The organism is Celerinatantimonas marina (assembly GCF_046054165.1).
Classification (GTDB): domain Bacteria; phylum Pseudomonadota; class Gammaproteobacteria; order Enterobacterales; family Celerinatantimonadaceae; genus Celerinatantimonas.
The window spans coordinates 57,672-144,412 of record NZ_JBFNXK010000011.1; the positions used below are offsets into that span (position 1 = coordinate 57,672).

83 protein-coding genes, 1 tRNA gene and 1 pseudogene are annotated in these 86,741 nt (G+C 45.2%); 25 read left to right on the top strand and 60 right to left on the bottom strand.

From position 1 onward, the window contains the following. Positions 1 to 78: 78 nt before the first annotated feature. From crl to ABUE20_RS12795, 4 genes are all read right to left on the bottom strand, one after another. On the bottom strand, positions 79 to 471 hold the full coding sequence (crl, locus tag ABUE20_RS12780; RefSeq protein WP_408620322.1) for a sigma factor-binding protein Crl: 393 nt from the start codon (positions 469 to 471) through the stop codon (positions 79 to 81). Positions 472 to 594: 123 nt separating this feature from the next. Beyond that, positions 595 to 1,818: an alpha/beta hydrolase gene (locus ABUE20_RS12785; RefSeq protein WP_408620323.1), complete on the bottom strand. Its 1,224-nt coding sequence runs from the start codon at positions 1,816 to 1,818 to the stop codon at positions 595 to 597. A gap of 102 nt (positions 1,819 to 1,920) precedes the next feature. Then, the gene (gpt, locus tag ABUE20_RS12790) at positions 1,921 to 2,379 is read right to left on the bottom strand and encodes a xanthine phosphoribosyltransferase (protein ID WP_408620324.1); all 459 of its coding nucleotides are present in this window, start codon (positions 2,377 to 2,379) and stop codon (positions 1,921 to 1,923) included. 27 nt (positions 2,380 to 2,406) lie between these two features. After that, positions 2,407 to 3,702 (bottom strand): NCS2 family permease, encoded by a 1,296-nt coding sequence (locus tag ABUE20_RS12795; protein ID WP_408620325.1) that lies wholly within the window; start codon positions 3,700 to 3,702, stop codon positions 2,407 to 2,409. Positions 3,703 to 4,026: 324 nt separating this feature from the next. Here ABUE20_RS12795 and ABUE20_RS12800 point away from each other — a divergent pair, with 324 nt between their 5' ends. Next, positions 4,027 to 5,487: an aminoacyl-histidine dipeptidase gene (locus ABUE20_RS12800; protein ID WP_408620326.1), complete on the top strand. Its 1,461-nt coding sequence runs from the start codon at positions 4,027 to 4,029 to the stop codon at positions 5,485 to 5,487. 8 nt (positions 5,488 to 5,495) lie between these two features. Here ABUE20_RS12800 and dinB read toward each other — a convergent pair whose 3' ends face one another. The 11 genes from dinB to ABUE20_RS12855 form a co-directional block, all read right to left on the bottom strand. Further along, positions 5,496 to 6,569 carry a DNA polymerase IV gene (gene dinB, locus ABUE20_RS12805; RefSeq protein ID WP_408620327.1) on the bottom strand — a complete coding sequence of 358 codons (1,074 nt, stop codon included), beginning with the start codon at positions 6,567 to 6,569 and terminating at the stop codon, positions 5,496 to 5,498. 67 nt (positions 6,570 to 6,636) lie between these two features. Continuing rightward, a complete protein-coding gene (gene nqrM / locus ABUE20_RS12810) occupies positions 6,637 to 6,870 on the bottom strand; it encodes a (Na+)-NQR maturation NqrM (protein WP_408620328.1) in 234 nt (77 codons plus the stop codon). A gap of 19 nt (positions 6,871 to 6,889) precedes the next feature. After that, positions 6,890 to 7,930 carry an FAD:protein FMN transferase gene (locus ABUE20_RS12815; protein ID WP_408620329.1) on the bottom strand — a complete coding sequence of 347 codons (1,041 nt, stop codon included), beginning with the start codon at positions 7,928 to 7,930 and terminating at the stop codon, positions 6,890 to 6,892. A gap of 6 nt (positions 7,931 to 7,936) precedes the next feature. Next, a complete protein-coding gene (nqrF, locus tag ABUE20_RS12820) occupies positions 7,937 to 9,160 on the bottom strand; it encodes an NADH:ubiquinone reductase (Na(+)-transporting) subunit F (RefSeq protein ID WP_408620330.1) in 1,224 nt (407 codons plus the stop codon). Between the two features lie 25 nt (positions 9,161 to 9,185). Continuing rightward, positions 9,186 to 9,794 carry an NADH:ubiquinone reductase (Na(+)-transporting) subunit E gene (nqrE, locus tag ABUE20_RS12825; protein WP_408620331.1) on the bottom strand — a complete coding sequence of 203 codons (609 nt, stop codon included), beginning with the start codon at positions 9,792 to 9,794 and terminating at the stop codon, positions 9,186 to 9,188. 4 nt (positions 9,795 to 9,798) lie between these two features. Beyond that, a complete protein-coding gene (locus ABUE20_RS12830; RefSeq protein WP_408620332.1) occupies positions 9,799 to 10,431 on the bottom strand; it encodes an NADH:ubiquinone reductase (Na(+)-transporting) subunit D in 633 nt (210 codons plus the stop codon). Further along, the gene (locus tag ABUE20_RS12835) at positions 10,424 to 11,209 is read right to left on the bottom strand and encodes a Na(+)-translocating NADH-quinone reductase subunit C (RefSeq protein WP_408620333.1); all 786 of its coding nucleotides are present in this window, start codon (positions 11,207 to 11,209) and stop codon (positions 10,424 to 10,426) included. The genes ABUE20_RS12830 and ABUE20_RS12835 overlap by 8 nt, the downstream gene beginning before the upstream one ends. Further along, positions 11,199 to 12,404 carry an NADH:ubiquinone reductase (Na(+)-transporting) subunit B gene (locus ABUE20_RS12840; RefSeq protein WP_408620334.1) on the bottom strand — a complete coding sequence of 402 codons (1,206 nt, stop codon included), beginning with the start codon at positions 12,402 to 12,404 and terminating at the stop codon, positions 11,199 to 11,201. Before ABUE20_RS12840 ends, ABUE20_RS12835 begins: the two co-directional genes overlap by 11 nt. 2 nt (positions 12,405 to 12,406) lie before the next feature. Beyond that, positions 12,407 to 13,750 carry a Na(+)-translocating NADH-quinone reductase subunit A gene (locus ABUE20_RS12845; RefSeq protein ID WP_408620335.1) on the bottom strand — a complete coding sequence of 448 codons (1,344 nt, stop codon included), beginning with the start codon at positions 13,748 to 13,750 and terminating at the stop codon, positions 12,407 to 12,409. Positions 13,751 to 14,073: 323 nt separating this feature from the next. Continuing rightward, positions 14,074 to 14,376, bottom strand: a complete 303-nt coding sequence (locus tag ABUE20_RS12850) for a BolA/IbaG family iron-sulfur metabolism protein (protein ID WP_408620336.1) — start codon at positions 14,374 to 14,376, stop codon at positions 14,074 to 14,076. A gap of 68 nt (positions 14,377 to 14,444) precedes the next feature. Beyond that, positions 14,445 to 15,026, bottom strand: coding sequence for an alpha-ketoglutarate-dependent dioxygenase AlkB family protein (locus tag ABUE20_RS12855; protein ID WP_408620337.1), 582 nt, complete (start codon positions 15,024 to 15,026; stop codon positions 14,445 to 14,447). A gap of 76 nt (positions 15,027 to 15,102) precedes the next feature. On the opposite strand from ABUE20_RS12855, the gene ABUE20_RS12860 reads away from it, so the two are divergent. The 7 genes from ABUE20_RS12860 to ABUE20_RS12890 all read left to right on the top strand — a co-directional run bounded on the left by ABUE20_RS12860 (position 15,103) and on the right by ABUE20_RS12890 (position 21,127). After that, the gene (locus ABUE20_RS12860; protein WP_408620338.1) at positions 15,103 to 16,236 is read left to right on the top strand and encodes a methyltransferase; all 1,134 of its coding nucleotides are present in this window, start codon (positions 15,103 to 15,105) and stop codon (positions 16,234 to 16,236) included. Between the two features lie 2 nt (positions 16,237 to 16,238). Beyond that, the gene (locus ABUE20_RS12865) at positions 16,239 to 16,826 is read left to right on the top strand and encodes a YajG family lipoprotein (protein ID WP_408620339.1); all 588 of its coding nucleotides are present in this window, start codon (positions 16,239 to 16,241) and stop codon (positions 16,824 to 16,826) included. Positions 16,827 to 16,830: 4 nt separating this feature from the next. Next, positions 16,831 to 17,391: a peptidylprolyl isomerase gene (locus ABUE20_RS12870; RefSeq protein ID WP_408620340.1), complete on the top strand. Its 561-nt coding sequence runs from the start codon at positions 16,831 to 16,833 to the stop codon at positions 17,389 to 17,391. Then, entirely contained in the window at positions 17,388 to 18,764 is a 1,377-nt protein-coding gene (locus ABUE20_RS12875; RefSeq protein ID WP_408620341.1) for an AmpG family muropeptide MFS transporter, read from the top strand. Before ABUE20_RS12870 ends, ABUE20_RS12875 begins: the two co-directional genes overlap by 4 nt. 136 nt (positions 18,765 to 18,900) lie before the next feature. Beyond that, complete coding sequence (locus tag ABUE20_RS12880) at positions 18,901 to 19,461, top strand: sugar O-acetyltransferase (protein ID WP_408620342.1); 561 nt, start codon at positions 18,901 to 18,903, stop codon at positions 19,459 to 19,461. 212 nt (positions 19,462 to 19,673) lie between these two features. Continuing rightward, a complete protein-coding gene (locus ABUE20_RS12885; protein ID WP_408620343.1) occupies positions 19,674 to 20,555 on the top strand; it encodes a ketopantoate reductase family protein in 882 nt (293 codons plus the stop codon). A gap of 11 nt (positions 20,556 to 20,566) precedes the next feature. Continuing rightward, on the top strand, positions 20,567 to 21,127 hold the full coding sequence (locus ABUE20_RS12890) for a DJ-1 family glyoxalase III (protein WP_408620344.1): 561 nt from the start codon (positions 20,567 to 20,569) through the stop codon (positions 21,125 to 21,127). 98 nt (positions 21,128 to 21,225) lie between these two features. On the opposite strand, the gene thiI is transcribed toward ABUE20_RS12890, so the two are convergent. From thiI to pomA, 3 genes are all read right to left on the bottom strand, one after another. Next, positions 21,226 to 22,677: a tRNA uracil 4-sulfurtransferase ThiI gene (gene thiI / locus ABUE20_RS12895; RefSeq protein ID WP_408620345.1), complete on the bottom strand. Its 1,452-nt coding sequence runs from the start codon at positions 22,675 to 22,677 to the stop codon at positions 21,226 to 21,228. 93 nt (positions 22,678 to 22,770) lie between these two features. Further along, entirely contained in the window at positions 22,771 to 23,709 is a 939-nt protein-coding gene (locus tag ABUE20_RS12900; RefSeq protein WP_408620346.1) for a flagellar motor protein MotB, read from the bottom strand. A gap of 12 nt (positions 23,710 to 23,721) precedes the next feature. After that, positions 23,722 to 24,480: a flagellar motor protein PomA gene (gene pomA / locus ABUE20_RS12905; protein WP_408620347.1), complete on the bottom strand. Its 759-nt coding sequence runs from the start codon at positions 24,478 to 24,480 to the stop codon at positions 23,722 to 23,724. A 443-nt stretch (positions 24,481 to 24,923) separates the two neighbouring features. Here pomA and xseB point away from each other — a divergent pair, with 443 nt between their 5' ends. Genes xseB through dxs form a run of 3 tightly spaced genes read left to right on the top strand, consistent with a single transcriptional unit; the run spans position 24,924 to position 27,935 of the window. After that, a complete protein-coding gene (gene xseB / locus ABUE20_RS12910) occupies positions 24,924 to 25,163 on the top strand; it encodes an exodeoxyribonuclease VII small subunit (protein ID WP_408620348.1) in 240 nt (79 codons plus the stop codon). Next, a complete protein-coding gene (gene ispA, locus ABUE20_RS12915; protein ID WP_408620349.1) occupies positions 25,160 to 26,050 on the top strand; it encodes a (2E,6E)-farnesyl diphosphate synthase in 891 nt (296 codons plus the stop codon). The genes xseB and ispA overlap by 4 nt, the downstream gene beginning before the upstream one ends. Positions 26,051 to 26,072: 22 nt before the next feature. After that, positions 26,073 to 27,935, top strand: a complete 1,863-nt coding sequence (gene dxs / locus ABUE20_RS12920) for a 1-deoxy-D-xylulose-5-phosphate synthase (protein WP_408620350.1) — start codon at positions 26,073 to 26,075, stop codon at positions 27,933 to 27,935. 67 nt (positions 27,936 to 28,002) lie between these two features. Here dxs and ABUE20_RS12925 read toward each other — a convergent pair whose 3' ends face one another. From ABUE20_RS12925 to nrdR, 14 genes are all read right to left on the bottom strand, one after another. Further along, positions 28,003 to 29,508: an ABC transporter substrate-binding protein gene (locus ABUE20_RS12925; RefSeq protein ID WP_408620351.1), complete on the bottom strand. Its 1,506-nt coding sequence runs from the start codon at positions 29,506 to 29,508 to the stop codon at positions 28,003 to 28,005. A 173-nt stretch (positions 29,509 to 29,681) separates the two neighbouring features. Then, positions 29,682 to 30,662 (bottom strand): peptide ABC transporter ATP-binding protein, encoded by a 981-nt coding sequence (locus tag ABUE20_RS12930; protein WP_408620352.1) that lies wholly within the window; start codon positions 30,660 to 30,662, stop codon positions 29,682 to 29,684. Continuing rightward, the gene (gene dppD, locus ABUE20_RS12935) at positions 30,659 to 31,642 is read right to left on the bottom strand and encodes a dipeptide ABC transporter ATP-binding protein (RefSeq protein ID WP_408620353.1); all 984 of its coding nucleotides are present in this window, start codon (positions 31,640 to 31,642) and stop codon (positions 30,659 to 30,661) included. Before dppD ends, ABUE20_RS12930 begins: the two co-directional genes overlap by 4 nt. A gap of 12 nt (positions 31,643 to 31,654) precedes the next feature. Beyond that, positions 31,655 to 32,554, bottom strand: a complete 900-nt coding sequence (gene dppC / locus ABUE20_RS12940; protein WP_408620354.1) for a dipeptide ABC transporter permease DppC — start codon at positions 32,552 to 32,554, stop codon at positions 31,655 to 31,657. Between the two features lie 16 nt (positions 32,555 to 32,570). Further along, on the bottom strand, positions 32,571 to 33,584 hold the full coding sequence (locus tag ABUE20_RS12945) for an ABC transporter permease subunit (RefSeq protein WP_408620355.1): 1,014 nt from the start codon (positions 33,582 to 33,584) through the stop codon (positions 32,571 to 32,573). 64 nt (positions 33,585 to 33,648) lie between these two features. Then, the gene (locus ABUE20_RS12950; protein ID WP_408620356.1) at positions 33,649 to 35,250 is read right to left on the bottom strand and encodes an ABC transporter substrate-binding protein; all 1,602 of its coding nucleotides are present in this window, start codon (positions 35,248 to 35,250) and stop codon (positions 33,649 to 33,651) included. A gap of 804 nt (positions 35,251 to 36,054) precedes the next feature. After that, positions 36,055 to 36,537, bottom strand: a complete 483-nt coding sequence (locus ABUE20_RS12955; protein ID WP_408620357.1) for a phosphatidylglycerophosphatase A family protein — start codon at positions 36,535 to 36,537, stop codon at positions 36,055 to 36,057. 8 nt (positions 36,538 to 36,545) lie between these two features. Beyond that, the gene (thiL, locus tag ABUE20_RS12960) at positions 36,546 to 37,514 is read right to left on the bottom strand and encodes a thiamine-phosphate kinase (protein ID WP_408620401.1); all 969 of its coding nucleotides are present in this window, start codon (positions 37,512 to 37,514) and stop codon (positions 36,546 to 36,548) included. Beyond that, the gene (gene nusB / locus ABUE20_RS12965; protein ID WP_408620358.1) at positions 37,515 to 37,931 is read right to left on the bottom strand and encodes a transcription antitermination factor NusB; all 417 of its coding nucleotides are present in this window, start codon (positions 37,929 to 37,931) and stop codon (positions 37,515 to 37,517) included. It lies immediately after the preceding gene. A gap of 12 nt (positions 37,932 to 37,943) precedes the next feature. Next, positions 37,944 to 38,411, bottom strand: a complete 468-nt coding sequence (ribH, locus tag ABUE20_RS12970; RefSeq protein WP_408620359.1) for a 6,7-dimethyl-8-ribityllumazine synthase — start codon at positions 38,409 to 38,411, stop codon at positions 37,944 to 37,946. Positions 38,412 to 38,483: 72 nt separating this feature from the next. Beyond that, complete coding sequence (gene ribBA / locus ABUE20_RS12975) at positions 38,484 to 39,599, bottom strand: bifunctional 3,4-dihydroxy-2-butanone-4-phosphate synthase/GTP cyclohydrolase II (protein ID WP_408620360.1); 1,116 nt, start codon at positions 39,597 to 39,599, stop codon at positions 38,484 to 38,486. Position 39,600: 1 nt separating this feature from the next. Then, positions 39,601 to 40,275 carry a riboflavin synthase gene (locus tag ABUE20_RS12980; protein ID WP_408620361.1) on the bottom strand — a complete coding sequence of 225 codons (675 nt, stop codon included), beginning with the start codon at positions 40,273 to 40,275 and terminating at the stop codon, positions 39,601 to 39,603. A 1-nt stretch (position 40,276) separates the two neighbouring features. After that, positions 40,277 to 41,398: a bifunctional diaminohydroxyphosphoribosylaminopyrimidine deaminase/5-amino-6-(5-phosphoribosylamino)uracil reductase RibD gene (gene ribD, locus ABUE20_RS12985; protein ID WP_408620362.1), complete on the bottom strand. Its 1,122-nt coding sequence runs from the start codon at positions 41,396 to 41,398 to the stop codon at positions 40,277 to 40,279. A 12-nt stretch (positions 41,399 to 41,410) separates the two neighbouring features. Continuing rightward, positions 41,411 to 41,860: a transcriptional regulator NrdR gene (gene nrdR / locus ABUE20_RS12990; RefSeq protein WP_408620363.1), complete on the bottom strand. Its 450-nt coding sequence runs from the start codon at positions 41,858 to 41,860 to the stop codon at positions 41,411 to 41,413. A gap of 470 nt (positions 41,861 to 42,330) precedes the next feature. Here nrdR and ABUE20_RS12995 point away from each other — a divergent pair, with 470 nt between their 5' ends. Then, on the top strand, positions 42,331 to 42,771 hold the full coding sequence (locus ABUE20_RS12995; protein ID WP_408620364.1) for a DoxX family protein: 441 nt from the start codon (positions 42,331 to 42,333) through the stop codon (positions 42,769 to 42,771). 123 nt (positions 42,772 to 42,894) lie between these two features. Here the strand turns inward: ABUE20_RS12995 and ABUE20_RS13000 are convergent, their stop codons facing one another. After that, on the bottom strand, positions 42,895 to 43,809 hold the full coding sequence (locus ABUE20_RS13000; RefSeq protein WP_408620402.1) for a GlxA family transcriptional regulator: 915 nt from the start codon (positions 43,807 to 43,809) through the stop codon (positions 42,895 to 42,897). A gap of 126 nt (positions 43,810 to 43,935) precedes the next feature. Between ABUE20_RS13000 and ABUE20_RS13005 the strand changes: the two genes are divergently transcribed. Further along, positions 43,936 to 44,454 carry a cysteine hydrolase family protein gene (locus tag ABUE20_RS13005; protein ID WP_408620365.1) on the top strand — a complete coding sequence of 173 codons (519 nt, stop codon included), beginning with the start codon at positions 43,936 to 43,938 and terminating at the stop codon, positions 44,452 to 44,454. Positions 44,455 to 44,526: 72 nt separating this feature from the next. Here ABUE20_RS13005 and ABUE20_RS13010 read toward each other — a convergent pair whose 3' ends face one another. After that, positions 44,527 to 44,988 carry a MerR family transcriptional regulator gene (locus tag ABUE20_RS13010; protein ID WP_408620403.1) on the bottom strand — a complete coding sequence of 154 codons (462 nt, stop codon included), beginning with the start codon at positions 44,986 to 44,988 and terminating at the stop codon, positions 44,527 to 44,529. Positions 44,989 to 45,109: 121 nt separating this feature from the next. Between ABUE20_RS13010 and ABUE20_RS13015 the strand changes: the two genes are divergently transcribed. Continuing rightward, a complete protein-coding gene (locus tag ABUE20_RS13015; RefSeq protein WP_408620366.1) occupies positions 45,110 to 46,081 on the top strand; it encodes an alpha/beta hydrolase in 972 nt (323 codons plus the stop codon). A 248-nt stretch (positions 46,082 to 46,329) separates the two neighbouring features. On the opposite strand, the gene ABUE20_RS13020 is transcribed toward ABUE20_RS13015, so the two are convergent. From ABUE20_RS13020 to ABUE20_RS13030, 3 genes are all read right to left on the bottom strand, one after another. After that, complete coding sequence (locus ABUE20_RS13020) at positions 46,330 to 46,839, bottom strand: GNAT family N-acetyltransferase (protein WP_408620367.1); 510 nt, start codon at positions 46,837 to 46,839, stop codon at positions 46,330 to 46,332. A 75-nt stretch (positions 46,840 to 46,914) separates the two neighbouring features. Next, positions 46,915 to 48,867, bottom strand: coding sequence for an oxidoreductase (locus ABUE20_RS13025; RefSeq protein WP_408620368.1), 1,953 nt, complete (start codon positions 48,865 to 48,867; stop codon positions 46,915 to 46,917). Positions 48,868 to 48,884: 17 nt separating this feature from the next. Next, a complete protein-coding gene (locus ABUE20_RS13030) occupies positions 48,885 to 50,153 on the bottom strand; it encodes an L-lactate MFS transporter (protein ID WP_408620369.1) in 1,269 nt (422 codons plus the stop codon). A gap of 199 nt (positions 50,154 to 50,352) precedes the next feature. On the opposite strand from ABUE20_RS13030, the gene ABUE20_RS13035 reads away from it, so the two are divergent. After that, positions 50,353 to 50,928, top strand: coding sequence for a PadR family transcriptional regulator (locus tag ABUE20_RS13035; protein ID WP_408620370.1), 576 nt, complete (start codon positions 50,353 to 50,355; stop codon positions 50,926 to 50,928). A 215-nt stretch (positions 50,929 to 51,143) separates the two neighbouring features. Next, complete coding sequence (locus ABUE20_RS13040) at positions 51,144 to 51,956, top strand: histidine kinase dimerization/phospho-acceptor domain-containing protein (RefSeq protein ID WP_408620371.1); 813 nt, start codon at positions 51,144 to 51,146, stop codon at positions 51,954 to 51,956. On the opposite strand, the gene ABUE20_RS13045 is transcribed toward ABUE20_RS13040, so the two are convergent. The 4 genes from ABUE20_RS13045 to metE all read right to left on the bottom strand — a co-directional run bounded on the left by ABUE20_RS13045 (position 51,889) and on the right by metE (position 58,074). After that, positions 51,889 to 52,494 carry a Vat family streptogramin A O-acetyltransferase gene (locus ABUE20_RS13045; protein WP_408620404.1) on the bottom strand — a complete coding sequence of 202 codons (606 nt, stop codon included), beginning with the start codon at positions 52,492 to 52,494 and terminating at the stop codon, positions 51,889 to 51,891. The genes ABUE20_RS13040 and ABUE20_RS13045 overlap by 68 nt on opposite strands. 146 nt (positions 52,495 to 52,640) lie before the next feature. Further along, positions 52,641 to 53,585 carry an abortive infection family protein gene (locus tag ABUE20_RS13050; RefSeq protein ID WP_408620372.1) on the bottom strand — a complete coding sequence of 315 codons (945 nt, stop codon included), beginning with the start codon at positions 53,583 to 53,585 and terminating at the stop codon, positions 52,641 to 52,643. Positions 53,586 to 54,099: 514 nt separating this feature from the next. Further along, positions 54,100 to 55,353, bottom strand: coding sequence for a serine hydroxymethyltransferase (glyA, locus tag ABUE20_RS13055; RefSeq protein ID WP_408620373.1), 1,254 nt, complete (start codon positions 55,351 to 55,353; stop codon positions 54,100 to 54,102). 438 nt (positions 55,354 to 55,791) lie between these two features. Beyond that, the gene (gene metE / locus ABUE20_RS13060) at positions 55,792 to 58,074 is read right to left on the bottom strand and encodes a 5-methyltetrahydropteroyltriglutamate--homocysteine S-methyltransferase (protein WP_408620374.1); all 2,283 of its coding nucleotides are present in this window, start codon (positions 58,072 to 58,074) and stop codon (positions 55,792 to 55,794) included. Positions 58,075 to 58,177: 103 nt separating this feature from the next. On the opposite strand from metE, the gene ABUE20_RS13065 reads away from it, so the two are divergent. Together ABUE20_RS13065 and ABUE20_RS13070 are read left to right on the top strand one after the other, a co-directional pair. Further along, entirely contained in the window at positions 58,178 to 59,086 is a 909-nt protein-coding gene (locus ABUE20_RS13065) for a LysR substrate-binding domain-containing protein (protein WP_408620375.1), read from the top strand. Positions 59,087 to 59,285: 199 nt separating this feature from the next. Further along, positions 59,286 to 60,464, top strand: a complete 1,179-nt coding sequence (locus ABUE20_RS13070) for a GGDEF domain-containing protein (protein WP_408620376.1) — start codon at positions 59,286 to 59,288, stop codon at positions 60,462 to 60,464. 22 nt (positions 60,465 to 60,486) lie between these two features. On the opposite strand, the gene ABUE20_RS13075 is transcribed toward ABUE20_RS13070, so the two are convergent. The 6 genes from ABUE20_RS13075 to bamC all read right to left on the bottom strand — a co-directional run bounded on the left by ABUE20_RS13075 (position 60,487) and on the right by bamC (position 68,829). Beyond that, positions 60,487 to 60,939: a macro domain-containing protein gene (locus ABUE20_RS13075; RefSeq protein ID WP_408620377.1), complete on the bottom strand. Its 453-nt coding sequence runs from the start codon at positions 60,937 to 60,939 to the stop codon at positions 60,487 to 60,489. A gap of 79 nt (positions 60,940 to 61,018) precedes the next feature. Beyond that, positions 61,019 to 63,070 carry a protein-disulfide reductase DsbD family protein gene (locus ABUE20_RS13080; protein WP_408620378.1) on the bottom strand — a complete coding sequence of 684 codons (2,052 nt, stop codon included), beginning with the start codon at positions 63,068 to 63,070 and terminating at the stop codon, positions 61,019 to 61,021. An 89-nt stretch (positions 63,071 to 63,159) separates the two neighbouring features. Continuing rightward, a complete protein-coding gene (gene lysS / locus ABUE20_RS13085) occupies positions 63,160 to 64,665 on the bottom strand; it encodes a lysine--tRNA ligase (protein WP_408620379.1) in 1,506 nt (501 codons plus the stop codon). Positions 64,666 to 64,687: 22 nt separating this feature from the next. After that, positions 64,688 to 65,786, bottom strand: a protein-coding gene (gene prfB / locus ABUE20_RS13090; RefSeq protein WP_408620380.1) for a peptide chain release factor 2 whose coding sequence is annotated in 2 segments (ribosomal slippage) — positions 64,688 to 65,710 and positions 65,712 to 65,786 — 1,098 coding nt in all. Because the reading frame shifts where the segments join, the coding sequence is not laid out codon by codon here. An 88-nt stretch (positions 65,787 to 65,874) separates the two neighbouring features. Further along, positions 65,875 to 67,623 carry a single-stranded-DNA-specific exonuclease RecJ gene (gene recJ / locus ABUE20_RS13095; protein ID WP_408620405.1) on the bottom strand — a complete coding sequence of 583 codons (1,749 nt, stop codon included), beginning with the start codon at positions 67,621 to 67,623 and terminating at the stop codon, positions 65,875 to 65,877. A 63-nt stretch (positions 67,624 to 67,686) separates the two neighbouring features. After that, positions 67,687 to 68,829, bottom strand: coding sequence for an NlpB/DapX family lipoprotein (bamC, locus tag ABUE20_RS13100; protein WP_408620381.1), 1,143 nt, complete (start codon positions 68,827 to 68,829; stop codon positions 67,687 to 67,689). 294 nt (positions 68,830 to 69,123) lie between these two features. On the opposite strand from bamC, the gene ABUE20_RS13105 reads away from it, so the two are divergent. Together ABUE20_RS13105 and bcp are read left to right on the top strand one after the other, a co-directional pair. After that, on the top strand, positions 69,124 to 69,642 hold the full coding sequence (locus ABUE20_RS13105; protein WP_408620382.1) for a glycine cleavage system transcriptional repressor: 519 nt from the start codon (positions 69,124 to 69,126) through the stop codon (positions 69,640 to 69,642). Between the two features lie 17 nt (positions 69,643 to 69,659). Beyond that, positions 69,660 to 70,124 carry a thioredoxin-dependent thiol peroxidase gene (bcp, locus tag ABUE20_RS13110; RefSeq protein ID WP_408620406.1) on the top strand — a complete coding sequence of 155 codons (465 nt, stop codon included), beginning with the start codon at positions 69,660 to 69,662 and terminating at the stop codon, positions 70,122 to 70,124. Between the two features lie 91 nt (positions 70,125 to 70,215). Here the strand turns inward: bcp and ABUE20_RS13115 are convergent, their stop codons facing one another. Then, positions 70,216 to 71,289, bottom strand: a complete 1,074-nt coding sequence (locus ABUE20_RS13115; RefSeq protein ID WP_408620383.1) for an AI-2E family transporter — start codon at positions 71,287 to 71,289, stop codon at positions 70,216 to 70,218. Positions 71,290 to 71,475: 186 nt separating this feature from the next. On the opposite strand from ABUE20_RS13115, the gene bepA reads away from it, so the two are divergent. Together bepA and arsC are read left to right on the top strand one after the other, a co-directional pair. Further along, positions 71,476 to 72,969, top strand: a complete 1,494-nt coding sequence (gene bepA, locus ABUE20_RS13120) for a beta-barrel assembly-enhancing protease (protein ID WP_408620384.1) — start codon at positions 71,476 to 71,478, stop codon at positions 72,967 to 72,969. 114 nt (positions 72,970 to 73,083) lie between these two features. Further along, entirely contained in the window at positions 73,084 to 73,434 is a 351-nt protein-coding gene (gene arsC / locus ABUE20_RS13125) for an arsenate reductase (glutaredoxin) (RefSeq protein ID WP_408620385.1), read from the top strand. On the opposite strand, the gene hda is transcribed toward arsC, so the two are convergent. The 3 genes from hda to upp form a co-directional block, all read right to left on the bottom strand. Beyond that, on the bottom strand, positions 73,429 to 74,133 hold the full coding sequence (hda, locus tag ABUE20_RS13130; RefSeq protein WP_408620386.1) for a DnaA inactivator Hda: 705 nt from the start codon (positions 74,131 to 74,133) through the stop codon (positions 73,429 to 73,431). The genes arsC and hda overlap by 6 nt on opposite strands. Before the next feature lie 175 nt (positions 74,134 to 74,308). Beyond that, a complete protein-coding gene (locus ABUE20_RS13135) occupies positions 74,309 to 75,328 on the bottom strand; it encodes a DUF8605 domain-containing protein (RefSeq protein WP_408620387.1) in 1,020 nt (339 codons plus the stop codon). 41 nt (positions 75,329 to 75,369) lie between these two features. Next, entirely contained in the window at positions 75,370 to 75,996 is a 627-nt protein-coding gene (upp, locus tag ABUE20_RS13140) for a uracil phosphoribosyltransferase (protein WP_408620388.1), read from the bottom strand. A 160-nt stretch (positions 75,997 to 76,156) separates the two neighbouring features. Between upp and purM the strand changes: the two genes are divergently transcribed. After that, positions 76,157 to 77,197, top strand: coding sequence for a phosphoribosylformylglycinamidine cyclo-ligase (purM, locus tag ABUE20_RS13145; protein WP_408620389.1), 1,041 nt, complete (start codon positions 76,157 to 76,159; stop codon positions 77,195 to 77,197). 4 nt (positions 77,198 to 77,201) lie between these two features. Next, the gene (gene purN, locus ABUE20_RS13150; protein WP_408620407.1) at positions 77,202 to 77,846 is read left to right on the top strand and encodes a phosphoribosylglycinamide formyltransferase; all 645 of its coding nucleotides are present in this window, start codon (positions 77,202 to 77,204) and stop codon (positions 77,844 to 77,846) included. Between the two features lie 94 nt (positions 77,847 to 77,940). Here purN and ABUE20_RS13155 read toward each other — a convergent pair whose 3' ends face one another. The 3 genes from ABUE20_RS13155 to ABUE20_RS13165 form a co-directional block, all read right to left on the bottom strand. After that, complete coding sequence (locus ABUE20_RS13155) at positions 77,941 to 78,726, bottom strand: class II glutamine amidotransferase (RefSeq protein ID WP_408620390.1); 786 nt, start codon at positions 78,724 to 78,726, stop codon at positions 77,941 to 77,943. Between the two features lie 26 nt (positions 78,727 to 78,752). Then, the gene (gene lpcA, locus ABUE20_RS13160; protein WP_408620391.1) at positions 78,753 to 79,331 is read right to left on the bottom strand and encodes a D-sedoheptulose 7-phosphate isomerase; all 579 of its coding nucleotides are present in this window, start codon (positions 79,329 to 79,331) and stop codon (positions 78,753 to 78,755) included. 129 nt (positions 79,332 to 79,460) lie between these two features. Beyond that, the gene (locus ABUE20_RS13165) at positions 79,461 to 80,090 is read right to left on the bottom strand and encodes a LuxR C-terminal-related transcriptional regulator (protein WP_408620392.1); all 630 of its coding nucleotides are present in this window, start codon (positions 80,088 to 80,090) and stop codon (positions 79,461 to 79,463) included. Positions 80,091 to 80,612: 522 nt separating this feature from the next. Between ABUE20_RS13165 and ABUE20_RS13170 the strand changes: the two genes are divergently transcribed. Continuing rightward, positions 80,613 to 81,122, top strand: a complete 510-nt coding sequence (locus ABUE20_RS13170) for a DUF4823 domain-containing protein (RefSeq protein ID WP_408620393.1) — start codon at positions 80,613 to 80,615, stop codon at positions 81,120 to 81,122. Here the strand turns inward: ABUE20_RS13170 and ABUE20_RS13175 are convergent. The 6 genes and pseudogenes from ABUE20_RS13175 to ABUE20_RS13200 form a co-directional block, all read right to left on the bottom strand. Continuing rightward, complete coding sequence (locus tag ABUE20_RS13175) at positions 81,104 to 82,429, bottom strand: cobyrinic acid a,c-diamide synthase CobB (protein ID WP_408620394.1); 1,326 nt, start codon at positions 82,427 to 82,429, stop codon at positions 81,104 to 81,106. The genes ABUE20_RS13170 and ABUE20_RS13175 overlap by 19 nt on opposite strands. Beyond that, positions 82,426 to 83,880: a cobyric acid synthase gene (locus tag ABUE20_RS13180; RefSeq protein ID WP_408620408.1), complete on the bottom strand. Its 1,455-nt coding sequence runs from the start codon at positions 83,878 to 83,880 to the stop codon at positions 82,426 to 82,428. The genes ABUE20_RS13175 and ABUE20_RS13180 overlap by 4 nt, the downstream gene beginning before the upstream one ends. Positions 83,881 to 83,934: 54 nt before the next feature. Next, a pseudogene (cobU, locus tag ABUE20_RS13185) lies at positions 83,935 to 84,438 on the bottom strand (bifunctional adenosylcobinamide kinase/adenosylcobinamide-phosphate guanylyltransferase); the annotation flags it as partial. Further along, positions 84,435 to 85,436, bottom strand: coding sequence for a threonine-phosphate decarboxylase CobD (cobD, locus tag ABUE20_RS13190; protein WP_408620395.1), 1,002 nt, complete (start codon positions 85,434 to 85,436; stop codon positions 84,435 to 84,437). The pseudogene cobU and the gene cobD, both read right to left, overlap by 4 nt. Positions 85,437 to 85,456: 20 nt before the next feature. Further along, positions 85,457 to 86,389 carry an adenosylcobinamide-phosphate synthase CbiB gene (cbiB, locus tag ABUE20_RS13195; RefSeq protein ID WP_408620396.1) on the bottom strand — a complete coding sequence of 311 codons (933 nt, stop codon included), beginning with the start codon at positions 86,387 to 86,389 and terminating at the stop codon, positions 85,457 to 85,459. Positions 86,390 to 86,552: 163 nt separating this feature from the next. After that, positions 86,553 to 86,629 (bottom strand) — tRNA-Asp (locus ABUE20_RS13200). Positions 86,630 to 86,741 lie beyond the last annotated feature (112 nt).

Here is an 86,741-nt window from a genome sequence, read left to right on the forward strand (position 1 = left end):
TCAATCAATTCGAAAAAGGGTAGTTTAGCGGATCAAAGCACTGCTCGAACAGTGCTTTTTACAGATATCAATGAAGATTTAAGCTGCGAGTACCCGACTGGGATCAAGCTGAGATGAAGGGGTTAGTTCAATATCGAGTTCATCCAATAATTCAAGCAGCTTTGTATAAAAGTTTTGCAATGTATCCTGAACATTTTTCTGATAGGCATTCGGAATTGCTTTTTCCTGCCAATTCCCCTGTTTATCGAAAAATCCATACCAATAGCAATATTCAAAGTGCCCCTCTTGAACGGATAACGTCAGCCACCAGCCATAAAATTCCCTAATTTCAGGATCGACACGAGCATCTGCACACTCACTGAGACAATCGAAAAAATAACACGTCGTATCACTCAATGGCTGTCTCAAATAGGGTCCAAGTGAGTTAAACCGATTAATTAAACGTCCATGTGATGGCCATTGCTCAGACATAATTGTTCCTCTACTGACAAAAACTAGGCGCTGTTTTTTATCTTTGGTGGTTGAATTTGTTCAAACTAAGCGTAATTAAATCCTTCGGGCAGCGCTTGAGCGCTTGTTTATAATGTTAATTATTTATTCATAGCTCAATTGTTTTTTCAACCAATTTCCGCATTTTATGAAAATTTTGGGTAATTGCTCTTCTATTGATACACCTTTTAAACGTTCAAAATCGTGATGAACCGCCATCTGCTTAAGACTCTCAATATCATCTTTCTCACAAATGATATCCCGATCATGATAGATACAGTACAACTGCCCATTCCAACTATGACGTCTGAGCATCCCCTGTTTTTTCAAAGAAAAAGCCGATAAATGTGCGGCTAATCTATCCCGTTCCACTCCCATAGATCCCAAACGGTTCAGTACACCATCCACCACGACTCGGGGCAATGCATCTAAGCGTTGCTGAGATTGGAAAATACTATCGACAGCCGGACCAATACATACCAGATACTTCAACTCATTAGCATGAAGCTGAGCCAGCCGAATCATGCTATGTGCCGCCCAACGAACGCCAACTAACCCAACCCTTTTGGAATCAATTCGCGGATTTTCCTGCAATTTTTGCCAGAGTAGTTCATAAAGCCGACTACTGTCTTCCTGCCATCCCCAACGTCGGTTTAAACCATTTCCGGCAAAATCGATGACAAATAAGCCAATCCCCGCCGCCGCTAACTGGTTTTCGAACCACCCCAATAATTCGCTATACAGCATCGAAAAATCACAAGCAACAATAATCAAAGGAACCGCCGTATCAGAGGACGGTACATGCAAATATCCTCCGGCGGAAGCTTCGCCTTGAGTTCCATCGACAATAATTTTCTCGAAATGATCCACCTGAGAACTTTGTTGGATCACCTGTTGATAATAACGATCCACCAATACCTGAGCTCTATCCGACAACTCATCCCCTTTCAAATGAGGATATGAAGCAATCGTTGCCGCAGTAACCGCCCGATAACTTGGTTTCTCCCGTTGCAATCCCACCGCATACGAAAGCCATTCGTAACACCAACTTCCAGGCTGATACCCTTTCACAGTATCTAACAATGCACTGGTCCGGGAACGATGACTCATGGCAATCTGCGACATAATCTGCTGAGTTTCGATTACTGAAATTCCCAGAGATTGCCACCAATTAAAAGAAAATAGACGATACCAACAATGCAGTTCGGTATTTTTAAGTAATGAGGCCGGCTGTTCATTTTCTAACTGACTGGCCTGAGGATTCATAATCGCTGATGTTTCAATGACAGATGAATGCGATTTAAATAATTGCTCTGAACGAGTTGTCACACATCCTCCTTAGCAACAAAGAAAAGATAGCCTATCATCAACAAACATAATAAAAAAGCCACGGGAGTTCCCTCACGTGGCTTTTGCGACTTCTGTTAAATATTATTCATCGCAGATAGGTTTGACAAAGACTTCAGCCATATCCCAGGGCTGTTCAATCCAAGTGCCTTGTGGGACTTCTGTCACAAAATCATCCACGAGCGGTTTACCCTGAGGTTTCGCATAAACCGTAACAAAGCGCGCTTTGGGATACATTTCCCGAATCGCTTTTGCAGTCCCACCGGTATCGACCAGATCATCAATGACAATGAAACCTTCACCATCCGTTTCCACTTTTTTCAGCACATGTAAGTCCCGCTGATTATTGTGGTCATAGCTTGAAATACAGACCGTATCCACATAGCGGATCCCTAATTCACGAGCCAGTACCGATGCAGGAGCTAATCCCCCACGACTCACGGCAATAATTCCGGTCCACTGGGTGGCTGGCATCAGGCGACGAGCTAAAGTTCGAACATCACGCTGCATTGTCTCCCAAGAGACATGAAATTTATCTGTCATAAATGACCTCTATTCTACAATTGGGACTTAAGCGAAGTAGAACCGCACCAAGAACAACACGGTGAGACACCAAACACTTATTGAAATATCTTTAAAACGACCACTTAACACTTTGACTAAAGTATAAGTGATAAAGCCCAAAGCAATACCATCCGCAATCGATGATGCCATTGGCATCATAATCGCAGCGACAACCGTCGGTGCTGCTTCAGTTAAATCTTTCCAGTTAATATGAGCCAGCCCGGAGAGCATTAAAGTACAAACGTAAAACAAAGCACCGGCCGTTGCATATTTAGGGATCATGCCAGCCAAGGGGGAGAATAGCAGCGCCAACAAAAATAGAATACCGACCACAACCGCAGTCAAACCAGTTCGGCCACCCTGTTCAACTCCGGCACCACTTTCGATATAACTGGTAATACTGGATGTTCCGAACAAAGCACCAATCATGGTAGCAACAGAATCGGCTAATAGTGCTTTTTTAAGCCGTGGCAAATTACCTTTTTCATCCAGCAGATTACCTCGCTGGCAAACGGCCATCAGTGTACCTGCCGTATCAAACAATTCAACAAACAGAAAGGCAAAAACAACGCTGATCATGCTGACGTCAAATGCGCCGCTGATATCCAATTTAAAGAAAGCAGCCGATGGATTAGGCGGCATCGAGATGACACCGGTGAATTTGTTCATTCCAAAGATCAATGACAGAACCGTTACGATCAAGATAGCGATCAACACGCCACCTTTTACTTTTTTAGCTTCAAATCCGATAATGAGAAAAAAGCCTAAAGCCGCCAACAACACTTCAGGGGAACGTACATCCCCCAACTGAACCAGAACGTCAGGGCTTGGGTTACCAACGACAATTCCGGCATTTTTTAAAGCGATAAAACCTAAAAATAAGCCAATGCCCGCAGCGATACCGATCCGTAAGCTCGTTGGGATCGAATTGATGATCCATTCTCGAATTTTAAATAAACTCAATAATACAAAAATGACCCCTGACAGAAATACCGCACCTAAAGCGACCTGCCAGCTATACCCCATTTTGGCAACGACGGTATACGTGAAAAACACGTTAAGTCCCATTCCAGGAGCAACCGCAATCGGATAATTAGCGTAAACCCCCATGATGATACAACCCACAGCGGCAGCCAGACAGGTCGCAACAAATACAGCACCATGATCCATATGTGCCGATGCTAAAATCGATGGGTTCACAAAAATAATATAAGCCATCGTCAAAAACGTGGTCATTCCGGCCACCACCTCTGTCCGTACGGTGGTGTTATGCGCCCGAAGCTTAAAGAGTTTCTCTAACATAACCTTAATGTATTCCTAGAAAATGGACCTGAGTTACCGACTTCTCTGATAACTGGAGGGATAAATAAAAGCGCATATTATAGTTACAGTCTCAGCGGTTGACCAGAGATGGATCAATACTTATGGACTCTATTGCAGATGGAAAGCCACAGACGAACTAATGACATAACCCTCATTATTCATGATATTGTGATGCCAATAACCGCAGTCAGTATCGAAGCTCAGACGATAAAAACCCCGCTGATAGAAGGCATATAATCTACTCTCTTTTACGACCAAAAACAGTTAAACTCAATGTATTCCAATCAATAAAGAGGTTTTACTGTGGCTAGCTTAACAGAGCTTCAACCAACATCGCTTTGGCACTTTTTCAATCAAATTTGTTCGATTCCGCATCCGTCTTATCATGAGCAAGCTTTAGCCGAATGGATCATGAATTGGGCGAAACAAAAAGGGATTGCCGCGAAACGGGATGATGTCGGTAACATTATTTTAAGTAAGCCAGCAACTGCAGGCATGGAGGATCGTAAAGGAGCGATCCTACAAGCTCATTTAGATATGGTTCCTCAGGCCAATTCCGATAAACAACATGATTTTACATCCGATCCCATTGAAGCTTATATCGATGGGGAATGGGTTACTGCAAACGGAACTACACTTGGTTCTGATAACGGGATCGGTCTGTCCAGTATTCTGGCCGTATTCGATGCCGATAATATTGCGCATGGTCCACTAGAAGCATTACTCACCATGACTGAAGAAGCCGGTATGGATGGTGCTTTTGGCCTCAAAAGTGGCTGGCTTGAAGGCTCCGTCCTGCTCAATACAGATTCTGAGCAAGAAGGTGAGATCTATATGGGATGTGCCGGAGGTGGAGACACACAGGCAAAATTCAAAGCGGACTGGGTCAACGCACCTGCCGGACAAGCCTACCAGATCCAAATTAAAGGTTTGAAAGGGGGACATTCCGGATGTGATATCCACACCGGCCGAGGGAATGCCAATAAACTACTTGCCCGACTATTAAATGAATTGACTCGGGAGTTCAGCTACTCATTAGCTTTCATTGCTGGAGGTAGCCTGCGTAACGCTATTCCACGAGAAGCTCATGCCACCATTATTGTCGCTCCAAACAATACGAATCAACTGGAAAAATTTATTAGTCAATATCAACAAACCCTGCTCGATGAGCTAGGCAATGTCGAATCCAGTCTACAGATTTCATCTCATCCTACTGATAAGCCAGAGCAAGTCTTTAGTCCAGACCTCACTTCTCGAGTATTAAAAGCGCTCCACGCCAGCCCGAATGGGGTGATCAGCATGAGCCAAGAGATGAAAGGTGTTGTTGAAACATCTCTAAATATGGGCGTACTCTCGACAACAGAAGCCGGTGATATTACCGTTCGGTTCTTAGTTCGGTCATTGGTAGATAGTCATCGTAAACATGTCGAACGCGTTTTAGCTTCGCTCTTTTCTCTGGCCGGTGCTGATATTCATTCCGACAATGGCTATCCCGGATGGAAACCCGATCCACATTCGCCAATTATGGAAATCGTTCGTGATACCTACCAACACTTGTACGGGACCAAACCCAATATCATGGTGATCCATGCAGGCCTGGAATGTGGTTTATTCAAAACGGCATACCCACACTGGGATATGGTTTCATTCGGACCGACCATTAAGTTTCCCCATTCACCCGATGAAAAAGTCAATATTGCATCTGTTGCAAAATACTGGGCGCTGCTCGTGGAAACATTGAAAAACATTCCTAAAGCCGCATAAAACACCAGCTAAAATGATCTCTCGGACTCCGCAGGACAAGAGAGATCATCAAATAAATTTAACTGACGTTGTAGTTCATAGGTTAAATTGACGGAAATGCCGATGAGCCGAACATGCTTCCCTTCACCTCGTTCATAAGCTTTCTCCAGCAAAGCCTGAAGCTCCGAATTATCTAAAACATGACTTTGACAGGCCACTGTCGTTTGTAAAAAATCTTGGAATTTTAGCTTCACTTGAACGCCTTTAAACAATCGTCCCCTCAAGCGATGTTGTAACTCAGGAAGGAGTAGCTTTAATGCTTCAAAACACTGTTCAAGACTTACTAGGTCATTCGGATAAGTATGCTCAACTCCCACCGACTTTCGGATCCTTGAGACCTCAACGGCCCGAAGATCAATGCCCTGTGCTCGCTGATGCAAAACTGGGCCGAATTTACCAAACCACTGTTGCAACTGTTCCGGAGCATACTGAAGAACATCAGCTCCAGTTTTAAGTCCGTAAGCTTCAAGCCGTTCAGATGTTTTCGGCCCAACCCCCGGAATTTTACGCAGTATCATTTGCCTCGCAAACTCTGCGGCCTGATCAGGACGAATCACAAACAAACCATCCGGTTTATTTTCTTCAGAAGCGATTTTGGCTAGAAATTTATTGGGCGCGACTCCAGCTGAAGCCGTCAACCCTGTATCCCGAAAAATTTGAGCCCGGATCTGTTTTGCCATTAACGTCGCACTCCCTTGACAAACCTGAATGTCACTCACATCCAAATACGCCTCATCCAGCGATAACGGTTCTACAAGGGGGGTATATGATAAAAAAATCGCTCGAATTTGCTCTGAGATACTACGATACAAATCCATTTGCCCTCTGAGCAACACCAAATCCGGGCATAATTTCAAAGCCTGTGCCGTCGACATTGCCGAATGGATCCCAAACTTACGAGCGGGGTAATTACACGTTGCAATCACCCCCCGTGAGCGAACAGCTCCCCCCACAGCGATGGGTTTATCTTTTAAGGATGGATTTTCACGCATCTCCACAGCGGCATAAAAACAATCCATATCAATGTGAATAATTTTACGCATAAAAAAATAGCTGTATATCCATACAGCTATTTTAGTCGACTCTTGAAATTTGTCACGAAACTATTCGTTATATAATCCGATTTTTCTCAATCATCTCAGCTCGTCGTTTCCGACGCTCAGCTTTTGCCATTAGGGCCTTGCGTCGATCGCACGGTTCAGGACAATCACAGACTTTTTTTAAACCTAATGAAGCAATTCCACCACAACTTCCGGCTATCGTTTTTCGCTGAAAAACATAACCCACAGCCATGATAGCAATCACAAACAGGAATACGCCGAATGTAATCAAAAAATAACTCATTCATGGTCTCCTCAAGCACCTAAGAGGCTGCTTTTTTCACCAAATATTGCTTGAATTCCGGTGTATAAAATTCAGCATAACCTTCATCTGTTTTTTCAATAATCATCACCGCCATCTTATGGGCCGTGGCAAAATCAATACTGGCCTTACGCCCCATCACCATAAATGCTGTTGCAAAACCATCGGCGGTCATACAATTATCAGCGATGACACTGGCTGATACGACCCGATTTTGAATGGGATGCCCGGTTTTAGGATCGATCTCATGTGAATAGCGAATCCCATTTTCTTCAAAATAATTTCGGTAATCCCCTGATGTGGCAATAGCTCGATCCCCCGGAGTCACAATACGTTCAACCGCTTGAGAACCATTATAACGAGGTTTCTCAACAGCGACCCGCCAAGGTTCGTTTTGATCATTGTGCCCCTGTTGACGCAATTCCCCACCAACATTCACTAAAAAGTTATGAAATCCCTGAGCTTTGAGTAAATCGGCAACCCGATCCACCCCATACCCTTTAGCAATACCAGAAAGATCCACATAAAGTCCCGGAATATCCTTCTGCCAGCCTTCAGTACTCAGATGAAGATGGTGGTAACCAATCTCTTTTTCGGCCGCACTTAATTTTTCAGGTGATGGCACTTTATCCGGACGTCCGGTTGGACCAAATCCCCATAAGTTGACCAATGGCCCAACGGTAATATCAAATGCGCCACCCGTTAATCCCGAAATTCGTAAAGCTTCTGTCACTACCGTACGGAGATGATCAGAGATAGGAACAACCTGAGTCGTTTGCTGACTATTAAACAGTGACAATTCTGATTGAGGCCGATACGTCGACATCTCATCGTTAACCTGCTCCAGTTCTTTATCCACCAGAGCCTGCAATGTCTGACCATCCGGTAATTTATCTTTCGGAGCAACGACCTTAATCTGGTAAAAAGTTCCCATGGTGCCGCCCTTCAGGGTCAGCGTATATAAATCCTCGTGCTTTTGGCACCCTAGTAATAAAAAGGCTAGCCCCAGAAAGGCCAGCCATTGTTTTAATTGAATCGACATGAATCGTTAACCACCGAAATCATCGTACAGAATGTTGTCATCTTCAACACCCAGGTCTTTTAACATTTTAGTGACAGCTGCATTCATGACTGGCGGACCACACATGTAATATTCACAGTCTTCAGGAGCCTCATGATCACGCAGATAACTTTCATAAAGAACATTATGAATGAAGCCTGTTTTACCTTCCCAATTATCTTCAGGCTGGGGATCGGACAAGGCGACATGCCATTCAAAGTTTTCATTCTCACGGGCTAACTCATCAAAGTCTTCCACATAGAACATTTCACGTTTTGAACGAGCACCATACCAGAAGCTGATCTTCCGTTTAGAATGTAAACGTCGCAGCTGATCAAAAATATGGCTTCGCATAGGAGCCATCCCGGCACCACCACCGATGAAGATCATCTCTGCATCAGTATCTTTGGCAAAAAATTCGCCAAATGGACCTGAAATAGTTACTTTATCACCGGGTTTCAAGTTAAAAATATAGGAGGACATCCGTCCTGGAGGTGCATCCGGGATCCGAGGAGGTGGCGTTGCAATACGCACGTTGAGCATAATCAAGCCCTCTTCTAATGGATAGTTCGCCATTGAATAGGCCCGAATCGTTTCATCCTCAGTTTTAGATTCCAAATTAAAGAATCCAAAATGATCCCAATCACCCCGATACTCTTCCGGAATATCAAAATCACTATATTTAACATGATAGGCAGGTGCTTCAATTTGAATATAACCACCCGCACGGAATGGAACAGTCTCACCTTCAGGGATCTTGAGTTTCAATTCTTTAATAAAAGTAGCTTTGTTATCATTAGAAATAACTTCACATTCCCACTTTTTAATCCCAAAGATCTCTTCCGGTAATTCAATTTTCATATCATTTTTCACAGAAACCTGACATGACAACCGACATCCCTGACGCGCTTCACGCTTATTGATGTGATCCAATTCGGTCGGCAGGATATCACCGCCCCCTTCATTGACAATCACCCGGCACTGACCACAAGAGCCCCCACCACCACAAGCGGACGAGACAAAAATCCCCGAGTTAGCCAAAGCGCCTATTAACTTCGTGCCAGGCTGAGTCGTAAATGACTTCTCCGGGTCATCATTAATCGTAATAGTGATATCCCCTGAACTGACGAGTTTCGATTTTGCAAACAAAATCATGACTACTAAAGCCAGTACAATCAGAGTGAACATCGCCACACCGAGTACAATTTCCATCGACTTAATCCTTGTTTATCATCAGTTACAGTTGGACACCGGAAAACGACATAAAACTCATCGCCATCAATCCGGCAGTAATGAAGGTAATGCCTAAGCCACGCAATCCGGCAGGGACATCGGAATACTTCATTTTTTCTCGGATACCGGCCAGCGCTACAATCGCTAGCATCCAACCAAAACCACTACCAACACCATATACGGCAGATTCAGCCAGGGTATACTGACGTTGAACCATAAAGGACACCCCACCGAAAATCGCACAGTTCACCGTAATCAACGGCAAGAAAATCCCTAATGCGTTATATAGCGCAGGCACGTATTTATCGAGGATCATCTCTAAGATTTGCACTAAAGCCGCAATCACCCCAATAAACGTAATAAAGCCCAAGAAACTCAAATCGACATCGGGTAAACCGGCCCAAGCCAAAGCCCCTGGAGCCAGCAGGTGGAAATAAATGATCTGGTTAACCGGCACCGAAATGCCTAACACCACAGTAACGGCGATCCCCAGACCAAGCGCTGTTTTAACCTTTTTAGATACAGCCAGAAAAGTACACATCCCAAGCAGGAATGACAGGGCCATATTTTCAATAAAAACAGACTTGATGAAAATACTGATTAAATGCTCCATGCTCTTACTCCTTCGGTTCCTGCTGCTCTGGACGCCAAGTCCGAATAGCCCAGATCAATAATCCAATCACAAAGAAGGCACTCGCAGGCAACAGCAACAGACCGTTTGGATGATACCAACCACCATTGGCAATCAACGGTAAAATTTTAATACCAAATACCGAACCTGATCCCAACAGTTCACGGATGAAGCTCACAACCATTAGAATAGCGCCGTACCCCAGACCGTTACCAATCCCGTCTAAAAAGCTCTCGATTGGCGGACTTTTCATCGCATACGCTTCCGCACGGCCCATCACGATACAGTTCGTGATAATCAGCCCCACATAAACCGATAGCTGTTTCGAAATATCATAAGCAACGGCTCGTAGCACTTGGTCAACCACAATCACCAATGACGCGATAATCGCCATCTGTACAATAATTCGGACACTGGATGGGATCTGATTACGAATCAGAGAGATAAAAAAGTTTGAAAATGCAGTCACGATGGTCAGAGCCACTGCCATCACAAATGCATTTTCCATTTTACTGGTCACCGCCAATGCCGAACAAACCCCCAGCACCTGAAAGGTAATCGGGTTATTGGCAACAACGGAGCCTAACAGAATCTGCTTGATTTCTTTTGCACTAGCCATTGTTTAGCTCTCCTTGACGCAATTTTGTCAGGTAATGGGCATACCCTTCCTGACCGAGCCAAAATTTAAAGGTATTGCGAACCCCATTACTGGTTAATGTTGCTCCAGATAAAGCATCCACTTTAGATCGTGCACTCGGAGCCGCTTCCCCTTTGACCAGAGTTAACGCTGGCTGAAATTTTTCGTCATACAATTTCTTACCTACGAACTTAGCTCGCCAGTTTGGGTTTTCAACTTCCCCACCCAATCCGGGAGTTTCCCCCTGATCATAATAGATAATCCCCTGAACCGTATTACCATCCGGAGCCACTGCCAAAAATGCATACATCATTGACCACAACCCTCGCCCATGAATCGGTAAAATCACCCGGTCCAGCTTACCGCTGTCATCATGAACTAAATAAACAGTGGCATAATTTGAACGACGAATAATCCCGGCCGTATCTTGTTCCGGAGATAACCGGATACTCATAGTCGGATCTTCAGCCGCTTTCTTTTGATCAAAACTAGCCGGATTAATTTGATGACTATCGACATACTCACCGGTATTCAAATTAACGACTTTCGTTTCGATGTATTTTTTATAAACATCCGAAATTCGCTTACCTTGAGTCGAGACTCCAGATACAGCCAAAATATTCTTCTGTTTATCCAGTAATTTATTGTTGTTCTGCATACCGCGTAAACCAATCGCAGCGCCCGAAACAACAATAGAGCAGATCAGGCTAATACCAACCACTACTTTGATTGTTTTAGCTAAAGAATCATTACTCGACATTGCGTGCCATCCTCCGCTTAATGTTGGCTTGTACGACAAAGTGGTCAAACAACGGCGCGAATAAGTTGGAGAACAAGATCGCTAACATCATGCCTTCTGGAAACGCAGGGTTAACAACACGAATAAACACCACCATTGCCCCAATCAAAATGCCATACCACCATCGAGCTTTATCCGTAAACGCGGCTGAAACAGGATCGGTTGCCATAAAGAACATGCCTAGCGCAAAGCCCCCTAAGACAAAATGCCAATAAGCCGGAATACTAAACATGTGATTGGTCGATGAACCAATTAAGTTGAGCATCGTGCTGACCACGATCATGCCGATCATCACCCCACCGACAATTCGCCAAGATGCAACCTGGGTATACATGATGACCAATCCACCCAACAGCAACAAAAAGGTAGAGGTTTCCCCAATAGACCCTTGCATAAAGCCAAAGAAAGCATCCTGCCAAGTCAGGCCGGTACTCATTAATGCATGCAGCCCGCCACTGGCAGCGACACTCAAAGAGGTCGCACCCGAGAAACTATCGACAGCCGTCCACACTGCATCACCGGACATATTGATAGGATAAGCAAAGAATAAAAATGCTCGTCCAGCCAATGCAGGGTTCAGGAAGTTTTTACCGGTCCCACCAAAGACTTCCTTGGCGATGACCACACCGAACGAAATACCGAGCACAACCTGCCACAACGGAATAGTCGGCGGCAAGGTCATGGTGAATAAAATCGATGTAACGAAAAAGCCTTCATTCACTTCATGTTTGCGGACCATGGCAAACAAGACTTCCCAGAATCCCCCGACCACAAAGGTCACGGCATACACGGGGATCACATAAAAAGCGCCATAGACACTTCGAGCAAACCACCCAGCGCTTTCCCCCATGGGCACACCAAGCAAGTGCATAAGCGCAACGCGCCAGTCATCCAATGGTGCCGAGCCGTGAGCGATTGCCATGTTGGCCTGATCACCGACGTTGAACATTCCGAAGAACAAAGCCGGCAGTAAGGCCATCCAAACCAGAATAATGATTCGTTTCAGATCGATATTGTCTCGAACATGGGTTCGGCTTTTCGTCACAAGTCCAGGTGAATATAAAAAAGTGTCGACTGCCTCATAAAGGGCAAACCACTTTTCATAACGCCCACCCGGCGCAAAGAGAGGTTCAATTTTATGTAACAAACGCTTCATGCTTAACCCTCCGCTTCAATTTTGGTTAAACACTGGCGAAGCACTGAACCATATTCGTACTTCCCGGGGCAAACAAAAGTACACAAAGCTAAATCTTCCTCTTCCAGCTCTAAACAACCCAATAATTGAGCACTATCCGTATCACCCGAAAGCAAATCACGCAGCAATAAAGTCGGCAGAATATCCAACGGCATAACCCGTTCATATTGCCCGATTGGAACCATTGCTCGTGCGCTCCCACCTGTTGTTGTGGTCATTGCAAAACGTTTGTGTTTGTGCAAATGAGACGTAAATACCCGAGCCAATGAGAATTTATTAGCGCCCGGCCAAGCCCAGCTTAAAAATTCTCTTTCGTACCCTTCTTTTAGGGCACAAATTTGCTGATGAAAACGTCCCAGATAAGCGAGTGTGCCTTCTGCGGTATGACCATACAGAACGCTCCCGGAGACCACTCGCAACGGCGCATCATCTTTAAGCTGTCCCTGAATAACATCATCTGTCGCAGCACCTATCTCGGTGACAACCAGACGAGGATCTTTCACTTCCGGACCCGCTAATGAAATCACCCGCTCACTAGAGATTTGCCCCGTGCTAAACAGCAACCCGAATGCAATGACATCCTGATAGTTAATGCTCCAGACACGACGGCTTAAACTGGCTGGTTTCAGGTAATGAATATGGGTACCGGCCAAACCAGCAGGATGAGGTCCAACAAATGTTTCCTCACGTACGTTACTGGCTTGGCTTTGAGGGAGTTCATAATTGCCTTTACAGACAAAAACTTCGCCTTCAGTCAGCTGACTGATTAATGAGAGACCATTCTGAAAAGCTTCGACCTGCCGATCGATAATCAATTTGGCATCAGCCGCTAGTGGGCTTGTGTCCATCGCTGTAACAAAAATGGCAGCCGGTTTTGCATCAATCTCGGGGACTTTACTAAAAGGTCGGGTTTTAAAGGCAACCCACTGTCCGGATTCGACAAGCTTGGATACAATATCATCCCGGCTTAGTTTAGAAAGCTGCTCTGAAGTCACCGCGCCAAAATCTTTCGCAGGCGAATCATCCTTTTGGATGACAACCGACTGCAAAACCCGACGCTCACCCCGATTTACGGCAACAATTTCACCAGAAGCCGGAGCGGTATATAGAACACCTGGATTTTTTTTATCTTCAAATAACACGTCCCCTTTAGCGACATGATCGCCAACTTTGACTTTCATTGTCGGACGCATTCCGACATAGTCTCCGCCGAGCACTGCTACATGTGAAGCAAAGAGGTTATCCGTGACTTGCTGCTTCGGTGCGCCACTGATGGGCACATCCAGTCCTTTTTTTATTGAAATCATACTCTCTTACACATTAGATTAGGTCGAAGATGAGTGATTGTCTAATGCAGGTTAAACCCAGTTTGCATTGATAACAAATCCAACGAAACGAGGCTTACAACTGATTAAAAACCGCATTATTCTAGCACCAATAATTCATAGCCTGCTATGTTAAATGCCTTATATCCATAGTTTTTTTAAATAAATAGCGCTTATTTAACCATTCATTATCAAAAAAATACCGACTCAGGAATATCCTTACAAGTCTAGTATAATGACGAATGTCTGCTTCATACGATCTCTATTATTTTTAAAGCAGATACGTTCAAAATAAGACGAAAGGCTTAACTCCCCCGGCAGTTCGGGGAATCAGGAATTTGCTGATGGGATACCCATTCCTGTGGCGTAAATGTGTGCAATGCCAATGCATGCACGGGGCCGGAAAGCAGATCGACTAAACAAGCATGGACTTGCTTATGCCGCAACAATAACCGCTTTCCTTCAAACTGTTCACTCACAACTGCAACTTTGAAGTGACTTTCGGAACCAGCCGGAACGTGATGCCGATAACTTTCATTTTCGATATGCAGATATGAAGGTGAAAAATCGCGTTCAAGACGTTGCTGAATTTCTGCCTCAATAGACATGCTTTCCTCAAATGCTCCCGATTAGGTAAAATGATTATAAAGCGAAACCCTTACAAATGTTAAGATTTTTAAAAAATTTGTCTAAATGTTAGATTTAATCGACATCCTACTATTTTTTTAGTTTTCGCTACGCTATGTTGATAGTAAGATTGACATTCGCCACCCATCATCAACAAATCTCCCGCCCCTAACTCCAGCTCGATAATTTTCTGATGTCCGCTTTTGGCCCGGAGTAAAAAACGACGCGGCTGACCCAGACTGAGCGACGCAATCATCGGTTTATCGCCCAATTCAGCTTCATCATCACTGTGCCATCCCATTGAATCGCTCCCATGGCGATAGAGATTAGCCAAGACACTGTTAAAATGATAACCACTTTGCAACCGTAGTTGTTGGCACCATCGTAGGATTGGCTCCGGCCAAGGCTGAGGCTCCCGGGTATTTCCGCTGTAGCGATAGCAACACGCTTCATCGGCAATCCAAGCCGATAATCGCGGTTCCAGTACATTTCGCCCGAAAAGTCTAATCGTATGCTGCTGCCACTGGATCTGCGAAATCAGATCGTCAAGATCACTCTCTACGGCCCAATGCGGGTAATATTGCAACCAACTATCATGATCTAAGGCGATATATTCAGGAACATTATTCATTTAAATAAACCGAATAGTCGCTTTGTGAAAATGCATTCGATAGAATTTGCCCACTTTATTTTCCGGATATTTTGCCATGGCTCAGTCAACCCAGACCCAATTTTCATCGACGCTGCAATTGGAACGAATGCCTCGACAACATCCTGCAGAACTGCGGGCATGGAGTGCTGCTGACGAACTGATAAGCCAATATACACTAGACACCATTCCCCGCTCTCACACGCTGGCGATATTCAACGATGATTTTGGTGCGATTAGTTGCATCTTAAATGAATATTCTCAAAGATGGTATAGTGATTCATATTTAGCCCATCAAGCATTAGCTCATAACCGGCGGCACAATCAGTTTCCATCACAAATGGCACAAGATTTAACCACACCGTTACAACCTGCCGATGCCTGGTTGATTAAGATCCCAAAATCACTGGCTCTTTTTGAATACCAATTATCCCAACTCAGTCTCATCGCCACACCCGAACAGCCCATTATTTTCGTCGCAATGGTTAAATTTCTTACAAAAGGTTTTTTCAATTTAATCGAGCATTATTTAGGCCCAGTGACAACTTCGCTGGCGCAAAAAAAGGCTCGTTTATTATTTAGTCATGCGACTTTGGGCCCCAAACCAACATCTTACCCATTATCATGGAGTGCCAAACCGGATTATCCTTGGGAATTTCATGACCACGCTGGCGTTTTCTGTCTTGGAAAACTCGATATTGGCAGCCGCTTTTTAATCGAACATCTACCCGATAGTAATTATCAGAATATTGTTGATTTAGGCTGTGGTAATGGTTTGCTTACATTAGCCGCTCTCCGCCGCTGGCCAAATGCCAATCTGACCGCCTGCGATGAATCCTTTATGGCCGTAGCCAGTACGATGGCCAACGTACAACACAACTACCCGGAACAATATTCGCATTTCACCGGCCGCGTTGATCACGCACTCTCCAATCACCCTAGCGCGAGTGCTGATTTAATCCTTTGTAATCCCCCTTTTCATCAGCAACAAACCATCTCGACCTATATTGCTCAAACAATGTTCAAAGATGCCTACCGTTGTCTCGGCGATCAAGGCGAGTTATGCGTCATTGCCAATCGCCATTTACCCTATGCCGGATTACTTAAAACTATTTTCAAAGGCGTAAAGGTACTCGCTTCCAACTCTAAATTTGTTATCCTGATGGCGAAAAAATATCATTCCAGAGGTTAATTATGCACGCCTGGTTCCAAGCGTTTAAACGGTTATCAATAATTACGGGGCTGTTATTGTTGGCTGCATGTAGCAGCACACATGCGCCCAAACAAGTCTACCTTGACCCACAGCCGGTTTCTTCAGGCAATCTGCAACCGGCATCCGGGATAACTGTCAAATTAGTCGTCAATGACCTTCGTAAACAACATTTTTTGATCGCTATTCATAAAGATGGTGAAGAAAAACTAGATTTAATCGCAAGTGCCAATAATGTACGTCAGTCCATTGAAAAAGCGATTCGTCAGAGCCTCGAAGCACGAAATATCACTGTGACGGACAGTGCTCATGATACCCTAACCGTTGAAATCATCGATTTGAGCTGTAACGCGCAGCAACATATGGCCGATTATAGTGCTATCACGCAGGTCACCCTCAAAGCGACCTTCAAAACCGATCGCCGGACGATTGTCCGTCAATATACGGCAAGCCGCCGTAATACCGGAAGTTTTTCCGTGGATGTCAGCCAGCAACAAAACCAGTTAAACCAAACCCTCAATGCGGTATTAACTGGTTTACTTACCGATAATCGACTGCTAAGTAAGGATTAATTTAATGAAACGATGGTTATTGTTATTTTCTCTGATTTGGCTTCAGTTCCCGGCACTGGCGACCACCGTACGATTCGAAACCAATCTGGGCCATTTTGACCTTACCCTAGATACGGATAAGGCCCCGAAAACCTGCGAGAATTTTCTCCGATATGTGAAAGATGGCAGCTATCAGGGCAGTATTTTTCATCGAGTTATTCAAAATTTTGTGATTCAGGGAGGGGGCTTTTTAGCCAATGGAGAACGCTTACCCAACTACCCATCCGTCGTTAATGAATCAAACAACGGTTTATCCAATGTCACCGGAACCATCGCCATGGCCCGAACCAGCGATCCTGATTCAGCAACCCGACAGTTCTACATTAACGTCCATGACAATCCATTTTTAGATGGTTCTTCCCAAAAACCCGGATATACAGTTTTTGGGAAAGTCACCCAAGGCATGGATACCATTGAAAAAATTGCAACCCAGCCCACCGGCAATGATAATAATTTAGGGATGCCCGATGTGCCACAAACTCAGATTGTCATCCAAAAAGTAATGCTCGTTGCCGATCCGCAATGAAATTAACCCGAATACCCGATGCATGTCATGGCTGGGTAACCAGCCTTAAAATCTATGGACAAAAGCCTGTTTTACTAATGCTGAGTCTGGGATTCTCATCCGGGCTCCCACTATTACTAGTCTTTTCAACTCTTTCATTTTGGCTTCGGGAAGCCGGAGTCAGTCGCACCGAAATCGGTTATATGAGTTGGATTGCTCTGGCTTATGGCGTGAAGTGGATCTGGTCACCATTGGTCGATCATCTGTCATTTCCCATTTTAAGCCAGCATCTGGGACGACGGCGCAGTTGGATGCTCATGGCTCAACTTGCCATTATCACCGGATTAGTGGGCATGGCGTTTAGCGATCCCGCGCTCTCGGTCAGTCAACTGGTTGCTTTTGCACTGTTGGTTTCATTCAGCTCGGCCACACAGGACATGACCATTGATGCGTTTCGTATTGAGTCAGCCCCCGAGCATTTACAAGCGGCCATGGCTGCCGCTTTCATGACCGGATACCGTATCGCCATGATTGTCTCCGGAGCCGGCGTTTTATGGCTAGCAGCCGCTTTTAGTCATAGCCATAGTGATTATCAACCCCACGCCTGGCAAGCGGCCTATTTATGTATGGCCATTCTCATGGGGATTGGTTTGATCAGCGCCTTGTTCGCTAAGGAACCGCAATTACCCGCCCGAGAGGCAGCCCCTTTTCATATACTCCGACGCTACCGTCGTCAGGGGTATTCACGCTTTAAAAGCAAATTATTCGCTTGGCTCTTCCATACCATCGTCAGCCCATTTGCCGATTTTTGGAACCGTTTCCGATGGCATGCCGTGCTGATTCTGTTACTAATTAGCTGTTATCGGATAGCGGATGTGGTGATGGGAGTTATGGCTAATGCATTTTATGTTGATATGGGATTTAGTAAAGCCGATGTCGCCAGTATTTCTAAAGTGTTTGGCGTGATCATGACTCTGGTTGGCGCTGGCTTCGGAGGTATTTTAGTCAATCGCTTCGGAACTGGGAAAATTCTGTTCTGCGGGGCATTACTGACCGCCTCGACTAACTTGCTCTTTAGTTATATGGCCACCCAGCCCCCATCGTTGGCATTATTAACCTGTGTCATCAGTGCTGACAACTTAAGCGCCGGGATTGCAACAGCCGCCTTTATTACCTATTTAAGTTCTTTAACTAATATCGCTTTTTCCGCCACTCAATATGCCCTTTTAAGTTCCATCATGCTATTGCTTCCGAAATTTCTGGCTGGTTTTTCTGGCGTATTAGTTGACCATATTGGCTATAATCACTTCTTCATGGTAACGGCACTAATGGGCCTGCCATCGTTACTTTTAATCGCTGTATTAATGCAATTGAAACCGTTTTCAAAAAAATAGTTTCCATCGATAAGCGACTCGCCTAACAGTTTAAAATAGCTAACTTATTTACCCTGAGATATAACCATTTCATCCATAGATTAATGAATGAATCTATTTAGATAATAGTTTTCAACTTCATATAGAGACCCTAGTTATGCGAGCTTATGATGCGATGTGTAACGGCGAACGTTACTGTATTAATGATCCTGAATTAGTTGAAATGCGTTTTAAAACTCGAGAGCTGATCGATCAAATGAATCAGCTAGGACCTCGAGAAGGAGAACGGCAATACCAACTATTACAACAATTATGTGGCTCTATCGGTGATGATATTCACATTGAAAAGCCATTACATATTGATTACGGCAGTAATATTCATCTCGGTAACCACGTATTCATTAATTTCAACTGGGTCGTTCTCGATTGCTGCACAGTCAATATTGGGGATCATGTTTTTATCGGTCCTAATGTATCGCTTTATACTGCCCACCATCCCCTTGATGCCGAAACCCGAGATCAACATATCGGATTTGCAGAACCCATTACTATTGGCAATCATGTCTGGATTGGAGGTAATACGACCATTCTCCCGGGAGTCACTATTGGGGACGGTGCCGTCATTGGTGCCGGAAGTCTGGTCACCCGAGATATTAAACCGGGGATGCTGGCGGTCGGACAACCTTGTCGCGAGATCCGAAAAGCCGAAGCACGCTAACTGACCATCCACTGAACCTCTCATTAAGTGTGATTCAAACCATACCTATCACACTTAATTTCTTTTTTTTGAAAAATCCATCAATCGCAACATACGTGATTTATAGCACTTATTCGGGCCTTAACTTTGACTTTTCATATAAACTAATCATGATGCGTTTGGCCTCTCTCAGGACAAACAATATTGATTTCAGCCAGACAAGGAGCATGATCATGACCCGTTGGGGAATTCTGGGCCGTGGGGCACTAGGAAGCGTTTTTGCTGCCAAACTGGCTTTTGCCGGTGAAGATGTACACTGGGTCATGTCCGAATCTCGGGCTAACCGTCTCAGTGCAGATCCGTTCTGCTATACCCATGCACAATCATCAGAGTCGCATGCCATTCAATTACCAGTACACACCCATACTCAACAAACAGACCTGCTCATTATTGCCGTTAAAGCCTATCAGGTCGAATCAGCACTGCAATCGATTACATTAGCACCGCAAACTCAGCTTCTGACCCTACAAAATGGGATGGGCAGCCAGGATTTTATTCGCAAACACTACCCACAAAATACACTCTGGGCTGGAGTCACAACCCATGCAGCGAAACGAACTTCACAAGGCGTCTGTCACACCGGAGACGGCATCACACAAGTGGGACTTTATCATCGAGCACCCTCGCCCAGCGCACCAGACTGGATAACAGAACTGGAACAAGCCATGACAAACACACAATATCAGCTTGATATTATCCCTTTTTTGTGGCGTAAATTATTAATCAACAGCGTCATCAATCCCCTGACAGCTCTCGAACAATGCAGTAATGGAACCTTACTGGAACCCAGTTACCAACCGTTAATCCGAGAACTCACAGAAGAGCTGACTCTGGTTGCCAATGCTTGTGGACAAAATTTTCATGCAGCAGAGATCCTTGCCATCATTCGGGATGTCTGCCAAACAACCGCAGCCAATCATTCATCAATGGCTGAAGATGTTCGCAATCATAGACGAACAGAAATAGAATTCATCAATGGTTATATTAAACGGCAAGCCAGGCAGCAAGGAATTGAAACGCCTATCAACGATTATCTGTATCAACAAATAAGTTAAGGAGTATGGCTATGGTCGATGTAATGGTTGCCGTTGCCCCAGGCTGTGAAGAAATAGAAACCGTTGGCATTGTCGATACTCTGCGTCGAGCGCAGTTTGACGTAGATCTAGTGAGTGTTGGTGATGAACTCACCGTTGAATGTTCACGCCGGATCCGACTCACGGCCGACAAATTACTCGACGAAGTGAAGCCGGGAGATTACCAACTTTTGGTCTTACCCGGTGGAGCTCCTGGATGCGAATATATGAAAAACCACCCGCAGTTTATTCAATTTATTCGCGATTTTTATCATGCTCCTAATTATCTCGCGGCTATCTGTGCTGCTCCGGCAGCGGTATTACAGACACATCATATTGCTCCCGGAGCAATCAAGACTTGCCATCCCGATTACTTTAAAGACTTACCATCGGATAAACGCAGTGAACAGCGAGTCGTGATCGATGCCGAAGCCAGACTCATTACCAGCCGAGGGCCGGGAACCGCAATTGAGTTTGCCTTGGCCATCATCAAAGAGTTAGCTGGTTCGACCTTGGCGGAGCAAGTTGCAAAACCGATGCTAAATCAGGCATAACAAACCCTAGGACTAGGGTGACTCTTTCAATAGATAATTCACAAAAAAACGCGCTTTTCAAAGCGCGTTTTATCAGAGCAACCGTCAAACGATAAACACTAACGATTTGAATAAACGCTCACGTTCAAATGACCTTGCTCTTTTAAGTACAACGCCTGCAATTTACTCATCACACCCCGTTCACAATAAAGCAAATAGTGCTTACTGGTATCGAGTTCTGCAAAGCGGGTTGATAATTTAAAAAACGGAATATGTAAAATCTCAACGCCATCCAGCGTTAGCGGTTTCGCTTCATGTTCTTCATCACTGCGAATATCAACCACAATCTGTTCAGCCTGAACATCTCGCACCGTTGCAACTTCGACAACTTCCCGATCACTGTCCCGACCAATATCCCGAATATCCATCACCCGAGCAGCCGCCACTACTTTTTCCAGCACATCCGCATCAAAGTTTGCTTCTTCAGCTAATAGTTTGGCTTCAACTGCTTTAACCGTCGGTTTTCGTGAAATCACACCGCAATATTCAGGCATAGTCTCAGCCATATCTGCGGTTCCAATATGTCGGGCACAATCAATAATATCCTGCTTATCCTTAGCAATTAGTGGCCGTAAAATCAGGGTATCTGTTACTTTATCGATCATCGATAGATTCGTCAGTGTCTGACTAGATACCTGTCCCACCGCTTCACCCGTCACTAAGGCCGGAATATTAAACTCTTCAGCCACCCGAGATGCCGCTCGCATCATCATTCGTTTAAGCACCACGCCCATTAGAGAATTTTCGACTTTAGTCAAAATTTCACCAACAACCGGCTCAAAATCAATCGTAATAAATTTAACTCGATGCGATGAACCAAAACGCCGCCATAGATAGTGGGCCATTTGTTTCACCCCGATCTCATGAGCCGCACCGCCTAAATTAAAAAAGCAATAGTGCACACGTGACCCGCGGCGAATGAGTTCATAACTCGCCACACCTGAATCAAACCCACCAGAAATCAGTGACAGCACACTTTCCTGTGTTGCAATTGGGAATCCACCCAACCCTTTATGTTGATGCTCAACGATATACAGTGTCTGATTTTCAATTTCCAAGCGTACAGTGACATCCGGATTTTTCAGTCGAACCCCAGCTGCATCCGTATATTGGTTCAGCCCACCCCCAATATAACGTTCGGCTTCAACCGACGTAAAATCATGTTGACCAACACGACGCACACGCACACAAAAGGTTTTACCGGCTAATTTATCTTTCCAGATGGCATGAGTCAGCTCATAGGCATGATGGAGATCCGTAAACTCATAGCTGGATACTTCTAAAAAATGTTGGATCCCCGGCGTACTAGCCAGTGCCTCAACAATCGCATCACGTTTTGTAACATCCTGAGTTCGAACCACCAGATGATCCCAGTCTCGAGCGACCCGGACACTGTCATCAATATTTTGCAGGACATTACGAATATTACCCTGCAACATTTTGCTAAACCGCTGCCGAACAGAGCGGCTTTTAATCATAATTTCCGGGAATAATTTGACAATAAACTTCATGATGAGATTTCGAGGTTAAAAATTCGGCGCACATTATACACCCGAATCAGCAGAATATGTAACCGGGTTTTATTCACAAATTCTGCTGATTATTTATTCTGAACGCGATTGCTCACGCAATGGAGTCACCGAGATCGGATCAGAAATCTTCGCCTTACCTTGCATAATGCTAATTTCAACCCGTCGGTTGCGAGCTCTATGCTCTGCGGTATCGTTTTTGACCAAAGGATCGGTATCGGCCAAGCCTCTGACAATCAACTTCGATTCATCAAATCCAGGAACCTTAATCATCACCTGAGCCACAGACACTGCTCTTTGAGCCGAAAGATCCCAATTGGAACGATACAACTCCGATACGGCTCGCTGATTATCCGTATTTCCTGACACCGTGACGATCCCCGGAATATCTTTAATCACGGTCGCAATTTTTTCAATAATCGGTCGGAACTGAGGTTGCAGAAACGCCGAACCGGAAGGGAATGAACCTTTTTCACGCACACGAATAATAATTTGCTGCCCTAATGATTCAACCTCAATGGCCCCTTCTTTAATTTCAGTTTTTAACTGCAGAGCAATCCGTTTGGCAACTTCACTTTGCGCCGTCGTCGATGGGCTAGATTGGGGTGTCGGCCGAGTATCACTTTGGGGCGTATTCCCCCCGGTTTGTTGACCGGAATTACGCTCTTCCCCACCCGATTTACTATCTTCGCCTTTATGAAAATCCAGTTCCGTCTGGGTCACATCAACCGTCTGCTGCATAATGGTTTCAATCGGTGTTGGCTCGGGCCGTCCCGGACGAAACTCCATCGCAATCACCGAAGTTCCTTTCGGAATATCTTTCACTTCCAACTGATTTTGCACCCCGAAAGCATACTTCATCGAACCGGCGATCTGTTTAAACTTCAGAACATCCATTTCTGAGAAAGAGAGCAGCAATACAAAAAAGCAAAGCAGCAGCGACATCAAATCTGAGAAAGTTGCCATCCACGCCGGTAGACCAGGGGGGCATTTGCATTCTTGTTCTTCGTCCATCCCGATCCTCGATTACTCGCCTTCAGCTTTGCGTTTTGATTCTTGCAAATAATTTTTCAGTAGCCCTTCGATGACTCGAGGGTTTTGTCCATCCTGGATCCCCAATACCGCATCAACCACTAATGAGCGGTTGTTGGCTTCTTCAGCCGAACGTAAATCCAATTTATTAGCAATCGGGATCGCCACCATGTTAGCCAACATCGCACCATACAACGTTGTCAGCAAGGCCACAGCCATCGCCGGGCCAATGGATTTTGGGTCAGACATATTTGATAACATGGCCACTAACCCAACCAGAGTACCGATCATTCCCATGGCCGGAGCCACATCACCAATCGCTTTAAAAATACTGGAGCCTACTTCATGCCGTTCCTGCGTCAGTGCAATATCTTTACGCAATGTGCTACGAACCACTTCCGCATCATAGCCATCCACCAACATGCCAACCCCTTTGGCCATAAAGTCATTGGGGATCTCAGCTTCTTCTAAGGCCAGAAATCCCCCCTTACGCGCCGAATCGGCCAACTCTACAGCTTTAGAAATCAACTCTTCAGGTTTATCGGCTTTAAACAAAAAGGCTTTCCCAGCAATTTTAGCGGCACCCAGGAATTGTCCCAGGTTATATTTCATCAATACCACAAATAGTGAGCCGCAAATTACAATCAAAATGGACGGAACATCCACAAACGCACTGATGTCCCCCCCCATCAACATGGCCATTAATACGAAGGCAAAACCGCCTAACAAGCCGACTAGCGTCGCTAAATCCACAGCTATCATCCCTCTTTAGTTACAATTCCAATGGCTCAAGCCGAACCCATTACCAACAATGGCTAAATTCTATCGAATTTAAACACAACATGCCTGTACTCGTTTCATCAGCCTAAAACGGCTCACCGAGTTAATTCCAGCGATTCACACATCAAGGCTCATTTTTCCAATTCGCCTTTTCAGCTTTGGTGAAGAAGGTCAACTCATCGGCTTAGTTTCTTAAATAGAGCAACTGCTCATGCTCAGTTCATCAATTGCAGCAAAATCAATACGACCCGAGATCAATATGCACCATTCACTCTACTTCTCTGAACATATATTATGGACAATAATATGCAATATATTATCGGTTACCAAAATAAATACTTTAACCGTTGTAGGATATACCGTTATGATCAGATCATAAATGCCGGCTCAAAGTAGAACAGGAAGATAGTAACTTCATGAAAAAACCAGAAAATATGAGCTTTGAAGAATCCTTAAACGAGTTAGAGCAACTCGTTCAAGAACTCGAAAGCGGCGATTTACCGCTAGAGCAAGCGATGAAACATTTTGAACGGGGTATTGCTCTTTCAGGCGCCGGCCAGCAAAAACTCGAACAGGCGGAACAGCAGATCAAAATTTTGCAGCAAAATAGTGTTGAAGCCCCTTTATCTGACTTTGACACAGAAGGTGACCAGTGAATCAGGCGCTCACTCAATCAATCCAAAATTGCCGGGAACATATCGATCACTATTTGCTGCAAAAACTACAGCAATTACCGATGAGTGATGCACGGCTGTTGGATGCTATGCGACATAGCTTATTGTTAGGTGGAAAACGCATCCGACCATTACTGGTCTATCTGACTGGGGAACTAAAAGCAGTTTCTGCAGACCAAATGGCTCCGGTAGCAGCGGCTATAGAATCCATCCATGCTTACTCGTTAGTCCATGATGATCTTCCGGCAATGGATGATGATCAATTGCGTCGGGGGCAACCTACCTGTCATATAGCATTTGATGAAGCAACGGCGATTCTGGCAGGCGATGCGCTGCAAACTTTAGCTTTTGAATTACTGAGTCAAGCCCATGCTTTTTCCGCCGAGAAACGATTAGCCATGATCCAAGAGCTGAGTCAGGCCGCCGGATTTCAAGGCATGTGTGGCGGACAAGCCGTTGATATTGCAGCGACCGGAAAACAACAATCGCTCGATGAACTGGAACGAATGCATCAACTCAAAACCGGGGCTTTAATCCGGGCTGCTGTTCGTTTAGGAGCCATTGCTTCAGGCATAGAAATTCCAGAGCACCGTCGTTATTTGGATCAATATGCTCAAGCGATTGGTCTGGCATTCCAAGTTCGAGATGATATTCTGGATGTGACGAGCGATACGCAAACCCTTGGCAAACCTCAGGGTAGTGATATTTCACATCATAAAAGTACCTATCCATCCCTATTAGGTCTGGCAAAAGCCCAGCAAAAATGTGAACTTCTGCGTCATGAAGCCCTACAAGCTTTGGAAGGCTTACCCTACAATACAGATAAACTCGCATTACTTGCAGATTACATTGTCCAAAGAGACAAATAGCGTTGTAACAACAGATCAACTTATGAGCCTAAATATTCAGAATTACCCTAATCTGGCACTTGTTAACTATCCGGAAGATCTTCGGCAACTCTCCTTAAGCCGGTTGCCGGAACTCTGTTCAGAACTGCGAGATTATTTGCTGACCACCGTCAGTCAAAGTAGTGGGCATCTAGCCTCTGGGCTGGGAGTAGTCGAACTGACCGTCGCGCTACACTACGTATACCAAACCCCCTTTGATCAACTTATCTGGGATGTCGGTCATCAAGCTTATCCTCATAAAATCTTAACGGGTCGTCGGGAACAAATGGCAACCATCCGCAAGAAAGGCGGATTGCACCCTTTCCCGTGGCGAGAAGAGAGTGAATATGACACCTTGAGTGTCGGCCATTCCAGCACTTCGATTGGAGCCGCACTGGGAATGGCTGTCGCAGCCAATCGCGAAAAACAAGGGCGTAAAGTCGTCGCTGTTATCGGCGATGGTGCCATGACCGCCGGGATGGCTTTTGAAGCGCTCAATCATGCAGGAAGTACGCGTGATGACCTATTAGTGGTGTTGAATGACAATGAGATGTCGATATCCGAAAATGTCGGGGCACTCAATAATTCATTGGCTCGGATCATGTCCGGAAGTGTTTATTCAACCCTTCGCGAAGGCAGTAAAAAATTACTCAAAGGGCTACCGCCCATAAAAGAGCTGGCCAAGCGAACAGAAGAGCACATCAAAGGGATGGTCGCGCCAGGAACCCTATTTGAAGAATTTGGATTTAATTATATTGGGCCAATGGATGGGCATGATGTCAAAGGATTAGTTCAGATCCTCAAGAATATGCGCGACCTCAAAGGGCCACAGCTGCTGCACATCATCACCAAAAAAGGCAAAGGCTATCTTCCTGCCGAACGAGATCCCATTAGTTATCATGCGGTTTCACCTTTTGATCCCCAAAGTACCCAATTACCGAAGAAAACCTCGACCACGACATTTTCTGGTGTGTTCGGCAACTGGATCTGCGACATGGCCGAACAGGATCCCAAATTAATGGGCATTACCCCTGCCATGCGCGAAGGTTCCGGGATGGTTGAGTTTTCTAAACGGTTTCCGAAGCAATATTTTGATGTTGCAATTGCCGAACAACATGCCTTGACCTTCGCGGCCGGATTAGCGATTGGCGGACAACATCCGGTGGTTGCCATTTACAGCACATTTCTACAGCGTGCCTATGATCAACTAATCCATGATATTGCCATTCAGAATCTTTCGGTATTACTTGCCATTGATCGAGCGGGTATCGTCGGTGCAGACGGTCCAACCCACCAAGGTGCTTTTGACCTAAGTTTTCTGCGCTGTGTGCCTAATTTGGTGATCATGACCCCTTCCGATGAAAATGAATGTCGCCAGATGCTCTATACCGGTTACATTCATCAGGGACCCGCGGCCGTTCGCTATCCGAGAGGAGGTGCTATCAATGCACCAATAGAACAACCCATGCGAGCGCTTGCTCTCGGCAAGGGCAAAATTCGCCGACACGGTCAGAAAATTGCTATTCTTTGTTTTGGACCACTCCTGCATGAAGCGCTTGAGGCAGCCAAAACTTTAAATGTCACCGTGGTCGACATGCGTTTTGTAAAACCGTTAGATGGCTCCTGTATCGATCAATTAGTCACAGAACATGAACAACTGGTCACATTAGAAGATAATGCCATCATGGGCGGCGCTGGTTCCGCTGTTGCGGAATACCTACAAAGCGCAGGTCACCACATTCCACTGCTGCAAATAGGACTTCCAGATCGATTCATCAGCCAAGGCTCTCAAACTGAAGTGTATGCCGAATTAGGCTTAGACAGTCAGGGAATTATCCGTAAGCTTCAACCGCTACTTACCGATTAAATGAAACCACCTGAACGCCATATAAGCGATTATTTAAGACCTTTATTGTCGTTCAGGTGATGGGCTGCTAAGGCGTTTGAAGCAATGGAATTTCATCAAAATAGGGAAATCCCATTGAATTATCAATCGCCTTTGCACTCAGTTTTGCATTTACCCCCCACAGAGCATGTTGCCAGAAAAGCGGTTTAAAATGCTGTCCCTCAGCCAACTGATAGACAAATTGCCCTAGTTGCTTCGAGGTTTTCAGTGAAGGCGATGATTGTTCAATCGTCCGCCAATGACGCCGTAATGATTCCCGTGCTGCGGAACAATGCAAAGGAGCCGTATCCTGATGCTGCAAACCATATAGGAAGTATTTAATCCGCATCATGGTATCATTGGGTCGCCCTTGTAAAGTCATCAGGAATAAATCCCCCTGACAATGCGCCAAAGCATCTTCGAATTCATCACGATCTAAAACCGTCGTGGTAATTTCGATATTAAGCCGCATTAACATTAATTTAAGCAACAATGCACATCGAACCATATCCATGTGGGCATTTTTCATTACCACCAGCTTCAAACGCTGCTCATTGTCACTCAGTCCGGCTTGCTCAATCAGCTGATAGGCTAAATCAGGATTGTAGTTGGCCGTAATTGCATTGTTATGGCCCGCCGCATCTGCAGGAGACAATTGAGTCGCTAACTCACCCAGTTGCTGCACCACATGTAAACTGAGCATCCGGCTATCAATCGCCAAAGATAATGCTTTCCGGACTTTAAAATTGTTTAGCGGCGACCGATTTTCATTATAAATGAGCCCAACCCAGTTCATATATCGGGCTGGTTTAGGTTCTAAAAACGGAATTTTGATTAAAGAATCCCAACGGGCTGCGGCCAGCCTATCCACAATATCAACATCTCCATTCACCAGCGCAGTAAAACGAGTCTTTTCAAGACGCATCGGGATCACATCAATCTGAGAAATCATTCCTTCTCGAGCCCAAGTTGTCTGCGCATGTTTATGAACCAGAACCGAGCGGATCCCATCGAGATGTTCAACCACCTGATAAGGTCCACTGCCAGAAGCCAACAAATGTTTTGGATGTAGTTTGGCCTGCTGCCAACGCTGATCATAAACAAACCAATAGGTTAAACGGTATAAAAAATCCGGCGAGGGTGTATTCAGACTCACCACCAGTTGACTAGAAGAGTTCGCCTTCACCGAATGAATGACTGAAAATAATTGACGATAAAACGGGTGTTTTCGTAGCTGTTGCAAACTCCAGATGACATCATGAGCTTGCAGCGGATTTCCTGAAGAAAAAAACACATCGGTACGCAGTTGCAGTTGCCAGGATGTCGGCGATAATTGCTTCCAGTGTGTCAGCAGGCGAGGTTCCAGATCGCCTTTGGCGCCAAAGCGAACGAGTGGATCATAAATCAGGTTACCGACCATTAAACTCGCCATCGAATCATCGGTAATCGGCTGTGTAAAATGCAGGACCTGCGAACTTCCCCAGCGTATCGTCTGAGCCTGGACCCCAAAGCAGATCCCCACAATACCGACCAGAATTTGTAGCCACCGAATCATATAGGGCACCTAATCTATTGAAGGGTCTCAGTATAACAAGCGACCAGACGAAGTAAAAACACCCTTCGTCTGGTTCCTGCTATCGTTAAGAATTGTTGATCGGGAATAGGTTAAACTTTAGTCAACGCCAATGTATCTCGAACAGGCTTAACTATCCCATGAAAACTCCAATTCTAAATTCGATCCTCATCAACGGCATGACAGGCAATCCGAACGCCATCATAGTCTTTCAATTGCGGGGTCGTCTTGTGGCAAATATCACTCGCAAAACGACAACGAGCATGAAATGCACACCCTGAAGGTGGATTCAATGGAGAAGGAAGCTCGCCTTCCAACTTAATTTTTTCCACCCGGTTATCCGGATCCAGTCGTGGGGTACTGGATAAAAGTGCTTGTGTATAAGGATGACGAGGATGGCTAAAAATGGCTTCTTTACGACCATGTTCAACCACCTTACCCAAATACATGACCATCACCTGATTGGCGATATGTTCCACAACCGACAGATCATGTGAGATAAAGATATAGCTTAGTCCCATCTCTTCCTGTAGATCCATCATCAGATTTAAAACCTGAGCCTGAACGGAAACATCCAAAGCCGAAACCGGCTCATCCGCAATCACAATATCCGGCTCCAGCATCAATCCTCGGGCAATAGCAATTCGCTGGCGCTGCCCTCCAGAAAACATATGCGGATATCGATTATAAAATTCCGGCCGTAACCCAACTTTTTCCATCATTGCCCGCGCTTTTTCACGGCGCTGAGCTTTGGTTAAATTCGTATTGATAATCAACGGTTCTTCAAGTAACTGCCCGACTTTTTTACGCGGATTCAAAGAACCGTAAGGGTTCTGAAACACAATTTGGATCCGCTTACGCAATTCATGCGCCCCGTGATGACCCAACGATAAAATATCTTGTCCATCAAAGCGCAGTTCACCAGATGTAGGAGACTCAATCAAAGTCAGGCTCCGAGCTAATGTCGATTTACCACAACCAGATTCACCGACAACGGCCAGCGTTTGTCCCCGCTCAAGTTGAAACGAAACTCCGTCCAAAGCTTTAACCGTTTGCTCCGGCTTAAACATTCCCCCTTTAACCGGGTAATGTTTTTTTAACTCATGGGCTTCAAATAAAACGGATGATTCACTCATAGCGATGGATTCCCTTGTTTATCTAATGGACGGAAACATTTGACCTGACGACCTTCTTCACCTCTTAATTGAGGTTGTTGTTCCCGACAGATCTCTGTTGCATAAGGGCAACGCGGATTCAGCAAACAACCCTTGGGTCGATCAAATGCCCCTGGAACCACTCCCGGTAATGCTTTTAAGCGCCGGGCTCCCTGAGAAGATTCAGGAAGAGAAGCCAACAAGGCTTGTGTATAAGGATGATGTGGCGTTCTGAATATTTCTGAAGCAGGCCCAGTTTCAACAATCTGTCCGGCATACATCACAATAACGCGATCAGCCGCTTCAGAAACAAGTGCTAAATCATGGGTAATGAGGACCAACCCCATATTTTTTTGCTTCTGTAAATCCAGTAATAAATCCACAATCTGCGCCTGAATCGTGACATCCAGTGCCGTGGTCGGTTCATCAGCAATCAACAGTTTCGGATCACAAGCAATCGCCATTGCAATCATCACCCGTTGACTCATGCCTCCCGAGAGCTGATGCGGATAAGCTTTTAACCGCGATTCTGGAGCTGGGATCCCCACTTGACGTAATAACTCAGTTGCACGCTGACGTAACGCTTTTTTACTCGACTTTCCAAAATGGATTTTAAACGCTTCCATGATCTGGAAACCCACGGTGTAGCATGGATTTAAGCTAGTCATTGGGTCCTGAAAGATCATCGATATATCCGACCCGGTAATTTTGCGCCGCTTATCGGCTGACATTTTCAGTACTTGCTGACCATCCAGTTCCAACTCATCCGCACTAACTCGTCCGGGATAATCAATCAATCCCATAATCGACAGCGAACTGACACTTTTACCGGAACCCGATTCACCAACGATGCCAACCACTTCACCTTTATTCACACTATAGGTCACGCCATCGACCGCACGAAACGGACGGTCTTCATCGCCGAATTCGACGCAAAGATTTTTTACTTCTAATAAAGCCATAAGGTCCTTCCGTTAGCGTTTCATTTTAGGATCAAGCGCATCACGTAAACCGTCACCCATCAGGTTAAACGCGAGTACTGTCAACAAAATAGTTAATCCCGGGAAGGTCACCACCCACCAGGCTCGAGTCACATATTGACGTGCATTAGCCAGCATACTCCCCCATTCGGGAGTAGGAGGCTGAGCGCCCATGCCCAGAAAACCTAACGCAGCCATATCCAACAAAGCCGAAGAAAAGCCAAGCGTCGCCTGAATAATCAACGGGGCTAAACAGTTTGGAAGAATAGTCAAAAACATCAGCCGCAGAGCGCCAGCCCCAACAACCCGAGAAGCAGTAACATAATCTCGACTGCTTTCTGCAATGACCGAAGCTCGGGTTAAACGAATAAAATGCGGGATCGACACAATGGCAATCGCAACGGATGCATTAAACAAACTGGGGCCTAAAATAGCCACAATAGCAATCGCAAACAGCAAACTAGGAACCGCCAGCATAATGTCAGCGATACGCATAATCACCGTTTCAATAAAGCCGCGACTGTAGCCGGCAATCAAGCCTAATAAAACACCGATCCCCAGTGATAATGTCACCACCATTGTTCCGATGATTAAAGATAATCGGGCGCCATAAATCAGCCGGGATAAAATATCACGGCCCACGTCATCGGTTCCCAGAATAAATTGCCAGCTTCCCCCCTGCTGCCAAACCGGTGGTTTCAAAAATGAGTTTTGAAACTGTTCGATAGGCGAGTGAGGCGCGATCACTTCGGCAAACAACGCAAAAAAGATAATAATGAAAATATATAAAAGTCCGGCGACTGCACCTTTGTTCTGTTTAAAGTAATGCCAAAACTCCTGAAACGGAGTCATAGGCTTTGGTGCAGACGACGATGTAGATGTTGATTCTGACATGAATTGAATTCCGTTCTTACTTGGTATGGCGAATACGCGGATTCACGATGCCGTAGACAATATCTACCAACAGGTTTACCACGATAATAATAGTTGCAATCAGCAGGATACTCCCCTGAACAACCGGATAATCACGCCGGGAAATGGCATCAATTAACCATTTTCCAATACCAGGCCACGAAAAAATGGTTTCAGTTAAAATAGCGCCCGAAAGCATAATCCCAACCTGTAGACCAATCACCGTCACCACCGGGATCAGGGCATTACGCAGTGCATGCACAATCACAACTCGCCACGGAGTCATCCCTTTAGCCCGAGCCGTGCGAATATAATCTTCGCCCAGCACTTCCAACATGGATGAGCGCGTCATTCGAGCAATCACCGCCATCGGGATCGTTCCTAACACAATGGCCGGCAAAACCAAATGGTTTAATGCATCGGCAAAAGCTCCTGGTTCTCCAGAGAGCAACGCATCAATGGTCATAAACCCAGTGGGCTGGTCGATCCAAAACTGAGCTTCATCGAGACGACCTGCAACCGGAGTCCATCCCATCTGCACAGAACAAAACAGGATAAGCAACAATGCCCACCAGAAAATGGGCATCGAATATCCGGCCTGAGCAATGGCGATCACCCCGTGATCAAAAATAGTACCGCGTTTTACAGCGGCGATAATGCCCAGCGGTAATCCGATAACCACGGCAAAAACAACCGCGAAAATAGACAGTTCCATCGTGGCAGGAAACCTCGATAGGAATTCACTTAAAACGGGCTGGTGATTGACCAATGACAGTCCTAAATCACCATGGAAAATACCTACGATATAGTGAATATATTGTAGATAGAAAGGTTGATCCAACCCTAACTGATGCATCATCGCTGCATGACGTTCCGGTGAAATGCCCCGTTCTCCGGCCATAATCTCAATTGGATCACCGGGAATTGCATGGATCAATGCAAACGTTAACAATGTAATGCCGATGAAAGTTGGAATAACCGTCATCAGCCGTTTTAATATAAACTGAAACATAAAATAGACTTAGGCTATGAGCCTTTGACAAGAGGGGCCAGCTCGGCCCCTGATTGTTATATGGTTATTTGCTCAAAGACACACCATAAAAGATGTGTTTACCAAATGGATCGACTTTATAGCCTTCCACATTTGAGCGAACTGGTTCATATACCACGGAATGAGCGATAGTGACCCAAGGGGCCTGCTCTTTAAAGATCTGCTGAGCCTGTTCGTACAGTTTAGTACGTTCAGCTTTATCAGAAACAGAAGCTGCTTTCTGAATCGCTTGATCAAATGGTTTATAGCACCATTCAGCATAGTTAGAGTTTCCAACACCATCGCACCCTAACAACACATTCAGGAAATTATCCGGATCCCCGTTATCACCGGTCCATCCCATTAACAACGCATCATCTTCACCCTGACGCGCCCGTTTAAGATACTCACCCCATTCATAACTCACAATTTTGGCATCTACACCAACAGCTTTCCAATCAGCTTGGATCATTTCAGCCATACGGCGAGCATTCGGGTTATAAGGTCGCTGAACTGGCATTGCCCATAGCGTCACCGATGCATGAGAGATCCCAGCTTCTTTCAACAAAGCTTTCGCTTTGGCCGGATCGTAACTGTAGTCTTTTACATCTTTATTATAAGACCACATAGTCGGTGGGATCGGGTTGATTGCCACTTCGCCCGCGCCCTGATAAATCGCTTCAATGATTGCTTTTTTATTGATTGCGTAATTCAGTGCCTGACGTACCCGGACATCATCAAACGGTTTGTGAGTAACGTTAAAAGAGAGATATCCAATATTTAGACCCGGTTGATGCAACAGTTTGATATTTGGATCTTTAGCCATATCCTGCAAATCAGCTGGGTTCGGGAATGGCATCACCTGACATTCATTTGCTTTTAATTTTGCATAACGAACCGATGCATCCGGCGTAATCGAAAATACCAACCGATCAATCTCAGGGGCACCATTCCAATAATTTTTATTGGCCTGATATCGGATCACCGAATCTTTACGGTACATGACTTTCTGGAAAGGACCCGTCCCAACTGGATTCTGATCTAACTCTTCCGGATGACCGGCTTTCATATATTGATCAGCCTGTTCTTTCGAGAAAATCGACGCGAAATCCATAGCCAAATCTGCTAAGAATGGAGCGTTTGGTTTACTCAGTACGATCTGGACAGTGTAATCATCCACTTTTTTCATACTCTTAATCAGAGTATTCATGCCCATGCCGTCAAAATATTCATAGTTGCCACCGGAAACAGTGTGATACGGATTTTTTTTATCCCACATCCGGTTGAAACTAAATAAAACATCATCGGCATTAAAATCCCGACTGGGTTTAAAATCTTTACTCGATTGGGCGTCAAACTGTACATGTTTACGCAAATGGAAGGTATAAGTCAGTCCGTCATCGGAAATATCCCAACTGGTAGCCAGCGCTGGTTCAATTTCGGTCGTACCCCGTTTAAATTCAACCAACCGATCAAAAATAGTCTGCGAACTGGCATCAAATGTTGTTCCACTTGTGAATAACTGAGGATTAAATCCTTCAGGACTGGCTTCAGCACAATACACTAGCGTTGAAGGCTTAGCCTGTACACTCATAGCAACAGCACTGGCGATCAGCGCCAATGATAACTTTCCTAGTTTTATTTTCATAAATGCTCCATTGAACATCCTTGTAAAATTTAGCAACCTCCTTGGTTGCTGGGGAAGCGAATGCCGTGTATGACATAAACCAACCGAAGTAACCTCCTGGGAACTCCGGCTGATGGTTTGTTTCTTAGTTATAAATTCGCTAATAATATCGGCAATAAATTATTATTTTTAAAACTCTATGTAAAGTAGCATTTTTAGGATGATATAAAGGAAAATAACGGTTTATCCGAATATTTGAATAAATAATCACATATATGAGATATTTACTGACAATTTAATGGTATTATGCACATTTGGCGATAATACCGCATAGTTATTGAGTAAAAATGGATATTGCTCATTTTTTGAAAGTTGGGGGAGATTCATCGATCAATTATATTTAGATGCAATGCCGTACAACGGCTGATATTTAGCCGCAAAAATAGAGCTAAAAATCATGAAAAAAAATAGCTAAATCAAATTATTAAAATCTTTGATATCGCTTCAAAAAATACAGGAGAAATCCCCCGTAATAACCTCTTATGGGAATACCCGCCATTTTGGGATGAAGCATAGTAAATTCGCCGCAGCCCAGCCTTCATAAGCCCCGCAGGCGACGCTTGCAACGCAAGTGACTATGAAATAAAACATCATTTATAAAGAATAATTATACAAAAATAGCATTTTAACCTAAACCAGACTCAGCTCACTTAAGTACAGTGGCATAAAGGAAAGATAAAGCCAGAGATGATACTGGCCTTTATGAAAGAAATAAGGATGAGAATGGGGAGCGCTCCCCTATGCAACAAATCTTAGATAAACGACTTAAAAGATCCAATAAAACAAACACAATTGGAAAAACCAAGCGATGATCCCCGCACAAACATCATCGATCATGATCCCAAATCCGCCTTTTACACTTCGATCAAACCAGCGGATTGGCCATGGTTTCCAAATATCAAAGATCCGAAAAAAGATAAAACCGCTCAATAACGACCACGGTGATAACGGGATCGCAATCAGCGTAATTCCCAATCCAATGAATTCATCCCAAACAATCCCACCATGATCATGCACCCCCATAACTCGACTGGCAGCATTACAACACCACACTCCCCAAATAAATCCCACCACAAGCAACAAGGTAAAGATCCAAGGAGAAGTCAGATACGACAGAATGGCCATTAACGGCACCGCCGCCAATGTTCCCCAGGTCCCCGGGGCCTTAGCGGCTAATCCACTGCCAAAACCAATCGCACAGAGGTGTAAAGGATTACTTAAGGATAATTTTTTTAAATACTTATCCATATTGATTCCTAGCTAAAATGATCCCAGCTCTGATTTCGGTTTAAATGATAAGGTTCACCATCCCGGAATAAATGTACCTGCCCATTTCCGGGAATGAGCTGCCCTACACAGCAAAAATGAATTCCACTGTAAGACAAAGCCACATCCAATGCACCTTTGGTTGCTTCTGGAACGGTAAAGCAAAGCTCGTAGTCCTCACCACCGCATAAGGCCAGTTCAGTAGCTAATGTGGGATCACAGTGTTCTTTAACCTGAGGATCGAGTGGTAATAACTCGGTATTTAAACGCGCAGCACAACCACTTCGTTCACAAATATGTTGCAAATCAGCCCAAAGTCCATCGGAAATATCAATGCAACTATTGGCAATCCCCCGTAATCCATAACCACTTAGAACTCGTGGATGCGGGAAATAATGCCGGTTTAACGCCTGTTCCAGCGTTAAACCAGACAGTTTTTGGATCCCCTGCAAATGACGCAGCGCCAGCGCTGATCCACCCAGTGATCCGGTCACATAAACCCAATCACCGATCTGGCCCTGATCACGACGAATCGCCTGACCATCCGGAACTACACCGTGTGCTGTCACCGTAATACTTAACGGCCCTCGCGTCGTATCACCGCCTACTAGCGTCACATTATAATATTCAGCCAGCTCAAAAAAGCCCTGACAGAAGTGTTCTAACCACTCTAATCGGGCTGACGGCAACGTGATGGCCAATGTGACCCAACGCGGTTCGGCGCCCATCGCCGCTAAATCACTCAGATTCACAGCGAGTGCTTTATGGCCCAGGGCTTTCGGAGGAATATCCGCAAAAAAATGAATCCCCTCAACAAGGGTATCCGTCGTCACAACGAGCTGGTGGTGTTCCGGGGGATTAATTAACGCGGCATCGTCGCCAATGCCGAGAACTACATCAGACCGCTTAGCTGAGCTGCAGAAAAATCGCTCAATAAGCTCAAATTCACCCATGAGAATTTACTGCTTTAATTGTTGAAGATGAAAGTATTTATCCAATACCCCATTCACGAATTTATGGCTGTCATCTGCTGCAAAAATTTTAGCTAATTCAATTGATTCATTAATTGCAACTTTAGGCGGTAAATCCTGACACTGAGTTAACTCATACATGCCGATCAGTAAGATAGCGTGATCCACACGATCCAGTTCGTCCAATCGACGTGCCAGACATGGTGACATCATCTGATCCAATTTCTCATGATGGACCACAATCCCTTCGATCAACATTTTAAAATAGCTTACGTCAGCTTTAGACATATCTTGTTCTGTCAAAAACTGATGCTCGATATCGTCAATATTGTCTCCGGTCATCTGCCATTGGTATATTGCCTGAGTGGCAAACTGACGCGCCTTACGGCGAGCTGCTGGTTTCAACGTCGTAACTCCTTAACCGATCGCTTTAAGTACATTGATCATTTCCAAAGCACTCAATGCTGCTTCGGTCCCTTTGTTGCCCGCTTTAGTGCCGGCACGTTCAACCGCCTGTTCAATTGATTCAGTGGTCAATACGCCAAAGGCGATTGGAATATCATATTCCAGCATGATATGCCCTAACCCTTTATGGCATTCATTCGAAACCAACTCAAAATGATAAGTCCCCCCGCGGATCACGGTGCCCAACGTAATGATGGCATCATACTTACCACTTTTAGCTAGTCGTTTAGCTGCAATGGGAATTTCAACCGCACCCGGAACACGGACCACGGTAATATTGTCATCAGCTACTTGCCCCTGACGAGTCAGAGTATCGACAGCCCCTGAAAGCAAACTTTCATTAATAAAGCTGTTAAAACGGGCGATCACAATGGCTACTTTAGCCTGAGGTGCAGGTACAACCCCTTCGATCACTTTCATAAGTCACCCTAAATTAGTTTAATGGATCCAGACAAACGCGGCATTTTACCATACTCCCGAACGGATGTAAGGTTACTCCTCGCATGTCACAATATCGACGACTTCTAAACCAAATCCGCTTAACGCATGATAGCGTTTTGGCGCACTCATCAGTCGCATTTTCTGTACACCTTGATCAGATAAAATCTGAGAACCAATCCCGACATTCCGGGAAACACCGGTCGATGGCTTCAATTGTGAAGGATGACCCGCATCTTCCTGCTGATAACGAGACAAGCGATTCATCAAACTTGTCTGTAGATCATCTTCATTAATAAGGACCAGAATTCCATCTTCAGCGGCTAATTTCTGCATAGCTTGATCTAAAGGCCAGCTCATGGCACCTTCGCGTTGACTCGCCAATAAATCATGCAAGGGATCATGCAAATGCACTCGCACCAACGTCGGTTGATCAGCCTGAATATCACCATGTCGCAGGGCAAAATGCAGTTGCCCAGCCAGTTTGTCTCGGTACGTAGTCAAGACAAAGTCACCATAAGCCGTTGGAAGTTGGCATTCACTCACTCGTTCAATCGTAGTTTCCTGAGTATTCCGATATTCAATCAGATCGGCAATGGTGCCTAATTTAATCTGATGCGCAGCACAGAATGCCTCTAAGTCATCCCGTCGCGCCATACTGCCATCTTCGTTAAGAATTTCCACAATCGCGGCCGCAGGTTCACATCCAGCTAACCTTGCCAAATCAACCCCGGCTTCCGTATGTCCTGCCCGATTTAATACCCCACCTTCACGCGCCATCAATGGGAACACATGCCCGGGCATTACAATATCCGAAGGCTTGGCATCACTAGCAACGGCCGCACGGATGGTCGTGGCCCGATCGGCAGCCGAAATACCGGTGGTTACATTTTTGGCGGCCTCAATAGAAACCGTAAATGCCGTCGCATATTTTTCATGATTCTGCTCAACCATCATCGGCAATTTTAATTGTTCACAGCGTTGCTGGGTTAACGTCAGGCAGATTAGCCCACGACCATAACGGGCCATAAAATTAATTGCTTCGGGGGTGACTTTGTCAGCAGCAATGATGAGGTCCCCTTCATTTTCCCGATCCTCATCATCCATCAGGACCACCATTTTACCCGCTGCGATATCTTTAAGAATGTCTTCGATTGAACTGAGCGCCATACTATCCTCTATGTCCCGATAAAAATCCGTTTTCAGCTAGGGTCTGCATAGTTAATCCTGTTGAGTGCGACGCTGTGGATTCTGCCGTGCCTGTCAGCAACCGTTCCAGATAACGCGCCACAACATCGACTTCTAAATTCACTAAACTGCCTCCACGCCATTGACTAATCGTCGTTTGTTCACTGGTATGAGGAATAATAGTCAGCCGAAGTAAATGATCACTTACTTCGTTTACGGTTAGGCTGATCCCATCAACGGTAATCGAACCTTTTTCAGCAATATAACGCCCAAGCTCCACCGGAAATTTTAGCCAGAGATCAATGGACCGACCATGATTATCAATTCGCTGTACGGTCGCCACACCATCCACATGCCCGCTCACCATATGACCACCAAAGCGACCATTGGCCGCCATGGCTTTTTCCAGATTCACCGCTGAGCCCAATTTCAACTGGCACAAACTACTCCGGGCTAATGTTTCATGAGAGACATCAGCCTTAAAATAATCCTGACCAAATGCAACCACGGTCAAACACACACCATTCACTGCAATACTATCACCCAGATGAACATCATCCATCGACAGATTAGCAGTCGCAATAGTCAATTGAGCATCAGCACCTTGACGGGTAATCGCCCGTATCGATCCTAATGCTTCAATAATTCCCGTAAACATATTATGACGCCTTTTGTAACCGAGAGCGGTAACGATATTTGAACTCATCACCGATCTGAACCTGTTCGAGTAGTGTCCACGACAGCGCTTGCGAGAGCTCATCTAAACACCCAATCTCCGCCATACCTCGGGCACTATTCCCTAACAATTGACTACTATGATACCAAACTAATTCGTCAACCAATTGCTCTTTTAACAAGGCCCCGGAAAAATTCATTCCGGCTTCAACCCAGAGATCATTAATTTCAAGCTGCGCCAATTGTGTTAATACGGCCTGCAACCAATGTTCACTTTTCGGAACCACCAACGATTCACCTAATTCATGGTTCGGCTGGCGGGTCGTCACTCGAATAATCCGCCCGGGCAACTCAAACAAACGCTCATGCCCCGTCAATCGCTGGCGCCGATCAATGATCACCCGGATCGGCTGTCGAACGTCGGCGACAATGGTATGCCCCAGCGATCTCATCTCTTGAGGACGCACATTCAAAGAAGCCTGATCGTCGATCACCGTTTGGGCCGTTGATAAAATAGCATGGCTCTGAGCCCGTTCACGCTGTACATCTTGTCGACATAATGGCCCGGTAATCCACTGGCTTTTACCGTTGGAAAGTGCCGTACGCCCATCTAAAGACGTCGCTATTTTCAAGCGAATATAAGGACGATTTTGCCGCATCCGCATCAAGAAGCCACGATTAAGCTGTTCCGCCTGCTCGGCCATCAAACCACTAGCGACCTGGATCCCAGCGGCTTCCAGCATCGATTTTCCTCCCCCACAAACCCGAGGATTAGGATCACGCATCGCCATCACCACCGATCCAACTTTTTCATCGATTAGCAATTGTGCGCATGGGGGCGTCCGACCAAAATGACAACAAGGTTCCAGCGTGACATAGCAACGCGCCCCCACTAGTGAATGCCCTTTGGATTTTGCATCACGAACGGCATTGACTTCCGCATGGCCTTCACCAGCGCGAACATGAAAACCTTCACCGATGATGTGGCCTTGCTGCACAATCACACATCCGACGTTCGGATTAGGAGGTGTGGTAAAACGGCCTCGAGCCGCAAGCTGTAACGCACGGGCCATAAATTGATAGTCCTGCGCTGAAAATTCACTCATATTCAGCCCTTATCATTTTTCTAAACGTGCGATCTCTTCACCGAATTCACGAATATCTTCAAAAGCGCGATAAACCGATGCAAAACGAATATAGGCCACTTTATCCAGTTTTTTCAACGCATCCATCACCAGCTGACCAATCAGCTTCGCGGCCACTTCACGCTCACCGGTTGCACGCAATTGTGATTTTATAGAATTGATACTCTCTTCAATCGCATCGGTGCCAACAGGCCGTTTTTCTAAGGCACGAGCCATTCCGGCCCGCATCTTATCTTCATTAAAAGGTTCCCGGGAGCCATTACTTTTAACGACTCGGGGCATGACTAATTCAGCCACTTCAAACGTGGTAAAACGTTCATGGCATTGTGAACACTCTCGCCGGCGACGAACCTGGTGTCCTTCGCTTACCAGACGAGAATCGATCACTTTTGTATCGTTTGCATTACAAAAAGGACAGTGCACGGGAATTATCCATTCGAATTAATTATTAAGGCCTGTTGATCTTGACTCATTCGTTTAACAAACATCGCTTATACTTTTATTCAAAAATGATTGAGCTATATCGTTATCGATATCAATCACTAAGAACACACGCAAAAATACAAACAAATACTATCATTCGAATAACAATCGGTACCGATCAATAGTTTATAGTGTACCGATAAACCCTGAACAGGTACAGTTTAACCCACAAACAGGTAAGAAATGACGGTAATAAATAGCAGATAATCCAATCTTACCTGTTAAATACACACATCGTTAACACTCTTTATGTTTAATTATTTTTAACAATGTTTTCATCATAAGCAGCTTGTTACTTGACGCATTCAGTGACAAATTAGCCCCATCCAGAATGATTCGTGAATCAACGGATTATTTTTACAAATTTACTTCATTGCATGGCAATGGCAATTAAATGGAAGAGGCAAGCTATGTCATTGGTTAACAACGTTTTATCATCAAAATCACATTTTGCACCGCTATTTTTACGGGTACCGGTTGGGATCATTTTAATGGCACACGGCAGCCAAAAATTATTCGGCTGGTTTGGTGGGTATGGCTTGGAAGGGACCGGGAAATTTATGGCCTCACTTGGCCTGCATCCAGGGATCTTGATGGCTGGAATGGCCGGTAGTGCAGAGTTCTTTGGTGGTTTGTGTCTGATCTTGGGCTTATTAACTCGCCCAGCAGCTGCGGTGATCGGTTTTACCATGTTAGTCGCTATCTTCTCCGTGCACATCGGCAATGGGTTATTCCTAGCGAATAACGGTTTCGAGTATGCTCTGGCGCTAGCTGCTGTCTGTGCGTCATTGTTAGTAAGTGGTTCTGGCCGTCTGTCCATCGATAAAATCCTTAGTGCAAAAATATCGTAGTATGGCCATTTGCTCACCGCTTCACTTGGCGGTGAGCTTTTTATTCAGTAAGTAGTCCTTCTCATTTCGCAGTATCGACCCCATTGCTATTCTTCTCGTTCCATCTTCTTTAGACATTTTAAATTAATGAAAGCGCTGTCGAAATGCCCTTGGCGTCAGTCCAATAATATGGATAAAAACCTTACGGCAGGCGCTAATATCCTCATAACCGACTTGGTTGGCAATCCACTCAAACGAATGCTGAGTGCTTTCTAAATAATCACAAGCATTCTGGATCCGCAGTCGCTGTATATATTGTTTCGGATTATAACCGGTGGCTTTTAAAAATCGCCGTTGCAGCGTTCGTTCGGTAAGATGCGCCTGCTGAGCTAAACAGTGTACCGACAACGGTTTTGCATAATGCTGATGCATTTGTTGCTGAACTGAAATAATCGCCTGATCGCCATGGGAGAATGACGGATTAAATTGCTGATAATAGCTCTGCTCTCTCTGGGCGGTATCCATGACCAATGTTTTCCCAAGTTGGCGCACAACCTTTGAAGACGTGTATTGAGCAATGAGCTTAAACCCAAGATCGAGCCACGCCATCATCCCACCCGCGGTGATGATATCTCCCTGATCAATGACTATTTTATTGCTATTAAGTGGAATAGTCACAAACATCCGATTAAACGTTTCGGCTAACGCCCAGTGAGTTGTCACCTCTCGGGCATTCAATAAACCTGTTTTGGCCAGAATAAAAACTCCGGCACAGGCTGCCGCAAGCACCGCGCCATTCGCATATTGCCGTTGAAGCCAGTCAATCAATTCTGAGTGAGGATTTAGATAATAATCACCCGCTGAGCTGGGCGGCAGAACAATCACGGTGAAAGTCTGTAAGCTCAGGTCGACCTTCTGAACAATCGTTGGCTCGAATATCACCTTAATGCCCTGCTCTTGGCAAATTCTATTGGCCAGCAGCAACATCTCTTCAAGGCCATAAACAGCCGATTTTAATGCCGCAGGATACTCACAAATGCCGACGGATACTTTGACCACATCGTTCACATTGCGCCTCTATATGTCGGTTTTAACCTCTTTTATGTCATTTTAACCTCTTAAGTGCGCGCCGCCAATCATCCATAATTTATCTAAATCAACAGCTCAGACCACGCAGGTTTAAACATGAATCAAAAAGCATTATTAGTGATTGATATCCAAAATGATTATTTTCCGGGCGGGAAATTTCCGTTATGGAATACCGACAAAACACTGCAACAGATTAAACAATTAATCATAAAAGCAAATGACCGAAATATTCCGGTATTTCTTATCCAGCATATTTCTGCGGCGCCTAAAGGAAAGGCCCCTTTTTTTGAACAAACGAGTGAAGGAGCCCGTATTCATCCTGAAATAATGGCGATAGCTCCTCATGCGGAATTTATCCAGAAGCAATATGCTGATAGTTTTTATCAGACTCATTTAGAACAGACTCTTAGTCAGTATGATATTGATGAATTACTGATCTGTGGGATGATGACCCAAAATTGCGTGACCCATACGGCGCTATCCAGACAGGCCGAAAAATATCAGGTTTCAATTATCGAGGATTGTTGCACAACCACGGATAGCATGATCCACGCGATCGCCTTAAATGCAGTCTCAATTCGGGTTCCGCTCATCAGCAGTCATCAGGTATTTTAAATATCAAATGAGCGGAATAGTTCCAGTTATCTGAACCGATATCATGGAGAACTTAAGATCACTGGAGACCTTTTAAAGGCTGGGACAAATCAGATCAGTATGTGAGCGCTCATAAGCTTGTCTGATGTCTTCGGGCATGTCTTCCGGCCGAATGTTTTTAATCCGGTCTTCAGTCTGTTCTTTTACCGCCTCACTGTAATACCAAGATTTAAACCGCAGTAAATCTTGCACCCGATTCAGCGCGGCGATCTCAGCTTGAACGACCTCTAATCGTTCAAAAAACAGATCACGTCGTTCTACCAATGTGGCATCTCCAATCGTACACCAGTCCATGAAAGTTCGAATATCTTTAAGGGGCATTCCGGCTTTTTTTAGATACTCAATCATCCGAATCCCTTCTACATCGTTATGATCAAATGATCTTAAACCCGAGGCAGTTCGTTTAAGATTCGGCAATAATCCTTGCCGATCATAATAACGTAATGTTGGAATCGAAAGTTGGAACATCTCTGAAACTTCCCCAATGGAATACATCACAAAACTCCCCTTCAAATAAAATTTATACTTGACCTAAAGTCGGCTTTAGGGAGTAACTTAACATATCGTTTGTGAACACATAACCGTTCAACAATTTTTAGCAAAGGAGAAACCAAAAGTGGACAACCAAACATTAGAGTTAACGCAAGAGTGGGATAAAGTTTTTCCGAAAAGCGCTAAAGTAAACCACAGTAAAGTTATCTTCCATAATCGCTATGGCATAACACTGGCCGCTGATTTATACCAACCGAAAGAATCTTCTGGGAAATTAGCCGCTATTGCTGTCGCCGGACCATTTGGTGCGGTGAAAGAACAGTCCTCCGGTTTATATGCCCAAACGATGGCTGAAAAAGGCTTTCTGGCTATCGCCTTTGACCCTTCCTATACAGGAGAAAGTGGCGGTCTGCCCAGATATGTGGCTTCACCGGATATCAATACCGAAGATTTCTCGGCTGCCGTTGATTTTCTTTCAACTCTGGAGAACGTTGATCCAGAAAAAATCGGGATCATCGGGATCTGTGGTTGGGGCGGCATGGCACTCAATGCGGCTGCCATCGATACTCGAATCAAAGCCACCGTCACTTCAACGATGTATGACATGACCCGTGTGACAGCCAATGGTTATTTTGATTCGATGAGCGCTGATGACCGCTATGCAATGCGTCAACAACTAAACGCACAGCGAACCGAAGATTATAAAAACGGTTCTTATGCCTTAGCGGGAGGAGTTCCGGATGAAGTTCCCGAAGATGCCCCATTCTTTGTCAAAGACTACTTCGCTTATTACAAAACTGAGCGCGGTTATCATGCTCGCTCGCTCAACTCCAATGGCGGCTGGAATGTTACTTCGTCACTCTCTTTTGCCAATATGCCAATTCTTCAGTACAGCCATGAGATCCGTAACGCCGTTCTGATCGTTCATGGAGAAAAAGCTCACTCTTGCTACTTCAGTAAAGATGCTTTTACTAAACTTATTGGAGATAACAAAGAATTACTGATTATCCCAGATGCTGTACATACGGATCTGTATGACAATATGGACGTGATTCCTTTTGACAAACTAGAACAATTCTTTAAAGAGAATATGTAATCGCAAACGGCGGCACGATACGCTATTTATCTGTTTGCCCGTTTTGTTCGAATAAACAGCGTTTTGAATGCGATGTGCCCTAGCTCCTGCATATGCAATGGGCAGCTCCATTCAAAACGCTTATTAAATACTTAAAGCCATATAAGAAGCAGTCAATATAGCACGGCTTCCAATAACAAAAATGCCCCATTAAGTTTTGATCTTCCGCTAACAGAACGACGTGTCAAACCGCATGAGTCATTCGTCGATTACAACGTCAATCTAAAACCGAAAACAGATAATTCCGCTTGCTGAAAATCTAAATCTTCTGATCTTACAAAACCTAACTTTTCATACATTTTCCATGCAATGGCCATGGCTTGGGTGGTATGTAGAATCACTTGCTGATGAGCTGATTGTTTTGCTAAATCAATACAATACTCAGTTAAAGCTTTACCGACGCCATGCTTTCTTGCTTCAGGGCGAACAGCTAATAGCCGAATGCCCGAAGCACAGGTTTCGGTTGTTGCTGTTCCACCCGAGCCGTATTGCTTCATGTCCGAGAAATAAACAACACCCCCTAATAGTTGATGACTATCGGATATCGCTACTAACACCTTTGTGTTCGGTTTTTGTGTTAAAGCCCCTATGTTTTGTAACATCTCATAATAATGAGGTTGTTCCTGAGGTGTTGGAAAACCTTCAAGATTAGAATAAACATCAACCATCAACTGACTCAGGATCACAAACTCTTCAGGCTTTATTTCACGAATGAACATATCGTCCTCCTGGCTCATGTTGAGCACCCTAGGGGTGGATGTCCTGACACAAAGCCAAGACATCCGCATCGTCAATTAGATATCAAGCGCGGCGTGATGCCCCTGATAAATCGCGGTGGTAATCGTAGATACTTTGACGCAGTCGCCAACCTGTGCCACCAGCGGTGCGCAATCCCAAAGTTCATCGACACTTTCACGGCGCGAACGTTGCCCAAGTGCACACACAATGCTGGTGCCGCCGATGACCACAGTTTCGCCCTGTGCATTCTCACACACTACGCCATTATCTGTCACTTCAATCGCTTTGTGGTTTTTAAACACCTCAATACCGGATTTCTCGATTTCTGCCAACAATAATGGCCGATGACGAATGTTCGCATCCGGAGATAACTCACTGTTCATCTCAATCAGTTTGACGTTCTTGTTTTCACGTGCAAAGTGAATTGCAGCTTCACAACCGGCTAAACCGCCGCCCAACACGATCACATCGTCCGTAATATCATCAATATGGTGGTGATAGTCATTGATCAACACGACATTCGCGTTCTCTTTCAAGCCTTTGATTGGCGGAACGAACGGTGCAGAGCCCACGGCCAGAATGATGTGATCAGGATCGATCTGATCCGCATACGCTTTATCAACCATCGTATTCAAACGAATATCCACGCCGGCATCATCACACAATTTACCCAGTGTCACCCCCAGCTGGTACATCTCACGTTTAAACGAAATGGCCTGCTCACCAACCAAGATCCCACCAACTTCGTCACCTTTTTCACACAGAATAACCTCATGACCCCGTTTGGCTGCAGTCAATGCGGACTGTAACCCGGCCGGACCACCGCCGACCACCAATACTTTTTTCTTTTGAGCGGCAGGAACAATTTCCAACCCATCCAGCTCACGACCAATGATCGGGTTGACGGTACAACGGCGGGTGGCTGTTTCAGCCCGCTCGGCCATACAGGTGAAACAACGCAGACAGTGAATAATGCGGTCATCCTGATTCGTGATGACTTTTTTCGGTAATTCTGGATCAGCCAGCAAGGCACGCGCCATTTCCACAATATCGGCTTTGCCTGAAGCAATAATTTCTTCCATATGCTCCGGATCATTCAGGCCACCGATGGTTGCAACCGGAACCGAGACATGCTTTTTAATCGCTTCAGCCAGATAAACATTGCTGCCGTGTGGCAAGAACATTGAGGGATGCGTCACCCCAAAACCACGTTGGTAAGTCCCTGCGGAGACATGGAGTAAATCGATACGGCTTTCAAGAAGTTTAGCTATTTCAATCCCTTCTTGTAGATCATATCCCCCATCAAAGAGCTCCGAGCCACTCAGACGAAATTCAATGGGGAATCCCGGACCGACAGCCTTGCGGACACTGTCGAGCACTTCCTGAGCAAAACGAACCCGGTTTTCCAGACTCCCGCCATATTGATCGCTGCGTTTGTTAAAGTAAGGCGACAGGAACTGGTTGATTAACCAACCATGTCCCCCATGAACCATCACCATCTCAAAGCCAGCCCGCTTCGCCAACGCCGCTTTCTCACCGTAAGCCGCCACGATATCGTCGATAAGCGCCTGAGTCAGTGCTCGTACTTCACGACCATCCGGGCGAGTTCCATCGCTGGGGCCCCACTGACACAATCCTTCTTTTTTACTTTTGTCCGTTAAATAGGTCCCGGCATACTGCCCCGAGTGCGACAGCTCCACACTGGCAATCGCCCCATGCCGACGAATCGCATCCGCGGTATAAGTAAAGCTGGCCAACGATCCCGGTGTTTGCAGGTCCAGATGATACATGTGAGAACCTTCGGTTTCTGGATGGACCACCAGCTCACTGACGGTCACACTGGATACGCCCCCTTTGGCGCGGTTCTCGTAAAACTTGGTCGATGCGGGCCCGACAGTACAATCGGCCGTAATATCAGTTCCACCCATCGGAGCACCGAACATACGGTTTCTAAAATACACATTACCAATTTTGATAGGTTTGCTCAGATTAGGAAATTTTCTTTTCATGGCTGTTTTATCCGTGATTAGTTCGCTGCTTGTTGCAACACAATTTTTTGATTTGAAGCGCGGTTAACGACGCGGAATACGAAGGTCAGAATGAATCCCAACACACTAAATCCGATACCGATGAGGAAAGCGTGGTTAAAACTATGAGTCGCATGAAATACTTCACGCATAATGGTCGGGCCACCATATCCTGCAATAGCAAAGCCGGTGAACATAATGCCGAAATTAACACTGTTGTTTTTCGGACCGAACTGGTCGGCGGTCAGGCCTGGGAAGACCCCCATAAAAGAGCCGAAGCAGACCCCTATAACGGACAGCCCGATATAAAAGAGCGTGACATCCCCCTGCTCGGCCACATACAGCAGCGACAGACCGATCATAGAAAGCAAGCAAGTGGAGGCCAGCGTGTTTAAACGTCCGATACGGTCAGAAAGCATGCCCGCCAACACTCGCCCGGAGACGTTAAAGAAAGCCAGTGTAGAGACAGCGCCAGTGGCTGCCGCAACATCCATACCGATCATCCGTTGTGCCAAAGGCGCAGCGAGTGGAATACACATCAGCCCGGCAACGGCTCCTGAAGTGAGCAGGCAGATCAATACGTAAAAAGTGGGAGAAACCAGCATCTCTTTCCAATTTTTATTCACTACAGACGGTGCGCCTGCCGTTTGCTTAGGTTTCCACCCTGCCGGTTTAAACCCATCCGGGCATTTTGTGATCACCAATCCACTGGCGCATACAATCACAGTAAAGACTACACCAATAATTTTGAATGCTGCGATAACGCCCATAGAAGCCGTAATCATGGCCGCAATCGGAGGAATGATGACCGAGCTCAGGCCAAACAACGCGGTAGTTAAACCGCCCACTAAACCGCGGCGGTCCGGGAAAAACTTGATACAGGTACTGATCGTCGTGCCATACACCATGCCCAAACCAAGGCCGGTGACAATGCCGTAGCTCCAGACGAGATCGCTCAATTCTGTGGCATATCCAGATAGGATCATGCCCCCACCAAACAATAAACCACCCACCACGATCACGAGTTTAGGCCCGAACGTATCATTGATTTTACCGCCGGTAATCATCGTGACAGGGCCGACTGAATTACAAACAATAAACACGATCGCCATATCGGCACCGGTTAAAGCAGTGCCATTTAGCTCTCCCAAATACTGTGCCATCGGCGTGGAAAATACACTCCACGCATACATCGAGCCTACACATAAATTAATAAAGCAGCAGGCCAGCAAAATTGCCCAGCGCTTCTTTGTATAGTCCTGAGTCATTCCTCATTCCCTCGCAAAATTACATATCGATTGAATTACATTTCAAACGTCTATTGTTCAATTCATGAATCATTCATTTTAAAACATGTAAATGTTGACATGTTTATACGAACCTATTCTTTGTTTAAAGTCATGTTTATTGTTCGCAATTAGGCAGTTTGATATGATTTGTCGAGTCATGATGTGTGAGACCCCAAGCATGAGATTGCTAAAATATGCCATTCTGGGACTGTTAAACCGTCATTCCATGACCGGTTATGACATCACCAAAGAGTTTAATTATGAGTTAGCTGAGTTCTGGCATGCCAAACATAGCCAGATCTATACCGAGCTAAAAAAACTGTATCAGGAAGGCTTAGTCACCTTTGATATTGAAATCAGCGGCGACATTCTGGAGAAAAAGTCGTACACCATTACAGAAGAAGGCCAAGATCAGCTCCTTCACTGGTTACACAAAGATGAAATCATGGATAAAACGGCCAAAGATGTGTTTCGGATGCGGATGTACTTCTCCAACAATCTTGACCTGAATAGCCGGATAAAGCTGCTCGAAAGCCAAAAAATGCAGCACACCAAACGCCTAAATTCGCTCAAAAAAACAGCGGAGCAATATCCGGATCTGCCCCCACACGATAGTGACCGTTTTGGCGATTTTATTATTCTTGAGAGCGCTATCATGCGTGAAGAAATGCTTCTCAATTGGATTAACAAAGTAATTGGCTATTGTGAACAATCCATATCGAATGAGGTTCCGAATCCTAGGGCTAAAGACTAGAGCGAAACGCTAGCTCAGCGGACTAGTAGGTATAGGCAGGACACCCACCAGAGAAATAAATCGGAAGCAGCAGCTTTACCGATAAATTAATCAAAATTCAAGGGAAGACTCTCGCCCAGGTTGCTCCCTCTAAATTTTATAAAAATCGCCTAAGTACTGGTTTCATCAGGTGGGTAGCCTATTAAAATTTTCATGATTCCACATCGATGAACTCTATGGAATGGACTGTCAACGGACGAACATATCGTGCCTTCCGGTTTCAATTAAATCACCCGCAATATGGTGCTATTGTACTTGGACTCAATATCACCCCCCATATCCTCTTTATTAGCAAGTTTAATATAGTACTACTGTGGACTTTTCTGATAACTAATGTGATATCAGGTTTATATGCCGTGTTTATTGTTCACAAGGGATTAAAACCTCTGCAAGTTTTACAGAGGTATCTGAGTAAGGTTAATGCCAATCGGTTGGATATCAGAGTTCCTGTCGGGGAATTACCTGTAGAACTCATTCAACTGGGTGAAGCGCAAAATGAGATGCTAGAACGCTTACAACATGGTTTTAACCGGCTGAGTGAGTTTTCTTCTGATATAGCACACGAAATACGAACGCCTTTAACCAATATTATGACTCAGACTCATGTCGCTTTATCATCAAAGAGAACGGTGGCTGAGTATCAGGAAATACTCAGCTCCAATTCGGAGAAATTGGAAAGGCTGAGTAAAACGATTAGAGATACCCTCTACTTAGCTAAGTCTGAAAATCGGTTACTTCACAATAATAAAAAGAGACTTCAATTAGAAGAGATTATCAAACCATTGCTCGAATTCTATGAATCTATGGCTGAAGAGAAGCAAGTCAGCCTTGAGTTAAGCGGGAATAGTGTGCAGTTCGGTGATAAACAGATGCTGCAACGTGCAGTGGGTAATATTATTTCTAATGCTCTTAGGCATTGTGTTAAAAGTCGTTTGCCTTCCGAAGTGCAACAAGGTCACAACCAACTATTGCTTCGAGATTTTCAGTAATTTCTTCAGCACTCCAATCCCACCAAGCTATTTCTAGGAGTTCGCTGATTGTACTATCATCAAATCGATATTTAATGACTTTTGCAGGATTACCACCAACAACGCTGTACGCTGGAACATTAGATATAACAACAGACTTACTTGCTATTATTGCACCATTGCCAATTTTGACTCCCGGCATAATTGTAGCTTCATAGCCAATCCAAACATCATTCTCAATTTCTGTATCGCCTTTGTAGGGTAGCTCCCCCTCTTTAGGCATGACCTTCTCCCAGCCGTTACCAAATATTTGGAATGGGTATGTCGAAAAGCCAGAAATTTTATGATTAGCGCCATTCATGATGAATTTTACGTCTTTTGCGATAGCGCAAAATTTCCCTATTATGAGCTTATCTCCAATAAACGGAAAATGATAAAGCACATTGCTCTCAAATCGCTCAGGACCTTCAGGGTCATCGTAGTAGGTATAGTCACCAACGATAATATTTTCAGAAGATATGTAATTCTTCAAATATCCTACCTGGGGGAACCCCTTCATAGGTTCTTTATCTTCAGGACTTGGACCTTTCAAAATGCCTCCGATGTGTCTGTGACTTTTAACGCAAAGTTCAGTTGCAAAATATATGGCGCTATATTTTGGGAACCAAAATTCGTGACAGTTATTTTGTCAATTGAAACGCCTTGTTAACTTTCTTTATCGCACGAACCTAAAAAGACTATATTGGTCGCTGTCAAATGTAATGTATAACTAACCATTGTTGCTGATACATTTTTGATTTCCGAACCTTGCCCATGCCCACCTTCTTTATTTCTGACAGTTGGGACTCCACTTTCAAGCAAAGCTCTAAACTGGCTAAATTGTTCCTGCATATAGCTAGGAATTAGGTTATTGGTTAAACAAATGTTAATCAGTTTTTTGGCTGTATCATTTTTACCAAACGACCAACCATGTTTTTGACATATTGCTTTCATTAAACTTTCGAATGACTTTAAACAATCAACAAGAGCTTCTTTATATCGTTGATTTCGATAATGTGCATGTGCTGAAAGAAATTCATCTCTTGCACCAGCAAATGCCTCATCTTCTTGTAAAATTGACAATGCAGGTTTTACAATTTCACTATGAATAAATTGTGAATCTATTTTGACAATTTCACCCGAAACAAACTCATATCCTACGCCAGTTTCCTTGAATCTTTGATTTAATTCATTAATAGCATCGTCTGCTTTTTGTTGAATTCCTGCTTCCCTCTCAAACTGCCCTTGATTCGGTTTTACGTAATTTCTTATCACCTTAAAAGTCAGTTCAATTATATCTAAGCATTCTTCAAATTTATCTGTTTTCAAAAAGAATTCATATACTGATTCAAAATCACTAGAATAATTTTTATTAGCTAGTGAAAACACACCATATTCCTTACATAGTATTTGATGAATTTTTTGATATACCTGTTCACAAATTGTAGGACCACCGTAAGGAGTCGTATTTTCTCTAGTTCCTATTGTCGCTTTAACAATATGTATAATCTGAACCCTAAGCTTGTTGGGGATATCATCATACTGATAAACATCAGGTACATCACCACGAGCTTTTTTTTGGCGCGATGAAAATAATTCAAAAATAGCCACTGAGTCTCCTTGAAGGATAATTTTGAGAAAGTTAACAGCTGTATATCGCGCACGCTCAAAAACACCTGCACACTTTTATCCAAAACTCTAATAAAATTATATTTATCAGAAAGTTATACCGATTTCTCTCGATATACCTCAGTTGCGAAATGAGCGCGCATATCTCCTCTGGATTGGAGCAATCGTGTTCCATTTGAATTTATAACACTATGATTTGAATTATTTTTTATAATATTTCCAAAATAGCGTATGTATTTCCTTGCCCCAAAATGCGCGCCATTTTTTCAGAAAAATAATAGTACTGGTTATTTGTACATGATTTTATCATTACGGGATATCACTATGAATCATAGCCAATTTTTAGAAGATTGTTGCTATAACGGCAGAAAGTTGCAGGAAATTTTTAAGCATGAAAGCCAATTCTAGGCACTGCTTTCACATAAGCTCTTATTGTCTCTAAACAACAAAGCCGCGATAAATCGCGGCTTTGTTAGTATCAAACAGTGAATGCAACTTAGGCATAAACTGGGAAGCGTTTGCAAAGATCGATGACTTTCGCTTTTACCGCTTCAATATTGGCTTCATTGGTCAGGTCATCTAACACATCGCAAATCAGGCCAGTCAGATATTTAGCTTCTTCTAAGCTAAAACCACGACGAGTTATGGCTGGAGTACCAATACGCAACCCCGAAGTCACAAAAGGTGAACGTGGATCATTCGGTACTGAGTTTTTGTTCACCGTGATGTTCGCACGACCTAATGCAGCATCGGCATCTTTACCGGTGATATCTTTGTCGATGAGATCCACCAAGAACAAATGGTTCTGCGTGCCGTTAGAAACGATTTTGTAGCCCCGTTCCTGAAAAACAGCGACCATTGCTTTGGCGTTGTCCAACACTTGTTGCTGATAGGCTTTAAATTCGGGTTCCATCGCTTCTTTAAACGCAACGGCTTTGGCAGCGATTACATGTTCTAAAGGACCACCCTGTCCTCCCGGGAAGACGGCTGAATTCAGTTTTTTCTCGATTTCAGGGTTGGCTTTCGCCAGAATCAAACCACCACGAGGACCCGCCAAGGTTTTATGAGTGGTTGTCGTAACAACATCAGCAATCGGCACTGGGTTAGGATACAAGCCCGCAGCCACCAAACCAGCAACGTGTGCCATATCTACAAACAGATAAGCCCCCACGGAGTCGGCGATATCACGAAAACGCTGCCAGTCAACAATTCCCGAATAAGCGGAGAAACCCGCCACGATCATTTTAGGATGATGCTCTTTCGCCAGAGCTTCCACTTCATCGTAATCCAATTCACCAGTATCTGCTTTAATACCATACTGGATTGCGTTATAAATTTTACCTGAGAATGATACGCTGGCACCGTGAGTCAAATGTCCACCATGCGCCAAACTCATACCCAACACGGTGTCGCCCGGCTGAACCAAAGCCTGATAAACAGCGGCGTTGGCCTGTGAACCGGCATGCGGTTGAACGTTAGCATAATCAGCGCCAAACAATTTTTTAGCACGTTCAATCGCTAGTGTTTCAACAACATCAACGTATTCACACCCGCCATAATAACGTTTGCCAGGATAGCCCTCTGCGTATTTGTTAGTGAGCTGCGAACCTTGCGCCTGCATCACTCGGGGACTGGTATAGTTTTCTGAAGCAATAAGTTCTACGTGTTCTTCCTGACGCTGAACTTCTGCAGACATTGCCTGCCAAAGTTCCGCATCATAATCTGCAATATTCATATCGCGCTTTAGCATCAGTTTCTCCTGGCTCTTTTCGTAATATTGGGGGTTATCTTTTATAAGATATAATTTCAGTGCTCTTCCTTGCTTTAAAGGCACTGACTAGATGTCGCATGATTCCGCAAATCGTCTTCAAGCTCAACCCCTATCGATGAGTTTTATATAAAAATCGGAAATTTTTTTCCCAGCTTGAAAAAAAGTCATAAATCCTCATAAACCTATCGCTTATTTGCTAACCGTCATCCTTATCATCTGCCTTAATTGCGCTTTAAAAACAGAGGATGAAACTTTCTTAATGAGTTCATGCGAGTCCTCATAAAGATGGTTATTATGGCCCACATAGCGCTATATTCGGCTCGAGTTAATTTAAGATGACACGAACCCTAATACAAACTTGCATAAGTTCACCCGTCCATAATGGCCACATCATAAGGCCATTATGGATGTTTACTCTCAATGATTCCCTTGTTGGCGCAGTTTACGGGCGACATCAACCATCACCTTAATTGAGGCTTCCGTTTCTGGCCAATCGCGGGTTTTCAGGCCGCAATCAGGGTTCACCCATAACCGCTCCGCCGGGATTTTTTCAGCAGCTAACCGCAACAGTTTTTCAATCCAGGTAGCGTCCGGAACCACTGGCGAATGAATATCGTACACGCCCGGACCAATTTCATTGGGATAGTCGAACGCTTCGAAGGCATCTAGCAATTTCATTGCCGAACGCGATGTTTCAATCGTGATCACATCGGCATCCATCTTCGCAATTGAAGCGATGATGTCATTAAACTCGCTGTAGCACATATGGGTGTGGATCTGCGTGGAATCTTTAACCGCACTGGCACTTAAGCGAAAGGCTCGCACGGCTCGCTCCAAATAGGCTGACCATTGATGGCGCTGCAAAGGTAACCCTTCCCGCAGTGCCGGTTCATCAATCTGAATCACGTTAATCCCGGCGCGTTCCAGATCGCTCACTTCATCACGTAGCGCCAACGCTATCTGATCGGCCACGTCGGCTCGCGGCAAGTCACTGCGCACAAATGACCAGTTCAAAATGGTTTGCGGTCCGGTCAACATACCCTTCACTGGTTTGGCACTTTTCGACTGCGCATAAGCACTCCAGCGAACCGTCATAGGCTTCGGTCGGCTCACATCACCAAAAATAACCGGTGGTTTCACGCAGCGGGTACCATAGCTCTGCACCCAACCAAACTGAGTTTGTGCCACGCCTTGCAGTAACGGCGCAAAATATTCCACCATGTCATTGCGCTCTGGTTCCCCATGCACCAATACATCCAGGCCCAACGCTTCCTGACGCGCAATCACATCGTCTATCTGGGCAGCGATAAAGTCATCATATTCTGCGGGCGTGATTCGCCCAGCTTTAAATGCAGCACGGTGCTGACGAATATCGGCAGTTTGCGGGAATGAGCCAATGGTGGTGGTTGGCCATCGGGGCAGATTGAGTGCTTCACGTTGCAACTTCGCTCGCTCAACATAAGCGGTTGCGCGATGAAAATCATCTTCGGTTAACTGCATCACCCGATCTCGCACACCGTGGTCGGTAATTCGCAACGACTGTTGACGAGTCGCTACCACTTGTTGGCTTTGGGCCAACCAATGGCTGTCTCGCTCATCCGCTTTGCCATCTAAATAATGAGCCACACACACCAGCTCCGATAATTTTTGCTTAGCAAAACTCAGCCAACTGAGTAGTTCTTCATCCAATAGTTGCTCGCGTTCCGTCGAGACCGGGACATGTACTAAACTACATGAAGGTGCTAACCATAACTGTTGCTGCCAGTTTTGTTGGGCGGTTTCAAGTGCGTTGATCGTTGCTTTCAAATCACTGCGCCAGATATTCCGGCCATCAATCACCCCCAGCGACAGCACTTTATCGCTCGGCCAATAACGCAATGCTTGTTCCAACTGCTCTGGAGCACGCACTAAATCAAGATGCAGCCCAGCGACTGGCCAGCTAGCGATCGTGGGCCAATCCACAGTAATTGCGCCAAAGTAACTGGTCAATAACACTTTAATCGGCAATGTAGCCAACCGGGTATACACATGGCTAAAAGCTTGCTGCCATTCGAGGGGCAATTCCAGTGCTAAAATCGGTTCATCTATTTGCACCCATTCCACCCCTTTGTCAGCCACGGCGTTTAACAGCTGCGCATAAACGTCGAGCAATTCGTCCAAGCGATGCAAAATATTGTCTGAATCATTCCGCCCCAAGTATAAAAATGTTAACGGCCCGGTGAGCACGGCTTTAAGCGGTTTGCCCAAAGCTTTGGCTTCATCAATTTGAGCTAATAGCGGGCTGTCGCCGAGTGAAAAAGGCTGATCCGCCTCAAACTCAGGCACCAGATAGTGATAGTTAGTATCAAACCATTTTGTCATTTCCATGGCGGCTTGGTTCGCGCAGCAATGGCTTGCACCACGGGCCAATTCAAATAACTGTGCTAATGGAGAGGCCTGCTGATGGCTACGATGACGTTTCGGGATCACATTGAAACTCTGAGCAAGCTGTAACATAGGGTCATACCAGGCAAAGTCGCCCACGGGAAGCCTCTCGATTCCCGCGTCAATTTGAGTTTTCCAATTTTCCAGGCGGATCGCTCGCCCAACTTCCTGTAACTGCGCTTCACTTAAGTGTCCTTTCCAATATTGTTCAATCGCTTTTTTCAGTTCGCGGTCCCCGCCAATTCGCGGGTAGCCTAAGTTATGGATCTGGGTCATGTCAGCCTCATTTAGATGTATAGATGTTTGGATGGCTATAACTATGACAGTTTGTTATGATGATTCAAAATCAAGTTTTTCATATATAACATGAGAGATATTAATGATTGAAATCCGACACCTCTACACCTTACAAACGCTCTACCAAACTGATTCCGTCAGTGCCGCAGCAGATAAGCTGTATTTAAGCCAATCGGCACTTTCACACCAACTCAAAGAATTAGAACAACGTATTGGCGAACCACTGTTTATTCGCAAGACCAAACCCATTCAATTTACGCGGGAAGGATTACTCCTCTTAGAACTAGCGCAAAAAATACTTCCAGAAGTTGAAACGACCCAGCATAAGTTAAAATCCAAACAATCTTTACCTCCGAGCCAAATCAATCTGGCCTTGGAATGCCACAGCTGTTATTTGTGGCTGCTCCCCGTCATTAAACAATTTAATCAAAGCTGGCCGAATATTTCTCTGGAACTGATGACCGAACACCCTTTTGATCCATTGCAAGCTCTTACCGCGCAACAATTGGACTGGGTGCTCAGCGCCGATCCGCTGCCCAGTACGCATATCCAGTACACTCCCCTATTTCATTATGAAACAGTGTTGGTTTGCCGCCCTGATCATCCATTAGCGACACGGTCAGCGACCTCAGTGCAAGCTCCCGATCTGCTCAATTATGAACTCATTACCTATCCAGTGGCTGAGCAGCGTCTTGACTTATTTCGTGAATTTTTGCTCCCCGCAGGGATCACCCCCTCGCAAATTCGCTCGACCCGACATCCATTAATGATGCTGCAACAAGTCAGCCAATCTGATGCAATAGCGGCATTACCTCGATGGGTCATTGAAGAATTAGGTCGAGCAATGGCGTTAACCGCACTCACGATAGGGGATGGTTTATGGTGCACGATGTATCTGGCCTGTGAGAAACAAATCCCACAATGGACGACTGATTTTATTCATCTAACGCGTCAGATTACAACGACTTACCCAGGGATCCGTCCTGTATGAGGTACATTTAATAACAATTAAAACAAATAGTTAATGACAACAAGATTAATTTATAAACAAAATAAACATGGTATATGAACGGCAAATCGGCTATCTTATCCGAAAATTTAACTGATAATAATTATCAGTATTTTAGTGATCTTCGTTATTTGAATCGTTAGTAGATACATTATAAATGATACCCCTTGATTTAACGGCAATGATGCTTATATGTACGGCATCTGCTTTCATCGCGGCAATCTGTTTAAGCTTACTTACTCATAATCGTTATCTTTGCCCGGGGTGTCCTTATTGGTTAACGGCGCAATGGATGATTGCATTGGGTTTTCTGGCGTTAATTGGACGAATCTGGATCCCGGTTTCTATCAGTGTCATTCTGGGCAATACCTTAGTTTCGGTGAGTCTGTCCTTCATGTTACTCGGACTGCTCAGCTATCATCCTTTATTAATAAAACGCTATAAACTTTTGGGGTTGATTGCTCCAACGCTGATGCTCCTTAGCATGACGGTGGCCGTTGCAACTAACCAATCTATTATTATTCGTTGCCATATCTTTGATATCATTGCTGATATTCAGCTCTTAGGATGCATCGTAGCCTGTTTATACCAACGTCATCCCCGGGAAACCGGTCGCAAACTATTAGCAGGGCTCTTTCTGATTTTAATCATCTGTGGTTCTTTACGTTCACTACTGGCACATTTTCAGCATACGCCCTATGTCTATTTTTCATTTAGCAATGCCACCTTACTGGTAATGGCTAGTGAACTGTTATATTTAATCGGAGTTTCAATTTGTATGCCATTGCTCACCGCGCAGTGGTTGCAATTGCAATTAGCAAAAACAGCTTGTATTGATCAAGTCACCGGTCTCCAAAACCGGCATGGATTAATTGAATATATTGACCAGTTCACCAACACCCAAAAAGCTACAGCGACCCATGCGCTAGCGATTATCGATATCGATCATTTTAAACAAATCAACGATCAATACGGGCATTTAACTGGCGATAAAATTCTATCATCAGTCGCCGAACTCATTCGAAAGCATACCCGGGAAAAGGATTTAGCCATGCGCTATGGCGGGGAAGAATTTGTAGTGATATTTCCGGAACAGGATCATAACCATGCCATCAGCTGGGCTGAACGTATCCGAAAAATCATTGAAAATACGTTGCACTCATTTGAAAATCAATCATTACAGGTAACCGTCAGTATTGGGATTGCACAGTTTTGCAATCCTTCCCACCAAGCGGTTCGGCAAGCATTAGCCGCAGCCGATTCGGCGCTCTATCAGGCGAAAAAAAATGGCCGAAATCAGGTTCAGCTGAATCAAACCACAGTCGCCACAGATTCATTCAAATCCATTACGCTCTGGTGAGCTATTGGAGAATTTAATCGGCTCAGCCGTTAAAACGAACTAAGGTATGATCTTCGCCTTCCAAAGCCTGATCAATAATTTTTTCAATCAAAACCCAGTTTCCGCCCCCTAAACCAGCGCCAATCAGAGGATAACCAATCCGTAATCCATGATAACGCTGACGGACTTCAGCAAAGACCATCTGTACTGCCTCATAGTCAGCATTCCCTTCACCATGATAATCAAACTGCGTATATGCATTCACAACCGTGAAGCAGACTTCCCCCCGAGTGACGATTGCCGTACTTAAAGTACCCAGTTTTTCACGATCTCCAAACGCAGTTTCTTGATCGGCCTGATAAGCTTCCGGAAACACATGTCGAATCGACAATGCGATACCGCCGTCCATTGAATGGAAACAATTACTGCCATGAACGATAACGTCAAAGTTACCTTCAAGAGCAAGTTCAATTAAATCGCCATCAACGACTTTCATCAATCCATGCCTTAATTAAGTTTAAAATCATTATAACTATAATAGAAGTTATCGACCGATGACGCTGAAATATAATCAACTATGGTGCAATTCGTTCCAGATATCGTAAAAAAGATGAGGCCGTTAAAATGACCGGCAATTCAACTCCATTGGGAGCATTCGCCGAATAGAGTCGATTATAAGGTACTCCATAACGTTGATATTGGGCTAGATAACGATTGATTCGGGGATCTGAATGTGTCCAGTCGCCTTTGAGCAGAACCACCTGATGCTGATGTAACTGATCGATCACAGATTTACGACTAAATACATTTAAATAATTGGCCTGACACGTCATGCACCAGTCGGCGGTGATATCAACCAAAACCGTTTTATGAGCCGCCAAGGCCTGAGTTAAACGCTGCTCACTAAAAGGTTGCCATTGGATTTGTTCTTTATTCATCTGATTTTTCAGAACATAGCTTCCCCCAATGCCAAACAATGCGCTCACAGCCACTACTCCGACCAGCCCTCCTAATAACGGGTAGCGGTGCTGTTTGAATAACCGAAACACCATCACAAATAGACAGAATACAATGCCCCCCCAAACCCATTTTATCGGCAAGAAACTGTCCAATACCGAGGCGAGCCACAATGCGGTCATAACCATCATCAGCCCGAACAAGTTCCGCAATCCGACCATCCAAAAACCAGGTTTAGGAAGATAACGAACACATCCGGGGAAAGTGGCGATGAACAGCCAAGGAAGAGCCATCCCCAGCGCGACACCGGTAAAAATAACCCAAAGCCCCAACGGACTGGCCAGCATAGCGGCCGTAACCGCCGTAACCAAAAATGGGGCACTACAAGGCGTGGCTAAAAGTGTGGCAAAAATACCCTGAGAAAAATGGCCCCAGTACTGTTGCTGCCCCCGGCTAGCTAAAAAATCACGCCAACGAGCGGGCAACTGCAGTTCCCACAACCCCAATAAATTCAGACTAAATAAGCCACATAAGAATAATAGGATGCCAACAAACCAAGGACTTTGAAACTGGATCCCCCACCCCTGAACCGAGCTATATTCCCGGGTTATGAGTAACCCGCCCGCAATGGCCCAAAAACTGATGAAAATACCGGCCGCAGATGCCAAAAACTGATACCGCACCGCACGCCGTTGCTGGCCTTGTACCAATAAAACACTGGCCAATTTAATTCCCAAGACCGGCAAAACACAGGGCATGACATTGAGGATCAACCCACCTAGCAATGCACATAAAAAAATCCATCCCATATGCGTAGCCGCGGATGGAGAAGGCACCATAGAATGAACCTGAAATTGCCCAGATCCATATCCATTCGATAACGTAATATCTAAGGCTCGTTGTTGCCATCCGGGATCACCCCGTCTAAGCGCAAAAATGGCTTGCAACTGATTGCCCTGCACTCGATGAGTCACCAATGCTGTATTGAAGGTATGACCAATCTGCTCGATGAACATCTGCGGATGCAGATTCCAACCTAAAACCGAGGTGGCAAACACTGTAATTTGCTGTTTTTGTTCACTATAACTAACTGAATCAATATGGAATTCAGCCGGATCAGAACGCGGAACCTGAACTAAAGCCTGTTGATAGCGCCGTTCTAAATCAGGTGGTGTAAACAGTTGCGAAGGAGTAAACCGCAGGTCTAAGGGGAAATCCATCTGAATACACAGTTGATGGCAAACCGAGAGGAACAACTGGCCGTGCAAGATCGCAGCTTGCTGTAAATCGGAAATATTAATCTGGAGAGGAAACGCAACAAATGATTGATACCCCAGTGTTTCAATCCCTAGTGCGACCGTTCGCTGTGGCAGAGGCCAAAACCATTGTACAGATTGAACATTTCGGCTATCTTTAAGCACGATCTCAGGAGCAGCCCCCGCTTCTCCGGGTGTTCGCCAATACGTTTTCCATTGCGGAGCTAGACGGACTTCCAGTAAAGCCGGTAAATTGACATCTTGATCATTCGCCGGAGCTAAAATCGATAATCGAACCTGAGCTTCCGGATGCTGAGCATCACTCAACCAGCCAGTGGTCATCGCCCAACCATAAACCGGCCATGCGCCAAAGACAGCAAGGGCAAATAACCATCGGAACCAGATTTTAAGCACGCCCTCTACCCACCTGCCGTATTGACGACATTCATAAAAAAGCCGGAGCCATTTTTCAATGACCCCGGCTAAATTGCAAGCCTAAGATTTTATTCCTGATGCTGAGGACGCATAGCAGGGAATAATAAAACATCACGAATCGTGTGGCTGTTAGTCAGCAACATAACCAGCCGGTCAATCCCAATTCCCTGACCTGCTGTGGGTGGCAAACCATGTTCCAGAGCCGTGATGTAATCGGCATCATAGAACATCGCTTCATCATCACCGGAATCTTTCGCAGCAACCTGAGCCTGAAAACGTTCAGCCTGATCTTCGGCATCGTTGAGCTCTGAGAAACCGTTCGCAATTTCACGGCCCCCAACGAAGAACTCGAAACGATCCGTAATAAACGGATTTTCATCGTTACGACGAGCCAATGGCGAAACTTCCGCTGGATATTCAGTGATGAATGTGGGTTGGATCAGCTGGTGTTCAACCGTTTCTTCGAAGATTTCGGTCAGGCATTTACCGGGTCCCCAGTAGCCTTCAACCTGAATGCCCATTGCTTTAGCAATAGGTTCCATGATGGCTTTATCTTGGATTTTATCGTTATCCAGCGCCTGAATTGCAGCGTTGTCCGGGTTAAACTGTTTGACTGAATTCAGCATCGACAACCGTGCATAGTTACTCCCGAAGTCGAATTCATATTCACCGTATTGAACCACGCTAGTTCCCAGAACCTGCTGCGTAATTTGTTTCAGCATTGATTCGGTCAGATTGATCAGGTCACGATAGTCCGCATACGCCATGTAGAATTCCATCATCGTGAATTCTGGATTATGCCGAGGTGACAACCCTTCGTTACGGAAATTACGGTTCAGTTCAAAGACCCGTTCAAACCCACCGACCACTAATCGTTTGAGATATAACTCAGGCGCAATACGCAGATACATATCAATATCCAGCGCATTGTGATGAGTAATAAACGGACGAGCACTTGCGCCACCTGGAATCGCCTGCATCATGGGTGTTTCCACTTCCATAAAGCCATTCGCAGCCATAAACTGACGTACGGCTGCCAGAATTTGAGAACGAATTTTAAACGTATTCCGGGATTCTTCGTTGACGATTAAATCCACATAGCGCTGGCGATAACGTTGTTCCTGATCGGCCAAACCATGAAATTTTTCAGGTAAAGGACGCAGTGCTTTCGTCAACAATTTGAATTCATCCATCATGACGTACAACGCGCCACGACCCGACTTATGCAATTCACCGGTAATACCGATAATGTCACCGATATCCAGTCCCCCTAACTCTTTCAGCGCTTTTTGCGTCTCTTTAGAGGCATATGCCTGGATCTGATCTGAACTATCCTGGACCACAATAAAAGGTCCACGCTTAGCCATGACTCGTCCTGCAATGCTGACGACCAGCTTGAGCTCTTCCAGCTCTTCCTTGCTCTTTTCTCCATGCGCTTGCTGCAACTGTGCAGCAAGACTATCACGGCGGAAATCATTCGGATGGCCATTGGATTTACCCAGTTTTCTCAGGTTATCCAATTTAGCCCGCCGTTCAGCAATCAGCTTGTTCTCGTCATGTACCTGTTCAGTCATTTATCTAACCCTGTTTTTATATTTACAGCCCTGATTTGAGGCTGGCTTCAATAAATTTATCTAAATCCCCGTCGAGTACCGCTTGTGTATTCCGATTTTCTACACCGGTACGCAGGTCCTTAATTCTCGAATCATCAAGCACGTAGGAGCGGATTTGACTCCCCCATCCAATATCCGATTTCGATTCTTCTTTCGCTTGTTTTTCAGCATTTTTTTTCTGCAGTTCCAGCTCATATAACTTCGCTTTTAACTGCTTCATGGCCTGATCTTTGTTTTTATGCTGAGATCGGTCATTTTGACACTGTACAACCGTGTTGGTCGGTAAATGGGTAATTCGAACTGCGGATTCAGTCCGGTTGACATGCTGACCACCGGCCCCAGAAGCTCGGTACACATCAATACGCAGATCAACTGGATTAATATCCACTTCAATGCTGTCATCAATTTCCGGATAAACAAAAGCGGAAGCAAACGAAGTGTGACGACGGCCACCGGAATCAAATGGTGATTTGCGAACCAGCCGATGGACCCCAGTTTCGGTCCGTAGCCACCCATAGGCATATTCGCCCCCAACCCGAATCGTCGCCCCTTTAATACCGGCGACTTCACCATCAGATTGTTCTATGATCTCTGTTTTAAAGTTATGGGCTTCACACCAACGCAGATACATCCGCAATAACATACTGGCCCAATCCTGAGCTTCAGTACCACCCGAACCCGATTGAATATCGATGTAACAATCACTTTTGTCCATTTCACCCGAAAACATCCGGTGAAACTCTAGTTTTTCAAGCTTTCTAACCAGCTCATCGGCTTCGGCTTCAGCCTCATGGAAAGTTTCTTCATCATCGGCTTCAACGGCCAGCTCGATTAAACCTTCCACATCTTCGATCCCCTGATCCAGCGCATCGATAGTCCCGACGATCTCTTCTAATGAAGAGCGTTCTTTACCTAAAGCCTGCGCCCGTTCTGGATCATTCCAGATATCAGGTTGTTCCAATTCCCGGGTGACTTCCTCTAACCGTTCTAAGCGGGTATCGTAGTCAAAGATACCCCCGAAGCACATCTCCGCGCTCTTTAATGTCGGCCAGGGTGTGATGAATTGCATTGACTTCAAACATGATTGCTTACACCTGTCGTCTCTGATTTCGAAAAAACGTAATTTTACCCAATTGCACTGAAAATAGACATAGCGAAATCTAGGCAAATCTAGGCTTTTTGACCGGCTTTAGGGATCTTTTCCAACCATTCCACCAGCAATTGCACGGATCGTTGGCCACGATATTCATTAATCTCTAATTTATAGGCCACATGGATCTGCCGACACTGAAAATCCGGCCAAAGACTCCGATCAATATTGAACGCAATGGCATCAACTACCGTATTGCCCCCCACACTTTGCAGGGTCATCTTCAAGTGATTCTCTCCAACAATTTTCTGCCCGAGTAAGAAAAATTCCCCATCAAATACCGGCTCTTCAAATCCCTGTCCCCAAGGACCGGCCTGTTGTAATAATTCGGCAAATTCCAGAGTCATCAGCTCAGAGGGGAGTTCACCATCAGAAAAGAGCTGATAATTCAGATGCTCCGGTTCGACAAATTCCGTGGCAACCCGCTCTAACTGCTCCACAAATTTTGTAAAGTTCTGTTGAGGGAGCGATAAACCGGCAGCCATGGCATGCCCACCGAACTTATCGATCAACCCCGGATTTTGGGTATCAATCCGCTCCAGCAAATCTCGCATATGCACACCGGCAACCGAGCGTCCGGAACCTTTTAAGGTCTGTTCATCCGCTTTAGCAAAAGCAAACACTGGCCGGTAGTATTTTTCTTTGATCCGTGACGCCACAAGCCCAACCACACCTTGATGCCAATCTTCTCGGAACAAGGCTAGCGCACTCGGCAGTTGCTGCTCATTCAGGGATAACTTCGCGACGCTCGCTTCAGCCTCCTGCTGCATACTGATCTCTATCGATTTTCGTTCTCGGTTGAGGCCATCCATCTCACTGGCCATTCGCCGTGCTTGCTGAAGATCGTCACAAAGCAAACATTCAATTCCAAGGCTCATATCGTCCAATCGACCCACCGCGTTTAAGCGTGGTCCGAGAGCAAAGCCTAAATCACTGGCAACCAATGATGACTGTTGACGCCGGGAGACTTCAATCAAAGCCTGGATCCCCACACAGCATTTACCCGCTCGAATTCGAGCCAGCCCCTGATACACCAAAATCCGGTTATTCTGATCAAGACGCACCACATCAGCCACGGTTCCAAGTGCCACTAAATCTAAATGATCCGCCAAGTTAGGCATGCTGATATTTAATGCTGAAAACAAATTCTGCTCACGCATTTTCGCGCGAATGGCCAATAGCAAATAAAATGCAACCCCGACGCCGGCCAGACTTTTACTGGGGAAATCACAATCCGTCAAATTCGGATTAACGATCGCCTCAGCCGCAGGCAATTGTGCCCCGGGTAAGTGGTGATCGGTGATAATCACTGGAACCCCACGTTGATGAGCGTGCTCAACCCCACCAATGCTTGAAATTCCGTTATCAACCGTAACGATAAGTTCAGCACCTTGCTCACAAGCTAAATCGGCTATTTCCGGTGATAAACCATAACCGTATTCAAAACGGTTTGGCACAAGGAAGTGAACGTCATGAAACCCCAGGGCCCGCAACCCACGGAGCATCAAGGCACTACTGGTGGCCCCATCACAGTCGAAATCACCGACGATCAAGATTGTTTTTAACCGGTAGCTCAGGAGCAGCTCAACGGCACGAGACATTCCATTGAGTTGTTCCCAACTCGTCAACGCCTTCACACTTCGGTTCAATTGCTGTTCCGAGTGAATTCCCCGCCGGGCATAAATCTGTTGGATCAGTGGATGGATCTGGTCAGAAAAACCAGAGGTATCGGCATGATTACGCCGAATTAAACGAATCGTCGTCATAATTTATTAAAACAAGATGGCTGTCTTAAAGACAGCCATCTTGACCTTGGAATATCAATTCATACATTATTTGGTGGCAGGAGCCGGGAATCCATGCGCAAATAGCTTCGACAATGCCGGATATAATTTATGCAGCCGATCCAACGATAAAACCCCATCATCATCACTTAACGTGATCTGAGTCAGGCCATCCGAACTCCCAATCGTCAGCGTATAATTACCATCGGCTAATTCAACCGGTGTCACGCCATAAGCTTTTAAATCACCTCGTTTCCCACTGTCATAATCCACTTTTAATTCACCGGACTGAACAGAATACGCAGTCACTTTAAAGCCCAATAACGGTAAAGCCTTCCCTAAAGCTTTCAGTGTTGGGTGCAACGATGCGTGAGCGATCAATGCTGATGTTCCATCTGATGCAAAAGTCAACTGAATGGGTTCAATTGCCGCTGATTCAGATGCCACTGATGAAGGATGCGTTGCTTGCTTCTGAACTTGAGCCTGCAATTTTTGCTGCTGATCGTGAACATAAGCAACAAAACGATTAATTTCCAGCACTTCCTGACGTTGGTTACGTAAATCCTGACGCGTGGCCGGTCCGGCTGGCTTTTGTTCATAACCCAGCAAAACCGGAGCAATCATCGCACTACGACCATTGGGCGAAACGGCGATCCGATATTTAAAATGCCGACGATAATAAACATCATCACTACTGAACAAACCACCATCTAAATGCCAATGATCCGATACCCAGTCTGCCTGCAATTCAGTCTGCTGAGCATTGATCTGCGTGATACGGGTTTTCTGAGCCGCCAGATAACCACGGATTAAACTCATAACCCATTGATGTGTCGCTTCAGCAGATTGCGCATGCGGCACATCCAACCAGAATTCCGGATCTCCGTTATCCTGATAACTCAATTCACCAGGAACCAGTGCAATCAACTGTTCCGGCGGCTGAACATCAACCTGTTCGCCGACATAATTCGTATACGAATAGTCTTTTCCAAGAGCCGGAATATCAAAATCAGAGTGATGAGCCGGAGCCTGAAGCGTATCGGGAATGATCAATGCTGATGAAGGCTTAACCTTTAAATAATCAAAATCATGTAAGGCCCGTCCTGAGTCACTGCTGGATGAACAGGCAGACAACCACAGCACTGAAATGCCACTGGCTGCCAACAACCGCAATCGAGATGAAAAAATCAACGGCTTCTCCGCTATTATTATAAAATGATACCAACGTTATCGCCGATACCGGGAAAGCTTAATCTGTGCGCTGTAGTCTACTGACCCACTGCCCTAAACACAAGGTCAACGATTCGGCAGCTGTCTTTCGAAATACATTCACCCCTTATCACGATGGCAATCAACCGAAACGACACGTATAGATTCCTTCATTTGAACAAAATCTGCCCTTAAAGTTCAACCGCCCCTAAACTGGAAATTCAAAAGCCTTCCGAGTATCCTCAATCCAAGATCAATTTATGAGTGAATAAGGACATGGTGCACCATCTTGTCATTACCGCTGTAGGCCAAGACCGTCCGGATATTGTCAATAAAATTACCCGTCATGTCAGTGATTGCGGTTGCAACATTGTCGATAGCCGTCTGGCGCTTTACGGCTCTGAATTTACCCTGATCATGTTATTGTCAGGCAACTGGAATGCCATCACCCGAATAGAAACGACATTGCCCTTAAAAAGCCAAGAGCTGGATTTAATCACCGTGGTCAAACGCACCACCCAACATGAACAACGTCATTACCATGCTCGGGCCAATCTGAAAATAAGAGTTCCTGACAGTGCTGGGATTATTCGGCAATTCACCCAATTTATTTCCGATCAAGGGTTATCCCTAGCATCATTGCGTTCACAACTAGACCATCAATTTCTCGAACTGGAGATGGTTGCATTTGTTCCGGATAACTCCGTCTCTACCGATCAGATGCAACAACAGTTTGATGCATTATGCCAGCAACTGGGAACTGAATCGGCTCAACTTATCATCCATCCACAATAGTTCACTAAGGAATCATGATGCCACCACTGACAGCAGGAACCAAAGCCCCCGCATTTACGTTAAAAAATCAAGACGATCAGGATGTGAGCCTGAGTGATTTTCAAGGTTCGAAAGTCTTAGTTTACTTCTATCCAAAAGCTTCTACTCCGGGATGTACCATGCAGGCTTGCGGCTTACGTGACAGTAAAACAGAACTCGACCAACTGGGGATCACGGTGTTAGGGATCAGCCCAGACAGCCCTAAACGACTCACCAATTTCATCCAAAAACAATCTCTTAATTTCACGCTGCTGGCCGACGAAGATCATCAGGTTGCGGAAGCGTTTGGAGTCTGGGGAGAGAAAAAATTTATGGGTAAAGTTTATGATGGGATCCATCGAATTTCATTTCTCATCGATGAAAATGGAACGATAGAAAAAGTATTCGATAAATTTAAAACCAAAGATCATCATGAAGTCGTTCTAAATTATTTACAGTCATAAGAACCATCACGACCGTCTGAAACGAGATAGATATAACAGCAAAAGGCCGAATACCGGCCTTTTAACGATGAATTAACTAAATCATAGATAGCTAACTAGCTCCATCTGATTGCGATAATTCATCCTTAGGCCAAGCATTGATCACCGCTTTGACCAAAGTGGCCAGCGGGATGGCAAAGAACACGCCCCAAAATCCCCACAGCCCTCCGAAGAGCAATACTGCAATAATAATGGCCAAGGGATGTAGATTAACGGCTTCTGAAAATAGCAGTGGCACCAATAGATTACCATCAAGCGCCTGAACGATGGCATAAGCTAGCATCAAATAGCCAAAATTAGCCGTTGGGCCCCATTGAAAAAGGGCAACGACTGCTACGGGAATAGTCACCAGCACGGCACCAATATATGGAATTAACACCGATAGTCCTACCGAAACACCAAGTAATGCCGAGTAACGCAAGCCCATTAGCATAAAGACCAAATAGCTCACGATGCCCACCACAATAATTTCGATGACCTTGCCTCGGATGTAGTTAATAATTTGCTGATGCATTTCATGCCAAACTTGGCCTACCAGTATTCGATTTTTCGGCAAAAATCGAGTCATCGACGAGACTAATTTCTGCTTATCACTTAATAAGAAAAACAACATAAGTGGCACTAAGACACAATAAATAGCAATCGTCGCCAAATTAATTAATGAACTGAGCGATGCCTGTAGGACTTTTTCCCCCATACCAAGCACCCGTTTTTGTACTGCATCCGACACGGTATCCACCAAACTGCGATCGATCAGCTCTGGGTAACGTTGTGGCAAAGAATCCATCCAAACCTGCATTTTGCTAAACATAACCGGCAGTTCACCAATTAAATTAGCCCCTTGAGTCCAGACCGTCGGAACAATTCGTAACATAGCCACAATCATCACGGCTATAAATATCGTTAGCACAATCACCGTTGAAATCCGACGACCAACACCAACCTGTTCCAACCGGGAAATAGGCCAATCCAATAAATAAGCCAGTACAATGGCTATTAATAGTGGAGTTAACAAATGGCCGATGAAATAAAGAATAATAAACCCTGCAATTAATATTAAAATTAATGCAACAGCTTCTGGGTCGGAAAATTTTCGTTGGTACCAACGTTGTAATAGGCTAAACATACAGGCGTTAAGCGCCCCCTCTGCGGTTTTCTAATAACAAAAGAATCATTTAAACAATACTCAGGCTCTTCATTTTATGCTCGGCTACTATAACAAAGATATACATAATAACCATTGTTCGCTGTGAATGATTTTAGTTACTATGGGGTACTTAAAGCTCAGCCAAATACAGGATGACTGATCATTTTGAATTTTCGTCATAAAAACCAAACCCGTCTTGCCATTTTCTCTCGACGTTGGTTATGTTATAGCCTGTTTCCATTACTTTTATGTGGAGGATTTCCTTCTTTCACAGCGGCGGCTGACGATGCCCTCCCCCAATTAGGAACCGCAGGTGTGCAGGCTTTATCCATTGCCAAAGAGCGTCAGTATGGCGATGCCTTTATGCGAATGAGCCGAGCGAGCGGAGGAATCATCAATGATCCGGTGTTAACAGATTTCATTAATCAATTAGGCTATCGATTAGTCTCCAATGCCGATGGGGTCCGTTTTCCTTTTCATTTTTTCTTGGTTAACGATCCCACTATTAATGCGGCCGCTTTTTTAGGAGGCTATGTCAAAGTCAACAGTGGCTTATTTTTATATGCCCAGAGCGAAAGTGAACTAGCAGCCGTATTAGCCCATGAAATCAGTCATGTGACTCAACGCCATATTGCTCGTAGCATTGAAAACGCAGCCCAAAATAACCATCTGACTATTGCCGGTCTTCTGGGTTCAGTCATACTCAGTATTGCCAACCCAGCGGCCGGCATAGCGGCCATGCAAACGTCCATCGCAGCCAGTATTCAGGGGAAAATTAATTTTACCCGACAAAATGAAGAGGAAGCGGACCGGATCGGGATGCAGGTTTTGGCTCGCTCCGGCTTTAAACCTTCGGCCATGGCAACTTTCTTTGGTCGTCTGGCCTCGAAATACCGTTATACAACGAAACCACCGGAAATTTTGGCCGATCACCCGTTAACAGCCAACCGAATTGCCGATGCTCAAGCGCGAGCCAGCCAATATCCCAATAAATATGTTGCGCCGGACTTAGATTTTCAATTGGCTAAATCGAGGATTCAAGTTCGTTTTGGAACAATGGATGCCGAACAAGCCCTCTCCGAATTTAAACATCAGCTACAAACCCAGCAATACGTGCTGCGTGATGCCGCTCTCTATGGTGAAGCTCTGGCACTTTTTGCAGAAAAAAATTATCAAGAGGCCCAAAAAATTATCGAGGATTTGGCGCATCGTTACCCTGAAAATTTGTTTTTCTTAGATACTCAATCCGATATTTTATTAGCAATGAATCAAACTGCTCAGGCCATAAAACTGCTCAATACAACCCGTCAGCGACTTCCGGATAATCCAGTGGTCATACTCAACCTAGCCGTCGCTTACGATCAGGCGAAACAATATGCCAAAGAAGCCCAGTTACTCGATCATTACTTAAGAACCCACCCTGATCAGATATTAGCTTGGCAGATGCTGACCGAAAGTTATCAGCGCCAACAATTAGATGGTAAAGCCTTACAATCACAAGCTGAATATTTTGCCTTGCGGGGACAATATCAATTGGCGATTAAACGTCTTCAAAGTGCCACATTTCAGGATAATAACCGCCTCGATGAGGCTCGAATTAAAGCCCGGATTGAACAATTTAAAGTGGCTCAGGCCGATCTGGACAAGTTACAAAATTAATCGGTGTATTATCGACAATGCATGAACATAATTATAAAAATCCCAATTCATCACTAAGCTGATAATACGGCTAATATAATATTGACCAACTGTACTTACAAAAGAGAATTAAATATGTCCGAAATCACTATCTATCATAATCCCCGATGTTCAAAAAGCAGAGAGACATTAAAACTATTAGAACAACAAGGGATCACACCAACGATTATCGAGTATTTAAAAACACCACCCGATGCGGCGACATTAAAAGGTCTTCTCCAAAAACTGGGTTATAGCCCCATGCAGTTAATGCGGCAAAAAGAAAGTTTGTTCACAGAATTGAATATTGCAGATCAACCGCTTTCGGATGCAGAACTAATTGACATAATGATCGCTCACCCCAAACTCATCGAGCGCCCCATTGTCGTTCACGGTAATAAAGCCATCATTGGGCGCCCACCGGAACAAGTACTGACGATTTTATAAACCCAGTGTTTCCTTGACGAAAGGGACGGTCAATTTACGCTGCTCAGTGATCGAAGCCCGATCTAACTGATCCAATGCATTGAGTAGTGTAGGCATATCGCGGGAAATCCGCTTAATCAAAAATCGAGCGACCTCCAGCGGCATTTTTAAACCACGCAGTTCAGCTCGCAGCTGCAGCGCACTCAATTTTTGGGCATCATCCAGCTCAATTAACCGATAAGTGATCCCCCAACTTAAACGGGAGGCTAAATCAGGTAATGCCCAACTTAATTGATGCGCTGGAGCATTCGCAGTGACGATAAGCCGGGTGGCATCAGATAATTCTTTCCGACGGTTATAGAAATTAAAAATAGAAGTTTCCCAGTCTTTATCACCGGCGACAGCATCAATATTATCCAGACATACCAACGCCATTGATTCTAAACCATCCAGATAACCAGGATGCATCATGGCATGCATATCCAAAGGCAAATAAGCGGTTGCTGCATCGCTACTATTCATTTCAGCACAACAGGCATGCAGCAAATGAGAACGACCCGAATCCGGTGCTCCCCAAATATAGACAATGCGTTCGCCCTGATCCAGAGCAAGGTTACGCAGCGCTGCTAGCAGCTGCATATTTTCACCAGCGTAAAAACTGGCAAATGTTTCGTCATCCGGTAAATGAACCGGAAGTGATAATTGAGGCGATCTAGTCAAAGGATAGTTTAAACCCTAAATAATTCGCAGTGATTATACAGCTCACCCGATTAATGAACAAGACCCGGAGATTATCACAGCCAAACCACACGACATGGCTATAAAAAACCCATTTCAATACAATTTCCAAAGCTGATAAATGGCAACTTTTTTATGATAGTCACCCACACAACGTCTACTTATCTGACTGATATTGGTATAAATAAGGATTTTGAGGGTCAACCTTAAATTCCCCCGTCAGATCCAACGCATTTTTTAATTCCTGCCATTGACTCAGCAACTGCACAGAAAAGGTATAGTCATGGCCTGACACAGCGATCAACTGCGAGGTTCCCACACTCGGTTGGGTACTCAAAAACGTATCAATTTGATGATACTCGCTGAAATCATTCACCTGAGTGAACGTTAATTCAATCCGTTCACCTAAAGTATCCGAGCGAACTACTGCAAAATGAGCGGCCAAAGCATCGGCAACTGCAGCCCACATATCTGCCTGAATATTCTGTCCCAGTTCCAGAGACCGTTGCTGACCCGACCCTAAGCTTTGTGACGTTCTCAGATCCAATAATTGCCAATCTAAAATTTGGGTTTTATCAACATCCGCATATTGTTTTATCAATAATGCAATATCGGCAGCATAACGATGGCTAGCTTGAATCACCGGAGCGGTGAATCCCCCCCAGACATCCGAAGTTCGAATGACCATCGAATCATCCAAATCCATCACCGGTAATAACACCGGAAGGGCATACTGCTGAGCCTGTTGACGTAATACATCCCCTTCATCAGAACCATCGGCGACAAAATCACGTTGTCCATCGTGCTCTTTGACATCCCAAATGACCATGAGCGGCCGCTGAACGCCCCAAAACCGTACTTTAGCTTCCGTAAGCACTTTTTCAATCTGAAGTCGGTTAAACTGGACGGATATCATCGACTGACCATTTTGCTGAAGATAGGCATATTGCTGCAAATAATTACCCGCTTTACTTTCTGCTTTTTCAATAACCGGGTTCGTCAATGCTTGATCACTCCCCGTCACCCGCACGATCAATTGTTTAAAGGCCTGTTGCTGATCTTGGTCTAATTGACCCGATGAAGGGATCTGCAATTGATACGGATCCACATTGCTGACCGCCCAAGCCGTATGGCAGAACAACAACCATAAAAAAAGAATAAAACCTTTTTTCAGCATCTGAATACGGCTCCTTAACTCACTACAAACAGATTTTAAAATTATTTAGTTCCAAAGATTTTATCACCGGCATCACCTAGACCAGGCATGATATACCCTTTTGAATTCAGGCCTTGATCGATTGATGCTGTGTAAAGTTCCAGATCTGGATGCGCTTTTTCCAAAGCTTTTAAACCTTCCGGCGCAGCAACCAGAACTAACACCTTGATATTTTTACATCCCTTAGCTTTGAGCAAATCCACAGTTGCGATCATCGAACCACCGGTTGCCAGCATCGGATCAACCACTAACGCCAACCGCTCATCAATCTGCCCTACCAATTTTTCAAAATAAGGGACAGGTTCCAGAGTTTCTTCATTACGGTAAATTCCGACAACGCTTACTTTAGCCGATGGCATATGCTCTAACACACCATCCATCATCCCTAATCCTGCACGCAAAATAGGTACGACTGTCGCTTTTTTACCTTTGATTTGTTCAACGGTAACCGGCCCCGCCCATCCATCAATAGTGACATCTTCCATTTCCAGAGTTGATGTCGCTTCATATGTAAGTAAACTGGAAACTTCCTTCGCTAATTCGCGAAAACGTTTAGTACTGATGTCCGATTCACGCATCAGCCCTAATTTATGGCGGATCAGAGGGTGTTTCACTTCGTATACTTTCATTGGTGCTCCCTACTTAAAAATAATTCAATTTATTTATCTCCTGTTTAATTTTACAGGAATTGAGGAAAATGTCGCTGTTCTTCAGTCACTACTGTTCGCCAGTTGCGAACACTGTTAGAATATGCTCGTTTTGTAAACCCCATAGCAACAAGGTATAACTGTGAGTAAGCAAACTCCCCCATTAAGTTACAAAGATGCTGGTGTCGATATCGATGCTGGTAATGCACTTGTTGAACGCATTAAAGGTGTCACCAAGAAAACTCAACGCCCAGAAGTTATGGGTGGATTAGGTGGTTTCGGCGCCCTTTGCCAACTGCCTAATAAATATAGAGAACCGGTTTTAGTTGCCGGGACAGATGGTGTCGGGACGAAATTGCGTTTGGCAATGGATCTCAAAAAACATGATAGTGTCGGTATTGATCTCGTCGCTATGTGTGTCAATGACCTGATTGTTCAGGGAGCCGAACCACTGTTCTTCTTAGATTACTATGCTACTGGTAAACTGGATGTTGACACAGCGGCAGATGTTGTAGCTGGAATCGGTCATGGCTGCGAACAAGCCGGCTGTGCCTTAATTGGTGGTGAAACAGCCGAAATGCCCGGTATGTATCATGGTGAAGATTATGATATTGCTGGCTTTTGTGTGGGTGTGGTCGAAAAATCTGAAATCATTGACGGTAGCCAAGTCACTGATGGTGATACCTTGATTGCTGTTGCTTCGAGTGGCCCTCATTCCAATGGTTATTCTCTGGTTCGTAAAATCCTAGAAGTCTCAGGACAAGATCCAAATCAAGCATTTGGTGACAGTACCCTAGGTGAAACCTTACTGACTCCCACCCGGATTTATGTCAAAGCAGCTCTGGAGCTCTTTCAACAAGTTCAGGTGCATGCGTTATCGCATATTACCGGTGGTGGTTTCTGGGAAAATATCCCCCGGGTGCTTCCTGATGGGACCAAAGCTGTTATTGATGAAAGCAGCTGGCAATGGCCAGAAATTTTCCATTGGCTTCAAGAAAATGGCAATGTCTCTCGGGAAGAAATGTACCGGACATTCAACTGTGGTGTTGGACTAATCATCGCCCTCCCACAGGATAAAGCATCACTAGCGATTGAGATCCTTACTCAAGCGGGTGAATCTGCTTGGCAGATCGGCCATATCGAAACAGCCGAAGCAAACGAGGCAAAAGTTGTCATCGCCTAATACACTGAAGCGAATTGCCGTACTCATTTCGGGGTACGGCAGTAATCTTCAAGCTATCATTGATGGTTGTCATCGACAGCAGATTGATGGCCAAATTGAAGTCGTAGTCAGTAGTCAGCATAAGGCTTATGGGCTGACCCGAGCCGCTGAAGCGGGAATCGATACTGCGGTATTGACCCGTACCGATTACCCGCAACGAGCGGATTATGATGAAGCGCTCCGAGAACTATTGGATGATTACCAGATTGATCTGATTGTTCTGGCAGGCTTCATGCGTATTTTAACCCCCGAGCTAGTCACTCATTATCAAGGCCGGATGCTAAACATTCATCCCTCGCTGTTACCTAAGTATCCCGGGTTAAATACCCACCAGCGAGCCATCGATGCCAACGATCCTGAACATGGATGTAGTATTCACTTCGTGACCAGTGAACTCGATGGTGGCCCTATCATTTTACAAGCCAAAGTTCCAGTCTTTGCAGATGATGATGCCGATTCGTTGGCTGAGAGAGTCAATCAGCAAGAGCTGGTTAACTATCCCGTCGTCGTCCAGTGGTTTTGCCAAGATCGATTGTGTATGCATGACGGTCAAGCATGGCTGGATGAAAAGCCTATTGGCAAACACGGCTATGCAGATGATGAAGAATAACCAATAAAAAAAGCCATGAACACATGGCTTTTTCCGTTTTTACGACCCAACAAAAATCTGTAGCTAACATGCCCTGAAGGCGGGCTATCGCTCCTTACGACGCTTGTACTCGATTCATCACTAATTCCCCCAGATAAAATACCGTATATTCTCCTGAGGCCATTCTTTGCCATGATTCGTTACTGGTAAGAGGTTGAGTCGCAACCACTGTGACGACATCATCAGGTGTGGTTTGAGTTTGAAAATCAACCGTTACATCAGCATCCTGCAAACGTGCTTGTCCAAATGGGGCTCGCCGTGTAATCCAATGCAGATTATTTGAGCAATAGGCCATCACATACTCTCCATTACTCAATAACATATTAAAGACCCCCAGCTGACGCAACTGGTCTGCCAGCGATGCGATAAACCCAAAAACTTCCTGCATCTGCGGCGGTTTTTGCGGATAATGTTGACGGAGCTGTTCTAAAATCCAGCAGAAAGCCAACTCGCTATCGGTTTGCCCGATGGGATGATAAAACCCGGTATCGAGTAATTCATAATCCTTCAGTTGCCCATTATGTGCGTAAGTCCAGTTTTCTCCCCACAGTTCTCGGGTAAATGGATGAGTGTTTTCTAAACTAACGCCCCCCCGATTAGCCTGACGAATATGGCTCACAACCGCACAGCTTTTAATCGGATAATTAAGCACCATTTTAGCAATTTCTGATTCCGCACTCGGTGCAGGATCTTTAAAACTCCGACATCCTTTCCCTTCGTAAAAGGTAATTCCCCAACCATCTTTATGGGGTCCAGTATGACCGCCACGCTGAACCAGCCCGGTGAAAGAAAAACAGATATCTGTTGGAACATTGGCACTCATGCCCAACAACTCACACATGACCAAAACCTCTTCGTGAACGGAGCCTATGCTGCCATTTTTTGTTCAATTAACTGGATTAATATATGAATCACTTTGATATGAATTTCTTGAATACGATCTGCATAGCCAAAATGTTTCACACAGATCTCACAATCCGCCACACCGGCTAATTTACCCGCATCTTTACCCGTGAGTAAAACAACTTTCATCCCTTTGCTGTGGGCAACATCAATCGCTTTAATAATATTGGCTGAATTACCGCTGGTCGTAATGCCTAATAAGATATCCCCGGTCTGACCGAGCCCTTCAATGTAACGAGAGAAAATATCATTAAAGCCGTAATCATTTCCGACACAAGAAATATGACTGGGATCAGAGATGGCAATCGCCGGATAAGCTGGACGATTTTCTCGATAGCGTCCAGTGAGCTCTTCAGCAAAATGCATCGCATCGCAATGAGAGCCCCCGTTTCCGCAAGAGATCACTTTTCCACCTTTTTTAAAACTCTGAGCAATCAGATCAGCGGCCTGCTCAATCGCTTCAATATTAGCGGAATCATTAATAAACTGAGATAAAACTTGTGATGCTTCGGTAAGCTCCGCAATGATTAAATCACGACTCATGAATTAGCCCCATCAATAAGAATTGATCACATTATACTGTTTTTTTCAGGCTAACTCATTATCACCGGATTAAATCATTTAAAATTCAGAACTTGTTCCCATTTTTAAATGGAATATTAATAATCAATATTACACACTGTAATGATTATTAAACCAAGACACAGCCTGAGTTCGATTTTTCACATTCAATTTACGGAAAATATTAAATAAGTGAGACTTGACCGTATTTTCACTTAAATGAAGTTTTTGTGCCACATCATAATTAGAGCAGCCAATCGCCAGACAACGTAGTACTTCGATTTCCCGTGGAGAAATTTTAACCCGCTTAACCGGAGCATCTTCTCCTGATTTACGTTTATACAACTGGAGTAATTCACCGACTAACTGACGACCGAACCACATTTCACCGTCCATCACTTTACGGATCCCTTTCTCCAGGATATCCAAAGAATCACTACTGAAGAAAACTCCACAGACATTACTTAAATTACTGACGACATCCAGTGGCTCCTGCTCAGGATAATCCAGTAATAATATTTTTAGATGGCTATTGTATGGTGAAAAGAATTCAAACCAAGGACTATTCACTGCTTTTACAGTTTGATAATCGATCATGACGATATAATCGTGATCCTCAATCGTAAAATCACTAGGAGTCACACAAATTTTGTAATCCATTGCAAGTGCAGAGGATAGGTGATTCATTAAAGCAGATGAGAAAACGCCACCTGACGATATCAAAATCAATTTATTGGCCATGGTATATCTCTCCCGTTGAAGTATCTTAACTGATACTCGTTTGCTAGCATCCCCCACTCAAAAGAACTAATTCGTTTAACAATTCCAGAGTAGCATGAACTAACAAGTATGCCCGATGATGTAGAGGAACTAACGCACTTAAGCTCCGTATGGATGAAAATTTTATCAGGAATTCATCCAGTAACCAGAGCGGAGCTCCTGAGGAAGAAGGAAAAGGGTCCAAAGTGTAAACTTTGCGTTCCAGACTAATACTAACGGCCACCGTTGAGATATACACATAATCTTAATTAAAGATTTAAAATCAAATAGTTAAACACAAATCGTAATACTTTAATATTAGCCTTTTTTAATGAATTATTCATTATCTATAGAGTAAAAAAGATTAACGAAATAATCTTATTTTATTGATTGAAAAACATCCAAAAGAATCACTTTTATCAGTACGGGTTTATTGAACGTAGGTTGTTTTCAGTCGCAAGTTGCTTCACTATCAATGTACTTTTCATCATCATATGACGGTATATGTTTAGATCTTTTTACAAAATCGCATTATTACTTGGCTTAGCCCTATTCACGACATCGGGATGGACTGCCGTACTTAAAGCCAACCAAGGCGTATTTATAAGTCAGGTCCGTCAGGCGATTAATGGCCCTAAACAAAATCAGGAACGGATCAATAGTGCGGCGCTTGCTCTGCAGCAGGCTTTCAAAGCACATACCAAACATGTGCTTTACTCACCAAGCTGTTCCAGTGTCGATTGTCTCGCCGGTCCAAAAATTCAAGGCTATAGCTACTACGTTTCGCCTCAATTTGTATTCTGGGATAATCAGGCTGCAAATGGAGCCGGACAGAAGGATGTTCCGGAACTAAAAATCGCCATTTACGATGTTGCTTCACGGCAGGTCATCGCGACTCAAATCATTAGTTCTGGCTCCAGTAGTGTCATGATCGGAGGGAGCCACACAGAACATGAGCTTCTCAGTGGTTCAGTGAAAGCAGCGATTGATGCCTTTTATAAAGACCCCTCATAATCGCTGAGCCCACGCCAAAAGTTCACGAAAAAAGCAGGTGATGATGCAAAGTACCAGTGCACATAACCTGCGATTAAACCATTAACCTGCCAAACAGGACTCATGGTTTTCCCCCTTTGGGATACTGGATACCCAAAGATTGGAGCCTCACAGTGCGTGGATGAATAATGGAAACAGTGTCCACGCAGCTGGTATGAAACAGAGTCAATCTCAATATCTAACTGAACCTTCGCTAACTCCTGCAACCGTTCGTGCATCTGGCTGGAACCATCTAAGAGCCCACAACCAGGCATTGTTTCCCCAGCTAAGTTCGTCAGTTGCTGCTGCAAATAAAGCATGCCGCCACACTCAGCCAGAATAGGTTTTCCCAACTGGAAATGGGCCATAATTTGCTGTTTTAACACGATCCGTGAAGCGAGTTTGCTTAGATACAATTCGGGATATCCACCCGGTAAGTACAGCGCATCACACTCCGGTAACGGTTCACCATCAACCGGAGCAAAATAGCAAATCTGAGCCCCTTGCTGAAGCAACCAGTCGATATTGCCCTGATAGATAAAACTAAAAGCACGGTCTTTAGCCACCGCAATACGAATACCGGCCAGCTCCAATACTGTATTGCACTCAGTAGCAACGGATCCAGGCCACTGATGGGGCGGAATTGTAACTTCACTGACGGCACTTGCGATCCAGCGACTAGCCGCTTCAATGCGTTGTTCAATATCTGCAATCTCTTGCGCTTGTACTAAGCCTAAATGACGCTCAGGAAGCGCTAGCTGGGGATCTTTAGGTAAAGCGCCAAGCCAGGCCAACGACGCGGGTAAACTCTCGGCCAGCAATCGACCATGCCCTTCAGAGCCCACCTGATTGGCCAAAACTCCCCATAATTTAAGCTCCGGTCGATACTCGGAAAGCCCAAGTGCAATCGCCCCAAACGTCTGAGCCATGGCGTGACTATCGATCACCGTCACGACCGGAATATCCAGCCACACCGCCAGATCAGCACTGGAATCATCGCCATCAAAGAGTCCCATCACCCCTTCGATTAAAATCAAATCCTGATGCTGAGCGGCAGTAGCTAACAAATTCTGACAATGGGATTTCCCCATCATCCATAGATCGAGCTGATAAACATTCTGGCCACTGGCTAATGCCAAAAATTGTGGATCGATAAAATCAGGACCACACTTAAATACCTGAACGTTCAGCCCCTGATTTCGATAGTAACGCGCTAACGCAGCGGTCACCAACGTCTTACCACTCCCCGATGACGTGGCGCTAATCAATAATGCAGGACATTGACTCATTGATCATACTCCGGCCAAAGTTGCTCCAGGTGAAGATGCTTTTCTAGCACATCAGCCAGCCGATTTAATGACTGCTCCCGTAATGCATTGAGATCGACTTCGATCTCAGAGTCTAGGCCAGCCCATTTCAAAATGGCGTTAAGCGCCTGTGGCTGATCCAGCAACCCATGTAAGTAACATCCCATCACCTTTTGATCTGAGCTGATCGCTCCATCAACTTGGCCATCAGCCCTCTGTAATAATGGCTTCGCCTCTGCAACCCGACTGACCCCAACGTGGATTTCATAACCTTTGACCGCGACCGGTTGTTGCTCAGAGAGCAGCAGGGTTGCAGTCACATTGCGCAACTGTTTCTCCTGAGACAGTGTGGTCACAACCGGGAGTAATCCCAGCCCTTCGCTCTGCCCCGGTTCACCTTCCGTTCCCCATGGATCCGCGATCATTTCGCCCAACATCTGATAGCCCCCACAGATGCCTAAGATTTTTCCGCCATATCGCAGGTGATCCAGCAATGCTTGATCCCATCCTTGCGCTCTCAAAAAATCGAGATCGCTGCGAACACTTTTGGACCCCGGTAAGATCACCAAATCAGCGGCTGGCCAAGGTTCCCCCGCGCGCAGATAGTGAAAATCGACCTGTGGGTGCTGCCGCAAGCTGTCAAAATCCGTATGGTTACTGATCCGTTTAAAGACGGGCACCACAACTTTAAGCTTCCTTTCTCCCGCCGTTTGTTGAGCACTGAGCGCATCTTCAGCATCCAGCACCAGATCCGTTAGATAAGGGATCACCCCCAGCACTGGTTTTCCGGTTTGTGCTTCTAACCAATCTAAGCCCGGTTTGAGCAGCGCAACATCACCACGAAAACGATTGATCACAAATCCGGCAATACGCTGCTGCTCCGAGCCACTGAGCAATGCATAGGTTCCATAAAGATGAGCAAAGACACCACCTCGGTCAATATCTGCCACAATGATAACCGGAATATCCACCGCCTCGGCAAACCCCATATTGGCAATATCATGCTCACGCAGATTAATCTCTGCCGGGCTTCCGGCACCTTCAACCAACACCACCTGATACTGCGCTTTAAGACGCGCAAATGACTGACAGACGGAGGTTAAGAGTTGCGGCTTAAACGCGTGATATTGCACGGCATCCATATTGGCATACGCTTTTCCCCGGATAATCACCTGCGCACCGATATCGGTATTCGGCTTCAATAACACCGGATTCATATCCGTGGAGGGGTCAACATAACATGCTTGAGCTTGCAGCGCCTGAGAACGACCAATCTCGCCGCCATCGGCCGTCACGGCACTGTTGAGTGCCATATTTTGCGGTTTAAACGGTGCGACCTTAATCCCTTTGCGAGCTAACAACCGTCCTAAACCAGCCACTAAGACACTTTTCCCGGCATCGGAGGTTGTGCCCTGTACCATCAATGCCGCCATTGATTCGGGCTTTCTAACTGGCTGCGTTAACTCGGGTAATAAGCCTTTTAAAGCCTGAGGCAATCCTGCATTCACCATGATCACCCGATGCGCTATAGCTGCAATCTGCTGATGGAGCCATCCCGATTCATCCACAAACCGGCGGCTGAGTTCACCCAAAGGCACCACACCTTGCCCCACTTCATTAGACACTAATAACACGCTTCCCTGAGCATTCTGTAACGCCTGCAACAGTTCATCCCGAGCCATTGGCCAACCGGCTTCATTTTGGGTGAGTTGATTGGTCACCCACAGGGTTAAACAATCGACTAATAGACAATTATCCACTCGACTATGACGGCGAATGGTTTGAGCTAATTCCAGAGGGGATTCTATCGTCATCCAATTGGGGGGGCGGCTGTTCTGATGATGCTCGATTCGAGCCCGCATCTCATCATCCCAGGCCTGAGCAGTGGCAATATAACAGACAGGTAATCCCATTGTAGTGGCACGCGCTTCGGCGTAACGACTTTTGCCACTGCGCGCGCCCCCTAAAATCAACTCCACATGGATGCTCATAAGATCTCTACTAGTCGCTGGCAACTCGCTTGCAAGCGTTGCCAATGTGTTTCACTCTGCGGCAGGCCAAAGCGTAGCGCATCCCGCTCATCCGTTAATCGTGGCAAAATACCATCCTGACAAAATTGCTCAAAATAATCCGTTGCCGCTTTCAAAGGAACTCGGCAAAACAGATGGCAGTTCACGACACCAGAAAAATAGCGGCTCAGTAAATCGGCCAAACGCTGTCCGGCCGTGATTAAGTCGTCACGCTGCTGATGTTGCCAGCTTAAATCACTTAACGCTTGCGTCATGGCCCATTGGGTCGGTCCACTGACGCTCCAGGGGCCCAAATACTGCTCAAGCCGGGATAATAACGTCGCATTGGCCAACACAAATCCACCTCGAGCTCCAGCTAATCCAAAAAATTTGCCAATCGATCGCAGCACGATCAATCCCGGCTGCTGAGCCTGTGCTGACACAGATAAATCTGGCGTGACGTCAATAAACGCCTCATCAATAATTATCCAAGCTCCCCGAGCTTGCAATTGCTGCTGCCAGTTTAAAAGTTCATCGGGGTGATACTGCCAACCCGCTGGATTATTCGGATGGATCACCAACAACACATCACACCAATCTAAATCATCGTCACTGGGCTTTTCGTCAAAATAACGGATCACAGCACCACAGGTTCGCCACGCCTGATGATGTTCCTGATAACCCAGTCTGGGCAACAAAACCTTAAGCGGAGCAGCAAACTGTTCTGCCAGTATTATCGGAAGTGCCATAATAGCCGCTTGCGAGCCCGCTACAGCCAATAGTGAAGATTGTTGATAGTACTGCCGCGCAGCATCTAACAGAGCCGTTGAAGACTCAGGCAGATGCCACCAAACTTCTTGAGGGGGAGCGGCTAATGGATAGCTGCGCGGACTAACGCCAGTTGACAGATCGACCCACTGCTCAACCGGGCGCTGATAACGACAAGCAAACTGTTTCAGTCGTCCCCCATGTTCTAACATAACAACTCCATCCATAAACGCTACCCCAACCATGCCCACAGAATAACGAAACTCCATGTGACCGCTAGCCACAATAACTGAGCACGCCACAGCAACTGACAACTGCGTTCAATGTCTGGTCCGGTCACGGTTTTCCCGCAGCCCATGAACGGTTTATCTTTAAGTTTGCCAAAATACTGTGCCGGTCCCCCAATAATGATGGCTAACGCGCCAGCGCCAGCACACATCACCGGGCCACCATTAGGGCTGGCGCACTGCCGAGCCTGAGTTCGCCAACACTGCCATCCCAGACGAAACTGCCCGCAGAGGCAATAACTCAGCGCCGTTAACCGTGCGGGAACAAAACCTAATACGTCATCCATATGGGCAGCAAAACAACCAAAATATCGATATTGTTCAGTACGATAGCCCCACATGGCATCGAGTGTATTCGCAAGCCGAAATAAAACACCCCCCAAAGGGCCCAAACAAAAACTCCAAAATATCGCACCAAATACGGCATCCTGACCATTTTCTAAAACTGATTCGACCGTTGCAGATGCAATTTGCTGTTCGTTCATGGACTCGCAATCCCGACTCACAATATAGCTGACTCGTAGCCGTGCTTGTTCCAAAAGCCCAGCTTGCAGAGGACGTGCCACAGCCTGTGCATGTTGCTGCATACTTTTACCCCCGATACTAAACCAGGTAATGACCGCACTCAAACCAACGGCCCCAACAGTAGGCAAAGACCAGTGAATCACACCAGCACCCCATGCAAAAGGCACAACCAAAATACACCAACCGAAGATCCCCTTCGCGAATCGATGCTCACCTTGATTAAGATAGGCCTGTACGCGACTGGCACAAAGACCAAAACCAACTAACGGATGAAATCGCCGAGGTTCGCCAAATACACGATCCAGAATGATCGCGATTGTCACAGCGAAAGTCTGTTGGATAAACCAGTCCATTACCGATAAATCCTTGATGTTTTAAATAAAAAAGAAGTATATCGAAATAGTCATAAAGCCGCAGAAGATTCCGACAGTATGAATAAAATTCAAGAGAATTAGAGAAAGATTTAAAAACTGTAGATGCGAAAAAGCCTCCACAAGGGAGGCTTTTTCTGGAAACTGGCGGAGTAGACGGGACTCGAACCCGCGACCCCCGGCGTGACAGGCCGGTATTCTAACCAACTGAACTACCACTCCACAAGGAATACAGATGTATCCAATTTTGTTGAAATTTGGCGGAGTAGACGGGACTCGAACCCGCGACCCCCGGCGTGACAGGCCGGTATTCTAACCAACTGAACTACCACTC

What these genes read in the sequence shown, in the direction of transcription:
- bcp (WP_408620406.1), top strand. Translation starts at nt 69,660, where the DNA reads ATGCCACCACTGACAGCAGGAACCAAAGCCCCCGCATTTACGTTAAAA.
- gpt (WP_408620324.1), bottom strand. Translation starts at nt 2,379, where the DNA reads ATGACAGATAAATTTCATGTCTCTTGGGAGACAATGCAGCGTGATGTT.
- ABUE20_RS13040 (WP_408620371.1), top strand. Translation starts at nt 51,144, where the DNA reads ATGGAATGGACTGTCAACGGACGAACATATCGTGCCTTCCGGTTTCAA.
- dppD (WP_408620353.1), bottom strand. Translation starts at nt 31,642, where the DNA reads ATGGCTTTATTAGAAGTAAAAAATCTTTGCGTCGAATTCGGCGATGAA.
- ABUE20_RS13115 (WP_408620383.1), bottom strand. Translation starts at nt 71,289, where the DNA reads ATGTTTAGCCTATTACAACGTTGGTACCAACGAAAATTTTCCGACCCA.
- ABUE20_RS12980 (WP_408620361.1), bottom strand. Translation starts at nt 40,275, where the DNA reads ATGTTTACGGGAATTATTGAAGCATTAGGATCGATACGGGCGATTACC.
- ABUE20_RS12850 (WP_408620336.1), bottom strand. Translation starts at nt 14,376, where the DNA reads ATGTCTATTGAGGCAGAAATTCAGCAACGTCTTGAACGCGATTTTTCA.
- ABUE20_RS13105 (WP_408620382.1), top strand. Translation starts at nt 69,124, where the DNA reads ATGGTGCACCATCTTGTCATTACCGCTGTAGGCCAAGACCGTCCGGAT.
- ABUE20_RS12880 (WP_408620342.1), top strand. Translation starts at nt 18,901, where the DNA reads ATGCGAGCTTATGATGCGATGTGTAACGGCGAACGTTACTGTATTAAT.
- ABUE20_RS12860 (WP_408620338.1), top strand. Translation starts at nt 15,103, where the DNA reads ATGGCTCAGTCAACCCAGACCCAATTTTCATCGACGCTGCAATTGGAA.
- cobD (WP_408620395.1), bottom strand. Translation starts at nt 85,436, where the DNA reads ATGTTAGAACATGGGGGACGACTGAAACAGTTTGCTTGTCGTTATCAG.
- ABUE20_RS12995 (WP_408620364.1), top strand. Translation starts at nt 42,331, where the DNA reads ATGTCATTGGTTAACAACGTTTTATCATCAAAATCACATTTTGCACCG.
- nqrE (WP_408620331.1), bottom strand. Translation starts at nt 9,794, where the DNA reads ATGGAGCATTTAATCAGTATTTTCATCAAGTCTGTTTTTATTGAAAAT.
- ribD (WP_408620362.1), bottom strand. Translation starts at nt 41,398, where the DNA reads ATGAGTGAATTTTCAGCGCAGGACTATCAATTTATGGCCCGTGCGTTA.
- upp (WP_408620388.1), bottom strand. Translation starts at nt 75,996, where the DNA reads ATGAAAGTATACGAAGTGAAACACCCTCTGATCCGCCATAAATTAGGG.
- ABUE20_RS13025 (WP_408620368.1), bottom strand. Translation starts at nt 48,867, where the DNA reads ATGAAAAGAAAATTTCCTAATCTGAGCAAACCTATCAAAATTGGTAAT.
- ABUE20_RS13135 (WP_408620387.1), bottom strand. Translation starts at nt 75,328, where the DNA reads ATGCTGAAAAAAGGTTTTATTCTTTTTTTATGGTTGTTGTTCTGCCAT.
- ABUE20_RS12890 (WP_408620344.1), top strand. Translation starts at nt 20,567, where the DNA reads ATGGTCGATGTAATGGTTGCCGTTGCCCCAGGCTGTGAAGAAATAGAA.
- ABUE20_RS12925 (WP_408620351.1), bottom strand. Translation starts at nt 29,508, where the DNA reads ATGATTCGGTGGCTACAAATTCTGGTCGGTATTGTGGGGATCTGCTTT.
- ABUE20_RS12945 (WP_408620355.1), bottom strand. Translation starts at nt 33,584, where the DNA reads ATGTTTCAGTTTATATTAAAACGGCTGATGACGGTTATTCCAACTTTC.
- arsC (WP_408620385.1), top strand. Translation starts at nt 73,084, where the DNA reads ATGTCCGAAATCACTATCTATCATAATCCCCGATGTTCAAAAAGCAGA.
- ABUE20_RS12855 (WP_408620337.1), bottom strand. Translation starts at nt 15,026, where the DNA reads ATGAATAATGTTCCTGAATATATCGCCTTAGATCATGATAGTTGGTTG.
- dxs (WP_408620350.1), top strand. Translation starts at nt 26,073, where the DNA reads ATGAGCCTAAATATTCAGAATTACCCTAATCTGGCACTTGTTAACTAT.
- ABUE20_RS13170 (WP_408620393.1), top strand. Translation starts at nt 80,613, where the DNA reads ATGTTTAGATCTTTTTACAAAATCGCATTATTACTTGGCTTAGCCCTA.
- ABUE20_RS13035 (WP_408620370.1), top strand. Translation starts at nt 50,353, where the DNA reads ATGAGATTGCTAAAATATGCCATTCTGGGACTGTTAAACCGTCATTCC.
- cbiB (WP_408620396.1), bottom strand. Translation starts at nt 86,389, where the DNA reads ATGGACTGGTTTATCCAACAGACTTTCGCTGTGACAATCGCGATCATT.
- ABUE20_RS12795 (WP_408620325.1), bottom strand. Translation starts at nt 3,702, where the DNA reads ATGTTAGAGAAACTCTTTAAGCTTCGGGCGCATAACACCACCGTACGG.
- ABUE20_RS12950 (WP_408620356.1), bottom strand. Translation starts at nt 35,250, where the DNA reads ATGAAAATAAAACTAGGAAAGTTATCATTGGCGCTGATCGCCAGTGCT.
- ABUE20_RS13020 (WP_408620367.1), bottom strand. Translation starts at nt 46,839, where the DNA reads ATGTTCATTCGTGAAATAAAGCCTGAAGAGTTTGTGATCCTGAGTCAG.
- lpcA (WP_408620391.1), bottom strand. Translation starts at nt 79,331, where the DNA reads ATGAGTCGTGATTTAATCATTGCGGAGCTTACCGAAGCATCACAAGTT.
- ABUE20_RS13030 (WP_408620369.1), bottom strand. Translation starts at nt 50,153, where the DNA reads ATGACTCAGGACTATACAAAGAAGCGCTGGGCAATTTTGCTGGCCTGC.
- ABUE20_RS12835 (WP_408620333.1), bottom strand. Translation starts at nt 11,209, where the DNA reads ATGTCGAGTAATGATTCTTTAGCTAAAACAATCAAAGTAGTGGTTGGT.
- ABUE20_RS12815 (WP_408620329.1), bottom strand. Translation starts at nt 7,930, where the DNA reads ATGTCGATTCAATTAAAACAATGGCTGGCCTTTCTGGGGCTAGCCTTT.
- ABUE20_RS13065 (WP_408620375.1), top strand. Translation starts at nt 58,178, where the DNA reads ATGATTGAAATCCGACACCTCTACACCTTACAAACGCTCTACCAAACT.
- ABUE20_RS13165 (WP_408620392.1), bottom strand. Translation starts at nt 80,090, where the DNA reads ATGGCCAATAAATTGATTTTGATATCGTCAGGTGGCGTTTTCTCATCT.
- ABUE20_RS12955 (WP_408620357.1), bottom strand. Translation starts at nt 36,537, where the DNA reads ATGGATAAGTATTTAAAAAAATTATCCTTAAGTAATCCTTTACACCTC.
- dinB (WP_408620327.1), bottom strand. Translation starts at nt 6,569, where the DNA reads ATGCGTAAAATTATTCACATTGATATGGATTGTTTTTATGCCGCTGTG.
- ABUE20_RS13045 (WP_408620404.1), bottom strand. Translation starts at nt 52,494, where the DNA reads ATGAAGGGGTTCCCCCAGGTAGGATATTTGAAGAATTACATATCTTCT.
- ABUE20_RS12875 (WP_408620341.1), top strand. Translation starts at nt 17,388, where the DNA reads ATGAAATTAACCCGAATACCCGATGCATGTCATGGCTGGGTAACCAGC.
- ABUE20_RS13075 (WP_408620377.1), bottom strand. Translation starts at nt 60,939, where the DNA reads ATGAAAGTCGTTGATGGCGATTTAATTGAACTTGCTCTTGAAGGTAAC.
- ribH (WP_408620359.1), bottom strand. Translation starts at nt 38,411, where the DNA reads ATGAAAGTGATCGAAGGGGTTGTACCTGCACCTCAGGCTAAAGTAGCC.
- ABUE20_RS12865 (WP_408620339.1), top strand. Translation starts at nt 16,239, where the DNA reads ATGCACGCCTGGTTCCAAGCGTTTAAACGGTTATCAATAATTACGGGG.
- ABUE20_RS13175 (WP_408620394.1), bottom strand. Translation starts at nt 82,429, where the DNA reads ATGAGTCAATGTCCTGCATTATTGATTAGCGCCACGTCATCGGGGAGT.
- ABUE20_RS12930 (WP_408620352.1), bottom strand. Translation starts at nt 30,662, where the DNA reads ATGAGTGAATCATCCGTTTTATTTGAAGCCCATGAGTTAAAAAAACAT.
- ABUE20_RS12840 (WP_408620334.1), bottom strand. Translation starts at nt 12,404, where the DNA reads ATGAAGCGTTTGTTACATAAAATTGAACCTCTCTTTGCGCCGGGTGGG.
- ABUE20_RS12885 (WP_408620343.1), top strand. Translation starts at nt 19,674, where the DNA reads ATGACCCGTTGGGGAATTCTGGGCCGTGGGGCACTAGGAAGCGTTTTT.
- thiI (WP_408620345.1), bottom strand. Translation starts at nt 22,677, where the DNA reads ATGAAGTTTATTGTCAAATTATTCCCGGAAATTATGATTAAAAGCCGC.
- ABUE20_RS12830 (WP_408620332.1), bottom strand. Translation starts at nt 10,431, where the DNA reads ATGGCTAGTGCAAAAGAAATCAAGCAGATTCTGTTAGGCTCCGTTGTT.
- ABUE20_RS13180 (WP_408620408.1), bottom strand. Translation starts at nt 83,880, where the DNA reads ATGGCGGCATTGATGGTACAGGGCACAACCTCCGATGCCGGGAAAAGT.
- ABUE20_RS13005 (WP_408620365.1), top strand. Translation starts at nt 43,936, where the DNA reads ATGAATCAAAAAGCATTATTAGTGATTGATATCCAAAATGATTATTTT.
- crl (WP_408620322.1), bottom strand. Translation starts at nt 471, where the DNA reads ATGTCTGAGCAATGGCCATCACATGGACGTTTAATTAATCGGTTTAAC.
- ABUE20_RS12870 (WP_408620340.1), top strand. Translation starts at nt 16,831, where the DNA reads ATGAAACGATGGTTATTGTTATTTTCTCTGATTTGGCTTCAGTTCCCG.
- ABUE20_RS12900 (WP_408620346.1), bottom strand. Translation starts at nt 23,709, where the DNA reads ATGGACGAAGAACAAGAATGCAAATGCCCCCCTGGTCTACCGGCGTGG.
- xseB (WP_408620348.1), top strand. Translation starts at nt 24,924, where the DNA reads ATGAAAAAACCAGAAAATATGAGCTTTGAAGAATCCTTAAACGAGTTA.
- lysS (WP_408620379.1), bottom strand. Translation starts at nt 64,665, where the DNA reads ATGACTGAACAGGTACATGACGAGAACAAGCTGATTGCTGAACGGCGG.
- nqrF (WP_408620330.1), bottom strand. Translation starts at nt 9,160, where the DNA reads ATGGAAATTGTACTCGGTGTGGCGATGTTCACTCTGATTGTACTGGCT.
- nqrM (WP_408620328.1), bottom strand. Translation starts at nt 6,870, where the DNA reads ATGAGTTATTTTTTGATTACATTCGGCGTATTCCTGTTTGTGATTGCT.
- ribBA (WP_408620360.1), bottom strand. Translation starts at nt 39,599, where the DNA reads ATGGCGCTCAGTTCAATCGAAGACATTCTTAAAGATATCGCAGCGGGT.
- ABUE20_RS13010 (WP_408620403.1), bottom strand. Translation starts at nt 44,988, where the DNA reads ATGTATTCCATTGGGGAAGTTTCAGAGATGTTCCAACTTTCGATTCCA.
- metE (WP_408620374.1), bottom strand. Translation starts at nt 58,074, where the DNA reads ATGACCCAGATCCATAACTTAGGCTACCCGCGAATTGGCGGGGACCGC.
- ABUE20_RS12845 (WP_408620335.1), bottom strand. Translation starts at nt 13,750, where the DNA reads ATGATTTCAATAAAAAAAGGACTGGATGTGCCCATCAGTGGCGCACCG.
- ABUE20_RS13155 (WP_408620390.1), bottom strand. Translation starts at nt 78,726, where the DNA reads ATGTGTGAGTTGTTGGGCATGAGTGCCAATGTTCCAACAGATATCTGT.
- glyA (WP_408620373.1), bottom strand. Translation starts at nt 55,353, where the DNA reads ATGCTAAAGCGCGATATGAATATTGCAGATTATGATGCGGAACTTTGG.
- dppC (WP_408620354.1), bottom strand. Translation starts at nt 32,554, where the DNA reads ATGTCAGAATCAACATCTACATCGTCGTCTGCACCAAAGCCTATGACT.
- ABUE20_RS13070 (WP_408620376.1), top strand. Translation starts at nt 59,286, where the DNA reads ATGATGCTTATATGTACGGCATCTGCTTTCATCGCGGCAATCTGTTTA.